Origin of the sequence: Legionella sp. 227, assembly GCF_043161935.1 — a bacterium.
In the GTDB taxonomy this organism is placed as follows: Bacteria; Pseudomonadota; Gammaproteobacteria; order Legionellales; family Legionellaceae; genus Legionella; species Legionella sheltonii.
Genome location: NZ_CP171154.1, coordinates 2,734,385 through 2,849,727, shown reverse-complemented (window position 1 = coordinate 2,849,727; position 115,343 = coordinate 2,734,385). Strand labels below are relative to the sequence as shown.

Here is a 115,343-nt window from a genome sequence, read left to right as displayed (position 1 = left end):
TCTGATAATAAGGCAGGGTCTACAGGAGAGAAACAGTATTCTGGGAAAAATAAAACTTTCCCTTCCTCCAATTGATTCATACTGTTTTGCTGATCAATTTGCTCTATATTTTGTGTGAATAAATAAGAATTCATTCTTTTATCCTAAATAATCTGTCGAACTAGGCTGTATTAAATTTTTTAGTAAAAATTTAACGCGACATCGCATATAATCCCAAAATCCAATTTTTACTTTTCTGGATCATACCATGTCACTTTGCCCTTGTGGATCACAAAATACATATGAGTTGTGCTGCGGTTTATATTTAGATAAAAACCAATTGCCTGAAACCCCGGAACAATTGATGCGATCACGTTATACTGCATACACTATGGGTAAAATTGAGTACATTAAACATACCATGAAGGGCAAAGCCTTAATTGGTTTTAATGAACTGGAAGCCGAACAATGGGCTAAAAGCGTGACCTGGATCAATTTAGAAGTCATCAAAGCAAGCATGTCAGGTCCAGATAAAGGATTTGTCGAATTTGCAGCGCGTTTTTCAGAAAACGACCAAGTGAAAATTATCCACGAGTCAAGTGAGTTCCATAAAGAAAATGGCCGCTGGTTCTATGTCAGCGGAATTCATAAACACGGTTTAAATAAGATCAGGAAACCCCAAGTCGCCCGTAACGCCTCCTGCCCTTGTGGCAGTGGTAAAAAATTTAAAAATTGTCATGGAAAATCGAGTTAAACTATGAATGGTCACTTAATGCTTAATATTTTTATCTTTCTTGCTGCCGCTAGCATTATGGTTCCTATTGCCAGCCGTTTTAAGCTGGGGTCTGTCCTGGGTTATCTGATAGTGGGAATTCTTATTGGCCCTTTTGGATTGAAATTGATTGGAAATTCACAACAAATCATGAATTTTGGTGAGTTTGGGGTGATCATGATGTTATTTCTCATCGGGTTAGAATTAGAACCTGCCATGTTATGGAAACTTCGCAAACTCATTATAGGTTTAGGTAATTTACAAGTACTTTTAACGACGTGTGTTTTAATTGCCGTTGGATTAATGCTTGGTCTTAACTGGAAGGCGACTGTAACAGTTAGTATGGCTTTGTCGCTTTCATCAACAGCTCTAGTATTACAAATGCTTCAAGAAAAAAACCTTTTGAAAACAGCAGAGGGTGAAACTTCTTTTGCAGTACTGTTATTTCAAGATATCGCAGTAATCCCTATATTAATCATCATTCCATTACTCGCACAGCATGAGAGCATTCAAATAAATCCTCATGAAGTTTCATTCATGATGCATCTTCCCAGAGGGTTACACGCCATTCTAGTTGCTGCAATCATAGGGGCAGTTATTTTAGTGGGTCACTATTTATCCAGACACTTGTTCTTAATTATCGCCAAAACCAATTTACGTGAGGTATTCACCGCTTTTTCTCTTGCTTTGGTCGTTGGCGTCACCTTACTAATGGAATCTATAGGTGTATCCCCTGCTTTAGGTGCATTCATTGCTGGGGTTGTATTAGCAAACTCCCAATACAAACATGCAGTGGATGCAGACATTCAGCCCTTCAAAGGACTCCTACTTGGCTTGTTTTTCATCTCAGTGGGTATGGGGATGAATTTCTCCCTTTTTTCTCAAAAAACGATGATGATTGTGGGGGCTGTGTTTACTTTAATTATCATCAAAGCGATTATTTTATATTTTTTGGGGAATCTCTTTGATTTAACAAAACTTCAAAGCATGGGTTTTGCTTTTGCCTTATCCCAAGGAAGCGAATTTGCCTTCGTACTTTTTGAATATGCCGGGTCTACAAAAGTAATTAGTCAGGAAATTGAAGCCTTTTTTACCCTTGTTGTTGCATTATCCATGCTCGCCACTCCCTTTTTAATGCTGCTCTATCATCGGTTTGTTATACCGAAATTTATGAGTGTTATACCCGAGAGAGAGTATGACTCCTTCAATGAACAAAATGGAATTATTCTTGCCGGTTATGGGCGTTTCGGTCAAATTATTGGACGCTTACTCAACGGGGAAAACATCACAATTACCGTATTGGAAAAAAATCCAGAACAAATCGAGCTTCTCAGAAAATTTGGTTACATTGGTTATTTTGGAGATGCCAGTCGTTTGGATATGTTAAAAAGTGCTGGGGCTGAACATGCCAAACTGCTTATAGTCGCTGTAGGAAATGTCGATGCGAATCTAAAAATTGTGAGGCTCGCCAAACAACACTTCCCCCACTTAAAAATTTTTGCTCGAGCACGTAATCGTCGCCATGCCTATGAACTGCATCGACTGGGTGTGAATTATTTCATTCGCGAATTATTTGATTCCTCTTTATCTATGACTAAAGAAGTAATGAAGTTTCTAGGATACTCCCATGAGGACATTCAAAAAAAAGCATCAGCATTTAGAAAACATGATGAAACATCACTAATCCAATCCTTTGATTTCTTTGAAAAAGAAAGTGATTTAATCAATTTTTCACGTCAAGCAAAAGGAGAATTGGAGCGTATTCTTCAATCAAGTTAAACGCTTCGTCATCCCGAGCGTAGCGCGGGATGACAAGGATTTCTAGTCCGCGTCACCCAGATTAAAAAATGATAATCACGGAGTATTAACCACACATGATCAACCTTCAGCACATTTCTTTTGACACCTTTCTTAGGGAATATTGGCAAAAAAAACCTTTAGTGATTCGCAATGCTTTGCCAAGTTTTGTAGCCCCATTATCTCCCGATGAGCTGGCTGGACTTGCTCTTGAAGAGGATATTGAAAGTCGTCTAGTCTTTGAAACACCCAATGAAAAACCTTATTGGCACTTAAAACGAGGGCCATTTTCCGAAAATGATTTTAGTAGCCTGCCCCCAACCCATTGGACTTTGCTCGTTCAAGGGGTTGATAGACTAATTCCAGAGGTTTATGCCCTGCTGGATCATTTTGATTTCATTCCACAATGGAGAATTGATGACATCATGATTAGTTATGCAGTGCTCCATGGCAGTGTTGGTCCTCATTACGATAATTATGATGTTTTTTTATACCAAGCCCAAGGACGGCGTGAATGGTCACTTACGACTAAGGGCTGTAATAATGAAAATTACATTCAAGATCTCGAACTTCGTATCATGAACCAATTTGCGGTAGAAGAACGTTTAATTCTTGAAGAAGGAGATATGTTATATCTTCCACCCCATGTAGGCCATTATGGTATTTCACTTTCCGAAGAATGCATGACGTATTCTTTTGGTTATCGGAGTTATGAAGGACAAGAGTTGTTAGATAGTCTTGGTGAATATTTAGCTGAAAAAGAATCATTCAAAGCACTATATCAAGATCCTGACTGGTCAACGTCACACAATTCCTCTGAGATTATTCGTCCAGCTTGGCAAAGTGCACAAAAACTACTACAGCAATTAATTAGCGACGAAAAAACAATCAAATCATGGTTTGGATGTTTTGCAACAAGGCTAGATCAACAAGCAGAACGTCAATTACCTTTACCTTTAGAAGATAATGAAGCCGTTGATTTATCGAGTTTTATTAAAGAATTAAAAGCCGGGGCAAATCTTACCAGAGACGCATCATGTCGTTTTGCTTATCAGACTCTAGACGAACAATCTGAATATCAACTTTATATTAATGGCTGTGAATGGGACACCGCCGGAGTTTCTCAAGATTTGATAAGCTATATTGCCAATAATCGCTACTTATCTCATCAAGCTCTCGTTACTTATTTGAATACTACACAAAATCAAATATTTATTTATAATTTATGGAAATTGCAATGGCTATATATTGAAGAAAACTAGAGCCAGTTTGCAAGTTGCTCTAGGATTTAATTGGACAGTCTTTTATTAAGAATAAAAAAGGTAAGACTTGAATATAAATTGGTTAAATTCAAAAACGTAGAGTATAGTTAATATACATACCATAATAAGGACAGGTAATGAAAAAAATAATACTGGCTGTAATACTGGTGTGCTCAACTGCCTTGCTAGGCAATTGTTCTAATGGTTCATGTTGCGGAACTTGTGCTAGTGATTGTGGGGGCTGTGGTGGATGTAATGGAAGTTGGTATTAAAAATACTCAGTAACCACGGCATGCCTACGTCCTACGGCTTATGCGCAGGACGTAGGCGAAATTCAGGTCCTTACAGGATGCTTGGTTTCTCCTGCTGTAATCCTGAAACCAATATGGGACTCTTTATCCAGCATTTTCACTACGAATGAGGCGAATTTTTAATTGATCAAAGTTAATTTTATGGCTGAATAAAGTAATTAACGCGCCAGTTAATACCAATGCAATACCTACGGTCCCCCACAGATTTAACTCTTCCCCTAGAAGTAAGACGCCAAAAATTACCACAAACACTGGTTCCAGAACGGATAAAATAGAGGCTTTTTCTGAGCTGATGTATTTTAAGCTGTATAACAACAATACTATGGGAATTACAGTTGCAATAACAGAAATTCCAATTAAATGATACCAAACATCCATAGTAGACGGGATTGCAAACGAATGACTAAAAAGGGAAACAACCAAACTCGTTGTCATACAACCCAAGCAAACCATAAAGGTAGACATATTGGGAGAAAGTTCATTTTTTTCACTGCCTATCACATAGCATGCATAAAAAAATGCGGAAGCAATACCGAGTAAAATTCCCCATAAGTTAAAAGATAATGCATCTAAATCCACCATAAGTGCCATACCAATTAAAATAACGGCAATAGCCAAATAATAAACTTTGGGAATAGATTGATTATAAAAGAAATAATTCAGCAACATAATCAGTACTGGATAGGTAAAAAAGATAACCATTGCCAATCCAGAACCTATGTAATAAGAGGCTAAAAAGTAAAGCCAGGTTGAAATACCATAGAAAAAAACACCTGTGAAAAAAGCTATAAACATGTTTTTATAAGAATCATTGGTTTTTTTTATTTTGGGAAGCATGAACACTAAAATAATCATACTTGAAATAAGAAAGCGCCAAAACAACATCGTGCTTGCGGACAAATTGCCATTAATCGCGCTTAAGCCAAAATACCCAATAAAACCATAAAGAAATCCAGATAAAATAGCATAGAGAGAACCGCGATATTCTTGATTTATCATAATGATAATACTGCCTGAAAACTGACTTAAATAAAAAAGAAGCTTGGGATATTGACCCAGCCTAAAGTATGGATGTAAAAATTCCACCTACATAAAAAATGTAAAAAATAGTGTATCATTTTTTCCATATAATATCATATTGAAAACAAAAAATACATACTGTATCATTTGCATACTTTTTTATTGAGATTTTAACTATGCTTCGTTTTTTGCTCTTTATCTCTTGTTTCTTTGTGGTAATTACCGATGTTTATGCTGATTCTCCTTCATGCAGTGAGCATCAATGTGTTGCCGTTGTTGATGCTGGGAGCACGGGATCAAGACTTCATGTGTTTGCCTATGATCTTGATGAAACGAACACTCCCACTCATATTAATGAAATATGGTCTAAGAAGGTCAAACCCGGATTTGCGATGCTTGAAGCAAATCAAAATACCATAGATGCGTACTTAACAACACTGTTCTCAGGCGCCCCTACACAACACATACCTGTTTATTTTTATGCAACAGCGGGAATGCGTCTTGTACCACAAACCAAACAAAAAATTTATTATCAAGAAGTACAAAAGTGGTTTGGTCAGAAATCTGAATGGCAATTGATGGACGCGAAAACAATTACTGGACTTGATGAAGCATTATATGACTGGCTTGCAGTGAATTATCATATAGGGGCCCTCACGTCATCAGGCCAATCTGTAGGAGTTATGGATATTGGTGGCGCGTCAGTGCAAATCGTTTTCCCAATTCAAAAAAATGCGGATAACAAAGGCCCACAAGTTGAATTGGATTTGTACGGTCAACATATCAATTTATCCGTTCACAGTTTTCTGGGACTTGGCCAAAACGAAATGACCCACCAACTTCTGGATACTACTTCGTGCTTCTCTGAGGGTTATCCTCTTCCAGATGGGAACTCTGGACAAGGTGATGCGATGATTTGTGAACAAGAGGTATCACCATTAATTAAAATGCATAAAGTTAAAAATGAAGTCCAACCTATTCTTTCTGCCAGCCATATTAACTCGTGGTATGCCATTGGCGGTTTTCCCAATCTTGTAGAAAGTAAACCATTTCAGTTCCATGGCAATCAATTAGCGATTCAAGATTTACTGCAACAAGCAAATAATCTAATTTGTCATCAGCAATGGGAAAGTCTTAGCAGTCAATTCCCCAATAATGAATACATTGAATCCTATTGCCTGTTACCCGCTTTTTATTATGCTTTAATGGTAGAAGGCTATGGCTTAACAGCGAACCAGAAAGTGAATTATGTCCCTTCAGCACAAAACCTGGATTGGACTCTCGGTGTAGTGTTGCATCATTAATTTCCTATTGTAACCTGGGCGAAAGCGCAACAATCCCTGTCCTTAAGTAAAGATATCCTCTCTCCCTTTGTGTAGAGGGGTTCCAGGGTGATGAGGAAATTGACATCCATAATCAGCCCTCACCCCTCTCCCACACGTGGGAGAGGGGATTTTCATAATTGATGGCTCATAATTCTTCTACAGAAAAATCTTCTATCTTTAAAACGGATGGCTGGCCATAAAAGGAACATAAAGCCTCACGAAATTTTTGCGCACGTGGTGATAATCCATGGGTACAATAATGACTTACCTGTTCGTAAACTGCCTGTTTAAAAGCAACAGTATCTGATTCTGTCCCATTTAGGTTATCGATACTGATATAAAATTTATGTCCTGCAGCCTTAGAGAGTATCCATTCCAATGCTTGCGGTTTTACTTCAACACGCTGAAATAAAGCTTGCTGTTCTGCAGTCCGCCCGTCTGGCATATACCAATATCCAAAATCTACTTGTTTTCTACGCTCTTCTCCGGCAATAAGCCAGTGGGAACATTCATGAAGTGCACTACTAAAAAAGCCATGAGCAAAATACAGCGCATTATAAGGGCGTTGCTCATCGGCGGGTAAGTAAATAGGTTCGTTATCGCCTTTTATAAGTCGAGTATTAAATTCTTTGCCGAAACAATTATAAAAAAGGGTTATTAGATCTTGATATTGATGCACAAATAGCTTTTCACTCATTAATTTACACATACTGTCTAATTTATACTAATATATTTAAAGAGTCATCATATTTATAAGTTTAGGGAATTTGGAGTTCCGACAATAAAAATGCAAAAAAAAGCGCTATCATACAGATTAGGAAGATTTATAAATAAACTGCGTTGGCCAATTATAGCTTTATGGTTACTTGCAATCGTCTTTTGCATTCCTTTTTTACCCCACATTATTACCCCATTTAAAACAACTGGATTTATTGATGAGAGTTCTGCGAGTGCAAAAACAGAACAGTACATGAATAAAAAATTAGGCTACAACGATAAAAATAAATTTCTTATCATGTACCATAGTTCAAAATATTTAGCGACTCAGTCTTTATTTAAAGAAAAAATCAAAAAATCATTGTCTGATTTAAAAGATTTTCCAATTAAAAATGAAATAATTTACCCAGATGCTAAAAATCAAATTTCCAAGGACAAACACACAGCTTATGCTGCAGTAATCTTTAAAACGAATAAACCCCTTAGTGATGAATTATTAAAGCAATTTAAGCAATCAATAAAAAAACCTTCCCATATGACAGTGCTACTTGGGGGGGAACCACTTTTCGTGCAAAACGTGAATCAACAGACACAAATTGACCTTTATAAAGCGGATTTTGTCGCTACACCAGTCGCAATTATTACGTTAATTCTTGTATTTGGATCGGTAGTTGCAGCCACACTTCCAATTATTTTGGGTGGCGGATGCGCAATCATTATTTTAACCACACTCTATTTTTTTGGGCATTTGTTTACTCTTTCTATCTTCACAATTAACATCGCTTTATTACTTGGCTTGTGCCTTTGCTTGGATTATTCATTGTTTTTTATTAGTCGATTTAGGGATGAATTAAAAAACGGTTCAAATATTGAAGAAGCAATTGCAACAACGCAAGAAACAGCAGGTAAAGCCATTTTCTTCAGCGGCTTGGCTGTTTTTGTAAGTCTCAGCGCCTTATTTTTATTCCCGGTCAACATCTTATTTTCAGTTGCAGTGGGTGGTTTAGCGGCTGTATTTTTTGCGGTATTAATCTCAACCATATTTTTACCAGCAATCCTTGCTGTACTGAAATCAAAAATTAACTTTTTATCGGTACGTTTATTTAGGAAAAAAGAACGTTATGGTTATTGGCGTTGGCTGGCAGAGCGGGTCGTGCAACACCCTTACCTGTTTTTCTTTCCTATTCTTATCTTTTTATTAGTGCTTGGATATCCTTTTTTAGTAGCAAAATTTGGCATTTCAGATTATCGGATTTTTCCTGAACAATCAGAACACAGAGCTTTTTATGATACCTATGCAAAGAAATTTCAAATTGAACAGCTAAATCCGGTGATCCTGGTCATAGAATCACCCTCTTCCTCAATTTTATCACGTCATAACTTATCCAAAATATATGATTTGGTTCATAAGTTAAAACAAAATCCCTTGGTCAAAGAGGTCAATGGCATTATTAGCAGTAATTCGGATCTCAAAAAAGCTCAATATTATACCCTTTATCATCTCGATAAAAAGTTACTCGATTCGCGTGTGAAGCAATTGTTGGACACCACCACTACCAAGCATTTGGCGATTATCAATGTAATTAGCAAGTATCCCGTCAATTCAGAAGAAACCAAAAAACTGGTTAATGAACTACATCACATCCAATTAGGTTCGGGATTAAAGGTGCAATTGACTGGCATCACTGTGAGTAATATTGATGTGCTGCATAGTATTTATCGTGTTCTTCCTTATGCCATTCTATGGATCATTGTATTTTCTTATCTCATCTTGCTTTTGCTATTAAGATCTATATTCCTCCCTTTGAAAGCTATTTTAATGACTTTATTAAGCCTTAGTGCCTCATACGGTGCACTGGTTTTTGTCTTTCAAAAGGGATATTTATCTAAATTACTTAATTTCCAACCACAAGAAATGCTTGATATTAGTTTATTAGTCATTATCTTTTGTGCTTTATTTGGCTTTTCAATGGACTATGAGGTATTTTTACTAACTCGTATAAAAGAAGCGCATCAGGTCACTAAAGACAACAATAAAAGTATTATTTTTGGTATCGAAAAAAGCAGTCGTATTATTACGAGTGCGGCTCTTATTGTTATCGTAATTTGCTGCTCCTTCTTGATTGCAGATGTATTAATGGTCAAAGCATTTGGACTTGGCATTGCTGTTGCCATTTTCGTGGATGCTTTTTTAATACGAAGCTTTTTGGTACCTGCCACAATGGCTCTCTTTAAAAATTGGGTCTGGTACCTTCCCAAATGGTTAGATCGACTCTTGCCTAAACTTTAATCCTAAATTCGCAAAATTAACCGATAGAAAGCGGCAGATCCTTATTATTTTTTTTCTAAGTTGAATATAGCAAAAGTGTTTACTATACTGAATTTAAAGGTTTTTTAGTTATTTTTTATGGAAAATAAAGGTGTTTTTTATTGCTCCAAGAGCAAAAACATGGCGCAATGGTAAAAAATAACTAAAAAACCTTTAAATTCAGCAAAAGATTTAGATTGTACGCTATTCTTTAACTGCCGAATTTAGGACAAAAAATGGCTAATAAAAAAATAATACATGCCTTATTTGAAGGATATGCGCGCCACTTCCCCAATTATATCGCTGCGCTAAAAGGGAATGAAAAACTGACTTATCGCGAGCTCAATCAAAGAGCCAATCAACTGGCTCATTATTTACAAAGCTCAGGTTTAAAGCCAGACACTCCCGTTGCACTCTGTTTGGACCGTTCATTTGATTTTCTAATAACGCTTCTTGCCATTTTAAAAGCAGGCGGAGCATATCTGCCTTTAGACGCATCTCAACCCAAAGAACGTTTATTATTTTTACTTCATGATAGCCAAGCACCAATTTTAATCACACAATCTCAGTTTACTGATTCATTTAAATCTTACCAGGGAACGGTAATTCTCTTGAATGGGAATAATAATAAGATTAATAAACAGCCAATAGATAACCTCGCACCCACAAATACTCCTGAACATTTAGCCTATATAATTTATACATCTGGCTCCACAGGCGCTCCCAAAGGCGTGCTCATTGAGCATCGTTCTGTGGTCAATTATTGCAAATGGTTTGCTGATTATACTCAGTGTAAACCTCAGCAAAGAATTGATTTTTCTGCCAATCCTATCTTTGATATGTCCGTCACTTCGACTATTGTTCCTCTAATGCTTGGGTTAACAGTGGTTCTTTGCGAAGATGTTATTAAGAAAGATGTACGCTCTTATATGCATTATTTAGCAAAATCGCGCATTAACATCATAAAATCGACTCCAAGTTATTTTAAGGTACTTGTGCAAGAAGCAAAAAATAACTTCGTTACCTTACCCCAATTACGCTCGATTATCCTTGGTGGAGAAAACTTGTCTTCTACTGAATGCCAATCTTGGCTTAAGCTCTACCCCAAACATGTTTTATATAACGAATACGGACCAACAGAAACTACTGTAGCAGTTTCAACTTATAAAATAAGTATTTTAAACTGCGTCGATTTAGGTACCAATGTGCCTATTGGAACAGCAGGTTCCAATATGAATTGCTTGATTCTTGATACTAAAGGTCAGCCTGTTCGAGATGGAGAGCCAGGCGAATTATATATCGGTGGCACATGTCTGGCTCGTGGTTACTTAAATCAACCCCAATTAACGCAACAACAATTTATTACCAATAACCAAACTCGTTTATATAAAACAGGAGACTTATGCAAAAAACGTTCGGATGGAGTAATTGAATATTTAGGGCGAATTGATGAGCAAGTCAAAATACGTGGATATCGTATTGAACCGGGTGAAATACAAAAATACCTGCTTACTCAACCTGATATTAAAGAAGCAGTGCTACTGACTCAAAAGGATTCTTTTGGAGAACAACGATTAGTAGCCTATTACATCCTAAAAAACGGTGATAGTGCCCTAAATGCAAATCAAATACGACAATTTTTACAAATATATTTACCTGAATACATGATTCCCTCAGTTTTTGTAAAGGTTGATTTCTTCCCTCTAACCGCTAATGGTAAATTAGATAAAACAGCATTACCTTTACCCTCATTAATTGCCAGTCATGATTATGTTGAACCCAGTACTGCCTTAGAAAAGAAACTTGCACAAATTTGGTCAGAAGAATTAGGAGTTCCCCTGGTCGGTATTCATGATGATTTTTTTGATTTAGGAGGACACTCTTTATCAGCAGCACGTATCATTGCGAAAATAAATGAGGATTTAAATAGAAGCATCAGCATTCATGACTTTTATAAAGCCACAAATATTGCCAAACTAATCCCAATTATCAAAAATACCAAAAAAAATAAGAAAAAACGCTCAAATAAGCAACCTGACTATCATAAACTAATCAACATTCCTCTGAGTGATTTTCAGTTTTTACTCTGGATGTCATACACATTTGAGCCTAAAGCACAAAAACTAAATATTGTCGCGAGAAAGAGGCTGAGTGGTCATTTAAATGAAAAAGCTTTAGAATTTGCCTTTGAAGCGGTTTTAAAAAAACATGAAGCACTAACTTTTCAGATCTTAAAATTAAACCCAGCACAAAAAAAGCAAAATAAATATTTGTTTCAATTGAGTATTAATGATTTCACATCACTTCCTATGGAACAATGTGAACGTGAATTACAGGAGTCAATGACTCAACTCATCAATTTATATCCATGGCCTAAAAAAACTCCTTTAATCATTGGTAAATTATTTTACATAAATGAGCATGAATCAGAACTGCAAATTTGCACTCCGCACCTCATTTCTGATGATCATTGTATCGATATTTTATTTGCTGAATTATCTCAATTTTATCAACTTTATAATCAAGTAACTCTTGATAAAATTGAAATTGATACGCGTTTTAAAGAACATATTTTTAATGAGCGAACTGCAATGAAAATGCATTCGGAGGAAGATATTCCATTTTGGGAGGAATATTTGAAAGATGCCAGCTTATTTACTTTTCCCGAGGAGCATGTAATTCATGACATGCATACGGCACATATTCCTTATTCAACTTATTCAGTAATATCAAAGGACCTAATCAATCATCTCAAACTTTTTTGCGAACGCAACCACATCAGCATTAATAATACATTATGCGCAGTGATTGCGTTGGCTTTACGAAACTCATGCGGAAACTACACGAGTGAAACCCCTTATACTTATATGAATATCATTCAATCCACTCGAGATAACTCCATTTATGATAATACAATTGGCTGTTTCCTGAGAGTGGAGCCGGCTAAAATTAGCCTTGATGATAAAGCAACACTAACCAGTTTATCTCAACAAATACGCAACGCCATTATTGATACCAGCAACTATCAATATTGCTCAAACCTAGTAAAGCTTTGCGCTATTAGCTCGTTTAAGCCCAATACGGTAGAAAATTTATTTACTCATCTAGTCACTCCAATCTATACAAAACTACTCAAGATACCCTCTATTTATCGGAAAATATTACAACGATGTGGCAGTCGGATGATCTCATTTAAACGAAATACAAAATTTCTTATTAACCTCAATATAAGAGGTAATTTCGTTGAACTTTCTAATAGAAACTTGGACTTATTTGGGCTTAATACGAAACAGATTAAAAACAATAATGATGATTTACTTGCAATAAATTATATCTTTGAAGCCAGTTTTATACGTGATGACAATCAAAATCTCCATTATTTAGTCATTTCAGCCAATTTAAAACCTGCATTTCGTGAACAAATTGTCCAAGAGGTCATTCAGATCATGGAATCAATAGTATTTGAGAACAATTCACGTGAGCTTATGCAAAAACAGGAACATGTAGAACAATTTTTTTAAATTCTCGTGATTTAGATTTCATTTTATCGCTTTTATTACAACGTTACGCAGCCAATTATCCCTCATTGTTAATGCAGAACTCGTCCTCCCAAATCTCTGCCCTGGCGGGAGTAATATGTTGATTTATTTGACACAGCCTAACCTACTTAGACTCTCCGGCAATAATTCACTAATTATGCTAACTTCTTGTTCGTCTCAACTACATTATTCCTACGATCTTTTGCAGCCCGATTAATTTTCTGATAGAGTAAATCAGATAAACTTTCTGCCATAGAGGATTTTAAAAATGATTCGAGGATTTTTTGCAGGTTTAATGTTTTTGCTTAGTTTCTCAGTTTTTTCATATGGAAATACTTGTGGTAATGCTGTCCCTACTAATGATGCCAGTTTTTGTTCCTCATTTAAAAAAGTTGCAACCTGCTACTGTACTAGCTCTGGCTTACCTTCTGGCATGTGTCAAGACATGAATATGTTGTATGCTCGTATGGTTAGCGTATATGGTTCATTGGATAAAGCCTGTGCTGCTCAACCTTACACTACGAAACAAGATTGTCTTGATAATTGGAATTGTTATCGTCTCGGTGGAATAGATTCACGTGGTAGAATTTGTAGTTCCACGAAACAACCCTGTCAGTAATTTATATTAAATTGTTACAGTCAATAAAAAAGTAATTAAGGTTGGGCTATAGCCCAACCACAAATTTTAATGATTAAAGCAATCTTCATAGAGTACTTATTGTGCAAAATAAAAATTCAAAATCATTTTTATTCTCATGCTTATTTCTTTCAACATCTTTTTGTTTAGCACAGACCAATGATATGCCCCACCACCCCTTTTACATAGGTGCAATTGCGGGTTTTGGTTCAACTACCTGGCAAGGTTTAGTTCCTAGTGAAGAAAATCAAAATGTGGCCTTGATGTTATCAACCCCTATTGATGTGGAAGAAGGTGGAAGTGCATGGGGAGTTTTAGCTGGCTATGAATTTACTCGCTTCTTTGCAATCGAAACCAGTTATATGCATTTTCCAGAGGCGAATGTACATTTCGACTCCATAAGTTTATTCAGTTTCGACCACGATGGTTTAGACGTTTTAACAACCCAAACGGAAGTCGTAACGTTGATGGGTAAACTCATGGTCCCTATTCCTCACTCCCAAATGAAAATCTTTTCCGGAGCTGGAGTTGCTGGTGTGCATCGTAAAGATATTGTTGTTGATAACTGGCGTCCAGGACCTGCTTTTACCGTAGGTGTGAATTATAATTTCACTGAGCATATAACCGGTGAAGTTGCTGGAAATTTTAATGCAGGTTATGGGGAGTCGCAACTGAATCCTGCCGACTCATATTATCCTTTTCTCTATTCAGTAGCTGGCCATCTAATTTTTCGTTTTTAAAAATTGTTCTAATCAAGAGTCATAATACAAATTACACCTCGGATTAAGATTATTTAATCCGAGCTTCTTGTTATCTTGTATGCAGCCACTGCATAAGTTAAAACGTCCTGCAACCATCGGAAGAAAATTAATTATTGCTTACCCAACCGATAAGTTTCGTAGTTTTTCTCTAATTCGTATTTAAGGGTCTCTTTATCATCCAAACCCAATCGCTCCACCAAGGCTAAAGTATGCATGATATGCGACGCTTTGGCTTTAGTTACTGTAAAAGGAATATTTAGCTGCGACTTTTTAGGATCACTGATAACTGTTAATAAAGCTTTTTTGGTGATGCCGTTCACATGCTGAATTTCTTTATCTTTACTGGGTATAAAATTTTTATTTTTAACAAGACGGCGCATGACATGATAATAAGTATTGATTTGTTGATAGGTGAGATCCAGTTCAATAGTATTATGTTCATCATACATATCCATCGTTCGATTGCGAGGTAAAGCAGGATGATGTATTTGGGCTAACTCCCTCACCCCCTGAAAGATACTCCTAGCCATTTGCGGGAGTAATTTATTCAGCACATAATGTCCAAAAGGACGAAATGCATAGCTATAAGGTACTAATATATTATAATAAATAAGCGACCTCACTAATGCATTAATTAAGAGATGATGTGTTTTGCGCTGGGAATTATCATATTCTGCGGAAACATATCTGAATTCGGTCTCTGCAAATCCTGCATAATTTAAACAATGATCAAAAAAAGCATTGGGACCTTTCTTGTCTTTTGGAGGTACCACTTGAAGAATGACCCAATCTTTTTTCCAAATACCGAAAGAGGAAACTGGATCATCACCCTGTTTTTGTACCACAACTCTTGGCTTTTCAGTCAATTCTTCCCAGTGGTCATACCTACTTTTAAATAGAGGATCAAAAAGCCCTGGAGGGTTCAATGCATCAACACGTGATATTTTATAATCCCCCTTATCAAGAGCAAGCAATAAACTTAAAGCCCCTCCCAAACTTACTCCACATACATGAATTGTATTTTTCTGTTGATTGAGCCACGTTCGAATTGCTTCTCTACCACTGCGATATAAGGATAAGCCAACTGTTTCAAATCCTTTCGAGTCCGTTTTTATTTGGGTTAAGAAACCCTGACCGGCAGGATAGGTAGTCCCCATAAAAATTAAATGTGATTCTGCTGTTTCATGGAAGATGGGCTTAAGTCCATAAGCAAAAACGCGATCATGATCATAGGTAAAAAACTGCTTCCACCCATATTTCTCTGTTAGTTCAATCGGAGTAACTTGATACTCAATTAATTCCCAATGACCACCAATACATTGTGGAATTTTGAAGGACTCATAAGGGGTTAAGTCGCTATAAGGAAGCATAGACAGGCAATTACTTAAATAAAGTTGAACTTGTTCGCTTTGCTCGGCATTCAATTCTTTTTCCTGGAGTTGCTTAAAAAGCTCTAGGAACCCTTGTTGCATGGCTAAACGAACTTCTCTTAACAAATCCATATCTCGCTGAAGAAAAAAAGAAGATATGACCGTTGGAGTTAAAAATTGAGTCCAAGACTTTGTCCATCCCATAGTAAAAAAGCGCAGTATATTGCGCGCTAAAATGGGAGTGATTTGAGAAGAATCCACCCCTTCAAGAGATTCAAACTCCCCTTGCTCAAAAAATTTGAGTTCCAAGCCTCCTTTAAATGTTGCTCCGTCTGACAATTCAACCTCCCTTTCCCTATTCTGGTCGTTGAATAAAAATAACCTAGCCCCAGCCAATCCAGCCGAGGGAACTATGACTATAAAAAATTATATGCCTTTACCTATTCGATACTCAGTGTAGCATTTTTCTAAATTCGTCTTTAATAAAGATTCGTTCTCCATTCCTAATTGTTGTACCCAATTTAAAGTACGACGAATGTGAGTGGCCTTCGCTCGAGTAACTCTAAAAGGCACTACAAAATCTGCCTTTTGGGAATTAGAACTTTCTTCGAGTAATGCTTTTTTGCTAACTCCTGCTACATGGTTACTTTTGTGTTCGTCGTCAGGCAAATAGCTTTTTCCTTTTACTAGCCGCCGCATCACATCATAATAGGTGTGGATTTGCTGATAAGTAAGTTCTATATCTACTGTCTCGTCTTTATTGTAAATATCCATAGTCGGATTGCGAGAAAGAGAAGGATCATGCATCTCCGCCAGCTCCTCTTTTTCTACAAGCGCTCGAATGGCAGAATTTTCTGGATTCTTTTTAGAAAGATACTCTACATAGGCAAAAATAGAGGCCAGCAATCCCCCAGCAATCATAAATAAAGCGGCTACGGGTAAGATGCCAGCCAAGGTAAGACCCACTCCTGCAAATACTCCTAATAAAGAAAGCGAAAACTTCCAATTTTGTACAAAAAAATAAGCAAGCGGACGCACTGCATAAGTATATGGTAGAAAAAAAAGACCATATAGTAATGCCCTGCCAAGGGTGTAAAGCCAAAAATTACGAGCTTTTCGTTTGATATTATCCTGTTCGGCCTCAATATAGGTAAAGGTTGTATCGGCGAATCCGGCATAATTTAAAAAATGGTCGCAAAAACAATTAGGCCCTTGCTTATCAGGTGGTGGTGTTACTTGTATAATGTACCAATCATCCTTCCAGACTCCAAAAGCTGAAACAGGATCATTGCCTTGCTTTTGTACAACGACTAGTGGCTTATCGGCCAATTCATTCCAATGATCATTTCTATTTTTGGACCAACCCTCATGCAGCCCGGCAGGATTGAGCGCATCAACACGAGACAATGCATAATTTCCTTTATCGATAGCAAGTAATAAGCTTAATGAACCGCCTAGGCTTACACCACATACATGCACTTTATTTTTTTGACTACTTAACCATTGATGAATCCGATCTCGTCCCGTTTGATAAAGTGACTCGCCAACCGTTTCAAAGCCTTTGGAATCAGTATTCACTTGGGGGATGAAGCCCTGTCCCATAGGATAAGTTGTACCCATGAAAATTAGGTGAGATTCTGCTTTTTGTTGAAAAAGCGGCTCAAGTCCATAAGCAAAAACACGGTCTTGGTCTTGAATAAAAAAGCGGTTCCATCCTGATCTTTTGGTTAATTCAATTGGCTTGACTTGATATTCGACTAGCTCCAGATGACCATCAATGTACTGAGGGATTTTAAAGGCTTCATACGGTGTTAAATCTCCATAAGGGAGTAACGTGAAACAATTACTTAAATAAAGATGGACTTGCTCTTTTTGCTCAGCAGTTAATTCCTTATCCTTTAATTGCTCAAAAAGATCTAAAAAACCCTGTTGAAAAGCAAAACGTAATTCCCGTAATAATTCATGATCACGTTTTACAAAAACAGCATAAGCTACGGCTGGGGTTAAAAACTCAGTCCACTGCTCTGTCCAACCCATCATTAAAAAGCGCACTGCATTGCGTGCAATAATCGGTGCCTGTTTCTCTTGTTCCACACCTTCAATGGGTTCAAATTTGCGTTGAGGGGAAAAATTAAGTTCTATTCCACCTCGAAAAGCAGATTTCACAGGCACATTCCACCTCCCAAAATAATTAGAGTAGTATTTTCCTTATCTTAGAGCAAAAAAATTGAAGAACGATTGGATATAAAGTGCAGATAAGGCAAAAAAAACACACAATACAAACGTTCTTACTCAGTGACAAGTACTTATTACAATTTTTCTTGTTGTAGCGAAGTCACAACAGCAGGACGTTCGGCAACGACTTTCATAAATTGTTCTAAATGTTTATACGCGGAAAGATCCATTTTAAAATAATACGCCCATCTGGTTATGACAAATAAATAAGCATCCGCCAAAGAAAAGTCTTCTCCCATCAAGTACGGCCCTTTTGCAAGATGCTCATTAACATACTTCAATCGAGTAGTGATAATGGACATAAAAATATTTTTTGTTTCTTCATTAAGATTAGGATAAAAGAACATGCCTATAGTTTTATGTAATTCCGTAGCAACATAATTTATCCACTCGAGGGTGTGGTATCTTTTTAAGTCCCCTACTGCGGGTAAAAGTTTTTGGCCTGGTGTTTTGTCCGCTAAATATTGCAAAATAACCTGATTCTCTGTCAACAAATCCCCGTTATCCAGGTAAAGTGCTGGTACTGCACCTTTAGGATTAATCGATAAATAATTTTCATCTGAACGTGTTTTTTTCGCCTTTAAATCCACTTCTTCATCTTGAAAATCTATTCCTAATTCATTAAGAACTATACGTACTGCTAAGGAACATGCTGATTTAGTATAATAAAGTTTCATATTCACTCCTTTGATTTCTAGTCAAATATTAGATTACTACTATTAAGTTAAGAAGAAACCACTCTTTATGAGTGGATTTTGCAGAAAATCATTGTATGTCATTTTGACAAAGACGAAAATGGATTCGTCAACTGGCATTGGACAAAATTTATAGAGGAATTAGCCCCTTCACGGAAATGACACCTCAACTATTGCATCCCGCCTCAACTTAATGGCAATGAACACTAGGCCCCCTAGACTTATTAATATCTTCTTTTGCATTCAGTTGCGCATACCAGGAATCAGATATACTAGCCATGTAATCTAGTATTAAGTCCACTGTTAAGATCATTTTCTATCTCATCAAGTAACTTCATAGTAGACGATGTTCTTTTGACGAGAGGGAGATAATCCCAAAAATATGTTTTTCTTAAAACATCTAATTTCGATTTATTTATAGCTTTCCAATCCTGAATATTTTTTATTAATAAATCCAAAGTTAAATCTTTCTTTGGTCCAACCAGGTCTAAATATAATTCTTTTAATTTAGAAAACTTAATTTGTGTGTCTTGTGAATCAGGCTCTAGACACGGCAGCTTTTCCATTCGAGCATATAGCTTTCTGAGTATCATTTCTTTTACCCCATCCCCTTCATCACTTAGAACAAAAGCGGCTGGAGGAGCCGGAAGTACATAAAAAGGGATATCTTGACTGGGTTTACCGTATTCCAATACCGTTTGATAAGGTAATTCCATAAAAAAACTGGGAGAAACTAAAGAGCCAACTGGTGCATGCTGAACTTCTTCAACTAGTTTGATTGCTGAATGCCTGCAGGTGTTACCTAAATCCAATCCACTAACACTTTCTTGTATTTGACGTACATCACGAGAAGGAAAGACTATATCTTGACTGTATATTAATTTAATTTTATCCTGATTTTCTATAGTCTTTTCAGCACACTCGCCCTCCAGTTCGGATTCAAAAGGTCCTGCTGGCCTTATGGGTTTATAACATGGGAACTTATTTGTATCTGTTTGCAATGACTCCAATATTCGTAGAAATTCGATATATTGTTCATAGGTAATATCATATGCTTGATAACTGATCGGGTGTCCGCCAATTTTCTCCCTATAGATCCATTCATCCCTTAAAGTTGCTGGATTACTAAAAAACAATCCATTACAGATACACTGCATATTAGTCAAAAAGTTAGGATCAGTGAGATTGTGTCCCTTGCCTACACGACAAAGTAACCGTTGAATTTTATGTTCTTGCGGGTCATATGTCCCGAGCATTAGAAATGAATGTACCCCCCGCTTCTTACTAATGGAAATAAAAAAATGATCGGTTTTTTTATTAATTTTAAGGATTGCAGGTGGGGATTTAGAATTTATAGTATCATCTTTAGAAGTAGCCATATATGTTGATTTATAAATCGTAAAGCACAAATTGTAGCATGTGAATTACATTGCTACTACAACTTGTTTTTATTTAATTCACGTTGGGGCTTTAAAAGCTAGATAACCCCCTTCTCCACGGGGAGAAAAGGGTCAAAAAAGATGAAGCTAAGAAATACACTGGAGTTCAGGATAATTTTTTAAAATGACCTTGTATAAACCTAGGTTCGCTCTAATAATCTCATCGCCTAACTTAGAGTCTGGATTCCCTTCACCGCCTTTACTATTTAAAGCAACTACGGTAGTTACATTATTGCAAGGCTGCCAAAAATACATGACGCGAAATCCTAAAGTACTCCCCTTATAAACCCAAAAACGTTGTTTGAGTTCTTTATCATAAAGATACCCTACTCCTAAACCAAATCCATGAGGATCTTCTTCAGTGACTTTAGGAATAGGTTGTCCTGTTTTCATAGAGACAACGGACTCTAATTCAGCCAAAATCCGCTCTCTATAAATAGGCTTAACCAATGTTCCGTGATAAAGCAGTTGTACCCAGCGAACTACATCTTCCGTATTTGCAACGATTGCACCGGCAGCAGTCGCCCAAGATAAATCATTAGTTAATGTATCAATTAATTTATTCTTTTTCTCATCATAAAAATATCCATGGACTCGGCGATTTTCAATGGCTTTTTCTTCCGCTTGACCATCAGGACCAGCAAGATAAAATGAATTATTTAATCCATTTTGTGCGTTGATAATCCGCAATTTTAATTGATTTGCGAAGGTATCATTGGTTATTTTTTCGATAACCATAGCGGCAAGGATGTAATTGGAATTAGAATATTCAAAAAGATTTCCCTGCCTCTTTTTAAGCGGTTTTTCAGGGTGAGCGTATTTAAGTAACTCTTCATCCGTCCAAACCCGATTTAAATTGGCTTCCATTTTTTTGGAAAACTCATCATCTGCTGAATAATTTGGAATACCACTAGTCATATTCAATAATTGTCTTAGAGTAACCTCTTTCCAATTAGGATATTGAGGTAACCATTTCCCCAAATGGTCATCTAGAGATAATTTACCTTCTGTCTGCAATTGCAAAAGGATAAGCGCAGTAAATGATTTGGTAATACTGCCAATATCAAACAAATTGCTTGAGGTAATAGGTTGAGATAAGGGAGGAAATCCCATAGTACCGTGTACCACTGTATGGGTTTCTTTTTTAGAGCTCATTTGATTCTGAGGAATCAAGACGGATGCGGCAATCGCTGTAAACTTTTCCTTTTTACTGTATTGCTGATAATAGCTATCAATCTCTTTCTGTAATTGATTTGTGATATTGGACGATGGGTCAGAATTAGCAGCATAAAGCATGGGTGGAGAGAAAAAAGCCACAAAGGCTAATCCTAAGAACGGTGATTTTAATTTCATAAGCAATTATCCCTTTGTTTTATTAAAATGATCTCTCATACGAATGCATCTATGATAGTCACGAATAAGTATTTAAAATCTGCAGATCAAGATTTTACTTCGACCTGCAGACTATGAACTACAACCAATTTAGAAATCAACTATTGGCTTGAGCTCTAATTTTCAATTGTTCTAAAGCATTTTTCAGGCGAGTTAATACTCTTTCTCTACCTAATAAAGTCAGGGTCATATCAATTGATGGTGACATGCCCGACCCCGTTACAGCGACCCGTAATGGCTGTGCGATTTTCCCCATATTGATATCAAATTGGGCGCTGATGTCATTAATGCATTCTTGCAAATGATCCTTTTCCCAAGTCTCCACTGTTTGTAAACGCTCATAAAGTGCCGTCAAAGGCTCTAAGATGACTGGGCGTAAATGTTTTTTCACAGCGGCTTCATCATATTCAATTGAATCAGTAAAAAAATATAAACTCATTTGGCACATTTCAGCTAAAGTCTTACATCGCTCAGCCTGAATTGCCACTAAATCGGTTAATTTTGGCCCATTGGTCAGATCAATGCCCGATTGTTCAAAATGCCAACGCAATGATTCAGCTACCGCCTCAACAGAATCATTTTTTTGATAATGTTGATTGAGCCAATATAACTTTTCATAGTTAAAACTTGAAACACCCCGACTCACGTTTTTTAATTCAAAACATTCAATCATCTCATTGATACTGAAGATTTCTTGATCGCCATAAGACCAGCCTAAACGTACTAAATAATTGAGTAATGCGTGTGGTAAAACCCCTAACTCTTTAAATTGCAACACACTTACCGCACCGTGTCTTTTGGATAAACGTTTGCCATCTTCACCTAAGATCATGGGTAAATGAGCGAATACTGGAATTGAAGCGTTAAGCGCTTGAAACAAGTTTATTTGTCTTGGGGTGTTATTAATATGATCATCACCTCGAATTACATGGGTTATCTTCATATCGATATCATCGATAACCACAGCAAAATTATAGGTTGGGTGGCCATCAGAACGTACAAGAATCAAATCATCTAACTCACTATTCGCCACATGGATTTCTCCATATACTTCATCATGAAATGAGACAGTACCTTGTTCAGGATTTTTAAAACGGATTACATAAGGCTTATCCGATAAGGGTAAGTTTTTATCTCGACAATGGCCATCATAACGGGGTTTTTCTTTGGCAGCTAATTGAGCGGTTCGTAACGCTTCCAGACGCTCTTTGCTGCACTCGCAACGATAAGCCTTGCCCTCATTCAAAAATTGTTGTGCTACTTGGTTGTATCGATCATAACGTTCAGTTTGATAGAAGGGGCCCTCGTCATAATCCATACCTAACCATGACATACCATCCAGGATAGCTTGTACTGATTCCTTTGTAGAACGTTCTTGATCCGTATCTTCTATGCGCAAAATGAACTGCCCCTGATGGCGCTTTGCATAAAGCCATGAAAATAAAGCAGTTCTCACTCCGCCCACATGTAAAAAACCAGTTGGGCTTGGTGCAAATCGGGTTCTAACTGTCATAATCTCTTCCACATTGTAAGGAATAAAATAATCGGGCTATAATAACTGACTTTGAAGCCTGGGTGAAGGATATTATGAGCAGACTCACCTAAAGTCTGTTTATTACCATTCACGTTACGATGTGCTCTATGCAGGCTAAAATTAAAGTATTATCCGAACTATATTGGTGAGTCACTTTGAAAAGCATAGGTATCAAGTATCAACTGAGAATTACCACCCTAATTCCAGCCTTTTTAGTCGCCCTGCTTCTCGCTATTTTTTATAATGGACTGTTTGGTAATGACTTAAAACAGCACATGTCTCGTCTGGGCGAAGCATACATCCGTCAACTACTTCCTGCAGCACAATACGCCATGCTTCGACGTGACGATCGCACGTTGCAAGGGTTAATTAATGCATCCACAATCAATCCAGAAGTAAAAGCTCTCGCTTTTTACAGTAGTGATGGACAACTGCTGGCTTACCGCGGTGGCAAACATTCCCTGAATAAACCCTTCAATCCTCCTAAATTTACGGGGGATTATATTGAAAGTAAGCAAATTAATCCTTTTACCATTAACTTCATCGCACCTGTTACTATTCCTAAATTCAATCTTTATTCTAATTCGTCTTTTAAGAACATCCTCAGCCCAATGACCACTCGCGCAGATGATATTTTAGGTTGGTTATCCATTGATATTGATACTCGCTCGATGATTATCAAACGTTATCAAATGCTCATTGTAACCATCTTTATTACTCTTTTTGGTTTGCTCATGGGATTGACCATACACTACTTTCTCTCTAAGCGTATTTATTTGCCTATTTCCCGTTTACGTCGGAGCATGAAACAAATTTTACGCAATGAATTCGAAACAGAAATCAAAACATCGAGTCCAGGCGAACTAGGCATCATTGAGCAAGGATGCTCCCATTTGCAAAAAAAATACCTCGAAACAATACGTGACTTAAATCAACACATCGAAATAGCCACTGAAGATTTACAACAAAGTCTTGAATTGTTAGAAGAAAAAAATATCGAGCTCTCACTTGAGAAGAAGAAAATAGAAGAAAAAAGTCGGCAAAAATCAGAATTTATTGCCAATATGAGTCATGAAATCCGTACACCAATGAATGGAGTTATTGGCTTTACTAATGTTTTATTGGAAAGCAAGCTTGATCCCTTGCAATTAGATTATGTAAAAACAATCAAAGCTTCTGCACAAGATTTGTTAGGAATTATTAATGATATCCTCGATTTTTCTAAAATTGATGCGGGAAAACTTCACCTGGATTGCATCCCCTTAAATATCCGTCATTGTATCGATGAAGTGCTTACCCTTGCAGCACCAAATGCTCATAAAAAAGGTATTGATTTAATCCCCATAACCGATGTCAGTGTACCTAAAATTGTTTTAGGTGATCCCTTTAGAATCAAACAATTTATCACCAATCTAGTGACTAATGCGGTTAAATTTACCGATCATGGTTATGTATTGGTCCGCACTAAAGTAGAACAAGAAACAGATAAAGATTACACTTTATGCATCACAATAACTGATACTGGTTTAGGTATTTCTCCAGAGGATCAAAGTAAATTATTTACTGCATTTAATCAGGCCGATACAAGCATTACTCGGCGTTATGGCGGTTCAGGTCTAGGATTAGTCATTTGTAAAAAGCTCTGTGAAGAAATGCATGGGCGTATCAGCTTTACCAGCGAGCTCAATAAAGGTTCTAGCTTCACTGCTCACGTGAAGGTTGAAAAGTTAGTTGCCTATGAAATAGAAAAAAATCAAATACACCCCTTCGCGCATTTTAAAATGTTATGCTTTGATGATAATTCGCTCCATTTGGAAGCACTATGCAATGGCTTAGGTTATTGGGGAATTCAATGTATTCCCGTAAATTCGTTTAACCAACTTGCGAGTGCTCTTGAGAATAACAAAGACTGTAATATTGCTTTTCTCAATATCAATAGAGGTTATGAACAAAAGATAGCCAAAATCATTGCCGAACATAATTATTTTCCATACGTGCTCATTTCCAAATGGCTTATTAATGATTACACAGCTCTTGGAGCTCAGGGCTTTTTATATAAACCCATCAGCATTCAAAAACTTCAAGATGTTATTGAATCCCTCACCAGCCAAGAGAACATTGAAAAACCGGTCAATCATGAATTGGATGGTTTAAGAGAACAACTACGCTTTATGCACCCTGATTTACTCATTGCCGAAGACAACCCAGTTAACAAAATGCTCCTGGACTCTTTATTGGGCACTCATGCAAATATGACTTCAGTTGATGACGGTGAAATGGCCGTAGCGGCGTGTAATGACAAAAAATACGACCTCATTTTGCTCGATTTGCAGATGCCTAAAGTCAATGGATTAGAAGCAGCCCGACTCATTCGACAAAAATCACAACTTAACCGCCATACCCCTATTGTTTTAATTAGCGCGAATGGCAGCGATGTGAATAGCATTGATTTAAAAAAATCAGGTGTGGATTTTTGCTTGCAAAAACCTATAGATGAAAAACAATTACTAACCCAAATCCTGCGGATTGCCGATAAAGCAAAACATGCAGCAATTGATTGGCAGTTATGTGTGCAAAAAGTGTCTGGAAATCAAGCACTTGCGGAAGAGTTTCTTAGCCGATTCGTGGAGGAATTACATAAAAATCGTGAAGAATTTATCCAATTAATGCATGATAAAAATATTAAAAAAATTGGCGAAGCCGCACATAAACTGCATGGAGCATGTTGTTTTTCTGGAGTGCCAACGCTGCAAAAAAAAGTAGTACAGGTAGAAAAACTGGCAGCACACACTGTTTCAATTGAAGAGCTCGCCACTCCTTTTGCCGAATTAATTCAAAGCATTGATGCAGTAATTAATGAATATGAACATCAAAAAATAAGAATTTAAGTGATTACCTATCTTCTTACTTACTCTCCTCCAAGAGGCTATGAAGACAAGTAATTACCCTTAACCAGGAGAAAGAATGACTATAAAAAATGCAATATATGCTCAATCAGGCGGTGTAACTGCGGTAATTAATGCTTCAGCTTGCGCAGTGATTCAAACTGCCAGGAAATTTCCACAACATATTGGCAAAGTATATGCAGCCAAAAACGGGATTATTGGTGCCTTAAATGAAGAGCTCATTGATACATCACTCGAGAGTGACTCAGATATCGCTAAATTATTACAAACACCTTCTGGTGCGTTTGGTTCTTGCCGCTATAAACTAAAAAATGATGGTGAAGAATTCGAACGGTTAATTGAAGTTTTTAAAGCACATAATATAGGATATTTTTTCTATAACGGCGGGGGGGATTCCCAAGATACCGCACATAAAGTATCGCAAATAGGCTCGAAAATGGGCTATCCGATTACATGCATTGGTATACCAAAAACGGTAGATAATGATCTTCCCTTTACTGATGCGTGCCCTGGATTTGGTTCGGTTGCTAAATATGTTGCTGTTTCTACCCGAGAAGCAGGTTTTGATGTTGCTTCTATGGCTGCCTCATCAACAAAAGTCTTTATTCTAGAAGTAATGGGACGTCATGCAGGATGGATTGCTGCTGCCAGCGGTTTGGCAAGCCAACACCCTGATGAACCACCCCACATTATTTTATTACCAGAGGTTCCTTTTCAACAAGGCAAATTCCTGAATAAAGTTGATGAATGCGTTAAAAAATATGGTTATTGCGTTGTTGTCGTTTCTGAGGGAATTCGTAACACGGAAGGTAAATTCTTAAGTGATGCAGGAATTCGTGACGCATTCGGTCATGCCCAATTAGGTGGCGTTGCACCAGTCATTGCTCAGTACATCAAAACGGAACTGAATTACAAATACCACTGGGCAGTCGCAGATTATTTACAACGTGCGGCCCGTCACATCGCCTCAAAAGTCGACCTGGATCAGGCTTATGCTCTGGGTAAGGCCGCGGTGGAATATGCCATTAAAGGCCATAATGCCATCATGCCCATTATCATTCGTGAACAAGATGAACCCTATCAATGGTCTATTGGTCACGTCCAATTAGCCGATGTTGCCAATCAAGAAAAAGCGATGCCCAAACATTATATTGCTGAGGATGGAATGGGTATCACTGCTGAATGCAAACAATATTTGTCACCACTCATTCAAGGTGAAGCTTATCCAGATTACATTAATGGATTGCCTGATTATGTTCGTTTAAAGAATCAACTAGTACCCAAAGTACTCAAGTAATCTTTAACCCGAAGCAATATTGCAGCCTGGATTAGGCCGTACTAATCCGGGTTATAAGTTACTTATTTTTTTCATATTTTTTTGTCATTTAAAAAAAACAAAAAATTGCCGGATTAAAATAGTCCTACAACATAAGCAACACTTCTCTGCTTCTGCTACAATTAAAGGAGGAAAAGAAAGTGAAGAGGACTTCCTTTTCTTGCCATGGCAGGTTGTAGATTTGTTCTGGCCTAATTTTGTTGTAAGTTTCTGATAAATGGCATTTTTTTTGCATATTTATCGTTGTACCAATCATTAGGGAGCAAATGATGAAACAAAAAGGCTTTACTTTAATTGAGTTGATGATAGTGGTAGCAATCGTTGGTATTCTTGCCGCAATTGCTATTCCAGCCTATCAGGACTACGTTGTTAGAGCTCGTGTAACAGAAGGATTAAGTCTTGCCTCTTCAGCACAGACTACTATTTCTGAAAATGCGACAACGGGTGCTAATGCTTTAGACTTGGGTTGGGCTCAACCCCCAGCAACAGCTAACGTGCAAAGTGTTGTGGTTACTCCAGCTACTGGCGTAATTACAGTTACTTATACTGCATTAGCAAATAATGTGGTCCTTACATTAACTCCATCATCTAATGGACAACCCCTGGTTGCAGGAACACCGCCTACAAATCCAATTACCTGGACTTGTGCAGTACAAAATGCTGCTGATGATAGATATGTTCCTGCAAACTGCAGAATCTAATAGTCTGCTTTTCAAAAAGCCGCTTTATGGCGGCTTTTTTATTATTAATTTGTGTTCGAGATCAATATGTCACGTAAAAACCGTATCGAAAAATTGGTAACTCAAGAATTAGCTCCCGTTTATTTAAACGTCGAAGATGAATCGGCTAATCATCACGTTCCTGAAAATGCACAAACACATTTCAAAGTTACTGTTGTTTCTGCACGCTTTACTGATCTATCGCGAATCGCACGACATAGGCTCTTAAATCAATTACTAAAAAATGAATTTGATCTTGGGTTACACGCCCTAAGTATGCATTTATTTACCCCCGAAGAATGGGAAAACAGGGGCAAAAACGTTTTAAATTCTCCTGTATGTAAAGGGGGGTTTAATAAAGAAACCAGGAATACATAGCGTGTAACCCAGTTAGTGCAATGTGACCGAGGGCCACTATCCCCTCACAAGAGATTCTCCCATCAAATACACTGTCTATTCAAATGAGGAGCCCTCACTGCCCTCGAGATAGCGTGAGATGAAAAACTCAATCCAACGAGCCGGCATGTTTTTTGCTTTTCCTTTATGCCCTGAGGAGTAACTCTCTAATTTAAAAAGGATTTAATATGAAAATTGAAACATATAAAGAAAAGTTTGTTGAACTCACCGAGCACGCAATGAAACTCAGTAGCTTTTGTAAATCAAAAACTGAGTTACAAAAAGAAATAACCGCTCTGAGTAATGAAGCGGTAGTATTTTATAAAACAAATAGCGATTATAAAGAAAATGATTATCAATTAAGAATAGAAATTTTTCTCGAATTTGATAATTTCTTGAAGTGTTTGAAAAGGGATTTTGAGTCTCAAAGTCAGGTGAATAAAAATAATTCGTTTTTTAATAAACTCAAACAAATTAAAAAATCTGACTCCTATGAAACAATCCCTAACATAGAAAACTCAAAACACTTATGATTTTCAAAGATTATTGACAGGTTTTTTATTGACTAAATATCCTTTACTTTTTCCACCCCTATAAAAAACCTGTCTCTAGGCTTACGATAAAATACTTATTGAATGCCAAAGAGATAATTCCCATTTCACCGTAATTATTTGAATTAGAAGCAACAAAATTGATTTCATATGATAAAATAAATAGTAACGTCCATTGCCAACTTCCTATATAATGCCTAGCATTTTAACAAGTCGATTTAATTAATGAACAACTGGTCCTCTGAAAAAATATCTGTCCTGGCCTTAGTCTTACTGATTACTGGTGCAATTGATAGTATAAGAAATTTACCGGGAACCGCGCTGTTCGGTTCTTCATTAATTTTTTTCTTTATCTTTTCCGCAATTGTTTTCTTAATTCCAGTGGCTTTAGTAGCAGCAGAATTGTCGTCAACGTGGTCGGATGAGGAAGGCGGAATTTACAGTTGGGTGAAGCATGCTTACGGTGAGAATCTTGCTTTTTTTACCATCTGGTTGCAATGGATCAATACCTTAGTCTGGTATCCCACAATTTTATCCTTTATAGCAGGTGTCTTGGCCTATTTGATCAATCCCGAACTCGCACAAAATAAATATTACCTGATTTCAGTAATTCTAGTTATTTTTTGGTCATTAACTCTAATTGCATTATCCGGGTTACGCGCTTCAGCACATTTTGCCGGTCTTTGTGCCATACTAGGAATGATACTGCCCATGGGCTTTATTATTTTTCTTGCCTTAATTTGGGTCATTAAAGGAAATCCTATAGCAATTAATATGAGCTTAGAGCATTTGATACCGCACTGGAAAGACAGCCAATCTTGGGTATCACTTACTGCAATTATGACTTCATTTTTAGGCATGGAGCTCGCAGCAGTACACGTTCGCAATGTGCAAAACCCACAAACCAATTTCCCTCGCGCAATGTTTTTTTCAGTATTGCTTATCCTAACAACCATGATTTTCGGCTCATTAGCGATTGCATTTGTTCTACCCAAAGAAAAAATCAGTTTAATTGATGGCGTACTGCAAGCCTTTACTAACTTTTTCCATGCATATAACCTTGAGTGGCTCTTACCTATCCTGATCGCATTATTACTTTTAGGCAGCTTAGGCAGTATGATCAACTGGATCATTTCGCCAGCTAAAGGTTTGCTTATGGCGGCCAATCATAACTTCTTACCGAAATTTATGTGCCAATTAAACAAACGAGGAATGCCCTCACGAATTTTAATTACGCAAGCCATTTTGGTGACGCTTTTATGCAGTGGCTTTCTCTTGTTTCCAAGTGTCAATGCCATCTATTGGTTGTTTACTGCATTAAGCACCGAACTCTACATCATGATGTATGTTTTGATGTTTATTGCCGCTTGGAAATTAAAAAGCAAATATGCTCATCTTCATAGACCTTTTGCAATACCAGGGAAAAAAGCAGGCTACTATCTGACCTGTATTCTGGGTTTATGTGGCTGTACCATGACTTTAATTGTAGGTTTCATTCCACCCGTTGAATTTATGAATTTCGGTAGTGCCAATCATTTCCGTCTGGTTTTCTCTATAGGAATCGTCTTAATGATGCTTCCTGCATTTTTCCTGTACGGGCGTAAAAAATACATCACCAAACCTAGGACTTAATAGAGAAAAGATTACTTATGCTGTTCAAATGAGGTGCGCTCATCTTCATCGGGAGCTGGATGAGGCTTCATTTGGTCCACCGCAAATCTGTATTTGGAACTCGCTGACTCGATCTTTGGTAAATCAACCCCTTGTTTTTTATCAAAAGACTCTCTACCTAGAAAATGCTTGGATTCCAAAAATTTTTGCAGTAAGGTGGATACTTCACTTGAAAATATTTGGATTGTGAATCCTAATAATTTACGCGTTTTACCCAATGTTGTCTTTTCTTGTTGTACATTGGCTACATCAATAACCTTTTTAACAGCTTCTGCTAGAGAAGATTTTGCTTCTTCAAATGTACATTTGCTATTCTCTAAATCATTATTAAGCTTATTAATTCGCTCTTTCAATCGGACCATTGCATGCACGACTGGATCAGTCTTGTTCAAACCTGGATTAGCACCATTTAAAATCTCTTGCCATTTTTTAGGCAGTGACTTTTTTAAATCGTTAACTACATTGTCAAATTTTTGAAGGTTTCCTCTAGTAAGATTTATTTTTTCTTCGAGTGTGGATACTCGTTCTTGAAGAGGTTCTATTTTTAATGCTTCGACTAGAGAAGATTTCGCTTCTTCAAACGTGCACTCATTATGTTCCAGAGCACTCCTAATCTGATTAATTTGTGCATTTAACTCAACCATTATATGTGCTGCCGCAGGATCAGTTGCTTTCAAATTAGAAACAGGAGTATTTAAAAACTCTTGCCATTGTGTAGGAAGGCGCTGTTTTAACTCATCTGTAAAATCGTCCAACTTTTGAAGGTTCTCTCTAGAGAGATTAATTTTTTCTTCGAGCTCTAATATTTGCTCCCAGATTATTTCTATTTTTTCCGAGTCAACCTCCTTTGCTGCATATTCGTGTAATACACGCTGCAAAGTTTCTTGCAATATCCTTTCATCTTGAGAAAGTTGACCTCTCTTATTAAGCGCAAAGAGTTTTTCATGAGCCTCAGCATACATTTCATAAATATTTTGGGGGTAATATTGTAATTTCTGACTCATATCTTGCAGGGCTTGAAAGGAAGGAACATGGTATTTTTCAGGATTATTAGGATAAAATTTGTTTAAAATTTTTTGAAATTCAACCAGATTATCAATTCGCTGACTGTAAGCTTGATAAAGTCCTTTTTTATGCTGCTGCAGGTCCATATTATAACGCATAAAATAATTATAACGCGGATCACTTTTATCAAAAGGGTTAGGGATTGGTTTAAATGAATCGTCAAGAATTTTTTTCAAATCCTCTTTGGATTTAATTTTTAATTCATCAATTCCATCAAGAACATCCTTAATCGTTAAATGCTCTCTAAACTCCGAAACAAGTGCATTTTTATTTTCGAATAAACTATCTAAGTCCTTTATTACATTACTATCAAAATGGGTATTCCCAGCTCGTACATAGGAACTATGCTGACCTGTATTCCCACTACCCACACCGGTATCAGTTATCATTAACTTGCCATTGATAAAAGCAAAATTATCGTAATTTCCCAAAAAATCATGAAACCCCATAAGGCCACAAACAACAAATGCCTTCCTTAATGGAGCAAAACCTGATTCTTGTAATTTCTCCCTATTATAGACTTCTGTTTTTTTTCCTTTGGGGGTATCAAACTGACCAGCAAATTGAGATGCCAGTTCTTCCTTTACAAAACCATTTTCATCAAGATAAAATTTATTGCCGGATGGAAAGTTATCAGGATTTTTTTCATTATGATATGTAGAGTAAGCTATCGTATTCCTGACCGCTGTCCCGTCACCGAGGAAAAAGTTTAAGAGGCCAGAATTAGCAACTTCTACTCGATTACGAACATTATTAATTGAATAATCTTCTTTAGTTTGAAGCCTGATGGCCCCTGTTTTGACCAAATAAAGACGTTGTTGTTTCTCTACATCAGTTGCCTTTAAATACTGTTGCCTGTCTATGTCTCTTTCTTGCGAAATAGTGGATTTATTTTCTTCACGCTCACGATACCAAAGCCACTTTCCCTTTACAGTACCGCTCGTCTTAGGAGCAACACCTGGTGCATGAATCCCCATTTTTTTACCAAAAAAATTTTTTTTATCTATAAAATCTACCATTTTGGTCTCGCAAAACATGCTAAACGCGCACTACTTATGGTAAATTATAGATCAAAAAGAATTATTATCGGACAAATAAAGAAAATTTGTATTCCTAATAATAGAAATAAATATCCATAGAGCTCTATATAAGAAGACAATGACTTACATAGATTTTTCTATAGCTGTCATTTAGTATTACAACTTATCCTTTTCTTCCAATGAAATAACTCGAGCTTCATGCTCTAACATCACAGGAATATCATCATGGATAGGAAATGCCAATCGATCAAATTTACAAATGAGTTCCTGCTTTTTTAATAATAATTTTCCTTTACATAAAGGACACACCAATATTTCCAATAGTTTTTTATCCACAAAATTCTCCAAAGAACCTAAGTCACTTTATTTCTTACATATACAGGTTGAGCTTGGGCAACTGAAATGGGTTTTTGCCCAAAAAATTGCGCAAATTGAATCATAGCTGCCGCAGAAGGATTCACTGTAATTTTATCACTAATTTGTGATTTAACTTCCGAGGTAAACGCATCCCAATATAAGTCTGCCCCTACTCCTGCAAGGGTTATAGGTTGATACTCAGGAAGACTGAGTTCATGCACTGGATTAACACGCTCCTCTGCTATCCATTGATCTGGTGCAAAATAAGCCCAGTACATTTCTTGCATACGCGCATCCAGTACGGCCAATACAGGGAGCTGATTCATCTGCTTTTCCTGGCGAACCGACCAAGCGATAGCGACTAAGCTACTCACTGGAATCAACTGCAAATCATGAGCATAAGCCAATCCTTTTGCAATACTGCATGCTATACGCAAACCGGTAAAACTTCCGGGGCCACGACCAAATACTATGCCATCCAGCTGATGCATTTGTAAACTGGCGTTGGCCATTAGCTTATCAATCATCGGTAAAATAAATTGTGCATGTGTTTTTTGATTACTTTGTTCTTCACAAAGTAATTCTTTTCCGGTCAGTAAAGCCACACTGGCCGTTTCTGTAGATGTATCAATCGCTAGCAGTTTCATAATCCAGCTCTAATTCTTTAATAAATGTAAGCACTTTCTGCTCATCGCGTGTTTTCGGTAATTGGGGCAAACTGGCCAAAATTCGTCCACCATAGTCTCTGCTGGTTAGACGAGGATCGGCGATCATTAGAACCCCTTTATCAGTGTTATCCCGAATCAACCGCCCTACCCCTTGCTTTAGGGCAATTACTGCCCCTGGTAGAGATAGTTCATCAAAACCTGACAAGCCTTTTTCTTTTAAGTAAGCCATTCTACCACGAATTACGGGATCAACTGGACTGGAAAAAGGCAACTTATCAATAATAACACAAGAAAGAGCCTCACCTTTTACATCCACTCCTTCCCAAAAAGTGGCAGTTCCCAATAAAACAGCATTACCTAATTGTCTAAAACGCTCCAATAAAATTGGTTTTGCCTCCGTGCCCTGAATTAATAAGGGGTAGTTTAAAATACTGCCCATCATTTGAGCAACTTGTTTTAATGCTTTATGACTGGTAAACAGAAAAAAACAGCGGCCTCCTAAAGCGTCAATTAAAGGAATGGCTCGTGATACTAATAACTCATAATAGGCTGAATCTTTTGGATCGGGTAATCCTCTAGGCAAATAAAGTAACGCTTGTTGTCGATAATCAAAAGGACTGGGCAATAATAACGTTCTCGCCCCATTTAATCCAAGTGGTTTACAAAAACAATCAAAAGAATCTGCAATAGTTAAAGTTGCCGAAGTAAATACGTAAGTACACTCTTGGCGCAGGAGCAAGCTACTGAAGGTTTCTGCAACATCGTAGGGAGTAATGTGAAAAACTAAAGTATGTCTAAAACGTTCCAGCCAACGTATTTTATTATTACTTTCCTGAGTAAAGAACGACAAAATTCGAGCAAACTCTTCCAATCGCTCTTTGCACCGCGCCAGTCCAGGAAATTCAGTAAGCGACAGTTCGCTAAAGCAGTTCATCACTTCATCTTTTAACGTCAACCAATTAGTCCATGCCCCCATAAAGGATTTATTATGCTTTACTTCATGCCAACTGAACCGCTCATCCGCACCGGGTAAACAATTTAATAATTCATCAAGGAGCTGATCGGCTTTATGGCTTAAGAGTTTTAAAGGTTGATTTGCCAGATCCATAACCGGCCACTCTTTAATCAGATCATCTAATAAATCACGAAATTGACGCGTTCCAATACGCTCACCATTGAAATGAGTTGCTATTTCGGCAAGTTGATGGGCCTCATCAAAGATAATAACATCCACACCTGGCAATAACTCGCCAAACCCCTCTTCTTTTAGGCGTGAATCCGCAAAAAAAAGATGGTGATTAATCACCACCACATCTGCATCGAGCGCACGTTTACGTGCTTTGAGTAAGAAGCAGGTTTCGTGATTAGGGCACTCAGCGCCCAAGCAATTATCCACTGTGGAGGTAACATATGGCCAGACGGGTGAATCCTCACTCAGTTCGGGTAGTTCCGAACGATCCCCGTTTTTCATTTGTGATAATTTACTTCGTACATGAGCCACTTCATGCGCGCATTGGGGGCTTTGAAACTGCCCTTCTTCGGAGTGCAGTTCTACTCGGTATTGGCAAATATAGTTGAATCTTCCTTTTAGATTTTGTATACGTGCAGATAATCCTAAGGCTCTAACCAAAGTAGGTAAATCTTTTTGATAGAGTTGATCTTGCAGTGTTTTAGTTGCTGTAGAAATCAGTGCTTTTTTGCCACTTAACAAGCAAGGAAGCAAGTAAGCAAAAGTTTTGCCTGTTCCCGTACCTGCCTCAGCAATCAAAATTGATTTTTCTTCAATTGCTTCAGCAATCGCTACAGCTAAATCAGATTGTGGCTTACGCGCCACAAATCCTGCAATAGCCGTGGAAAGTCGACCTTTCTCACTAAGAATTCGCTGGCATGAGTCAGCAAGTGAAGTGATTTCTACCACTCTTTCTGTAAATATTGAAGTTTATCCTTAACCTCGTCCCAATCTTTGGCATCAGGTGGGGCATCTTTTTTAGCGGTTATATTAGGCCAGTTTTTAGCAAGCTCGGCATTTAATTCTTTAAATTGCTGCTGTTCTGAAGTTAAATCATCCTCAGAAACAATGGCACTGACAGGACATTCAGGTTCACACAATGCACAATCAATACACTCATCTGGATGAATCACCAAAAAATTTGGTCCTTCATAAAAGCAATCAACAGGGCATACTTCAACACAATCAGTATACTTACACCTAATACAACTTTCTGTTACTACAAAAGTCATGATAACCTTTTTTTAAGCTGGAAATAATGAATATTAAATCATAAAACTAATCACTTAAGATAGTGGTTTTCATAGGAATTGCATCATCTAAAACCAAGCCCTATTTGCTCACGCGATTTAAGTTGCACAGTGAACATCTGAAAATGAGTAGTACAACACCATTACTTTCTTTCTGGGCAATTATTATTCTTGAAAGATAAGTGGTACTATGCTGTAATTTTACACAATTTTTAATAGCACCGAGTAAAAATTAATCGTCGACCTTCAACGAATCGATAATATTTTTTGAATTTTTTTGTAATGGAGTATCCATGGGATTAACAGTAAAACCTATAAGCGCGAAATATCGAAAGTTAATAAGACTGATCCATGACTTTAATAAAATAGCACCTGAAGATGTGGTCCAGCGTTTATTTTACCTGCAAAAAATCAATTACTCAGTCAATTCAATACGTATCACTGAAGGAGAATATCATTGGCTATCAGCCACTGATGAAGAGAGTTGGCAAGCACATCTCTTGGCTTATGGAATAAATCCTGATGGTGCTTTCCTTTACAAAGGAATTCAATTTGCAAAGGCAGTAGCAGCACAATGCCCTGTAGCTGCCGCTGAGCTGCCAGAACAAGATGACACCGAGCTCTATAAGTTAATGAAAGAGCGAGATGCATTATTGAAGAGCAACCAACCTTTTTCCCAAATTAAAGAACAATTTGTAACAATAAGCCAGCGTCTTAGTCTGTTAGCTGAACACGATATGATACTGAAACAAAATCTCGATGACCACACTCGAATTTTAGCACTGGCCAAAGAGAAAATCAGCGCTATTAAAGGTGAAATTGTTACATGTAGCTCTGCCTATAAGACAGAGGTTCTAGGTGACGAGGCTGTTAATAACCACAACTATACACTCGAAATGAGAGGCTGGGACAAAACTCTGGTTCTATCTGTAGTAGACCGAAGTGATTTAAGTGATCAAGATCTATACTCTGATCCTGTTTCAAAATATTTCGCGAATGATAGTGGTCTTTTTATGATGCAATTCAAAAGTGAAGACCAGCAGGAACTAGAATACAGGCCGGTGGTATTAAGCCAATATGCTAACCAGGGAAATTTACTTCATGTCGCAAAATCGCTAAAAGGCGAGTCCCAAGAAACAATCGCCGCAAGAGCAAAATTTCACTTTAATCAAATTAATGATTTTTGTCTTAAACTCAAAGAAGCAGGTTACTACCATCCTGATATTAAATTAAGTAATTTTTTGGCACATAATCATAAGTTGGTAATTAGTGACCGCAAAACATTTGTCAATTCCCCCAATCCTTTTGCCAGCTTAGTACGAGCTTCTCCGCGCTACGCTCCTCCCGAATATCTTGTATGTATTAATGAAGAGACTAAGACATACTCTCCTGCTGCGTACAAAACCCACCTCAATGTGGAACAACTGATGTCCTACCAACTCGGTATGGCGCTTAAAGAATTCTTAATTGCGACGCAAGTGGATAAGCTACCTGATTTAAGAAAAACGCGTCATCGGACTGCACTTTCATATTTTCAAAAACCAGGCCATGCAATAACCAATTTGTCCGTTCTTGTTGAAGAATTAACACGTCCTGAAGTAGGCAAAAGACTTTCCATTGATCAATTCCAACAGCTATTATTCTTGATTAACAACCCAGCTGTATTTCATAGAAAACTTGAAATAGCATTATCTTCAGAGACATTAGGCATTAAAAATGAATTAATAGGGATTAAAAAGCTTTTGGCTGCCGATAACCTCGAAAAAGAAGTATTTTTAGAGCAAGCGGACGCCATTTTTACCGCTATTTCAGAACGAGATCCTAGAGAACCTCGCTTAAATCGAATCGCCGAACAATTAGCGACAAAATGTTATCAAAAATATTCGAAAGAATATTTTTCCAGAATTTCTGAGGATATTGAAGATGCTCTATTAACCGAAGATTGGGGGGCTGCAAGCTGGTGGAGACAAGCAATCCATCTTCTCTCTTTCGGCTTTTTCAGAGTGGACAGAGTGACCCCAGTAGACAAAATAAAGCTTTCTCTCGATTATAACGATCCAACATTCCGCACCCATTTTATTCAATTAGAATTTTTGCCTGCAGAAGAGCTCGATGATCTAGGCATCGCTGAGTCAAATAACTTCAAAGATTACTTTGAAGCGCATTTAGATGAGATTCGAGCCCTTAATACCTCGAACTCGGACAGCGAGAGCGATGAGGCTGATAATGAAAATGAAGAGGAAGCGCCTGAGGGTGAAAAAGATCGAGAAGGCACACCCGCAAAATCCCCTACGATTAGCAATGAAGAAACCCCAGCGGAGTCCTCTTCATTTCAGACTATGGTAGTCAAGAAAAACAGTTCTAAGAAAGCAGAAGCACCCGTTGCTTCCCAAAAATCTGCAGATGGAACATTACATTCTGAATCTCAAAAGGGTTCTCCACACCGAGAGAAACCTCAACAACATAAGAAAAAAACTTCTGTGGGTCTTGCAGAAAGCCAACATTTTTTTGCAAATTATGCAAAATTGTCCAAAGCTGTCTCATCGAAGAAAAGAGGTGCATCAGCACATCGGGTTGGAAGCACCCTCTTTAGAGGTGAGCAAAGAACGCAGCACCCGCGGATTCAAGATGTTTTTGAACCGTTGACTGAAGGAAAAACATCCGAACCATAGATAGAGCTACAAGTTTGGTACAATAAAAAATAGATAAATGCTCAAGGAAGAGCTGCTTCATTTCCTCAAAATTGTTTTTTTCTTCGAATACAAACTAATAACAATCGTATTTTTAAAATTTTCTTTTCTATTCACATTGATTATTCTATGGAAATCCTTAAAGTTCTTTTTGACCAAAAGCATAAAAATTGTCTATATTTATAATCAGGAATAATTTGGTTTTATAAGGACGTAACTAATGGAGTTGGGGCAAAAAAATAGGATTATCAAAAGATTTTTAAAAGAAAAGTGTGAAAATCCTATTGCAATGGAGCTGCAAAGTATCGATCTTGAGCATTATTCTGATCTAGATAAGTTGTTGGATCATATCGATTTCCATCAAAATGGTTTATTTGACTTGGAAACCCTAGAATCAGATCCCGAACAATGGCGAGAATTTTGTGGCATCATTAAATATTCTTCTAACTTTGAGAAAGGGGGCTCACCTCCTCTATTAAAGTCTGTCGACTTCAAAAAAGCAGAAGAAGGCATACGCTATACCCAAAATGCTCATGAGATTATTCGATTACCCAAAGACAATTACTACGAACGACCAACTCATACACCCACAGAAGTTGATACTGAATTAGATGATTTAATAATTAACAGCAGAACAAAACTGTACTCGCTTACCCAAACTTTTCCAGAAGCCACACCATTTGACGCCTCCAATTTCATACAGGTCACAGCACTGATTCAACGTCTGCAAGAAGAGATAGAACGGTTGCCGCATAATGATTCAGAAAAAGAAAGGATAGAAGAACGATTAAATATTCTATCCGATCTTAATAATATTAATGAATTAAAGCGTATCTGTATCCCGCAAGACAATGGGTCCACGCTTATTTATTGTACACTACAAGAGAATATAGGTGGTGTAACAGAAAAAATCACCTTAATGAGTTTGGATAATGTAAAAAAACAATTACGCCATCTATGTGAGAGTGCGCCAGATTTGAGTATAAAGGATTATCAGGCTGCGAGAGAACAATATAAACTGAGTACGGAAGCCATTATCAAACTACCTAAACATGGTGCTATTCAAGAAGTTCAACATGAAGCAATGGCGCTTAATGTTTCTCGATTGATGGAATTAGATACGGCCACTACCACGACCATTTCTCATAACGGACACCCTGCATTATTTATTCCCTTTGATGAGATACAGTTACTTAGTGGTTTTTCTTTAGGAAAAACTTTTTACGCATGGTTATTAGGAAAAACTTATACTCACTATTCAACCATCAAATCTTTAGGTGAAGGAATACAAGCGGACTGTTTTATTGATGATTTTGGCGATGCATTTGCCTTGCTTTACCTATGCAGTGATACCGATGCAATAGGTGGAAATTGTCAAAATAAGGCATTAAGAAATGCAAAATCACTTTTTATTTTTGACCAGTCACTTATGGATACTCACAAATTTATCCTTGATTCACGCTTGTGTCTTATACCAGGAGAGTTTCTTAAGAAACACACACGCCATGGTTTGGGGAGAAATCGTACCCTCATTGAAGATTCGTCCATGCATTCTAAATTTGAAAGCATCATGCAATTACGTGCAATGGACGATAAAATTCTCCAATATGTGACTCACGTTATATGGCAACATCAGCAACAAGCAGCTCGAATTAAACGACAATTTAAAAAACCATTGAGCACTGAAAAACAAAGCCAATTAACTTCCGAGTTAAGTGATCTCATGCTTTTAGAAAAAGATGCAGAAACGTTGCGCACTCGGATAATGGAACGTCTCGCAGCAATTGATGATATGTTACCGCAATCAACAGGTGATATCGATTTGCCTATGGTAAGAAATGCTTTGATTTTTGAAAAACTAATACATAATCCTATATTGTATAGTGACGATGGGCGCCCTTTTAAAAACCCTTGGACTTACAGACAACAAAATAAACTTAAAAAAATAGATGATCTGGGTAATGACTTGATACAACTCACCTTTAGCGACAAAGTCTCTTCAGTCATGGTGGATTTTATTAAACGGCGTGGTGGAGGTGAGTCCATAACTATCACCACAGCAAAAACGATCACCCTAAGTAAAGCTCAATTGATTGCATTAAGAGAAGACATACTCCATCCTGAGCATCAATTAGTCTTAGATCCAGCCATAAACTATTTGGATCCACTCGATTTGGCAGCAATTAAAGAAGCTTATAATGCAGGAAATCGAACTTACATTATGCACACGATTACAAGTTACCGTGAGAAAATGAATAATGATAAGGTCTCTGTTGATGAACAATTGAAATGTATTGTTGAAACGGAAGAACAATTGAAACAATTGATTATGAGCGCTCATGATAGAGGCTTCGGCATGCATGTCTTCAAAAAATTCTATTTTGATGCACAGCAACAATTGCAGCGGTTGATACCTCCTTCAAAAGTTCCAGTGAAGTTAAATAATGCTTTTGCTGCTGCTTTAAAGCTGGATAGAGTATCCGAATTTAATGCAGTCGTATTACAAGCAATAAAACAAGATAAAATCACGGATCAACAATTTATAAATTTTCTTGATGAATGCCTACAAAGAGCAAATGCAGCAACAAATTATACCCAAGCACAGAAAGAAAGCGCCGAACTCTCCAGTAAAGCTAAAGAGGTAATGTGTCAATTAGAGGTATTTACAATACCTTATTTTAGCCAGCTTCTCACATCATCATGCATGCAACAAGATGGATTGAAGCAGGATGTATTCATCATTGAAACAAAGCAGGAGAAGGAAGAAGAGGTGTGGACAGTAAAATCATCACCGACTTCATTGTCATCGGACACGGCACATGAGGAACATATAAAAATGTTATGCAATTAATAATTTATTTGCATATACTGAATGAAGTTAATGGAGCAATTATGCCTATACATGAGAGACGTCAACATTTTCGAGTAGAAGATCATATCTATTTTAACTACCGAGTTATGGAGCCAGGGGAACTGTGTCCTGATCGCGCAGTTGTGGATCAACTTTTAGGCAAAAATGGGCAACGATATCTTGAGGCTGCACATTATTTTCAAGAAATTGATTATGAATTAGCGGAACTAACTCAAGTTATTGCGCTTAAAGAACCTACAATAGCCCACTATCTTAATCTACTCAATGCAAAAATAGATTACTTATCACGACAAATGCTTATGACCAATACGATTCAGCTACGCAAGGTCAATATTAGTCTAGGTGGAATGGCATTTAAGACACCTGAGCTCATTAAGGAAAAAACACTGTTAAAATTGGTCATCTATACCAAACCCAAAATGATACCTGTCATTGTTGAAGGCACTGTGGTTTATAGTCAATATCAAAGCGAACATAACTACCGAACTGCAGTATCATTTAATGGATTAACCAATGAACAAGAACAAATTCTTTCTCAACATATTTTATTGGCACAGGCGAAACACCGTTCGGACTAAAAAATAATTTAATCATTTTAAGTACAAAATTGCCAAATAACACGTACACTATACTGCGTTTATGATGTAGCAAATAAGAGGCAAACATGACCAGAATAGTATATTGCTGTAAATTAAAACAAGAAGCTGAAGGCTTATTAAAACCACCCTTCCCCGGTGCATTAGGTGAACGGGTTTATAATGAAGTATCAAAACAGGCCTGGAATATGTGGTTATCCCACCAAACCATGCTCATCAATGAATACCGTCTGAATTTAATGGAAGCTAAAGCACGCGAGTTTTTAAAAGAAGAAATGCAAAAATATTTTTTTGGTGAGGGTTCTGAAAAACCCGCTGGTTATACACCTAAATAAATTAAATGTAGTCCCGGGCAAAACTTCTAGCCTAGCGAGAGATTACCCCACTGTAGGGGAGTATTATAGATTCCTCACGGCTCTTGTGATGAGAATAAAAAAAGCGCGAATATTTTCTCTTGTTCTAAAATCGGAAACAAGCTTGGATTGTGTAGCCACTGTCTGGAACGTTTATTTCAAGCCAGTGGCTCCATGTGCTCATTAAATTAAAATTAAGAACGTCACTCCCCTCCCAAAATCGTCTATTTTCTTCTTCATCCTAAAATGTTGATATAAACTTAGCACAATAGAAAAATCAAATTCCAATCAGATTTAATTAGGACCAAAAAGATAAAATTAAATACTTAAAAAACAATCATTTATTCAAAAAAAGCACTATGATTATAAAAAATTCATAAAATAATAATTCAGAAATTATTGGGCTAAGAATAAAAAACAATTTTTTTTAAAAAAAAATGCATTCAACACTTGACTCAAAACGCTTCTCGGAGTCTAATAGCAACCCTCGGGGCCAGATAGCTCAGTCGGTAGAGCAGAGGACTGAAAATCCTCGTGTCGGCAGTTCGATTCTGCCTCTGGCCACCATGAGACCCCATAAAATCAATAAATTACAAGGCTCTTTCCCAATTACGGGGGCACTCACATTTAACAGCACAGCACCCTAACACGAGTTCTGTAATTTTCAAAGTTGCGAAAGCCATACGCTCTTCTTTGTGTCAGTTTCATTTTTCTATGAAACCCTTCTGTAATACCATTAGACTTTCTAAACCGCCACATGCGTAGTATCCTTCTTTCCATTGGCAGAATGTTTTTCCGAGAGCTGTTAACGCTTTAAATGGACTACTTTTCAGGTCATCAAGCATATTTAAAAACTGCGGAATCATTTTTTTACACCATTCTTTATTCATGGACTTGTGTAGGAGCAATGAATGCACCTGTTGCTGGAACTGATATATAGCGTTTATAGCCGGATTGCCTTCAAGAAAGGCATCACGCTTAATCCTTCTTTGAGGAGTCAATCTATCAGGTCGTGTACGCAGTAAAGCTAATATGCCCCGATTACTTTTTACTTGGCTCGATAGCTCGCGATAGGTCATCATACATTGATGTTGAAGTAAGCGAATGACATGAAAACGGTCCGCCACTATTTTGGCATTGAGAAAATGTGCCTCGGTAGTTGCACTATTTGGATTTTATCTTAATAAAAAAAATTAACTTAGCGTTATCTAAACGACGAATTAAAATTTATGAGAGACCATAGAAATTTGTGTGAGAACTGCAGATATTGATCATAACAAAGCGGTCAATCTATGAAAAACCCTGAATAATGAAAAGTTGATCTTGCCTCGAAAAATTGGACACCTCACTCAGCAACTTGAGAGGGATAATTAGATGATTTAAAATTTTGTTATGCAGAAAATGATTTTCGATAAACTTAATGGAGTCAAATATAGAGTGTAAGTTTATTCTCAATCTAATTTCTTTGGAGTTTTTGCATCACAGCGCGGCTTGATTTAAATACTCCATTTGTTGGGGTAGATCCCACCAAGGGACATAATCAGGGAGACGTCCGTGTCAATAATAAAAAAAAATCAATCGGCTCTTGGAACAGGAGCTATAATGCTCGCCACCTTATTTTGGGGAATGACTTTTGCATTTATAAAGGATGCTGTGGCAACACTTTCCCCGCTTAATTTTTTATTTTGGCGATTTGGAATTGCAAGCATCCTATTATTGATTGTTTTTTGGAAAAAAATAAAATTTAACAAACAAGTTTTTCTTTATGGAATAGTATTAGGCATTTTTTTGGCCGGTACTGTAGTCTTTCAAACCATTGGCTTACGCTACACCAAGGCATCAACAGCAAGTTTCATTACTGGGTTCTCTGTTATTTTAGTTGCGCTTTTGGAGTCATTATCCAATAAACAGTGGCCATCACTCTATTTAATTGTATCGACTTTGATAGCAATGATTGGCATCGGATTTATTACACTTTCAAATGGACTCTCGATAAATCAGGGTGATATCTGGATATTACTATGTGCCTTTTGTTTCGCAAATTATATTATTTGTGCTGGAAAAGCTTCTCATATTCATCAATCATTTTCCTTAACATTCATACAGGCCGCTTTTGTTTGTATTTTGGTGGGGGTTGGTAGTTTTTTTACCAATAAAATTGCAATTCCTCAACAAATGAATGTCTGGGTATCCATTTTATTTTGTAGTATTTTTGCATCAATCATTGCTTTTGTATTGCAACTGCAATTTCAAAAACATATCAGTGCAACCAAAGCAGCCATAATTTTTTCCCTCGAACCGGTATTCGCCACAATAACTGCGGCCATTTATTTACATGAAAAATTAACTTTTCAATTTTGTGTCGGTGCGTTAATGATATTTTTTGCCATCCTATTCTCTGAGAAACACACGAAACAAAAAATAATTCCGCAAGAATAGAGCGCGCAGCGCATAGGCGTAGGTTGGGCCAAGGCCTAACCTACGTGCTGGACGAATTGTCATAAGCTATTGGCTTTTATCTGTGCTCTCTATATTACTCCCGTCCTAAAATTCTATTGATAATCGCAATCGCTTGCTTATCACAAAAGATAGCATCAATTTCTGGTTCAGTAGCACAACCTATATTGTGACAGTATTCTTGAGAGGCTAAGGCATCGATGCATATTTTTATTCCGTTCTGAATCAATGAAATGGTCTTGGCTAATCGCTGATCATGATCATGATTGGTCACTCCTTGATATTGATCGACTAATTCAGATAATCCTTTTAATACTTGTTTACGAGCGGTTTGATGTTCTGCCCGTAATTTACATAGATCTCTCGCTAAATCATGGGTTTCATTATCACTCATCACCTCATTGGTATCTTCGATACATTGAGAAAGATCTAATCTAATTTTATTATTATCTGCGGGAATAATGGGATTATCAGGGCCTTTGTAAGTGGTGTTGTCTGCAAAAGTCACCGTCGTTGCAATTAAAAAGGCAAATGCAGTCAGTACTGAGATATTCATAATATTCCTTAATGAGATATTGATTCCAATGCTGAATATTATTTAAATGATAGACTGGAAATAATTTTTTGGCTCGTTAAAGTAAAAGGAAAAGAGCCACAATATTTTGGTACTAAGTGAGTTAAAACCAACAATCAAAGGCATATTGAGTTATATACTCATTACTGAAACGAAGGTTTCATAAGTAGGGAAATTACTAAAATGAAAAAAACTATATTATTCATATTGGGATATGTCTTAATGTGTTGCTCGCAGCTTTTAAACGCTCAAACAAATACAGGAACGTTATTAGAGGCTAAAATGGATGAGGCTGAAATCTATCTTAATAAAACACAAAATACGCCAAAAGCATGGAAACTTGCAGTTGAAATATCGAAGCTAATCAAGGAGCATCCTGAGTATGATGATGGTGAGTTTGCAGAAGGAATGATTGATGTTGTCTCCAAACTGTTAACTAAGCCATGGAACTATGCGAGCCCTTACCTCACTGGCAATAAAAGTACAGCAGCATTTCGTCAATTTGTCATTGATCATATCAATGAACTTACTGATCCTGAAGATTTAAAAGCAATTAAGAAAAATATTTTAAAAAATTGTGACCGAACTAAGCATCTTATTTGCCGACAGTTAATAGCAAAAATTCAAAGAAGTATGCCTTGAAAAAGGAATCTTACGTTCATAGAACATAGGAATTGTTTCCCTTTTCCCCTATTGATACTTAAGAGAAACCAATGATGCTGTCTTCCTTTTCCTCTTTAGGCGGTAGCTTAGCGCTCCCTAATTCTTGGGCTCCAAGAGAAACTGACTGCACGCTATTGAACATGAGAAAGCCAGACGATAGAAGATTTGGATAGAAATCATCATAATCACCGGAAAGAGTTGTAGTGCTTGCTCCATCCATAAGATCTTCTTTACACGGGTTTACTTTACGACGTTTTGGGTTGAAACCTACGGGATTGCTATGCTCACGCAGCGTCTGTTTTGGTTTGGAAAAAATTACCTCATCTGATTTTAGCGTATTGCTGGGATTATGAACAAACTCTGCCATAAGCATGTGCTTTTTAAACAATTTAAATTCCATTGATAAAATCATTTGCGGGTAATTGGGATCTATAAAATAAACCTGTTTTTTAGGTTCCTTTTTAACACCAATTAAAAGGATGGTGTGTGGAATATTTTGTTGATATCCGTCCACACTGTAAACGTTTCTCTCTATTAATCCATTCGAAGATTTAATCTTTTCAGCTACAGGTAATTTTCCTTGAGGAAAAGTATTTCCATGTGTGAGCCTTATGGCTATTGGACCAAAATTTTCAAGAATGTTAGCTAATTCAGTAGTTGTGAAAATGTCCCTATCGATATTTAAGTCATCGAATGTGGTAACGGATAAATCGAGTAATCTTGCCATGGCAAAGTCGACTCCATATTTATCCAAAAAATCTTCAATCCAATCTCCATCATAATCCTCTCCTTCTTCATCAATTATTTCATCCGCAACCCTAATAAGGTCTTCAGCATAAGCGGACATTACCTGGTACATAATTTCTCTAAAATCATCCTTGGTGTTTCTACATGCCTGAACAATATCGCTAACACAAGAGGAAACATTCGCTTGTATTCTATGCATTGCTCTTAGATGTAAAAAGGAAAAAAAGTAACATTGAGGACTATCTTGTGCAGGGATGTGTGTATGTTTGGGGATGTAAATAATTTCTTTTTTGGAAAACATTTTTAACTTCTCGATAAATCTTGTCGATTTGAACATATTGTACAAATATACCACCAAATGATTAATTAAGCATTAATTTATTTAAAAAAATTACCCAATCACATAGGATTTCTTCTTCGTACCGGACAAAAAACCACTGAACTAAACTGTGCCCGTGCCCTGCCCGGATTTTAAAGGATTGGAGAGATTCACTTTACGCTTGAAGAAGCTCAGCGAACTATCCAAAATATCTGGATTTCTGCGAAGAGAAGGATGTTTTGTTATGGAGACCCACACAGGTTTATTTAAGCCGATTAAGGCTCACTGATGGAGAGTTGTTGGTTGTTGCAACAGATGAATCGATACTAGCATCTATCCTGACCTACGCAAAACGCTGGGAAATCGAGTGCTTGTTTGCATGCTTAAAATCAAAGGGTTTTCATTTTGAGGATACGCACATCACCAAGATTGACTGCATTGAAAAGTTACTGGCTTTGCTGACTATTGCCTTTTGCTGGGCTTACAAAACGGGTGAATGGGAAATAAACAAAAGGCAATCAAAATCAAGAAACATGGCCGTCAAGCGATAAGTTATTTTCGATACGGTCTTGATATCATACGAGATCTTGTATTAAATTGCAGCGCTTCTATGGTTCATATTGGCAAGATTGTTAGAGATTTTTTTATCTTGAAGCAGCCAACAGTCATCATGGAATAATGGAAAAAACGCCAACCTCAACATATGGATAAAAAATGGAAAATAGACTTTTGATCATGAACGCTTGGACGTTTATCAAGCGGCTATCGAATTCATCATTTTAAGTGATGAAATCTTAGAAGAGCTACCCAGAGGGCGAGCTTATCTTGTAGATCAATTACAACGAGCAGCTTCATCAATAGCGCTTAATATTGCTGAAGGCGCAGGAGAATATGCTAGGCACGAAAAACATCGCTTCTATCGTATAGCTAAGCGATCTGCAACTGAATGTGCTGCTATATTGGATATTGGTCTGAAATTAGGCCTGGTCGATACAAAAAAACTTAGTGATGCCAGAGATTTGTTATTCCGAATTGTCTCTATGCTCATTAAAATGGTCAGTTCTTCCCATTAAAATCCGGGCAAGGGCACGGGCACAGTTTAGTTCAGTGGTTTTTTTGTCCGGTACGAAGAGGATTTATTATAATCATATTGACGATAATTAAATCAATTGATACCATGTTAGATTTTTTATATAGGAGCTTTCATGCTTAACCCCTACGCGCATTTTCTTAAATTAGAACTAAACGAAGAAGACCTGAAACAACTGGAGGATGCGTATTATGGTAAAAAGCCACAAACCATGGGCTCCCCATTTCTTGAATTAGAATTGAATGATGAAGACCTAAAGCAACTGGAAGATGCTTTCTACAGCAAAGACTCCCAAGAAACAACCAGCTTTTTTAATTTAGGCTATAGCGTAGGCGACGAACAACAAGAATATCGCAAAGCATCTCAAGAAATAGAGGTAGAAGATTCTTTAAAAAAGAGAAAAAGGGAGCTTGCAAAAAATCAAGAAGATAACAATCAGCCCCCCTTAAAACAGAAAAGTTATTGGCTACCCGTGGATCATAAAAAACGTATGACTGAAAACATGTTTAAACTCAAGCAAACAGCCGATAATCAGCTTTGCTTGAAAGCGAAAAAAGAAACTCCACCATGGGCAGAACATTCATTTAAATTCGAGCTGAAAAAAGACAACCAAAGATTTGAGAAAGAGGCAAGTCAACCAGCTAAAGACGAGAAGATAATTTTCGTGAGTCATCAAGAGCAGGCAAGAAAAAGGCGTCCCCAAAAAACTGGCCCCCAACATCGTTTTATGTTTCACTTGAATACAAATACGGGTAAGCTCATCGAGCCTCAGAAAGAAGAGCAGGATCAACCTTCTTTTACGGGTGGCAAACCATAAAAAAGGGATAAATGACCCAGCCCTATAGGTATAAATATTAATCATAAGGACAACAAAAATATTAATTCATAACCATTCTAATCAAAAATAGGAGCTTTAATGCCTAATTCCTACCAGCATTTTCTTGAAATAGAATTAAATGACCAAGACCTTAAGCAACAGGAAGATGCTTGCAATGGAACAGAGTCACAACAAGCGGATGATTTTTTACGTGATTTAGAATTTAATAGCGAAGAATTTGTGCCACGACAAGAGGACAAAGGATCGCAGCGAACCGATGATTTTTTTCTTGATTTGGACTTAAATAGCGAAAACCTTGAGCAACAGGAAGCAAATAAAGAGCGACAAGAATCGGAAGATTTTTTTCTTGATTTAGATATAAATGACGAAGATCTTAAGCAACAAGAAGCTGATAAAGAGTCGCAAGAAACAGTCGATTTTTTTCTTGGTTTAGATATAAATGGTGAAGGCTTGGAGCAACATCAGGCGGACAAAGAACCACAAGATGCAGACGATTTTTTCCTTGGTTTAGACATAAATAGCGTAGGTGTTGAACAACAGAAAGCAGATACAGAGCCACAAGAAAGGGATCCTGAAGTCAATTTAAAAAAGCGAAAAATAGAGTGCTTAAAAAAAGTGGAAGACAATAATGAGCCCACAAAAAGACCAGTACCTGCGTATTGGCTGCCTAAGGCACATAAAAAGCGTATGGAGGAAAACATATTTGAACTGAATAAGGAAAAACACATCCCCTCTGAATCACAGAAACATAAGATGCATATGAAGAAATTTATGTTTAAGTTCAAAAATGATAGAGACATCCCGAATAGAGAGACAAATAACGCAGATCTTACGAAAAAACCGAATCAACCTGTCGAAAGTGTAATGAAATATGATGCAATAAAACGTGGTAGAAAAAAAAGTGCCCCCCAACATCATTATATGTTTCATTTCATGAATAACCAAAAAGAAGGGGAACACACTCCCCCCCAAAAAGATGCTCAGATTCAACCCTCTTTTCCAGTTAGTAAACCTTAATGGTAATGCAATCTATTAACTGACACACAACAAAGGTCGAGTCATTCGACCTGACCCTTGCTTACTTTGTAAAATCATTTAGGATAGCTATTTTAAATTTGCAATATTAATAAACAAACTGTACGATGTTAAGCTTTTATATTAGTTAAGAGATTTCATTCATTATGTTAAGTAAGTTTGAAGAACAAGAATTAGAAAAAATAAAACACAACATTGCATTGCTCAAGGATACTCCTGAACAGCTAAAAGCTAATGAAGCGTTCATGCTTGAGGCAGTCAAAATAAGTGCATTTGCAATGCACTATGCAGCATCTACGCTAAAGAATAAAGAAAGTTTTGTTCTTAAAGCCATTTTAATCAATTGTCACACTTATATACATATACCAGATGAGCTAAAGGACAGTGAAAATATAACCTCTTTAGCCATAAGAAAAGATCCTAGCCTTTATATGTATGCTTCGTCTCGATTAAAACAGATGAATATTTTAAAAACACTGCATTGAAAATCAATAGTTGGTATCCATGGATAAAATTAAATAAAGTAATAAAAAATAATTTTTTTGAAGGAATAAGCGACACTTTTGCAATAATGTATGGGGATTATGGGATACTTAAAAAAATATATGGAAGAGAACTCGATCCGAATCAGCTGAAACATGGATTAATTGATATCACCTTGCTCCCACAATTATCTAACGTCTTAATTAATTATGGCTTGCCTAGTAGGCAACGCAGTGATAATCCTTTCATATATATTAGAGATGAAGAACGATGGAATGACTCAATCATTCTTAGAAATATATCGTGTTGCATAGGCTTTGGTTTACAATTTTTAAGGTTTGCAATGGCAGCTGCAGCAACTCTAATGGTTCTTCCTTTAGTTGCTTTAGTGCATGTACTTAAATTCCCATTCACTTATTCTTATCAGCGCAGCTTACTTCAACTAGAGGGCGTCATCTATGATACTGAGAGCAAAAATCCTGTCTCAGGAAACACAACTTTAGCGGAATTTATTGCAACGACTAACTCCACTTTAAATGATTTATCAGGTTACAAGTCTTCAGATATCACATCTTATTCTTCTGAAAACTCACAAGTAGACAGGTACGGTTCATTGCGTAGTACTCATCCTCAATTGTTTTTTAAACCATTAGCTAGTAATACACCTTCTCACCTCCGAGCTAAAGAAATAGCAGCAGCTCTTGAAATAGATGAACATTTTGATCCCAATAACCCCCAATCAACTGCTATAGGTCGATCGTTTTACTAATAATCAAAAATACTATATACAGATCCGCTAGCCTTATGCTAATGAGTTATAGGGGGTAATAATGAATCTCGCAGATATTAATATTCTTGGCACAGAATAAACTTCTTCAAAAATATTTATCTCCTGATATCATTCTGAATTTTTTTATCATCTAGTCACAAACTAAAATGGCACTGGAGATCCAATGTTAATCAGAAATAAATCCAACTCGAATCAACATCAACAAATTTTTAAAAATTACCACCATTTGATGAAGCGATTCAGAAGATGGGAAAGAAATACTTCTACTCTCGAAGCAAATGAAGAAGATTTTAAAAGCTTAGATATTGAGCTAAAAAATATTGAAGAATTCTATAAAGAGTTTACCACCAAAGTATTAGCTCCTCTTGCCCAACTACCCACATCGGATTTACCAGAGTTCATAAGCCAAGAGGATATTTTCAGCCTTTTAGGGTATAGACAATTCATGCTTTTTGCACAAATGTTTGCCGAAAGAGAAGCATGGATGCAACGTATTGCAGGCACCAATGGGAAAAATGCTCATACCAGCGAAAGCTACCGCAAATTCAAAAGCCTTGTTTCAAAATGTCCTGGCAGATTTGTTATTGAGGAGAGCTTACGTCATTTTGAGCAAGGGACTCTGAAATATCATCATGATTGGCAAACCGCAAAACGGCAAATAACTAAGGAACTAAAATCATTACGCGTATTACACGAAAATTGGAAAGAAAGCAGCAACAAAAAGAATAGAAAAAGAGCCTCTTTTTTAATTGATTTCATTAATAAATTTGAAAACATTCCTGACCAATTACGTTTACAAGAAGAGATGCGATTGAAACAAAGTGAATCCTATAAAAATGCTCTTGCTACAGACAAGTTCAAAGCAGCCCAACTTCTGAATAAGCACCTTTATGATTACGATAATCCTCAAGCGGAATTGGCAGAAAAGATGAAGCTTCTCCAATCCCTATCTCACTGTACTCTTTTATTTGAACATAATCGCAGCCCCATAGGACGGCTAAAAACTCAATTCAATATTAAAACTCCGGTTTTTCAAAAATTAACATCTTTAGAAAAAGCATTATCCTCCGGGGAGAGTGCATTAAATCTTTATTTGAAACATACAATGCCACCAACGGATATGGTTACAGCTACGCCTCAAAAAAGTTCTGATCGTGAGAGTGTCCCTCTTTCTACAGTGAATAAAGCCCCTGAATCTATTTCGGAACATCCGCATGTAGGACACTCAAATCAGGAAACTCAACCCCAAACGAATTCGATTCCAAAGAAAGAAAACCCAGGCAAAGTATTTCGCAAAGTTCAAGAATACGAAGAAAATCTCCGTAGGCTTGGTCTATTTGAGACTAAAACCTCCCCCCTTCCCGGCTCATTAAATAATCCGCCTCCTTCCCATGAAAACATAGTCTCGCTATAAAGCCCTCTGCACGGATGCAACTGGCATATGAATTCTAGCAATCAATTATTCTTTTGGAATTGAGTTTAAAGGGTTTTAAGTTTTTGCTATTCCCCTGTTTTTAGAATAATAAAATCTTAATTTTTTTTAACTATAATTTAATGAAAGTGAGCACTTTGGTTTTTTTATGAAATTAGGAATGCCTATTGTCCCTGCCTCAAATAAGGATGCAGCTCGTCTTGCTAATCAATATGCAAGAGCATTTATCATAGAAGGCGCAACGCAACTTATTAATAATAGTTATCCTATTGATAAGAAAAAAAGCCTTAGTGAAGCAGTAAAAACTATAAGAGAAAAATCTCAAGAAGCTGCAAGCTCCTGGTTGGAGTTTGACTATTACATTTATGAATTTTACAAATCGATTGAATGCAGTAAAAAATATTCAATTGGAAATTGTAATGAGCTTTCTGAATTAGCCCTTGATTACATAGCTCATTATGCGCCTCATATCAACGCAGAAGTTTTTCAATTAGTAGGCGGCAATCACGTGGTCCTGGTTGTTGGGCGACAAAAAGGAAGTGATCCGAAAAAGCCAGAAACCTGGGGTAAGGATGCTTATATCTGTGATCCTTGGTCTGATGATGTATACCCTGCTTCCGAATACCTTTCTCGAACTAAAAACTATTATCAGAAATATGACGAGGTTTTAGATGTTTATACAAATCACATAGAAGATTTTAATCCTTCCAAACATACTTTTAGCCCTATAAGAAATTATAATACCGACTACATTAGAAAATATAATACTCAAGAACACATTGGTGCCGTATATGACCTTTTTCAAAAAAAACAGCAAATAATTGTTGCAGCAGCAGTAAATTTGGAAAAGGCACTTATAGAAATAGCCAATAAACTAGAAAAGAAATCTGGTGTACATAATGAAAAATACCAAATTATTCAAAGCAAAATAAAACAATTAAAGAGCACTACGGAACAACTTACACGAGATTTTGCAAAGCCTGTTGATGAATCAAATAATTATTATGAAATTATATCTCAATTAGATAAAACACTGAGACAATCAATTAAAACCTATTTTAAAGCAGCAGAAATAACAAAAGAAGAAGCTGTTGCTTTGGCTAAGCCTGTTGAAAAAAGTGGGCGACATGGATTTTTTCAATCAAAAGACAATGTCGTATCAAAAATTAACGATGCTTTAGAAGTATCTAGTGATATGCTAAGAAAAGTTACCGTCAAAAAATCACCTTAATGATATTGTATTTTTAACGGAGCATTCATCATCTCTTCGACAAATGGTCGATGCTGAATCGCAACGATATTATTATAAAACTCAGAGGTTTCATTCTGACGTCGATTAAACCAGGTATGTCCTTGATAAGCGTTTGAAATAGCTGCTTCCTCAATAATCAATTCTAAGGCTTCCATCGCAGAAGTAATTTCATGATTTTTATATTGTTTATAGAGATCAAAAATAGCCGCAGCACCTCTGGGTATTTTAATTGTATTACCATTATCTAAAGTACGCTCTTCACCACCAAAAAATCCAACTTTATTATCCAGCTTAATGACATCAGCTAAAACTTCCTCAAGAATACTCTCTGCTTTTCTTTCATTAATATTATTTTTACTATTTATTGGATTCCTTAACCACGTTTCCCTAGCTTTATTGAAATATAATTCCGCTTGATTTTCGGTCACATCAAGCCTTATTTTGATGTGTTCTATTGTTGTTTTTTTTCGTTGGGCTGAGTCAATTGTTGTTTTCTCTTTATATTGATACGAATTATTATCCAGGTCTGGTTTATAGTGTGCCTCAAAAATACTTATTGCTACGTTTTCTCGCTTTTTTATTTCACTGGGTGCTTGCTCAACAAGAGCTACTAATTTAATTTCTAAATTCTTAAGATTGAGACGCAATGGACTATTTGCATTATAATCCTTGTTATATTCTTTAAATTCATCAAGGATCTGTGATTTTAAATTTGGATGATTAATAAGAAAATTTAAAAATTTATCATTCTTTAACAGTTCCTCTCTGAGTAATTTACTACGTCTGGTTTTATGAGCTACTATTTCTTCTCGTAATTTAAGATTCCCAATCGTTGCGTTAGCGATAGGTCGATATATTTGCTCATCGAATAAAGCGCTTTTAAGAAAAACTGAAAAGACATCTTTAATAAAATCAGGATCATTCTCAATTCCTACCAGATCTAAAAGACCCATATCCGCCTCATCAGGAAAATCTCGAGGTTTAGCATCCGTTAAATGCGGAAAATTAGTAATATCTCTTTGAGTTATCGGAAAAGCATCTTTAGGTTTTATACCGAATGCTCTTTCATCAGACCTATAGAGTGGCTTATTAGGATTTTTATTTTGATATTTTGATGTGAATGTCCAGTTTGCTTGATCATGATCCACTTTCCTGGATATCAGTTTAATGGGATCATAGCCAATATTGCCACCATGCAGATCATTCTCTTCCTCACAATAGGCAGCAGCTAATATTCTACCAATACCGGATTTTACGAGGTCCTTCTGCTTTGGCGAACGCATTTGACCCGTCGTTTGCTCCTCTTTTAGATAGTAATCATGCAAAGATCGATAATTTTCTATCTCTCGAGAGAGCACCCCAACTCGATGCCCTTCCGCATCATGCACACTGCTCACTTTAGGTGTGCGGTCATTTAACAGAAGCCGATAACCTATACCATTAAAAGCCTCAATTTCAGTAATTCTTCTTCCAGACTCTTCGATTTTAAAAATTTCTACAGCTTCTTTACTCTCCTTTCGTACTTTCTTCACGCTATGAGAGGGTTTTGGCGCATTTCGTTCTCTGGTAACGTCGACATTTACCGGATGATATTTTGCAAAATCTTTGCTTCTAGGAGGTAATTTTGAAGATTTTTCAATTTTAGACAGCTCGTGCTGTATTGACCTTAATCTTTCAATCAAAACTTTATTTTGAGCATGATTGTAATCAGGGCTTGTAAGAATTGCATTGATAACAATCTCAACTTTTCTTTTGCTCGTAACCGTTAAAATTAGTGACTGTCCAATTACCTCCCTATATCCAAGCTTTTTAAACAGGGGAAAATAATCATCTAGATAATAATCATTCAGAGAGTCACGAGGCAATGTTAAGATAATAAAGGGTTTCTTCTCAGGCTCTTCAATATACTGCGGGAGAGAATCCCCAGGAGTATAAACCTCTTGAAACCCTTGATCTCTTTTACTATAAATTTTCATGGATGCACAGTGCAGGCGTTCATTAATAGGGCATTGTAAGTGATAAAAATTAATTAAATATTAACTGAGCGAAAATAGTTTCTGCACATTGCATGATTATTTACAATTTATCTAAAATGCACGACAAGAACTTATTGAAGATTCAACTTCATCAGTATCCTCTTCGACAGCAAACTCTAATTCCGAAGGATCGCTATTTTCAAGAAAAGCCGATTCTAAATCATCAAAGTCCTGATTTCTTTTAGCATGTGCCAAAACAGTAAAAAACACTGCGTGTTGTCTTTGTTTTTTGTATATACCTGTATGAGGCAAACAGGAATCTAAATAAACATCTTTTTCTGCGAGTAATGGCTTTATTTTATGAATATATTCCTTTTTCTTAGGATACGGTATTAACTCGAGGAGACTTGCATGAAGTTTTAAATTAAAATTTTTATGTTTACATTTTTTTAGAAACTCAATGAACTGCTCTAAATATTCCTCTGCCAATCTACTTTTATCCAGGTTCGCTTCGGGAGGTTTTCTTTGGGGAGATTCTGTATTTAGGAAAAATGGGAAATTTAGCCGTTTTATATGGGCATGCTGATGCTTTATGAAATTTTGATATTTTTCTTCGGGATCTTGATATTCGGTGGGCCCTTTATATTTAGTAGAGAGTTCAAGGACTTCCAAGCCAGGAGGCAAGCCTCTTTCTAATACGCTCAACATTTTTAAATTTAATTGTTCAGTGGACTCTGAACAAAGAGTTAATGAAGTTAAGTTTTCAGCATCCTTAAGGTTAGCCAATAATTCTTCAGGAATTGTATCAACTGAAGAAAAAAGAAGTTCTTGGATATTTGGATTAGTTTTTAAAACCAAATTAAGTAACTCTACTGCTTTTTTATCTTCCCTTGAGACAGAAACGTGTTTTAAATGGACTCTCTTAATATTCTTATTCCCTTGTACTTCTGCCCTCTCATCGGAACCCAGCAAAGCATGGAAAACACTCTCTAAATGTCTTAAGGGTAAAGACTTTGTATTCCCCTCGAATTCCAATTGCAAAAGGGAGTTATTTTGTCTTAGAGCTTCCGCCAAAGGTTGTAAATGAATATTGTGTTTTGGCAGCTTCCAAGCCAATTCGTTTAAAGAACACGTTTCTCGAGCTAATGCATCAGTAATGATTGAAATCTTAGCTAAATCAAAGGAAGCATATGAATCCAGGGCAAGCTTGCGAAAATAGGGATTTCCTTCAATTAGTTGAAGCAATTTTTCTAAGAAATTAGAACTAACCTCGTCTATAAAAATAATTAACTCCGTTGGCTCTTTGCGCTGAGTAACAATCTGTTTTAATAAAGCAAGTATCTCTTCTTCACGTTCGACCATGATACGAGCAAAGGACATCGTTCCCACCCCCTTCGCCTCAATAAAATCCTTAGCTTTTTTACGAATCTCCGGAAGAGAACTACTTGAAAAGAACAAAAGCATAATATGCCCCTTAGCTTATAAGATGCAGCATTATCTTCTTTTTAATACAATCAGACAATTTTTATTGCTATTATTTGCTAAAAATGAAACTATAAAAAATACCATCAACCCATTATTTACAGGTTAGGTGGCTGTACCTCGACAGTTTGATTGTTTCTTAATGATAAAAGAATCAATGAATTATATTCAGAAGAATTTATAATTGATCATTGTGTCATAATATGAGGCAGATACTATGGACAGTAAAATCGAAAAACAACCATTCACCCTGACGATGCTAGGGACGCTCACTGACTTTACCCCTGAATTAAAACAAGCCCCCAAACCTGCCCCATATACTAAGGGTGCCAAAGTAAAAGATTATCCTAAGGGAGAATCATTAAGCATAATCTCTTCTTTAATTAAAACCAGCGCCCCTACTCAAACGACAAAAGTAGACTTAAAAAATCCTTACCCTTTTCAGGCTGATGAAATTACCGTAATTAATGGACCTAAAACGGATGGTTCTAATGTAGGAGAAAAAATTGGCCTAGGTCTGGCGTCAATATTAAAAGCAATTGCCCGCGGGCAAACACAAATCAATATTATTGCTCACAGTAGAGGTGCTGTTGAATCGATTTTAATCGCCCATGAATTAGAAGCTATCCAATCAATTATTTCCACATGCGGTACTTTTGAAGAGGTATTGAAGTATTTAACTGAGCAACAAATCAAAAGACAAAAAGGTACGCCGACAAATAATACACCAGATATTATAGAACCTCTACAATCCCAAATTAATCTGATCCCCAAAGAAGAGAAAGAGCAATGGTTCAATCAGCTTAAAACCTATCTGTCTAATGCATCAATCAATTTTTTTGGTATCGACCCTGTACCCGGAGATTTTTATCTAATTACCTGGTATGACGAACGATTTTTTATATTACCCCAAATTATAAAAAATGCTGAGTTAATTTTTTATGCCAATGAACGATCGGATTGGGGCTTTACCCCAATTTGTCCTGAAGTAGTTTCTAAAGAAACTCAAAATTATGTTCGTTACTCCATGCCCGGCCATCACGGAACTGGCTCAACCGGAAATAATGGTTCCCAGCAAGGGGTAATCGTCTGCCCTAATGGATATAAAACCACTCATGTCCAAAAATTACTAATATACAAAATAATTAATTTTTTAAGCGGGCATCAGGTAGAATTTAACGATGGCACCCAAATTTTTCGTCAATATTCCGCTTTAGGTCGAAAATATTTGGGAGACAATACTGAAACAAAATCAATTCCCGTCGCGTCACTCGATTTCCCTACTATTTTGCGAACACTTTATGCCATGATTGCCAAAAATCAAATTGGTTATGATGCATATAACTCAACCAATTACTCCTATATGGGCCTCACAAAGCAACGCAAAATTTTGCATAAAGGACATATCTACGGCCTCTTTAATGATGTTTTTACGACCTACTCTGGCTATGTCAATGAAGAACATGCCTTATTAATGCAAGCTCATTTTTTTCAAATTTTTGGACTTGGTACCCAAAGAAAAAATCTTGCGGATATGATTAATACCGCAAGCTTGGTTTTAGAAGAAAACATTAAAAAAATTGCTAATAAAGAATCTTCCATCTTGGAATCAGAAGTGAATCGCAAGAATGTATTAGAAACATTTGGCATAGTGATTCGGCAGGTTAGTCAACAATATTTAACGGATGATTGGTCACCTAGTGAAAAAGAAAAGGAAAAAGAAGCTCTTTATCAAGCAATTATTGATATCTTAACTAAATTTAAAGAACTCGCTACTTCAGATAATGTAACGATTCGTCAGTATGTCGCAGAACTTCTACTTTTAAGTTTCACAAGCATAAACCATACATTAGTGGTTCGAGCCCAAGGCATTAAAAAAGATTTTAAATACCTGCAAGAGTCTCTAGATAATCGCTTAGCGCAGTTTTTTAGCGAATTATTAATGCAATTGAATCAGCTTGAAAATAGCCCTTCAGTTATTCTGGATGAAATTATAAATTCCGAAGAATATAAAAAATTACCTAATTACCCATCAACAATCAAAATAACTCATATCCATAAAAAATTGGCTGGAAAAGGCCTAGAAAAATACAGCGCTGAGCAACTTAGTAAAAGCTATGAAGAACAGTTTGCTAATACTATTGAAGATTTTGCAAAGCTTTATCAACAAATTCGAATCTTTATCTATGACTTGGCTGCTTTACGTAGCATAGTTCCTAGTGAAAAAATTGAAGTCGATGAATTGCACTTGCTGAAACAAGCTAATGGATTAATCGCAACAGCGGCTGAACGATTTTATAAAGACAGAACCAATGCGCTCCCCCCAATTGCCGATACAGAATTTATGAAATTAGCAGAAAAGCATGCGATTGAACATTTTGGTATCGTGGATCGCCTCAAAGAAAAAAATAAAGAAGCAGAAAAAACAACTACAGAGACGAGTGGGGGTTGGTTTTCTTTCTTCTGGAGACCAGTATCAAAACCGATAAATGGCACTCAACTGAATACTGCGAGTAGCGGCGACATTACCCCCAAAGAAGAAATTACATCGATGGCTAAATAAAGTGTTAATGAGTCTGAGCTGGGTATTGTATTCTAATACAGACGTAGTAGCTGTCTTGAACTATGAACTCAAGACAGCGTGTATTTGCTTAAAATTTAGGAAAGAATGCAGCTGCTATTTCAACTATTAAAGCCGTAACTATCTTCGAAGTATTTTGCGAGAATTGGAGCAGAACCACATTGAGTAATGGAACGCGCCGCTTGATTGTGAAAACTATGGGGATTGCGTCCAAGATTAGAATCGACTGAGGCAACAGTTGCACCAAGTGCTTTTCCTGCAGCGGCAGGCGCAGCAACATTGATCTCAACCGCTTCCTTCTCACTCTGCTTTTCTACTTGTGCAGCACTAACAAGGGCGACAGATTGATTTTGTCCACAATCGGATTCTAGTTCACCCTCTTCAACTGCATCTGAAGAATCAAACGGTTCACTCTGCATGACAGGCTGTAGCATTTCGGGTTTATTACGGTTTGACTTTATCTCCATGGCAATATCATTGATTTTCCAAAGATTATCCAACATATTAACCACAATTTCAGGATAATCATTGCATAAAATTCCGTCTCCTACTAACTCAGCTTGCAAAGTGGACTCTGCCCCCTCATAGTGATTAAGACGTAAGAGTACATTTTTAGGGATCATGTGTGGGTGTGTCGAATAAAAGTTATTTAAAATTCCCAATATATCATGACGATCATCATAAAAATCAAAGATAATTTTTTCATCAGGATTTTTGGAGGCAGCCTCTTGCATTTGCGCAAAAATAAGTACCACTTTGGATTTATCCATAGGGCATTCTTTATGCTCCAGAGTTCCACCATCAAACCATTTACCACTTTTTATCTCATCCATAATCAGCTGATAAGCAGTACCCGGTTCAAGAGAGTTATATAAGTCAACGAGCAGCAAGGGATTAAAGTCTACATCCAAATAGTTACAAACCGTTTGAATTGCTGAACAGCAGGAGCCTTTAAAGGCTCGAGGAAAACCCATGTTTAACATATCAATCTCAAAAGATTGACGATTCGAACCAATCATGGCAATCACTTGCGAAAATCGCTCGTTTTCATGCCTTAACTGCTCTAAGAACGTCTCATTATGGATAAGTACTGCATCAGTAAGATGTTTATCCAAATTTGTATAAGGAGCATTGATGTATGCCGTATTAAATAAACACCCATCAAAATCGAAAGATAAAACACGAATTGTCATTTCTATATATACCTATTAAAAATTTATTGTTGCGGTTAATACTCTGATTAACCCACTTAAAAATTGAAGGCTAGAAATAAGCTGATAGGTTGAAACTAAGCAATCGAAGAAACCTAAGTTCTTTGACAGGCAATAATGCGCCGCATTTTTTAGGCTGATATCGCTTAATTGCACTCAAATACATCCCATCAGGCAATATTTTTACCTGCTTCTTGTTTTGAGATTAATTAAACTTACCAGTCCTCCACTCGCCCTTAATGTGACAGTTTTGGGCTGAGTAATTACGAATTGCGGAAAACTTTAACAGATTTTTTTTGAGAAAACATCAAAAATGTTTAATTTTGAATAGACCGCATCAAAAGAATGCAACACGCAATTCATAGCTTTTTCGAGCGATGTTTCCGTACTCTTTTATTCCAGTATCTCGGATAGTTTAAAAAAGAAATTATAGTTTGCGATTGGGATTGTCTTAAAAATTTACAAGTCGATATTGAGAATAATATCGATTGTGTCGGGCCAGGGCCCGACCTACCAATTACTGTCTTGAATTAATAATTCAAGACAGCTGTTTTTGTTTAAAGCTTAGGAAAGAATGCAACTGCTATTTCCACTGCTAAAGCCGCAACTATCTTCGAAGTATTTTGCGGGAATTGGAGCAGGACCACGATGAGTAGTTGAACGCGCCGCTTGATTGTGAAAACTATGGCGATTGCGTCCGAGATTAGAAGCAGCTGAGGCAACAGGTGCACCAGGTGCTTTTCCTGCAGCAGCAGGCGCAGCAACAGTGATCTCAACAGCTTCCTTCTCACTCTGCTCTTCTTCTTGTGCGGCACCAGCTTGCTCTATCATTGCTTTTTCTTCAATAGCAGGCGCAGCAACAGTAATCTCAACAGATGCCTTCTCACTCTGCCCTTCCACTTGTACAGCACCAGCTTGCTCCATGATTGCCTTTTCTTCTATAGCAAGCGCAACAACAGAGATCTCAACACTTTCCTTCTCACTCCGCTCTTCTACTTGTGCAGCACCAGCTTGCTCTATCATTGCTTTTTCTTCAATAGCAAGTGCAACAACAGAGATCTCAACAGCTTCCTTCTCAGTTTGCTCATCTACTTGCGCGGCACCAGCTTGCTCCATCATTGCCTTTTCTTCAATAGCAAGCGCAACAACAGAGATCTCAACCGCTTCCTTCTCACTCTGCTCTTCTACTTGTGCAGCACCAACAAGGTCGACAGATTGATTTTGTCCACAATCGGATTCTAGTTCACCCTCTTCAACTGCATCTGAAGAATCAAACGGTTCACTCTGCATAACAGGCTGAAGCATTTCGGGTTTATTACGGTTTGACTTTATCTCCATCGCAATATCATTGTGTTTCCAAAGATTATCCAACATATTAACCACAATTTCAGGATAATCATTGCATAAAATTCCGTCTCCTACTAACTCAGCTTCCAAAGTGGGCTCTGCCCCCTCATAGTGATTAAGACGTAAGAGTACATTTTTAGGGATCATGTGTGGGTGTGTCGAATAAAACTCCTGTAACCTTGCCAATATATCATGACGATCATCATAAAAATCGAAGATTATTTTTTCATCAGGATTTTTGGAGGCAGCTTCTTGCATTTGCGCAAAAATAAGTGCCACTTTGGATTGATCCATGGGGCAATCTTCATGCTCCAGGGCTCCACCATCAATCCATTTACCACTTTTTATCTCATCCATAATCAGCTGATAAGCAGTACCCGGTTCAAGAGAGTTATATAAGTCAGCGAGCAGCAAGGGATTAAAGTCTACACCCAAATAGTTACAAACCGTTTGAATTGCTGAACAGCAAGAGCCTTTAAAGCTTTGAAGAAATCCCATGTTTGCAGTATCAATCTCAAAAGATTGACGATTCGAACCAATCATGGCAATCACTTGCGAAAATCGCTCGTTTTCATGCCTTAACTGCTCTAAGAACGTCTCATTATGGACAAGTACTGCATCAGTAAGATGTTTATCAAAATTTGTATAAGGAGCATTGATGTATGCCATATTAAATAAACACCCATCAAAATCGAAAGATAAAACACGAATTGTCATTTCTATATATACCTATTAAAAATTTATTGTTGCGGTTAATACTCTGATTAACCCACTTAAAAATTGAAGGCTAGAAATAAGCTGATAGGTTGAAACTAAGCAATCGAAGAAACCTAAGTTCTTTGACAGGCAATAATGCGCCGCATTTTTTAGGCTGATATCGCTTAATTGCACTCAAATACATCCCATCAGGCAATATTTTTACCTGCTTCTTGTTTTGAGATTAATTAAACTTACCAGTCCTCCACTCGCCCTTAATGTGACAGTTTTGGGCTGAGTAATTACGAATTGCGGAAAATTTTAACAGATTTTTTTTGAGAAAACATCAAAAATGTTATTTTTTATATAGAACGTATTCCATCAGAAAATACAAAATGGACCTCATGGGTTTTTCGAGCGGCTAATCAGTACTCTTTTATCCATTACCCCCCGCCATATTGGGGGGAACAGAGCCAAAATTAACATTCCCAAATAACCAGAAGGAAGTTGTGGGCTTGAGTCAATATGTCTTAATAACTGATAAGGGCGTGCCCCATGAACATGATGATCAGAGTGTCTTTGCAGATGGAAAAGGAGCATATTACTTAGCCAATGACTCGCATTCCATGAGTGCTGTGCTGAAACTTTCTCATAGGATCCATTAGCGAGTTTCTTGCGTTCTAAACCATAATGTTCAATGTAGTTAATGATTTCCAACAATAAAATGGCAGTCAACGACTGCAGGATAAAGAATAAAAGAGCGCGCCACCCACCATAATAAAAAAGGGCTATTGCCAAAAGAACAGGGGCGCTAATAATCCACCAGAATTGATTGTTCCAATGGTACCATGAGTATCCTAAACGATTTAAACGCTTGCCTTCTATGTTGAGCGCCGAACGAAAAGAACCAATAATTGTTCTTGGTAAAAAGTGATACAAACTCTCCCCTAGCCGAGATGTCGCAGGATCTTTAGGCGTAGCCACATGAACATGATGCCCACGAACATGTTCAATAAAAAAATGACCGTAACATACACTGACTAATAAAACTTTACTTAGAAGTTGATCCGTCGTGGAGTTTTTATGCATGAGCTCATGGGCAAGAGTAATTCCAATGCCACCGGTTAAAAGTCCAATCGATAAGCTAAAACCAATAAATTCGGTTACAGTTAAAGGAAAATGTACGACCAAATAAATCGCCAAAATCAGAAAACTATATTGCACCGGTACATATACCCAGGTAATGAGTTTGAAATATTGGTCCTTGAGTAACATCTGCTCTTGAGTACTGTCTGGATTACTTGAATCAACTAACCAAACATCCATCAAAGGAATCAAGGTGAATAATACAAAAAATGGAAGAAAAGTATAAAAATTACCGAAATAAAAACCAATAAAAGGCAATATCACCAACAAATAGGCTAACAGAAAACACAGCTTTTTACTCAGTTTCATTTTGAAATACCTTTTCAATCCTCATCTATAAATATAGCTGAATCCTATACAAGATGCAGTAGCTCAATTGAGCCCTTTTAGCTTGATGAACAATTGTTGGAACCCTTGATTTAGGCTAAAGAAAATTCATTTTGATTAATATTATATTAATTTTATTTTACTATCATTATCATAATGATCTGTTTTCGCGTGGAATTAAAATGAGTCATGATCAAAATTCCGAATTACTGAAAGTCTTATACTTTATGTATACCCACGCTGATTTTTTTGCAGCACCCTTTTTAGGTAATAATTTTTCCGAATGGGACGAAAAACCAGTTGGCTTGCAAAAGTTATCAGATCAAATGCATCACGCATTAAAAACCACCACCCCTGTCGCTTTCGGTGGTATTGATTTGGTTAAAGAGTACAGAATCGCCATACTTGGAGCATCTGTGCGAAAAACAGGCGATTTTAGCAAGAAAAATTGTCTGCTCGATGGGAACCTTGCTCCACTATTTAAAGTTCTAAAATCTAACCCTAATCTGGTTCATGCGATAAAAAGTCATATGGATAGCGAGTTTTTTGATAACTGGTATAGTATGCAATCTCCAGCGATACAGGCAAAAAGAGCACACCTTTTAAACAAATTAGAAGAATTCACTAAACCACTCGATCATGACTTTGAAATGTATCAAGCAGAAAAACTCAAGGCCATAGACTCTATTGATTTACCAACTGGAGTTTTTCTTCATCCCCATTATGGCAGCCATACTGTATGCTATTATGAAGATGGCCATAAAAAACCCACAAAAATAACCATAGAAAATCGTGGCAATGAAGCTATATCTGAGTTGCAATTACTGGTTGATAAATTCAATTGTGCACAGGATGCTCGAGACGCTTTAAACGATCCAACCGTAAACGTATTTACCAGGCTTAATCGGTTTACAGAATTAATTGAAAATAAAGCGTTTATTGAAAAATTTACTGCCGATAATGATCATAAAGCGATCAGAATATTAAAAACTGTAGGTTATGCTCTAACAACGTTACTGTTTGGATTAGGGATTTATCTATCCTATAAAAATAAAAACACGTGGAAATTTTGGAGTTCAGAAGAACAAGCGTTATTAGAATCCACAAAAGAAAATTATGACACGCTCCAACTATCCGACACAAAAAAGTTCAGATAATCCAGACTGAAAAAATCGTTTTGATAATGCTTGTCTATTTATTTTAATCGCGATACTCTTTCCAATCACATTACATCGGAATGCTTAACTTTTGCAGGTAAAATTAGGTCTCGCGTCTCAGCCCAAATAGCCTTTATCAAACAGTACAAGCAATAAAAGTCCAATAAACAGGGATAGTCCAAACTTTTTCAATAGATCACGCTATTCGTGTTCTTGGAAAGTAATTGGTTTGGTTAAAATTTTAAATAATTAGGGATGATTTAAATGAATTCATTGAATTTGAAATGGAGTGCTTTTTTAGTCGCATCGGCATTAGTGGGAATGCCAATATCTGTAAATGCCCATGTGATCTATGGCTTGAACAATTGCAGTCATTTTAATACACGTCAATCCGGCCCTTTTTTTGTACAAGTCAGCTCATTCCACTCAAAGCATTTAGCGCAACAACTTAAGAACAAACTTGCTAAACGTACTCACCACTCTGTTCAGCTCCATGCTTCCAAAGGATATTATGCTGTTAGAGTTGGGCCGTTATCGTCCATTGCAGAAGTACATTCAATGTGTAACTCTTTATCCTCTGGGGCAACAACGCATCATGCGCTCAAGAAACAACAATCAGCTCATTCGCCAAAAATAGCGCATAGAACTTTAAAACCATCCAAAATTGAGCCATTGCATACAACGAGTGCATCGCATGCTTCCTCTGTTTCCATACCATCGGGAGTTTCCCCCAATACACATCATTGGTATGTAGGTATGGATGTAGGGTTCATGCAAACAATCATGAGTAAAGATGAAATGACCGTTCCTAATGGTTCGAACTTCCCGCCTCCTGAAGATCTTGATCAATATTCTTTGGATCGACATCGGCCGGTTATGTTGGATGTTCAAGCAGGTCATCGATGGAATCGCAGCGAACAATGGATTCCATCCTATGCATTGGCCTTGCGGTATGAGCATATTTTTTCAAAAAATATTCATGGAATGGTGACGCAATATTCAGACCCGGAGTTCACAAATTATTCTTATAGTTGGAGTATAGAAGCAGATGTTATTTCAGTGTATTCAAAGATTGATTTAGTACGCATCGGCCGTTTTATGCCCTACTTCGATCTGGGATTTGGTGTGGCGTTCAACCAAGCACATACTTATAATGAAACAGCACTTCCCGATGTGACTCCAAGATACAGCCCCGATTATGCATCAAAAAGAAATACTCATTTCACCTACAACCTTGGCGCAGGCCTGGATTATTTATTAACCCAGAATTTATTACTGTCCGCCGGCTACAGTTATCAATCATTTGGTAATGTGTCTTCAGGTTTTGGCCAAGGGCCGGACTGGAACAATGCACAGCTTGATTTAGGTACGTTTAAAACCAACATGGGATTAATCGGTGTTTCTTATCTATTTGATAATTCAATACCAACGAATCCTGCAGGTTTTAAATAATTTAAAGACCGGGACGGATACCCCCTTTTAAAGAACCATTTGGAGATGGAATGAATAAAACACCCATATTACTTTATTTAATTACTGGCATGTGCTTATCCTTTCAGGCAATCTCAGGAGTAGACCCTGTTGGATGGACTCTAAACCCATCCAGTGGGATACCTGCGCAAACGACTGTAGGGAATAGTTATACTGTAGTTTATACCTTTACCAACAATCTCAAGCATCCCGTACCTTTGACAGTTACCATGGCTCATACAGGCAGCCAATTTACGTTGTCGAACGGATGTAATCCATCGACGCCACTTGCCGGGAAGGGAAAACCAAATAGCAGCTGTGCTGTAGCGGTTCGGTATACACCGAATAAAGCAGGCGCAGCCACCATGCAACTAACGATGAGTTATCACAATAACGTCGTGCCACTGCCCAAACTTGCTACTACAGCAGGAGGGGTAAATACAGGCCCTATCATAGGCTCTATATCACAGCCATTGCCTGCAATTACCTATACGGGTGTCACTACTCCCTACCCGGTTTCGTTTACTTACGTTAATCAGGGCCCTACCCCAATTACGGCAACAGCAGTTACTGTACAGGGCTTTACCGCTACAACAAATACGTGTTCCAACCAACCCATTAATGGCAGCGGTGGTCAGTGTACGGTGGCAGGCACGTTCACACCTACAGCAGTTGGACCTGCAACACTGAATGTCACATACACTTATCTAAACGGTGGTGCAAGTGTTTCTGTACCTCTGTCGACCTCAACGGTAGTTCAGAATGGTGCAGGTTGTCATCAGATTACCAGTTCAACCGTACTGCCATTACCTACTCAAACTTACACATATTCAGACAACGTAGTAAAATACGTCTTTACGAATCAGTGTCCACAGCCTGAAGTCTTGAGTAATGTGACGACTTCATTCACTGGTGGAAGTGCAACACTGACTAATGGAACAAATACATGTATTGGAGCGACTCTTGGTACTTCTCCATCAAATAATAGTTGCGCTATTTATGTGTCTGTTGTGCCTACAACCACAACGAGCAAACTTGATGTCATTGCATCGGTCTCATATAGTGGTGGTACGGAAACTGCAACAACGAGCGAAGCGGTTGTGGCCATTCCCAATCCAACAACAGTACATACAGTAACCTTTGTGAATCAGTGCCCTTTTCCAGTATGGTATGAGTTTGAGAATGGTGGAGGTGGATCTGCAACCTCTCCAGATCCAACACCACCAGGCGGTAGTTATCAACTCAATCAACAGGTCCCTAATACAGCGCCTTCGACAATCATTCTATCGGTTAATGAATATGTAAATGGTGCACTCTATGTAAGGACAGGTTGTGATGTGACTACAGGGGTTTGTGCCACAGGAACTTGCCCTGCTGCTAGTGCCGCCGATCCAATGAGGTGTGCTCCCAACACTCAACCCATGAATTTTCCACCATTAACTAAAATGGAATTGTTCATGCAACCAGCGAGTGCCGTTGGAACTGATGGGGTGTATGATGTATCAATGGTCAATGGATTTAATGTCCCGGCTGAGGTGCGATCTTTAGCCCCGGTTGTAACCGGTCCACCACCTCCAAATAATGCTCCTTACCCATTTAATTGCGGGCAATCAGCTGGCGCATTAATTCAGCCTCAAGCAACAGGTTTAGGTGCTTGTCCTTGGAAATTTTCGCCACCTAATACAGGGGGAGTAGATGTCCCACCCAATTACACCGCAGTTGAAGGAGGAGCCGCGACGGGGTGTACCAGTTCTTCCGATTGCAGTGCCAATGAGTATTGTGGGATGGGATTTGACTCTGGAACAGGCCAGTGGAACCGTTTGTGTTCTCCTTTCTTAGGTTATACCAATGTACTCACCTATACCGGGTATTCATCACCAGGTCAGTGGGGAGTGATAAATCTTTATACAGGTTTTGGATTAGGCTCTACCTTGCCCTCACAACCCTCTCCTGGTTATGGCACTAGTCCAGTAACAGGTTTGCCAGCAACCTTTACAGACATGTGGGGATGCACTCCAACCTCTACAGGAGCACTACAGTCAGGTTATGCGTTTACTTACCTGGTATGTGGTTGCCATAATTGGAGTCCGGGTGTTACTGCGCAGGTTTCACAATGCCTCGCTGATAATACAGATTGGGAGGCAGCTGTCTATCCGCGTATTTCCTGGTTTAAAAGTGCATGCCCAACGGCCTATTCTTATAATCATGATGATGCATCATCTTCTTTTACATGTAATGAGTCAGGCAAGCAAACAAGCTATCAAATTACCTTTTGTCCAGGCGGTGTGACAGGCAATCCTAACTACCCAAGTTAGGAACCATTGTATAACCCGGATTAGACTCCATCGTAATCCGGGATTAAAGCTACATCCCGTATTACGCTTCGCTAATACGGGCTACCCAAATTAGCGATATCACTACATTCGCTATTCACTCAATATTGATAATTAAGATCTACTAATACGGAACGCGAAACCCAAAAATTATCTTTGAGTCATATTCACTGAGAATAAAGTTTTTCTCCAACATGATTTGAAATAATGATTTTGGAACTTCAGTTAATTTCTTAGGCCAGCTAAAAAGCATGATTGTTAAAATATTGCGATGCTCTCCTTTAATAAAGTCAAATGAGTTTTCCTTATTAGGAAGGATGTGATAATTCTTATTGTAAATGGCTTTTAAATGAGATTTGATTTTATTAATTGTTTTTAAATCGTTACTCTTGATGAGCATAAGACAAATCCCCACCTCAACAATCACATCGTATTCTGTGCGCGATATAATTTCATCGATATGAGTTTTAAAATATTGCGTTATCCAATTAAATCGATTTGGATCAAGTTGTTTCTGATAATAACGGCTTTCACTTAAAATAAAATGGGTCATACCGTAAATTTTTGCGGAATAATCCAAATCAGTTAATTGGGCATCCTGACTGTCAGGAAATATGTTCTTAAATTTTTGAGTATACGGTTTTCTTAAATCAATAATTCCCAAATCGTATAGATAATAAACATAATTTATAAGCTGCGCCCCATATATTTTAATGTTTTCCTCATCAAGAATATATTTTTCAAAATCACTGCTTTTGGTTTTTAAAAAATTAATAATTTTGCGCGTGTCAGGAAATAATGGAGTCTCCTCCATATGATAAAAATATATTTTATTAGTTAAAATGAGTAAACTGAGGTAGTAAGCAATTCTAGGGTACTTCAAACTTTCTTTGATTCTTTTTTTAGTCTTTTCAGTATCTCCATCAGTAATGGATAATAACCTTTTGTTTTCAATCTCAATCACTACGTCATTTTGTAGATTTTTATAAAGATATCTATATCTACCCCCAAGCAAATATAGATAGTTAATAATAGGATTTATATATTCTTCATTGCCCGTTAAAGTATACATTCTCATAGCAAAGTGCTCTTGATGAGTAACGGGTAAGGTATAAAATTTAGACTGATATTCTTTTAAAATCTGCTCGCCAATATTGGCATGGCCTATGGAATTGAATAAGATTAAAATTACAATTAAATAACGCACTTCGTTCTAAATACATGTTCAGTAAAATGAAGGGATGGCATTTTAGCAATGTAATGCCTCTTATTCAAACACTAATACTGAAAAATGCGTAAAATAATCACTTAATGTATAATTTGTATCTTTTATACTTTGGAACCTCTATGGCTTATTCAAAACGCTTTTTTATCAATCCATCCAATAAGAAAATGACACAAATTCATGAATCACTATGTAACGAGTTTGAAAAAGATATCGCTCATATTGAATCCTCTTATACTGAACTACTCAATAACACGATGGATATTGAGCTATTAAAAAAAATGAATGAAATAAAAATTAAAATCAATCACATTCTTTCTAATTTTCCTTATCTATTCTTTAAGAGTCAGGATGATTTATTTAATGCGATAAGTCAGTTAAAAATGGCTATATTGCAATTGAAAACCCAATTCATGATGCAATATATTTTAGTCAATTATGATCACTTTAGCATTGATGATTATAGTCTCGTAACTCGCAGCTTACATAATTGTTTGGAAGAATTCGGTGATGATTTAGTTCAAAATATGGATGGTGCTGATGCCGCACCAAGGCAAAAATATTTTGATGATAAGTATTCTTTATTGCAAGAAAGATATGCAGAGCTTCTCGATATCTTTTCTATTGGCGACGCTTGGAACAATTGGAGTTATGAAAATACTTCAACTTCAGAATACTCTGCTGATGAAGAATATTCTGAAGATTCCTCGAGACCATTAACTTTTTGACAAAAACTTTATGCGCTCACTGCATAGTTCAGAGAATGGCTGAAACTTCCAAATAGTCCACTTTATCCTCTTTGGGGTATAAAATAACATTTATACCCCAAAGAGGATAAAATTGCAGTTATCCCTATTAGGGTATACAATTAATCATATCCCTTAAAAGGTATCAAACTGGAGCATTCATGCTGATCCACTCACCGCAGGAATTAGCACTGTTGATAAAAAATCAACGAAAAAAACTAAAGCTAAGCCAAGCTGAAGTTGCTGATTTAGTAGGCTTAAAGCAAAAAACCATATCTGCCATTGAAAATAATCCCGAAAATATGAGATTAAGTACTTTATTTCGAATATTATCTGCACTTAGTCTAGATTTCAACGCATCAACAAAAAGTGAACCAACAACAACCAATCCATGGAATGATGAATGGTAAAAAAGAATCAAACTCTTTATGTCTTAATGAATGGCATTTTAGTGGGGATGCTTGAGAAAACACCTCAGGGAGGATTGAGATTTACATACCACCACGATTGGTTAAATCAGGCAGGATCTCGCCCTATTTCGCTCTCTTTACCACTTATTAATCCCACTTATTCTGGCGATGTGGTATATAATTTTTTTGATAACTTGCTTCCGGATAATCAGCAAATTCGCGCGCGCATTCAAGCACGCTTTCAAATAGCAACAAGCCAACCCTTTGATCTACTCGCGGGTATTGGTAGAGATTGCGTAGGAGCCATTCAGCTTGTAACGGCTCCATTAGTTGGGTTTGAGAAAAAAATTAAATTTAAACCTTTAACAGAGCAAAAAATTGCCTCCATTTTACGAAATTATCAAATAAACCCCTTAGGTATGAGCCAAGAGGATGAAGACTTCCGAATTTCTATTGCAGGAGCGCAAGAAAAAACAGCTTTTTTATATTATGAAAACCAATGGTGTGAACCACTTCAAGAAACACCAACCACCCATATCTTTAAATTACCCATTGGTGTTATTGCTCATCAGCAAATGGATTTAAGTGACAGTTGCGAAAATGAGTGGCTATGTTCCCTTCTTGCGAAAAGCTATGGACTGCCAGTAGCCGATTGCAACATTCTTCATTTTGAAGACGTAAAGGTTTTATCTGTAACACGATTTGATCGCAGACTGTCTCGCGACAAAAGCTGGATTATGAGATTGCCTCAAGAAGATATGTGCCAGGCACTGGGCGTTTCGTACAACATTAAGTATCAATCGGATGGAGGCCCAGGTATAAAAGAAATTATGAACTTATTACTTGGGTCAGCAAACTCAATTGCCGATCGGGATATGTTTTATCGAGCTCAGGTTTTTTTCTGGTTACTTGCCGCAATTGATGGGCATGCTAAAAATTTCAGTCTTTTTATTGAAGCTGAAGGAAAATACAGGCTCTCACCATTATATGACATTATCTCCGCATATCCCTTGATCAAGAAAAATCAACTGCAATCCCAGAAAATTAAAATGGCTATGGCTTTAAAAGGAAAAAACAATCATTACCATTGGCATACCTTACAACGTCGACATTTTTTAGACACGTCAAAAGATGCCAATTACTCTTCGGACCGCGCTGAAATGATTCTCAATGACATGCTGGAAAAAACAGATTCTGTTATTCAAGAAGTCTCAAAAAAATTACCCGCTGAATTCCCTAATCATATTTCAGAGCCTATCTTTGATGGTTTGCATAAAGCAAAGCAAAAATTAGTACAATGAGCTGAATATTGGCCGGGCCTAGACCAACAAAAATTCTATAGTGTATTTGCCGAAAGAATGTTAGGACAAGGCTCAACCTACATCAAAATTAATAGTTTTAAATTTGAAAACCTTTCATAATATCACCAAATATTCTTCTTAATAAAGAAGAGATTATAAAAAAATTAGACTTTTTTGAAAATTGTCTACTATAGTTATTTTTAAATAACAATAATAACTTAGGGGATATCATGTTACTTCGATGGACCGGTGTAACGCTTTTGTTTTGCATACTTAATTCTCCATGTTTTGCGGAAGAAAAAGAAATTGCAATTACAATTGATGATTTACCCTTTGTTGGATCAGGCACCAGCACCCCAGCAAGTCTGAAAAGAACCCAAAATCGATTTATGGCAATCGTCAAAGCACTTGTTGATAATCAAGTTCCAGCAACAGGTTTTGCTATTGGCGGAGCAGTGGCAAAAAATGAATGGGATTTACTGGAAACATTTCGCAATCAAGGATTTGCTTTAGGGAACCACACTTATACTCATAAAAGCTTAAATAATATGAGTGCTGATAAATACATAGCCGATATCGATCGCGCCGATACAGTCTTAGCACCTGTACTTACAGAGCCTAAATATTTTCGTTATCCGTATTTGGCAGAAGGTACTGGTCAAAAAAAACAAAAAGTGAACGACTACTTGGCTGCACATCAATATACGATTGCTCCAGTAACGATAGATAGTAAGGACTATGAGTTTAATGCACGTTTTTACAGAATACCTTATAGAAAAAGAGCCGAAAATCTTCCTGCATTCAAAAAACGTTATTTGGCTTACATCTGGCAACAAACTTTAAGAGCCGAGAAAAACTCTAAAGGAAAAAATGTCAAACAAATTTTATTAATCCATGCCAATCTTCTCAACAGTTTATGTCTAGAAGACATCATTGCACTCTATAAAAAGCATGGATACAAATTCATTAGTTTAGCTGATGCCTTAAAGGACAATACAGCTCAATCATTGAATAACAATAAAGAGGCATTAAATAGCGTTATACCACCATTTAAAGAAGCTGGGAAAAAGACTTCTGGTCATCAAAGCTAGGACTCCCCTCATACGCCCAGCGCAAGTCACGAGCATAGCGAGGGATCTCCTTGCTATAGCACCGCATTAAGACAGGAAAATCACTCGCTATGGCTGGGGATGACGGACAAGGAGAAAAACCCCTTTCCCGTTGACGGGAGAGGGGTGAAGGCAAAATTTACCCAGAAATTAATTTGTTCTTCTCTAATCGAGATACTGCATTTTTAGGTAAAAGAATCCAATAATGACCATGATTCTTCATATGGCCAGCAATCAGCGTCGCTTTTTCACCGCCGCCCCAAAAAACATCCCCACGGACTTTGCCACGTATCGCTCCGCCCGTATCTTGAGCAATCATTAAGCGTTGCAATGGTTTATTTTCATCAGGATTGGTGCTGTCTGGACGGGTAGTCGTTAACCAAAGAGGAGCGCCCATGGGTATCCATTGCTTATCAATAGCAAGAGAATAACCAGGAGTTAAAGCCACACCCTGTGACCCTAAAGCGACACCCTCAGTCATTTTACGGAAGAAAACAAACGATTTATTTTTATTAATCACTTTATCCATCTGTTTGGGATGAGCTTCCAAATAACGTTTTATTGCTTGCATGGATGCATTGTCTTTAGTCATAACTCCTTTTTTGATCAAAACTCCAGCAATAGCAGTGTAAGGTGCTCCATTCTGTGCGTCATAACCAACATAAAGATTCTGACCATTCTCAAGCTCAATGACTCCCGAACCTTGAATTTCCAAAAACAAACGATCGATGGGGCTATTAATCCATACTAAAACACGTGCTTTGCCTTTAAGTGCCCCACGATTAATTTGTGCACGAGTATAATAAGGAACCAGTTTTTTACCCTCTAAACGACCTACAATACTGCGATTTTTTAAGTCATTAAAGAAAAGTCCTAAATCTGACGTCACCAAATCATCTGGTGTTTCATAAAGAGGAACGTGAAATTTTTTGGATTTAGTAAAACTGCCTTTAATTGCAGGGACATAATAACCGGTAAATAAACCAGGTTTTTCCCCCGTATCAGTAAACTCCACTGGAGTAAACCACGTTTCAAAAAACTGTTTCACTTCCTTTTCAGCTGTAGGAGAAATTTTTAAAGCAGCGTTACAGGCTGGCTGCCAATCCTTTACCTGCAAGTTAATATGCTCCGTTCCCACAATCTGATCTGGATTTTGCTTAATAAAAGCACGACATGAAGTCTGAAAAGTCTGTAAAGATTTTTTTAAATCTGCAGATTTCCAACCGGGTAATCGATCAAAATTAGCCTGTCTAAACAGAGTGGATGGTTTTTTCATCGGCCAAAACCACCACGCTGAAAAACTCAAGGCAATTAAGGCTAAAAAAGTTGTAATAGAGAGAATTTTCGTTTTCATAGGCGGACAATTTTTACACGTTATGGAATATTTTGCAACGATTAATGACAAGTTTTATACATATGGCTCTTATAAAAAACACGTAGTAAGTAAAAAATATTTTGTATAACTGAATGATTCTAATAAATTTCTCTGAAACCCACAAACAAAAAAATTGAATAAATTCTCAACTTAAAAAATATGAGGATCGGTGCACAATTAAACTAGAGTTCCACATTATCCCGCGCATCGAGCGAGATCTTCATCTTGCAGCACGGTAAGCACCCTTTCTGCTCCCGTGATGACTTCCGTTCCTATTGAATTCTTAAAACCAATTGGTTTAAGGCATTGATATAAGCTAAAAATCCCCTTACATCACTATCTGAAACTTTGGAAAATGTCTTTTTCTTATCGATTTCAGAGAGTAACTCGTTTAACTGATCACTTATTTTCAATCCGGATGCAACATCATGCTGGGTAAAAGCAGTCCATACCCCTTTTTCATAAAAGAATAAGTCGCATCCTAGTAATTGGGCTGTTTCCTCGACTTTTTCTCGATTAACCGCTCCTAAAATATGACTCGTTGTTGCCTGTATCATGACCAAAGAATCAAAACGCTTCCTCAACTCCACCAGCATACTTTGTTTTGTTGCGCTTAAGGGTTCATCAGCTAGTGATTCAATCAATCCTCGGGTGGTCCAAAACAAATTGGCTAAATCATGCAGTTTTTTTTGATTCTCTGGAGCTAGGAGTATTTGCTTTAAATTTTGCCCCATATAAAGGTACAGTTTGTTCAGATAACGATTCAACATAGTCCATACGTCAGAACGCCATATAAGATTTGCCACAATAAAACTGGCTACAATTCCAATCACAATTCCGCCCAAACGTTGCAATGGAGGTCCTAAATAAACAGGGGGCCCTCCTTCTTGAGCAAGAGAAATAATTAAAGCGATATTTGCCTGTAACCCAATATAAGAATATTTAGGCAGCTTGAACATAAAATAGGAAAAACCCCAAACTGAAAGAAAAAATATTAAAATAAAATCATAAAGATTCATCTTGATAAGAAATAAGGAGAATAAAGCAATGCCCCCGCCCAAAATACAGCCGAGTAAACGATGAATACTGACATTTTTCATTTCAAAAAGATTTTTACGAATCGAAATCACCAGACTGCTGATAATTCCATTTAAACCACCAGGCCAATTAGTTACCATCCAAAAACCTAAAGCAAGAATAACTGAAAACCCAGCTTTAATGCAGCGCTTAATCACATCCCTATCAGTACGGATTCGCTCTTGGGTTTTTAAGACTTGAAATTTTGCAGTCATCTCAAGAGGAATGTGGCTTAATAAGGAATGCATCAAGAGAAGGCTTTGCTTCACCTGATGCAGGAAATGGATAAACGCATAAACAAAATTACTCTTAAAAGCAGGCTCTTGTGCTTCCAGCTCAGTATTCGCTTTGGGATTCAAATAAAAAAAAGTTCCCTCGTCACTTTTTTGAATCTGTTTCACATGCCTTTCCAATTCCGCAATTGCCGCCTCTGTTTTTAAATCCACAAGCATCTCTTGATTCGAAAAAGCCATTTGCAACTGCGCCAGATCCGATTGAATTGCATTCAGAACAGACTCTATCGGTAATGAGTGCACAATTGTTAAATCACTATGCTGGGGAGAAATTAAAATCAAATATTGTAACTGTCGAGACAGATCATAAAAAATATCCAATAAAGCACGAACCAGATCAGTTCTTGCTTTAGTGACCCCTAATTCGTGGTTCATTGCGCCAATGAGCTCTACTGCTTTACGGAGTTTCTTTTTTATCTTTAAATTGTTTTGCGCCAACACATCAAAATCTGGGTTAGCCTCACGCAACATATTGAGTAATTGACCTATACCCATCGAAAAATCGGTAAAAATATCATGAAGTTGTGTGGTGATATTGTCTTTTAAATGATTTGGAAAAATAAAATAGGCACTGATTGCCGATACTAACACACCAATTCCAATCTCAACCGGCCTCCAAATTGCTACGAAAAAAGCGTGTTGTGGATTTATAGCGACTTGAGAAATAATAAGGAACGCACAAAGTGCACCTAATAAATAAGCATATCCATTGATACTAAAACTGTAATAATAGGTACCGATGCACACGATTGAAAAGCAAGAAAGAAAATAGAGTAAAAAACTGTTGGCAACGAGTCCTGCGACATAAAAGCCCAAAAACGCCCCGGCAACAGTACCAATAATACGCAACATGGCTTTATCAATGATGTTACCGGTATACAAATTGGAAACCACAACAACGCTCATTCCTGACCAAAAAGGTGTTTCCAAATGAAATTTAAATGAAAGCAACACCGCCGCTAACGCGGCAAGTGCTGTTCTTATGGCAGCTCTGTTTTCAACAGTTTGAGGCCAGAAAAACACATATCACCTGTAGGTAATAGTAGTCGCATTGGCTCCAATGCGCATGGGATATTCATCGGTTAAATCATCTATATAAATGCGCACCGGAAAACGTTGCGCAATGCGAATCCAGTCTTCAGTTGCTTCTAAATAAACTAGGGTTGAAGGAGCAACATTGCCACTTTGTACCCGATTGATTCCCCAACCAATACTGTCTACATGCCCATGAAATACTTTCCCCGGATACATGTCAATCATAATTTTTGCCTTGTCACCAGGTTGAATCAGTCGAATTGCTGTTTCCCTATAGCGGGTAACTACCCACCATTGTTTGGTTTCTATAAAAGCAAATAATCCCTCTCCGACTTTAATGTATTGACCTACACGCAGATTAAAATTAGTAATGTATCCATCATCAGGTGCTACAAGGGTAGTATGATCAAGAAGATAATTTGCCTGAGCCAATTCTGCCTGTGCAGCTAAAATTTCATTATCATCTAAATTAGTTTGGGCAATTCTAAGTTGCTCTTCTGCCTCCTTAATTGCTGCGACTTGTTCTTTCATTTTATCCGCCAGATTAATTAAAGTGATCTTGGCCATATCCCCTTTCGATTGCAATTTTGAATAGCGTTCATAATGATCCTGACTTAAATTCAATTGAATTTGAGTTGCTTTTAATCGTTGTTCTGCCTTAATCACATTCGCTTTTTCATTTTCATAATTCAATTTGGCAATATTTAATTTAGCCTTAGCTTGTTGAACGGCATAAGTATAGGGAAGAGGATCAATTTCAATAAGCTTGTCGCCTTTTTTAACTTTTTGGTTTTCTTTAACATAAATATGGGTAACCGGTCCAGAAACTAAGGAGGCTATATTGACCATATTTGCGGACACATAGGCATCATTCGAACGTGTGTCATAATAAGCAAAATAACGATAAGCAACATATCCCGCGAACAAGAGCCCAAGAACAGCAATTTGCGGCCAATACTTAAATTCAAGAATCTTTTGTAAACGCACCTAAAAACCTCTCTCTTTATCCTAACCATTACAATACAACCACGGTTTAGATAGCTCAAGAAAATATTAGTGATCCTTTGCTCATTTAAGCGAGCGCACCCGAAATGTGTGTGTACAATGTAGGCTGGGCTTAGCAGCCCAGCCTACCTATGTTATCCGACATGCCGTGCATAATGTGTAGAAAAAATATATAAGAATTTGTCTTATAAAGAAGGCAAGTACCGCCAACTACTCACCCCTAAGGAAATTGAATGTTCCTTTGCCAGACAGGGCACTACTCTACCCCCACTGATAAATCGTATTTGCAATAACGCTCCAGGAGTCCCATTTTCAACGGGTACTACAGTAACTCGTTGATGATGGGTCGCAGTGTTTCGTCCTCGATAATACGCTCTTAAACAAGGAAACTCGCCTAAGTCCTCAATATAATATTTGTACTGTGTCTCACCAATTATCAAAGAGCACCCTTTGTTATGAAGAAGATGATGCGTGACCTGATTTGCGGAATCTGTATGTATCACACAATCCTGGGGCAAATCAGTATGTTGATGAAGCAATTGCAACGCCACATCCTCTAATTGATAAAAATTCTGATGCACCACTTCATGTTTATTTATTGCCTTGTAATAAAGTAAAGTATGCTGCATTGAAGTCAATATAAGTAAGCCAATCACCCCCATAATCAGCATGGTCACTAACAAAATAAATCCCTTATCTTGACTCATGAACCACGCACCGCCACTCTGAGCTCATGTGTTTTGTTTTCATCCAAGCCCATGGTTACTTTCAGAAACTGTTTCTCTTTGATACGCCGATTTTCGGCATGCAGAAAATGAATCAAAGGGGTTACTTCCTCGGTCTGAACCAATTGATAATGCAAAGCATTCGTGCCCTTTGCATTTTTCTTGATGAACCATTTCTCCTCAAGAAACTCACCTATATATACCGAACCATTGTAGGAAAAAAATAAAGGTTTGTTCAAAGTAATGAGTGAACTATCGGTCTGTTGCTCTATATCAAATAATTGTTGGACCTCAGCATGCTCACAATCTGCAATCAGTACCGGTCGATTTTTATGAAAACGTACTGGATTTTGCACCAATATTCTTGTTGCACCTTGAATTTTGATTATTTTAGAAAAATATTCATTCATACGATTTACTTGTATGAATTGAACGGGTCGATTGCTAATGTGAAGTGCCTGAATCTTTTTTTGATTAGTTCTGCGATCAATAACCTGCAGGCGATCAATGCCCAAACAAGGAGTAAAACCTGCACGCCGAATACTATCACTCAGTAGATCACTCACCCATTGTAAATCAAAACGCGTGGTCAAAACCTTTTCAATTTCAATGTATTGGCGTTTGCTCCCTAAATAAAGTTGGAATAACATAGTAACAATCAGGCTTGTCAGAAAAAGACTGATCAAAACCTCAGTTAAACTGATTCCCGCATATTTTTTCATTTTAGGTTGCCGGTGGAACTGCGTTTACGGGTTAGAACTCCTAATTGTTGAAACCAGTCAAGTTGAATCAGTACGTGTTGATTTTTATGTTGTATTTCCAAATGATAAGGTGTAGGAACGGAGGGTAATTTGGGAACTTGGGCCACCAGAGTTTCTTCGATTTGATCAAGAAACTGGGAGGCTTGCATTCGTAAGACCAACTGATTCAATAGTTGTATGCTCTGCCCTCGCTGCTGCAACAAAGTTAAAGCCAATGTGGTTACGAGCAATAAAGAGACCAATACTTCAGTAAGGGAAAATCCCTTTTGCCAATTCATATTCCATTTTCCTGTGGTTGGTTTTGCCGGCCCAAGGTTAGCGCTGTGAAAATAAAAATGCAAGAACTGCATGAACCCCAAATAGGACCAAAATTATACACAGTGAAATATGCATATGCTGTTGGATTGTTATTTAACTTTTATGAGCTTAAAATGGCGGCGGAAACGAGGGGCACCATTCCAAAACATTAAGAATTAAGAGGGAGAAAAACGATGTATGCTTATTTTGCTAAAGGCATGACCGTAGGCCATGTAGTAACCCGCATGGTATTAAGAGAAATTACAAGTATTCCGGGCATCATTCTTGATCTTATTTTAGCCATTTTCTGGGTTCCCGATTATACCTCATACTGGAATGAAAAGAGTGCATACATCGATTATGCTGATGGCACCCGTCATCATGGAGTAATGCGTGGAATATTTGGCTGGATAGGAGAGGCTTTAGGATTTGCAATTGGCGCCCCTATTGGTGCACTTATTGGTACTGCTTTATTTTTCCCTGATTTATTGTTTCGGGGCCTTATTTTTCTTAAAAATAAGATATACGGCTCACTGGATGATTTCGCTGCATTTATTGGCAAAACAACCTTTTTCGAGTCACTTAATGTCTATGAAGTACCCCAAAGTTATTCTCAAAAAGCCTGGAATTTAGGGACTGCTACTCTAGGTATAGCACTCACTACCATACCTTTTATCATTGCCAAAGCGCTTGAATTTTTCTTGCCTTTTTTATCCTTGTCTCGACCTATAGCGGTATTAGGCTGTGCAATCGGTGGCCTTTCTGGCTGGGCTGTTGGACTTACTCTCTCTCTACCTACTTATTTTCTAAGCAAATGCATTGATTTACTCGAACTAGGCCGCACGGCTGTACTCAACGGCGTTGCACTCGTTTATGCTAAGTCAGGACAAGTTCCTGTTTCACTTGAAAATCCCGACCATGAATGTTGTGTTCCTCCTACTGCAATTCACTCAGATGAATTTTACGAGCAAGTTGAATATTACAGCCACACCTCATGGAGGCAGCTCCTTTTGGGCCCGTTAAAAGGAGAAGCGCCATACCAGAAAGGAAGAGGGCCCGGACGCCCTGGGCAGGATCAGCTCATTGATGCGATTACTTTCGAGCCTTTAGGAGTTAATAAGACTCCCACGATCATTGATCGCCAAGGCCATACCTTTAACGATGATAATGTACCTGGAACAACAAAAGGTATTCGCTTTTGGATTCGACAAAATCACTCATGCCCCATTGATCGTCAACCTTTACAAGAAACCGATTTGGTTCGCAATCGCGCCTTTGATGATTTAATCGCCCAAATGAATCCCTCTCATCAATAATCTCAATACCGGGGCTTCTTTAATCCCCGGTAAAACGATGGAACGTTAAAGAACCATTAAATAATTTCTTTGTTACAATGAGCTCGTGACAGAATGCTAAACCTTGGATAATATGAGAAAATTTATAATTAGGGAAAATTTATGGCAGTTAACTTTCAACAATTACCGCATCCCGGCATACAATCTTTAATCCCCTATAAACCAGGTAAAGCAATAGAAGAATTAGCACGTGAAAAAGGGATTAGCGACAGTCACATTATTAAAATGGCCAGTAACGAAAATCCTTTGGGTTGCAGTCCTTTAGCCCAAGCTGCATTACAAAAAATGTCAGCCCACCTCCTGGCAACTTACCCCTCACCAATGAATCATCCGTTAATGACCAAATTGGCGAATAAACTTAATATCAATACCAACCAGCTTTTTGTGAGTAATGGTTCGGATTACATATATACTCTTCTCCTCAACTGCTTTGCACTACATCATGACAAACACATTATCACCCATGAATATGCGTTTAGCACTTATGCAATTCAGGCACAAACATTGAACATCCCTGTTTATTGCATTGCGGTAAATACTGATTGGACGGTTAATATAGATAACTTGATCCAAGCATGCAATTCAAGAACAGGAATCATTTTTCTTGCAAATCCGAATAATCCTACCGGCATATTAATCAATCCCAAAGAAGTAAAACGCTTGTTAGAAAATATTCCTGAAAGTACGCTGTTGGTGCTCGATGAAGCTTATTATGAATACGCTGCATCCCAATTCAATTGCAACAGTATCGAATGGTTAGCCCAACACCCTAATCTGGTGATTACGCGAACCTTTTCAAAAATATACGGATTAGCCGGCGTTCGTTTAGGTTATGCTATAGCCCATCCTTCAGTAATTGAGCTCATGCTTCGCATACAACTGCCATTTACAGTCAATCAGGTTGCATTGACCACCGCCCATGCGGCGCTAGATGATGAGCAGTTTCTTCAATTAAGCTTACAAACCAATGAAGAAGGAATGATGCAAATAAAACAGGGACTGAATCAATTGGATCTTAATTACCTACCCTCTGCATGCAATTTTTTGACCTTTGATTGTAAAGAAGACGGCATGTTGCTCTATAACTATCTATTAGATAGGGGTATTATATTGAGGCCTCTGCATCCGTATAAAATGAACAATTACCTGCGTGTAACTGTTGGAACCAAAGAGCAGAATAATCGATTTCTTGATACGTTGAGTAATTACTACAAGTAAGGATATAAAATGACCAGTGATTTAAGCAGCAAACATTGTGAATCATGTGAAGGCATTGGAGCTGCATTAAATGCAGAACAAATTAAAAATTTGATGCCACAGTTGAATAAAAATTGGGAAGTGAGTGCAGATAGTCGCATCATCAAACGTAGTTTATCTTTTAAAGATTTTTACGAAACAATGGCTTTTGTCAACGCGCTGGCCTGGATAGCGAATACCGAAAATCATCACCCTGATTTAGAAGTGGGTTATAATTATTGCCATGTTCGTTTTATGACCCATGCCCTTAACGGTCTGAGTCATAATGATTTCATTTGTGCAGCAAAAATGGATAAGCTTTTAGAGAATTAAAAGCCTGGGAGCTACTTACAATTTGCTGGATTGAGCCAAAATGGCCAAGATAGTAGAAATTGTGAGTAGACCCTAATACTGCATCACGACGTGCTCATCACCTAAAAGATTAGTCAAAAGGCCAAGTAACTCATCACTGGGAATTACCTGCCATTCTGGCGCCAAACTTAACTGTGCCCGAGCATACTCATTGCTGTATGAAAATTGAACCGTGCAACGTCCAACATGCGCTTTTAACAGTGCCTGAATGGAAGCTAAAATCCCCTGATGTTCAGGATGCAAACGCAATTCAAGACATCGAGCAAATTTGGTGCGTGCTGTTGGAATATCATAAAGATTATTTGCAGTCATTTTCACACCACCATTATAATCATCATGTGCTACCTCACCTTCAATAACTAACATATCTCCAGTTGCCAAGGTAGATCCAACCGATTCAAAAAGTTCTCCAAATACAACAACGTCAAGTCGAGCCGTAGAATCATCCATCCCAAGAATTACAAGTTTCTTACCACGTTTCGTTATAATTTTGCGAATTCCAACTATTTGCGCGCAAATAAGGGCTTTTTTATGCATGGATGGGTTTAATTGACTGATTGAAACGATAAAATCACCAAATTCACGTCGATATTGATCTGCGGGATGTCCCGTTAAATAAAAACCCAAAACTTCTCGTTCACCCTCAAGACGTTGCGCCTCAGACCAAGGTTTACAGGGAACATATTTTTGCTCATTGCTCTCGTCCTCCAATAAGGAAAACAAATCAAATTGGCCACTGGACTGATTTTGGTGTTCTTTTTCTGCTACCTTTAATGCTTTTTCCAAAGAAGCGGTCAACATAGCCCGTTCTACACCCCAATCATCAAAGGCTCCACTTTTAATCAGGGCTTCTAATACACGCCGGTTCACCTTACGCAGATCAAGGCGTTGGCAAAAACCAAATAAATCGGAATAAGTCCCACCCGCCTCGCGCTCCTCGGTGATGCAATCTATCGCAGACTCCCCCACTCCTTTTATAGCGCCAAGACCATAAATGATGGTGGTATCATCAGTGACCGTAAAAGGATACATGGAATGATTAATGGAGGGTGGTAAAATGTTTAATTTCATATGAGCACATTCATCAATAAAAGTGACTACTTTATCGGTGTTGTCCATATCTGAAGACATTACCGCAGCCATAAATGCTGCTGGATAATGTGCTTTAAGCCATGCTGTTTGATATGCAACCAGAGCATAAGCTGCGGAATGCGACTTATTAAATCCATAGCCTGCAAATTTTTCCATCAAATCAAAAATATGGGTTGCAACCTTTTCATCAACCCCTCTAGCAGTCGCTCCCTCGGTAAAAATCTCTCTCTGCTTCGCCATTTCTTCAGGCTTTTTCTTTCCCATAGCACGACGCAATAAATCTGCAGCACCCAGAGTATAATTCGCTAATACCTGCGCAATTTGCATGACTTGCTCTTGATACAGGATAACACCGTATGTTGGTTTTAAAATAGGTTCCAAGTCAGGATGAGGATAATCAACGGCCGCCCGTCCATGTTTACGATCGATAAAATCATCCACCATTCCAGATTGCAAAGGCCCAGGTCTGAATAAAGCCACTAACGCGATGATGTCTTCAAAACAATCCGGCTGCAGACGATTAATCAATTCTTTCATACCACGCGATTCCAACTGGAATACCGCAGTTGTTTTACACGCCTTTAATAAATCAAAAGTTGCCGCATCATCAGTAGGTATTTGACTGATATCAACAAGGGGCAATCCTTCAAGTGCCTGTTTTTTATTTACAGTCGCCAGTGCCCAGTCGATAATCGTCAGAGTTCTTAAACCCAAGAAGTCAAACTTGACTAAACCAGCTGCCTCAACATCATCTTTATCAAATTGACTAACAATTTGAGTGGATCCCTCTTCACAATAAATCGCAGTAAAATCGGTAAGTTGGGAAGGTGCAATAACAACTCCTCCAGCATGTTTTCCTGCATTACGCGTTATCCCCTCAAGCTTTAATGCCAAATCAATAAGCTCTTTAACTTCCTCTTCTTCTGTGTAACGACGTTTAAGTTCTTCTTCTTGCTCCAAAGCTTTGTTTAATGTGATGCCTATCTCAAAAGGAATTAATTTTGCTAATTTATCAACAAAGCCATACGGATGGCCTAAAACACGCCCTACATCACGTACGACCGCTTTTGCAGCCATAGTACCAAAAGTAATAATTTGTGAAACACTTTGTCTGCCGTACTTCTCTGCTACATAATCAATGACCCGATCACGACCCTCCATGCAAAAATCGATATCAAAGTCAGGCATGGATACCCGTTCAGGGTTCAGGAAACGCTCAAAAAGTAATTCATACTCTAAGGGATCCAAGTCGGTAATTTTTAATGCATAAGCAACCAGTGAGCCAGCTCCCGAACCGCGCCCAGGCCCGACAGGAACTCCATTCTTTTTTGCCCATTGAATGAAGTCAGCTACAATGAGGAAGTAGCCAGCAAATCCCATATTATTAATAACAGTCAGCTCAACTTGTAAACGTTTGTCGTATTCCTCTCGACATGCCTGCAGTTCTTGCGAAGATTTGTTTTTAAATATTTGCAGTAAGCGCTCTTCTAAACCTACTTGTGATAAATGGGATAAATAGTTCTCAACTGTAGATCCATCCGGTATAGGGAAATTAGGGAGATAATTGTTACCTAGATCCAGTTTTACGGTGCATCGTTTACTGATTTCGACCGTATTTTTTATTGCAGAAGGTAAATCAGAAAATAAGGCAATCATTTCATCCGCTGATCGTAAGTACTGTTGTGCACTATACTTTTGTACTCTTCTCGGATCGGCTAATGTATATCCCTCATGAATACAAACACGCGCTTCATGAGCCTCAAAATCATCTTGATCCAGAAAACACACATCATTCGTTGCTACCAAAGGCAATTGCAGTTCATCAGCTAAAGCAATTAATTGTTCATTATAGCGAATTTCGTCGGGTCGGCCTGTGCGTTGAATTTCCAAATAAAAACGATTGGGAAAAAGGTTCTGCCAATATAAAGCTCTACTTTTGGCTAAAGCAATATCATTCGCCAATAAGGCTTGACCTATATCCCCCAATCTTCCTCCGGATAAAGCAATAAGTCCTGCTGAGTACTGCTTGATCCACTGATTTTGAACTCTAGGTTGCCCTTGGTATTGACCCTCTTGATAGGCTTTGGAAATAAGGCAAGTTAAATTTTTATACCCTTCTGAATTAAGACATAAAAGAACCAGAGACGCGACGCGTTCTGGTTGCTCGGGATCATGACAAGGTAAATCACTGCCAATAATCGGTTTGATTCCTGCATCAACAGCACTTTTGTAGTGCTTGACTGCAGCAAATAAATTACAATAATCAGTTACTGCAACAGCGCACATTCCTCGAGACGGTAAAGCCTTCATCAGTGGCTTAACCCGTACCAATCCATCAACTAAAGAAAATTCTGTATGAACGCGTAAATGAACAAAACGTTGTTGCATAAGGAACTAAACTCATTAAGCTTAATTGATGAACTTTAACCTAAATCAGGATTTTTGCAAACCCAATATGAGCACTTCACCCCACAACTACACTCTCTTCTCCGTTTACAGGAAATGCTCCGTTTCTTCTTTATCTATATCAAATCTCGGATTGGTGAGGATCAAACGCATCCCTGACTGCATCAGCAAATAAGTTGATTGCTAATACCAACAAAAACATAAAAACAAAAGCAGCCAACATAGGCCACCAAATTACTGGATTACGTGCCAACTCCAGTCGTGCGCTGTTGATCATATTTCCCCAACTAATTGTCATGGGTGAAACGCCTACTCCCACATAAGAAAGCAATGCCTCAGCCATAACCAAAAAACTAAAATCCAAAACAAGGGTAATCACCACTATATGCATCACATTAGGCAATAAATGCTTTCGAATAATAGTGAACCAATTGGAACCCAAAGCACGTGCCGCCTGAACATAATCTACCTCCCGTAATTTGAGAGTCTCCGCACGTAATAGTCGGCATAAACTGGTCCAACTGGTTACTCCCAGAATAAAACAAAGTGCTAATAAACGCGCATCCGCACTTTGAGCTAAAGTGGTAAACTGCTCTGGATGGTTGGTGATATAAACTTGCAAGGATAAAACTGAAGCAGTAATCAATAAAACTCCAGGAATGGAACTTAAAGTAGTATAAGCATACTGAATCAGATCATCTGCCAACCCACCGAAATATCCCGCAACAACCCCTAAAAATAAAGCCAAAGGCAACATAAATAAAGTAGTTAACAGACCAATGACTAAACCAGTTCGTATGCTTTTAATAGTAAAATAAAAAATATCTTGTCCAATTTGGCCTGTACCCAATACATGGAATGTTCTTGAAAGTTCATAAGCCAGCACAATAAAAAATATAAGCAGACTCAAAGTCACTAAGGTACTTAGGTTTGTAGGACTTAGAGCAAAACAAGATTTTAATCGTCTGAAATACCGGATAGATATGGAAAAAATTCCTATAAAAAAAGCGGCGAATAGACACCATGTTAAAGCTTTCCAAATCGAACGCTTAATAACCTCGCCCTTTTCTGCCTCAGTTTTTATTCGTTTACTCGGATAAACAAGCACTGGATATATTTGTTTGACCACGCCATTCACTAAGGTCGTTTCACTGATAAACTGCCTTAAAGCCAAAGGAGCCGAATAAGTTTTTTCAGAGATTTCATCTATAGGAGCCAAGAGTCTATCCAACACCGTAGTTGATGTTTCTGCCTCTTTTTTTACTGCCGTCAAATGAATGGAGTCGAGTACGCCGATGGTAATAAAAAACAACAGGATGATGCCCGCGCTTACAGCAATTGGACGACGTAAAATTAAGGTAAAAGAGCGCCTGATATGTTGTTTACGTAAGCTCCATAAAATAACCAGCACACTTAAGGCTAATAAAGTGAGAAAACATTTATCAGTCCATAGAAATTCAAAAGTCATTTTTTCTTCTCATCTTATCTTATCACTCACACAAAATTAGCCTGGGTGCAGCGGGATTGCCATTAATTAAGGATGTCCCTTCTCGCCAAAGAGGGAGAAGGTGCCCTTTAGCGCGGATGAGGGTTAATTATAATTACCCTCGCCCCGGCCCCTCTCCCAGTAATTGAGTTAATGGCAATACCGCTTCGCTTCACCAGGTTTCTTTTAGGACAATTTCACCCTAGGATCGACCAACATGTAAGATAAATCCGTGAGTACTAAACCGACAATGTAAAGAATTGAACCCAAAAATACCATTGCCCTCACAATTGCAAAATCTTGTTGCTGAATGGCATCAATTGTATAACTTCCTAAGCCTGGCACACCGAAAAAAGACTCCAGGATTAAACTGCCCATAAATAGAGAAGGAATAATAACCACAATTCCAGTTAATATAGGAAGCATTGCATTTTTTAATACGTGTTTAAACATGACCTTTTGTTCCGACAATCCTTTGGCCCTGGCAGTTTTAACATAATCTTTATGCATTTCTTCCAAAAATAAAGTCCGATACCAACGTGCACCAGCTCCCAATCCGCTAAGCACAGCCACTGTAATGGGCAATATAACGAATTTCACCGCTTCCAAACCGCCGTCATAACCTGATATGGGGACTAGACGTAATAATTTACCGAAAATATATTGTCCCCCAATAATATAAAACAAACTGGAGATTGACATTAAAATAATACAAATCACCACACCGGATAAGTCAAGATAACTTGCACGAAAAAATGCCATTGCCATAGCCACAATGATGTTGCTCATTACTTCCAAAAGTAAAACAGGTAATGCAATAGAAAGACTAGGCCACATCCTATAGGTAATATCCTCGCTAATATCTCGTCCTGAATCAGAAATACCAAAATTAAAAGTAAAAAGTTTCATCGACTTTTGGAAAAATAAAGTTGATTTTATTTTCTGTATTCCATTTTTTTCTTCATTATAAAATAAAGGTAAATTATAGCCATGCGCCATTTTCCAATCATCAATCACTTGTTGTTCAACGTGTTTTTGTCCCAGATGCATGCGCGCAATGTCATCGGGTGTATTCACCATAAAAAACAAAATAAAGGTAAGAACATTGATCCCAAAAAGAATAGGAATTGAATAAATAATTCGTCGTAGCAAGTACTTCATCATGATATATAAGCCCTTTCTGCCGGTTTTTTTTCTTTCTTGTGATAAGCAATGATTAACGGAAGAATCAGCATGAGAATAAGCAAAAACAACAACCCTAAGGGCCAAAAAATTGGTTGGTTCCAGACATGCCTCAATTGATTTCGTTCAGGTACATTAATTGCTGTATATTTTAGTGTCGCAAAAGACATTGTGTTGGGTTTAACCCGTGAAACCCAAGACTGTGATAAAAGAAATTCTTCTGGATGTATTCCCCATATCCAGGGCGCATCATACCGAACAATATTAACCATGGTATCAATAATCTGTTGCCTTTGGGGATCATTTTCTCTATTTTTCATCAAATTAAAAAGACGATCAAATTCAGGATTTTGATAATTGGCAGTATTTTCACCACCAAACTTTACTTTGCCATTACCGCCATATAATTGAAATAAAAAATTTTCTGGATCTGGGTAATCTGCTACCCACCCCCAACTGAATATTTGCGTATCTCCCGTACGCATTTTTTCTTGAAAACGGTTATATAAAGTTGCCCGTACATTTAAATCTATTCCTATTTGAGCATATTGTTTGCGCATCCAATCAAATAAGGCTTTGTCTTCGGGACCTCCGGTTGTCGTCACATCATAATGCAAAATCAAATGATTCCCTGTGGCTGGATCAACTCCATCAGGATATCCTGCTTCAGACATAAGCTTTTTGGCATCACTGATTGGCCGTCGCACTGCTTCACCATCATTCCATTGATACACATAAGGATTGATTCCCTCTTTCCCTTCTCGATAACCAAAAATGCCAGGTGGGATTGGTCCTTGGGCGGCCACACCGCGTCCATTATAAAAAATGGCTATATTCTCATCATAATTTACCGCGATTGAAATGGCCTGTCTCAACTTGCGCGCACGTTCACTCGAGCCTCCGACAACACTATCAAGCATATTAAAACCCATATAATAGGTGCTCGGTTGAAAGGTTTGCGTCAGGTAGATTTGTTTTTTTTGCATCTCTGGCGTGAGTTCTGCTTTACCGTATTGATTGATATGAATGGCTTGATCAAAACTGTCGTTACCAATCGCAGAGCTATCATAATAGCCTTGCAAAAATTTGTTCCAACGAGGAATGGACTCTTTTTCCAAGGTATAAATTGCTTTTTCAATTAACGGTAACCGTTTTCCTGCATTATCCAAATACCCTAATTTCCTGTCTTCATCCGAACCGGTACTTGGATAATAATCCTCGCGAAAATTGGGATTTTTTTGCAGCACCATTCTGCGATTCGGATTATTTTTAACCAACATAAACGGCCCCGTTCCAACGGGATACCAACTCAAGGTAATATTTTTATCCGTCATTCCGGGTTGCGCGTAAAAAAGATCAACCTCCCATGGAACAGGCGCAAAAAAACTCATAGCCAACCAAAATAAAAATTGGGTATATTCCCCTTTCAAAGTAATCTCAAAGGAATAGTCATCTAGTTTTTTAACCCCTTTCAAAGGATATTCCCGTAAATCAATATATTGATTACTCCCAGGAAGTGTTTTGCCGTATTCTTTAAAACCTACAATATAGTCGCTCATTAACCCATAAATTGATGAACTGACAGCAGGATTTGCCAAACGTTTGATTTGATAAATGTAATCGTCAACAATCAATTCCCGGGTACCCGAATATTTAAAATCTGATAATTGATTTATGCCTTCATCCTCTAAATAATCAGGTGATAAATGATGATAAAGGTATGCGCCTTTCTTATCTTTCGCGAATGCCGGATGGGGCTGATAATAAATTCCTTTTTTAATGGTGAGGGTATAAACAGTATAGGCCGGAGGTTCCAGGCCCTTTTCAGGAACTGTATTTCCTTGAGCATCAAGATATCTGAGCTGAGGCATTTGGGCAGCAATCAATGGAGTTAATTGATATGGCCGTTGAAAATAATCATATCCCAACAAAGGTTCATAAATTTGAGCAATAAACAGATACTCGTTTAATGAATAAGAAAGTGCTGGATCCAGAGTTTTGGGTTGTTCCGAAAATGATGAATAATAAATATTTTGATTTGCTTGACCTTGAGGATAGGGATTATTTAATACCCAAGGCCAAGCATGAGCGAAGCTAATACTCTTAAAAAAAAGAATAATCAGAACGATTCGTTGTGTTCGATTCAAAAAAATATCCTTATTCAAAACCACCCTCTAGAGAAGCAAAACCATTCCCTCATTCGCGCTAACGGGCAGGGGCAAGAGTGAGGGTTATTGTCACTCACTCCCTGTTTTAACCAAAACCCAAGGTAAATTTCTAGCGGCCTATCAGTTCAAGAAACTGTGCCTCATCCAAAACTCGCACACCTAAATCATTTGCTTTATCCAATTTAGATCCTGCTTCACTTCCAGCAACCACATAATCTGTTTTTGCTGAGACACTGCCACTAACTTTAGCCCCTACAGCCAGCAATTTTGCTTTGGCTTCTTCGCGGCCCATTGTATTTAAAGTCCCAGTTAAAACGACTGTTTTTGCAAATAAAGGATGTTCCTTGTTCACTTTCTTTTTTTCAACTTTTGGCCAATGAATTCCCAAAGCAATTAATCGTTCAATGACTTTGCGATTATGCTCTTGTGCAAAAAAATGATCGACATTAAAAGCACCTACCGGTCCCATGTCCGGCAAGCTCATCAGCTCCTCCTCGCTTGCTTTGTAAATGGCCTCGATATCACCGAAATGCTCTGCCAACGTTCGGGCGCTGGACTCACCAATTTCTGGAATTCCAAGCGCATAAAGAAAACGACTAAATGTAGTATTTTTGCTTTGTTCCAAAGCATGCAATAAATTTTTTGCTGATTTTTCTCCCATACGGGGAAGATTTGCCAAAGTAGAAACATCCAGTGTATAAAGATCAGGTAAATGACGAACAAATCCTTCATCAACCAACTGTTCGATAAGCACAGATCCCAATCCCTCGATATACATCGCCTTACGTGAGGCAAAATGCCACATCATTCTTTTTAGTTGTGCTTTGCAAAATAAACCACCTACACAACGAGCTACCGCCTCGCCTTCCTCACGCACTACATCAGAACCACAAACTGGACATTTTTTAGGCAAATGAATTTCTTTAGTATTCGTGGGTCGTTGATCCAAAACAACCGAAACTACTTCCGGAATCACATCACCCGCACGTCGAATAATCACTTTATCGCCTATACGGATGTCTTTTCTGGCAATTTCATCCATATTATGCAACGTTGCATTACTTACAGTAACTCCTGCGACATTAACTGGTGCCAAGCGTGCCACCGGGGTTAAAGCCCCTGTTCTTCCTACCTGAAAATCAACTGCTAAAAGTTCTGTCATCTCTTCTGTAGCAGGAAATTTATGTGCGCAGGCAAAACGTGGTGCTCTTGAAATAAAACCAAGTTGCTGTTGTAAAGGAATGCTATCGACTTTATATACAACGCCATCGATCTCGAAAGGAAGTTGATCCCGTTTGGCTAACATATCATGGTAATAATCCAAACAGCCTTTCATGCCCTCTTCTCGCTTAATATCAGAAGACACTCTAAAACCAAATTGTTTAAGAAGTTGCAATTGCCCCCAATGACTATCTGGCAAAGAATACCCTTCACAAGCACCCACACCATAGCAATAAATGGCCAATGGTCTACTTGCAGTCACTGCAGGATTCAATTGTCGTAAGCTTCCTGCTGCAGCATTACGTGGATTGGCAAAAGTTTTTTCGCCCAAATTCTTTGCTTTTTTATTGTACTCTTCAAATCCCTCTTTTGGCATATATACTTCACCACGAATTTCGATAAAACGTGGTGGTTTGGTTACTCTTAAAACTAAGGGAATCGCAGGTATTGTTTTAATATTGGCAGTAATGTTTTCACCGGTGGTTCCGTCACCACGAGTTGCTGCAGAAATCAACAACCCATTCTCATAAGTCAGATTAACCGCAAGTCCATCCAGCTTAGGTTCACAAGTAAATACCAATTGTTGCACCGGTTCATCCAGTTTGTCGGTAACTCGTTTAATAAATGCTTTTAATTCGTCTTCAGTAAAGACGTTCGATAAGGATAACATCGGTTGTCTATGGGTTACTGGCATAAATGCATCTGCAGGAGTACCACTAACACGTTGGGTTGGTGAATCTGCCGTCAATAATTCAGGATACTTCGTTTCTAAATCCTGTAATGCGCGAAAACATCGATCGTATTCAGCATCAGGAACTATAGGTTCATCCAGAACATAATAATGATAATCATACTGCCTTATTTTTTCTTTTAGCCCAGCAATGGTTCCTTTTATTTCATCAATACTCATTCATTTCATCCGTATATTCTCAAACCAAAGGACTCATTGCATTTTAAAGATGCCTAGTAGCCCAGATGCAGCAGCGCCCCAGCCATGCCGAGCATCACGAAGGATGCTCCGGTGCTAAGTTATAAAGATCCCTCGCGATGCTCGATAACGAGATTTTTCGTGACGACGCCTTCACCTAAGCTACGATAACATATTCATCCCCTTTTAGAGGGAAGCAATTATCCTAAAACATTAGTTTATCATTAAAAAATATGCTATAGATACATGTCGATTCAACATGAACCGGGGCGTGATAAAAATGGATTTTAAACGTATCTTGATAACTGTGTTTTTGTTTTTATTCTCTTCATGGATTTATGCTCTCCCTCAGTCTAATAAAACCATCAATTTGGGCATTGCATTTGTGCATGGCACAAATGACCATCGAGAAGATGCGCATGGAGATTACTGGAAAACTGATTTCATCGAAAGTATCGCTCAAGCACTTCCTAATCCTAAAAATTACTATGTTGTCCACTGTGATTACAGTAAATACATGTGGGATGAAGATGCTGCAGGATGTACTGCGAATCAATTATTAGAGTTTGTAGATCATGAAAAAATCGATGCTTTAATTCTCTACACTCATTCCAATGGTGGAAATGTAATGCGTTGGATCCTATCGAATCCAACTTATGACAGTCGGTACCTGCGATTAAAAAACAAAATCAAAAAAATTGTCGCTCTAGCGCCTTCAAGTGGAGGAACCCCGCTGGCTGACATACTCCTCAATGGAGGTATTTTTGAGGCCAGTCTGAGCTGGTTATTAGGTTATACGGGAGATGCCGTCAAGCAACAGCGTGTTGGTGACATGAGCATCTACAATGAAGAGCTTTTGTTGGGCACTAAAAATCGACCTTCCCTACCCGTACCGTTTAATGCAGTTGTAGGAACTGACGTATCTGCTTCACCTTTTTCTTCAGCCAGTTATTGTAACGGTTATTTGCTCAACAGCGGTTTAAAGATTTCCAAGGTTTATTTAGATTCCTGTGCGGATGGTTTTTTAAATTGCAGTTCACAATCCGCTGCGGGTACTGTTTGGTTTTACGATAAGGAAGCAACAGAAGATGAGACTCCACTGAGTCATAATCAAAGCCGTCATTCATGTTTTGGCTTAGATACACTGCTAATTTCTGCCTTAGATTTAAAAGGAGTCGCGAAATGAGAACCACACTTACCTTATTGTCTTTATTTTGTTGCTCACAAATCAGCGCATTTACCCTACCACAAAATCCAATCAAATCTTATGATTGTGATATTTGCAGTAGTTTATCTCATGAACCACTGCAGGCTCGTTGGAATGTTTCCGCAAACTCTCTAAGTAAAGCTGAAAAGAATATTCAAAAAAGTTACAGTTACACGCAAAAAATAACGGCTACTCAATTAAAACATGGCATTACCCTTCCTATTCATGCGCCAGAAGCCGTGCTGCGTATTGTCCCTTTACAAAAAAACAAATCCGTTCCTGCATTAGAAATAAAAAGTGCCAACAGTAAATTCATGAGCTTAAAAGATGCTTCGTCTTTGTACAGCCAGGATGATGCAGTCGACGAATCACTTAAAATAGGTTCACATCAGACCTTGTTGCAACTCAAACCCGAATTAGGCACTGGTAATTTGATAATCAAAAGTAAGCACCTAGATCCTTCAAGTGATGCAGATCACTATTTAATTCATGTTTTTGAAAAATACTCCTTAATCTATTTGCATATCGAACCTTCCGCTTTGCAATATCAATATGGAGATCAATTTAATGCACTCATTACCCTAAAAGATAATATTACGTCCTATCCAGTGGATGATATCAACGCCTCATTGATAGGTCCTGATAACCAGCGCATTCCTCTCGAAATTAAAGAGGTAAAGCGTAATCAATTTAAGACCAGTACCCTTTTGTCCTCTGATGAGAACTCACATGGAGGAAATTGGTACATAGAAGTTGAGGTATCGAGCGAACTTGATGACAATACCCCTACTTATCGCAGTGGACGTGCCGCTTTTTCCTATTCAGTCCCTTCTGCCAGCCTTGTGAACATCAAAAAAGTATCTTCGAAACCATTGACCTTGGCAGCCACAGTAGATGTAGCTACAGCAAGTCGGTATGCCTTACAAGGTATTTTATATAAGAAAAACTCTAAAGGTGAGGATATTCCTGTCGAAACAGCCCAAAGTGCACAATGGCTTGTTCCAGGAAAGCAAACAATTAAATTTAGTTTTGACAATTTGGCTCATTTAGCAGAGGATCAGCTCTCAGTAGGTTACTTGCGTCTTATTGATTACGGGCAATTAAAAACGGTTTATCAATATGATCCGCCGATTAAACTCAGTCAACTTTTGGACTAATGAATGCAATTTTTATCTTCAATCACTTTAATTGAGGGCTTGGCGTGTGCTTTAGCCCTCCAATTTCTATTTTTAATTTGGTTTTTGATACAACAAAGCCAGCAAAAAAAACGGAATGAGCAGTTACACGAAAAGACTCTTGAAGCATTTACTACCCAATTGCACCAACTCCATTTGAATGTAAATGAAAAAATAGCTCAAGGACAATTAATAACGCAACAAATCATCCATGATACCATCCCCAAACAAATGACTGACGTTCGCGAACAAATCAACCATAGTTTTAAACAACATGCCAGTGCTCTCACATCTCATTTACAGTTGCTAACTGAAGAGATTCGCAATCATCTGCATGGGTTAACGCAACAAGTGAATCATAAATTAACCGAGGGTTTTGAAAAAACTTCCGCAACATTTATCGATGTGGTAAAACGCTTAACCATCATTGATGAGGCTCAAAAGAAAATCACTGAATTATCGAATCATGTAGTTAGCCTGCAAGATGTGTTGGTTGATAAAAAAGCACGTGGCGCCTTTGGTGAGGTACAGCTCGAAACCTTAATTAGTAATATGATTCCCCCAAATCATTTTGCAATGCAATATACACTAGACAATCAAAAACGCGCTGATTGCATATTATTCTTGCCTGAGCCTACGGGCAATGTAGTGATTGATGCCAAGTTTCCGCTAGAAACCTACCAGCGGCTTATCAATGTGGATGCCGCTTCAAGTGAAAAAAAATCACTGCAACAACAATTTCGTCAAGACATTCAAAAACATATTAAAGACATTGCTGAAAAATACATCGTTCCTGGCGAAACAACTGATGGCGCCATGATGTTTATTCCTGCGGAATCCATCTTTGCAGAAATTCATGCCAATTATCCAGATTTGATTTCGCTGTCCCAAAGATTAAAAGTATGGCTTGTTTCCCCTAGTACATTAATGGCGGTGCTGACTACTGCTAAGGCAGTGCTTAAAGACGATGCCACACGCAAACAAGTTCATATCATTCAAAAACACTTACAGGCTCTGGCCGATGATTTTCAACGTTTTGAAAAAAGAATGGACAACCTTTCCAGACACATTGACCAGGCCCATAAAGACGTCAGTGAGGTAAATACTTCCGCTAAAAAAATTACTTCACGCTTCCAAAAAATTGAATCGGTAGATATAGAGTTAGATGAGTTAGGACTTATTGAAACCGATGAGACCTAATGAATGATTTATCCTGGACAATTTGTAGCCTGGGTGAAGCACAGCGCGACCTCCGTCATAGGATAGCGTGACATCTTTCGTTGCAGTACAGTGTTATGCTCAGAGCTCCCGCGCTACACTCGGATGGCGACACGTTCAAAGAGAAAAATTGAATGACAACCCCATTTAATCAAACTACCTACATCAATCAAACGTTCACACAATTAAGCATTGAAAAAGAACGAATTGAACGCCTTGACTTTGAAAATTGCCAATTTAAACAATGCAAATTTATCGACATTATTTTCAGCCATACAAAATTCACTGAATGTGAATTTGAGTCCTGCGATCTTTCTTTAGCAAAATTCCCAGGCTGCAAATTTTCTGAGGTCGCCTTTAAAAATTCAAAACTTATTGGAATCAACTGGACTGAATTATGTTGGCCTTTGGTCAAGCTGACAAGTCCCCTCTATTTTTATAAAAGCAACTTAAGCCACTCCAGTTTTTATGGATTAGAACTCTCAAATTTAATTATTGAAGAATGTAAAGCCCATGACATTGATTTTAGAGAGGCCAATCTAAGTTATGCAAGTTTTGTGAACACCGACTTGCTGAACAGTCTGTTTCTTCATACCAATCTAAGCGCTGCAGATTTCACGAATGCCATCAACTACACAATTGACCCGAGTGAAAATAAAATCAAAAAAGCACGTTTTTCTTTTCCTGACGTCGTCGCTTTGTTACATCATTTTGATATAGAAATTAATGACTGGACCGAGAATGACTGATGTGTCACTGAGTAGCACCACAACAAACAATTCATTAAAATAATCCTGGTCAAAAGAAAACCGAATAGAATCTCTAATAAACTCCTGAACCAGAATAATATAGAGATCATTTTAAGTTCTCTAAAAGTGCCCCCAAATTATTTTTAAAGAGTATTAAAAACCAGGTCTTCTGCTAAAAAGTCTTCGAAAGCAGATGTCCAAGACGCCTTTGAAAAGGTGAACTACTCGATGTTCACATCAAATATAAATGGAAATAGCCTTGATCAAAAAACCAATATATTTTGCTCCTCTGCTCCCTCAGCCAAAAAAAATAACTTATAATTATCATAAGAAGTTTATAAAGCACCCTGTATGCCCAAGAATTATTTTTCAAGCAAAGACGGAACAGTAACAACACGACTGGATGAGGCATGGTCTGATTATCGAAACAGTTCGTTAAGCAAGGAAGATCGACTTAACGCTCTTGATTTTATGATTTATGTTTTTGATATTAATAAACTTTCCAATAAAAAAAATGTACTTAATGAGCTTTTAGATAATCTAATGCGGGAGAGGGAAAAGAGAAAAAAAGAAAATCCCGACTACATCCCCGTCCTATCTAGAGGAAAATATAAATTAGAACCTAATAGAGTACTCAAACCCACGTCTGAGCCCCAAAAGTCTTCAGAAGCAGATATTCAAAATGCTTTTACCAGGGGTGAACTACTCGATGTTAATGAGAGAGACAAAAGGTTTGATAAATTACGTACCACTTTTTTGACCCCACAACAACGAGCAGAATTCAATATTGAAATCAATAATGGTCTATTTCATAAAGAAGGTAAAATTTTTGATTCCTCTCATTCAATAGCCCACCAAAAGCCCGGGTTTATTGCATTCACTTTAAATACAAATTATGAGCTTTCTGTCTTTGAGCATAAATCTGGGCTATTGGATGAGCAAGGTAGAATATTACTGCACTCTTCGATGAACGCAGGAGCTCCTGTATTAGCTGCGGGTGAAATGGAGATAAAAAATGGCAAATTAATCAGCATTAATACCTATAGTGGACATTACCGACCCTCTTTATATTCTGTGGCACGATTTTTAGAATATTTAAGCAATCGCGACGTAGATATTACGGAAACAAAAGTATATCTAGAAAATGAACCCAGTAAAGGATCTGGCCTCAAATACCAAAAAGGTCAATATGGTTATGAAATATCCGCAACCGATATTGTACATAGTGTGAAAAAGATTATGACCAGTAACCTAGAATATATTGATGAATATCTTCAAAGCAACCGAACAAAATTATTTAATTTTTTTGGCATTAAATTGACTCAAGCTAAATCTGCGATTGCACAAGAATTTCATGACGAACTTGTGTACACACTGGATACATTTAAGGATTCCATTTCATTGTCAGATATAAAAATATCTATTGAGTGCCTCGATTCAATAATAACGAGATATTCAGAAAAACTTGAGCAATTAAATGGAAATCCCGGACGCTTGGATAATAAATTTTCTGTTCTGAAAATATTAGTTCAAGAGCAGCGAGAAAAGTATGAGCGTTTGGATGATAAAGAGGAAGAACAACGCATTGAACGTTTTAAATCTCAATATTAAGAATTAGTAAAAATTGGATATCTCTTATTTACTAAAAGTCACTTTAAAGACTAAATCCTCATCCCGGTTTCTTGCACTGTATCTACAGATAAAATTCCATTATCTCCGGAGTGTACTTTGCCAGTTTTAATGGGGTTGAAAGCCGCATTCGTAAACAGGTAACATCTTTAGTTCGTGTTTGATTTAATACCGTTAAAGCATGTGCATCATGTTTGGCACTTATGCCTGCATTAGACAAACCGATATGATGCTGTAAGCCAGTTCCAACAGTCATAATTCTACTATGTGTTGAACGTAACATGGCAAAATCACGACCAATAGGTGCCTCCCCCTCTGTGGGCCACCAGGATTCAGTAACGCGTTTTCTCCAATTATAAAATTCCAAGTCTCGCGGCAATTCCTCTTCATGAAACTTTGGACAAGGGTAAAATGCGCGATCCGTTCGGCAATACTCTTGGGCTACATGAGCCGGAATCCGCAGTTGCTCCTTACCAACTCTATTTATCCAATGCTCTGCACGTTGTTGCCAATTCCAGAGCCGAAATCCCGCACTGAATTGATGAATCGCATTGATGAGCGGTTGAAAATCAAAATGTTGTTCCCCTTTTATTTCAATATCGCCCAGGGTGTAATTAATGCCTCTTTGCATCACTTCATCATACTGTTCTAATAATCGTAGACGTAGTGCTTCAGCAATTTTATATCCTCCTTTGATATAAGCTGCATTTTGCAGACAATCTAACATCAGATTCAACATGTGAATATCCATAGCCCATAGCGCATATTGAAATGCTGAAATATGAAAGAATTCACGCCCAGAATTATCTTTTACGTAAGCAGGTCTCGCGAGATAATGAATATGAGAAAATGGACTCAGTTCGCAGAGCTTTTTAACCCTCTCTTCACATCCCTGAACTGTATGCAGTAATAATTTTTCTGTGATACGAATTGGATTAGTTAATGAATAAAAGAGTTTGGATACTGAAGCGATTGAAGAAACCATGGGTTCGGTTTGTTTTCTTCGGGCAAAGAATAAAATTGTATTCGTTAGTTCAGGAATACCCCAAAGAATGTGCTGTTCATTTTGAGGGGTTTTATCAATTGGAGCAGTTAAAGGAACTTTTTTTATCTTCCTTTTCTTTTTTATGGGAGGATGGTCAAAAACCATTTCAGTGCTCCTTTACAATTAAAAGTCGTCAATACATACTTCATACATAGTAACTGCCCTCCTAACGACGTCAACTTCAAGATCTTCTTTTTATCCGCAATTTTAAGATGAACCAAGTCAATACATCAGGTATAATAGCAAGTTTTTAAATCCGACTGTCTAAGCTATGCCCATAAATACCTTACTTTATAAATCGACACAGGCTAAACAAGTATGGGGTCAGCTCCATGGAAGCAGCTTAGCACTAGCACTTGCTGAATATTGTCAACAAACTCCTGGAATTAAGTTATTGATTGCCCAAGATAATCTCAGTGCAAATCAATTGCAAGCGGAGTTGAATTTCTTTCTCAATCCAAACAGTCCTCAAGAACTGTTATTTTTTCCAGATTGGGAAACGCTCCCTTATGACCAATTTTCACCCCACCAGGACATTATTTCGGAGCGGTTGTATACCTTAAGCCGTATTCAACAAGTGACTGATGCAATTGTCATCACTTCAGCAAGCACATTAATGCACAGATTATGTCCACCCGAATTTTTAAATCAATATGCTTTAATGCTAAAAGAAGGACAAAAACTGGACTTAACCGCTTTTCGTAATCAATTACAACAAGCCGGTTATCATTGTGTGAATAAAGTACTTGAGCACGGAGAGTTTGCCCTACGCGGATCCATTATTGATGTTTATCCAATGGGTTCCGGCTTACCCTTTCGTATTGAACTTTTTGACGATGAAATAGAAAGTCTACGAGAATTCGACACAGAAACACAGCGTACAATAGAAAAAATAAAAGAAATCAATGTATTACCTGCACGCGAGTTTCCTTTAAATGAACAAAGCCAGCTCCTGTTTCGACGGGCATTTAGAGAACTATTTCCAGGTAATCCAAGTCAATGCCCTATTTATGAAGCGATCACTGAGGGACAATTCCCTTCAGGAATTGAATATTACCTCCCCTTATTTTTTGAAAAAACGGTTACTTTTTTCGACTATCTACCAGAAAATGCCAAGATTTGTTTGATTGAAACAATTCAAAATAATGCAGAACAATTTTGGCAAGAGTTGAATGAACGCTATGAGCAAAGACGATATGACGTCAGTAGACCTATTTTATCGCCCCCTGCTTGCTTTATTAATCCAACTGAATTACTAACTAAAGCCAATACCTACGAACAATTGCGTCTGTTCCAAAATCCTTCGGATAAAAAAGGGGCTGTGGTTAATTTTGATATTATTCCGGGCCCACAATTACCCATAGATAGGAAAACACAAGAACCTTTAAACCAACTTCGTACCTATTGTGCAGACACGACACGTCGTTATTTGATTGTAGTCGAGAGTGCGGGACGGCGTGAAGTGTTACTGGATTTGCTTAAACCAAGCAATATTAGTCCTAAAGTACAATCTTCTTGGCACGATTTCATTAACGATAATGCTCCGATCAACATCACTACCGGCGACCTCATTTATGGATGTGAATTAAAGCAAAGTCATATCGTTATTATTGTTGAATCCCAATTGTTTGGGGAGCAAAGTACACCTCAAAGGCGCAGTGCACAAAAAGCTGTTGATCCTGACTTAATTATCCGTGATATGGCTGAACTACGTGTTGGTGCGCCTGTTGTTCATCTTCAATTTGGTGTAGGACGTTATCAAGGATTACAGCATATAGAATCCAATGGGATTGCGAGTGAATTTTTAGTCCTTACCTATGCAGGCGAAGACAAGATTTATGTTCCGGTGACCTCACTTCACTTGATTAGCCGATATACTGGGGTTGATAGTGAACATGCTCCCTTGCATAGACTGGGTTCGGATCAATGGCAAAAGGAACGAAAAAAAGCCGCTGAAAAAATTCATGATGTGGCCATCGAGTTACTTGATCTCTACGCCAAAAGAGAAGCCCAACCTGGACACCAATATCAAATCGATCATAATGAATACGTTAAATTTGCCAGTGCTTTTCCGTTTACAGAAACACCGGATCAATTACAGGCAATCGAGCAAATCATAAAAGATATGGAATCCCCGAGACCTATGGATCGTTTAATTTGTGGCGATGTAGGTTTTGGTAAAACTGAAGTAGCCATGCGCGCCGCTTTTGTTGCAGTGCAAAACAATAAACAAGTCTGTATTCTTGTCCCAACTACTTTGCTGGCAGGACAACACTTTGAATCCTTCCGAGATCGATTTGCGGACTTCCCCATTAATATTGAGTTACTTTCACGGTTTCGCTCAACTAAAGAAACTGAGGCAGTGCTTGCCTCATTAAAATCGGGAACGGTTGACATAGTCATAGGGACTCATAAATTATTCCAAAGCAAGATTGCTTTTAAAAATCTTGGATTGCTTATTATTGATGAAGAACATCGTTTTGGGGTCAAACAAAAAGAGCACATCAAATCACTACGTACCCATGTAGATATTCTATCCATGACTGCGACCCCTATTCCTAGAACATTAAATATGGCAATGGCAGGAATAAGGGACATTTCTCTAATGACCACACCTCCAGCCAAACGTCTGGCAATTAAAACTTTTTGGCAAGAAAAAAAGGACGCTATCGTCCGTGAGGCGATCCTAAGAGAAATTCTTAGAGGGGGTCAGGTTTTTTTCCTCCATAATAATGTAGAAACTATTGAGCGAGTATGCCAGGATTTACAAACTCTGGTTCCCGAAGCAAAAATACGCTCAGCTCATGGACAAATGCGTGAACGTGAGTTAGAACGAGTCATGTCGGATTTCTATCATCATCGTTTTAATGTATTGGTCTGTACCACCATCATTGAAACCGGTATCGACATTCCCACTGCCAATACAATTATTATTGATCGCGCAGATAAATTTGGTTTAGCTCAATTGCATCAATTACGTGGACGTGTAGGTCGTTCGCACCATCAAGCCTATGCATACCTACTTACTCCGAATGAAAAATTATTGACCTCTGATGCCGTCAAACGTCTAGAAGCCATTGTATCCTTGGAAGATTTGGGTGCAGGCTTCACTTTAGCAACCCATGATCTCGAAATTCGTGGGGCAGGTGAACTTTTAGGTGAAGAGCAAAGTGGCAACATGCAAGCAATTGGATTTAATTTATTTATGGAAATGCTCGATAGAGCAGTTAATGATTTAAAAGCTGGAAAAACACCTGAGTTATCCGCTCCGATGCATCAAGGACCCGAGATCGATTTGCGAATCAGTGCGATTATTCCTGATGATTACATTCCAGATATCCACAATCGACTGATTATGTATAAACGAATTGCCAATGCAAAGACCAAAGAGCAGTTGCATGACTTACACGTTGAATTGATTGACAGATTCGGTTTATTACCTCAACAAGTCAAGCATTTACTATTAATTACGGACTTAAAATTAAAAGCCGAAAAAATGGGAATTCAAAAAATCAGTGCCGGCTCACAACAGGGAAAACTGGAGTTTTCTGAAAATCCCTCCATTGATCCTGGCGTTTTGATTCATTTGATTCAAGTTCATGCGAAAAGGTATCAAATGGATGGTCCTCAACGCTTACGATTTAACCTAGACAGTACTGACTCGGAAGCACGAATTTTTGAGATTAGTTCTCTACTTAATAAATTATCAGGTCAGGACGCCAAATAACCTAAGCCTTGTCTGCACGATGAGCCATAACACAAAAGAACAATTCAAGAACCTAGATAAAGTCCTTTTATATGACTCTATCTAGGATTAGCAAGTATCCTAATTTCACTCAATCCATAGGATTTATGCGAAATCAAAATGATAGGCAACCGAAGCAACGAATTCATTTAAGAAAACATGCTTTGTTTCAAAAGGAGTGATTAAGCCAGCAGTACCTTTAATGACATCATGGTATGTATTATCAGTGCTTAAGGTCCCAGCATCAACAAAGCGGTAACCAAGACCGATGCTGAATTTATTATTAAAAAAGTACTCAGCACCGACACCAGCATCCCAGGCAAAGCTAGTCACTGAATCACCAGAGATACGAATATCATATGTTGTTGGGTTGCCAAAGAACGTATGCTGCACATTTCTTAATGTACCTATTTGATTATAAGCGAAACCAATTCCACCCTTAACATAAGGTACAAAGCCACCCCAATTTACGGTAGGCTTTAAGATAAGATCAAAGAGAAACGTTTGGACGTTGATGTCATCCGCGTTAAATTGATCTTCCAGGTATAAATTCGGATCAGTGGGCACAACTCCGTAGCTGGCATGAAGAAAATAATCATAGCCACTTCGGTAATCCCAAGTAAACTGAACAGCTAGGTTTGGGTTGTATTGATAGCCAATGAATGCACCTCCAAAACCCCCAATCCCGAAATCGGTATTCCAATCGGAGTTACTGGTTGCAGCGATACGAAGAGGTTCTCCACCCCAATTAGGGGCAAAATGGGTGCTTAAAGAAATAGAGGCCCCACCTTCAGCGCCTATATAAAATCTTGGCGGGGAAGAAGCAACACCCCCCATAGCACCAGCAACAGCTAATCCATTAAATCCAACACAAAGGGCTGCTATAGCAATAGCCTTTAATTCCATATTATCCCGGTCTCCTACTATTTTTGTTGCGCTCAATTTTTAATTAAAAAAAGGCATGAAAAGGTAGTCTAAATGACACGAGACGCCCCCTTCATGATTCTTACTTTATATATTCGCGACATGGAATATATTGTCATCGGATGCTACTACTATGAACGCGAAATAGCAAACTGCTCTCAATTAGAATGCTCACAAGAGTAAAAAAATTAAAACCAGGTTAAAAGCCCTGCATACTATCGATTTTAACTAGTCCCACCCACGGTCAAAGCATCTATTTTTAGAGTAGGTTGACCCACACCAACAGGAACGGATTGTCCTTCTTTACCGCAAACGCCAATTCCACGATCTAATCCCAGATCATTTCCAATCATACTGATTTTTTTCATCACGTCAGGTCCATTGCCAATTAAGGTTGCTCCCTTGACTGGTGCAGTAATCTTCCCATTCTCAATAAGATAAGCTTCACTTGCAGAGAATACAAATTGACCTGAAGTAATATCAACTTGTCCACCTCCAAAATTCACCGCATATAAGCCACGCTGTACCGAACGAATAATTTCTTCGGGATCATGTTGCCCTGCCAACATGTAGGTATTAGTCATTCTGGGCATGGGTACATGCGCATAGGATTCACGTCGGCAATTGCCGGTGGATTGCATGCCCATCAATTTGGCATTCAACTTATCTTGCATGTAATTCACCAAAACGCCATTATCAATCAATGTAGTGCATTGGGATGGAGTTCCTTCATCATCAATAGTGATGGAACCGCGTCTGTCTTTCAAAGTACCGTCATCAACTACCGTAACACCAGGTGCGGCCACTTGTTGGCCAATACGCCCCGAGAAAGCAGATAATCCCTTGCGATTAAAATCACCTTCCAAACCATGCCCTACTGCTTCATGCAATAAAACTCCCGGCCAACCTGGTCCCAAAACGACAGGCATTGTTCCTGCAGGTGCAGGTTGTGCCTCTAAATTAATCAATGCTTCGCGCACAGCTTCACGTGCATAACTTAAAGCATTGTCTTTTTCGTGAAAGTAGGAATAAGGCACTCGACCACCGCCTCCAGAACGAGCAGACTCCCGTTTTCCATGCTTGTCTTCTACAATAACGCTCACGTTGATACTGACCAAAGGTCTAACGTCTGCAATCATTTGTCCATGCATTCCAGCTACCATCACGACTTCGTAGCAACCACTTAATGAAGCATTTACCTGAATTACACGCGGATCAATACGGCGAGCTTCTTTATCAATCGCCTCTAATAAAGCAATTTTCTCTTGTTTGCTCATCCCCTCAATAGGATTTAATCCTTGATAGCGACTTATTGCAGCACTTTGAACTTGAATGGATTGAACTGGTTTGGACCCAGTGAGGGCAATGGAACGAGCCGCATCAGCTGCACGCAACATGGAAGGAAACAAAATATCATCACAATAGGCAAAACCTGTTTTATCACCACTAACCGCTCGAATACCTACCCCTCTATCCAAAGAAAAACTACCGCTTTTGACCACAGAATCTTCTAAGTACCAGGATTCATAGCTGCAACTTTGGAAATAGAGATCCGCATCATCAATATGATGGCTCATCATGGTTCTAAATAATTTTTCTATACCCGTCTCATCTAATGATGCAGGAGCTAGTAAAATTTTTTTTGCTGTATTCAGGGCTTCTGTCATTTAATCATTACCTTTTTAATAAAACTGTTATTCATTGAGAGTAAACTCTATTATAAGTTTAATACATGGTGTTCCAAACAGGGGAAATTTCGACGTAATTCCTGCTGATTTTGTAAATCGATCTCTGCCGTCACTACACCCACACCGATTTCTTTCTGTGCCAGGACTTTTCCCCAAGGATCCACAACCATACTATGACCAAAAGTGGTACGCCCATTTTCATGCCGCCCCCCTTGATTGGCTGCTAAAACATAACAAAGATTTTCAATCGCTCGGGCTCGCAACAATACTTCCCAATGAGCAAGGCCTGTTACGGCTGTAAATGCAGAAGGAACGGTAAACAATTGGGCTCCTTTCAACATCAGGAGTTGGTAAAGTTCTGGAAAACGTAAATCATAACAAACCGTCAATCCAATTTTTCCAATCGGGGTATCTACCAGAGCCAAATCATGCCCGCGCTCAATAGACATCGATTCTTTATATGCCTCTCCCGCTGAGACACTTACATCGAATAAATGAATTTTATCGTAACGCGCAGCGCACTTACCTTGGGCGTCATAAACCAAACAACTGGCACGTACTTTAGAACCCATACTTTTAAGAGGGATAGTTCCAGCAACAATCCACAAACCAAATTCTTTTGCCAGTTGACTGATTTTTTCTTGTATTGGACCTACACCAAAAACTTCACCAATCTGCAATTTATCGGTTTCATGAAGCCCCATAAATGCAAAATTTTCAGGTAAAAGCACCAGTTCTGCCTGTTCCTCACAGGCTTGCTTAATGAGTTGTTCCACTTGTTGTAAATTCTCAGCAACGTGTGCTGAGGAAACCATTTGTACTAATGCTGCCCGTGCCATAATAAATCCTAAAATTTGACTTAAAAACGGTCGAAACATGTATCCAAAGTAGCCTGGTACAGTGAATTGTCCCTCATCCCGAGTGTAAGGAGGAATAACTGGGAACAGCGCTGCAACAGGTTTACAATACTACTATAGTACTATAGAACCTCAAAACAAAAATACTTTGTTTTAAAACTTGAAATATAGGAAACTAACCCATAGATATGCTAGACTAAATATAAACATAGAGGAGCTCCAAACAATGAATCGAAATGATGTCACCATCCTTACACGACGTAATGAGTCAGTGCTTTCGAGTAATAAGGTACTGCGTAATACCTACCTGTTATTAGGTCTGACATTTTTGTTCAGTGCGTTTATGGCAGTTTTATCTCTTACAAGCGGCGCACGTCCCATGAACCCTCTTCTCATGATAGTTGGTGTTTATGGTTTAATGTTTTTGACTCAAGCTTTAAGAAACAGCGTTTGGGGTTTAGTCAGTGTTTTTGCCTTTACCGGGTTCCTGGGCTATACCTTAGGTCCAGTACTCAATGCCTATATTAGCCATTTCAGTAACGGTCCACAATTAATTGCAACGGCCTTAGGCGGTACTGGTATCATTTTCTTTGCATTATCTGGTTATGCATTAACAACGAAAAAAGATTTTAGCTTCCTGGGCGGATTTCTTTTTGTTGGTATGATGGTCGTTCTATTGGCGATGATTGCAGGAATCTTTATTCACATCCCTGCCTTACAATTAGCCATTTCAGCTGCTTTCGTACTTATTTCTTCAGGATTAATTCTCATGCAAACCAGTGCAATTATTCATGAAGGTGAAACCAATTACATTTCAGCTACAGTAGGCCTTTTTGTATCGATTTATAACTTGTTCGTCAGCTTGCTTAACATATTAGGTGCGTTTTCAGGCCGTGACTAGTTATCCATTCTCCTCTACCTGAATCCCGGTTAGTTTTTGCCGGGATTTTTTTTGGCAATTATAAAAGACATTCGAAATTAGCTGAGATATAAAATCTTAGAACACCACATGTCGCTGATATAGGTACCTTAAATAGCATAACTAAAAACCCATTACAGCAACCAAAAATAAATCATGTTGATCATTTATTGAATAATAATGCAAAATTAATTATAATTTACCAATTTTAACATTTTTGTAGAAAAAATGACTATTACTCAGAAAATGGTTGAAGAGCAAGCTCCCAAAATTCAATCAACCTGGTTTTCTGTTCCAGGGGGGATTGCAGACACAATCGTAGATCAAACGAATTCACTTCCTTCTTGGCAATTTAGAATAAGTATTAAACCTACTCGAAAAAATGCATTAAAAGCTGTAAAAGCGCTCGCCACCATAGAGCAATTTCAAACCCGGTTTCATCCAGAATTTAAAGTGTTTTTACCCGATGATAATAATAATTTAAGTACATGGGATCCTACGTTTAATGGAGGAGATAGAGACCAAAGAGGAAAAGAAATTTGTGTTTATATGGAATACTTGTTATCCAAGGAAAAACCTAAATATTATGAGGGACAAGCTTATCCTAATCCCGTTTATTTAAAGAAATTAATGTTAAGTATATGGAAAGCATTGCAAGATGAGGGGGTAGAGTTAGCATACAGCAGCCCTTCCAGAGGCGAAAAGGAGGTTCCTTGCGAACAAGAATTTATAACTCCATTTACCTACAGTTCAAATAAGCCGTATAAAAAACGACATGGGATTTTGCATCAGCATGACGATTACAATCCAGAGCAATATCAAGACCCTTTGGAAAGTGTTTCTATTAGCTTAGAAGATTTACAGGAATATGGTATTCATCCTCTAGGAGTTGTTAAATCAGCACAGCGATTAATTTACCATCTTCAGCATTATCAATTAAAAAAATCAGAAACAGACAAGGAACTTCAAGAACTAATCCACTCAGCAGGAAAAAATGCTGAGAATTCAGACAAGAACTTTAATGATTACCAAGAAGTTGTTCAAGTATTAAATAAACTAATTACAGAACAATCAATTATTGGCTTGGGAAAATTAACAAATGATTACATTCAACTTTTAAAAGAAAAGGAAGTATCACTATCACTCCCATCAGAAGCTACATTGCCTGAAAAATCTTTCTCAAAACATCTTCAAATATTAAAAGCTTTGACAAACTTAGGAGATAAGTCTGAGGCTAATATTAGATCGGAAATTTTCCGCTATTTTCCAGAAACAATAAAGGCTGAAATGACTGCTGCGAAAGATCCAGGATTCTATAGCCTTTGTATACAGCATCTAGTCCAAGATATAAAAAGAGCACTGGAAAATGAAAAAAAATTAAGCGTTCAAGAAATGATGGAACTTAATCCTGAGTTAAAAAAAGAAGATTGTGAAATAGCTTTTGACTACTATCCGCAAAAATTCCAGACTATATATCAAAAGCTTATGCATTGTGAGAATGAAAGAAAGACTATTTTGAAGGAATATGAACGCTTTACTTCATTACCCAAAATAGCAAGCTTTCCTGCTTCTTATTCCGAAATGACACATGAAATAAGTGATAAATTGAAACAAGCAAGAGCAATTTTAGATGATTATACAAAAAGTAATTCTTGGATAAGTAGGGTCATTCATGCTCATTGGAATAGACATCATGTGTTTGATGTTAATGAAATTGTTAAAGCACTCGATAAGGGAGAAATTTCCTCTATGGAGGAATTATCAGTTCGTTTGGCTGAAATCCCCTTGAAAAATCCTAAAGGTTCTTTAGCAAGACGCATGGAGTTTATTTTACTGCCTTATGCTCAGAGTTTGAACTATCCAAAAGACCAAAACCAAAATGAAGAGCATTTATTACTAAGCTAAGGCATTCATCTTGCGAGCACTAACACTTGGAACAAAGGACCTGATAGCTGTCCTAATTGATAATCAGCAAACCACCTTGATTCAAATGTTGCAAAGAATTTTTTAATGCAGCGGGATTTAAAGCAACCACTACATCAAGCGACTCACCCGCTGTAAAAATAGCATGCTCTGCCATTGCCAGTTGAAAACCAGAAACCCCAGCCACAGTGCCTGCCGGGGCTCGAATTTAGGCAGGAAAATCAGGTAAAGTCTGCACACCACGACCAGTCAATGCGGCACTAATAGAGAGTTGCTCCCCCAGCAATTGGACACCATCACCTGAATCCCCAGTAATGCGCATGACAATAACGTCAGATGTTGATATAAAGTCTGGCTTCCTGCATGAGTTGACGCATGTGTCTTACTGCCTCTTTCATACCACAAAATAAAGCTCGGGCAATAATCGCATGGCCAATGTTAAGTTCGTGTAATTCGTTTATAGCCGCTATAGGTTGCACATTATGATAATTAAGACCGTGGCCTGCATTAACAATCAAATTTAAGCTCGCCGCATATTCCGCAGCGTGTCTTATCCGTTCTAATTCTCGCTGTTGCTGCTCAACATGGACGGCATCCGCATAACAACCTGTATGCAATTCAATCACAGGGGCGCCAACATCTGCTGCTGCCGTAATTTGATCACGTTCTGGATCAATAAATAATGAAACTTCACTACCTAGAGCCTGCAAACGTCTTACTGCATCTTCTACCGATTTTCGATGTGTGAGTACATCTAAACCACCTTCTGTGGTTATCTCTTCTCGCTTTTCTGGAACCAAACAGGTATGTTCAGGGGCAATTTCTTCTGCAAAATCGAGCATCGCGTCGGTTACTGCCAATTCAAGATTCATTCGCGTTTGTAATACTTGCTTAATCAAACGTACATCGCGAGCCTGGATATGGCGTAAATCTTCTCTCATATGTAAAGTAATGCCATCAGCACCAGCTTCTTCTGCATCCATAGCAGCTTGAACCGGATCAGGGTAGCGTGTTCCGCGTGCTTGACGTACAGTAGCTATATGATCAATATTGACACCTAATAATATTGGCTTATTCATTCAACACCTTACTAAATAAAATAAAGAGTATAAGGTCCATCATGGCCTAGAGCAAGAACCCTATTTATTTAAGCTTGGAACAAAAATACGTTTTTTCCGGATCGTTTCGTGAACCACACTTTTATTCACACTCATTTATTTCACTTCTGCAAAATACAAAGCCCTTGTCTTAATCTCACGTCCACCTAAAAGATGATCTATTGCTTGTCGCATAATCATTTTTGCTGATTTGAGATAGGGAGCTTCATTTAAATTATCTTGTGCCAATGCAAGAATATGCGCGCCTGGAATCCCCCTACTGTCTTCAACAAAGCCTTCACCCGCAACAAATTGATAACATACCTCTTCAACAATCAAATTTGCCGTTCTTGCTTCTTGCGTTAATGAAAAGGAATAACCACATGCATGAAGTAAAGTCCACTCAAAACGCCTTAACAAGGCTTCAATCATCAATCGCTCCCTGGTAGACGCAAGGCCATTCATAGTAAATAGATAGGCATCAAATAAGGTTGCATCAGAATAGTTAGGGCTTAGTGCATAATAGAGAATTTCATTGACATATAAGCCCGCAAAAAGCGAGCTGCCGGTAAGGTAAAGTGTTGGGAAAATACTTTCAACAGTTTGTGCATAATGTCGCTCATGACGTTCCGAAAGACTTACCCATAAAGGCGTAAAAGGTTGTAAAAGGGCTTGTTTTTTAGGTGTGCGCCCCCCTTTATAAAGGCACTGAATCAATCCTAACTCGCGCGTAAAAAAGCTAACTTGAGCACTCGTATCTCCAGACCATTTCTTATGTAAAACCCAAGCCTCTATCGTCTTAGTCATAGCCTAATTGTTTTAATATACGCTCGTCATCCGACCAGCCTGATTTTACTTTGCACCAGCACTGTAAGAATACTTTTTTACCTAATAGCTTTTCCATATCCATCCGTGCAGTGGTAGCCATTTCCTTTAATTTTTGTCCCTTATCACCAATAATCATACGTTTATGATTGTCTTTATCCACAAGAATCAATGCATGAATACGCACGAGCGCACCTTCATCTTTATAAGATTCAATGTCTACAGTAACAGAATAAGGTAATTCTTGTCCGCAAAAACGGAAAATCTTTTCACGCAATAATTCAGCACATAAAAATTTGATAGGCCGATCAGTCAATTGGTCATCAGGAAACAGATGAGGACCCTCGGGCAGATAGTTCTGTAATTTATCTTGAAGCTCATCGACTTGTACCCCTGTTTTTGCAGATATAGGAATGATTGCTGCAAACTCATGTCGTTGACTCATTTCCTCTATCCAAGGCAACAACTGAGTTTTATCATCAATTTTATCTACTTTATTGACCACCAAAATACAAGGTACTTTAGCCTGTTTGACCAAACTTAAAACGTATTCATCTTCTTCTTGCCAATGAGTTCCATCGACTAAAAAAGCAATCACATCAACATCACGCAATACACTAATTGCCGTTTTATTCATCATGCGATTCATTGCTTTTTTACTTCCCTGATGGATTCCAGGTGTATCGACATAAACAAATTGATAATCACCCTCGGTACGTATCCCCAAGATACTGTGCCGGGTTGTTTGTGGCTTTCTCGAGGTAATGCTGACTTTTTGTTGCAAAATACAATTAAGGAGTGTTGATTTACCTACATTAGGCCTACCAACTAAAGCAATATAACCACAATAACTAGTCATTAAAATAGATTCCTGTTTATTTTTAAAACATTTTATCAGTGACACTATAAAATTTCCAGATTTGTAACCAGTCCTACTTGATATTTCATTAAAAAACCAAGTATCCTGTGCACTATGTGAACAAAGGATGGTTCCGATGTCTGATTTTGTAACGACAAAAGGGCACACACAAATTATCGTTCCCTTAACCATTACCCCGTTTAGCCATCACGCACTACCTACTGTGACTGGAAGTCCATTCAGCCATGAAGCAGGGGCCGTACTATACGGGCATTATAATATGGAATACCTCCTCCCTGGAGGTGACAGACTGCGCTTAATTGCCAACCATGATAAAAAAACAGTGCAGCTTATGTTATTCACCCAACAGGCAGATCTAATCCAACTTCTTCCAGGAGAGCGCCCTTCTTCATTGGTCGCTAACATCATAAGCAAAGTTCATCGCTACCGAGTACGTTCAGCAAGTTACAGTCAGCCACTAACTCCGGCACAAGAACAAAAGCTGCAACTTGCCAATGAATGCATTGATTCATTAAAAAAATTGTTAAAAAAAGAGCGTAAATTAACCAGCCAGGACCATGAGGGACATCAGGCACTAAAAAAACAAGTGATTGATATTATAGGGCATTGCTCAAATCAAAATCGCTTAATATCAACAACTCCCCTCGTATCTGAAGGTACGCTAGGGGATATTTTTTAT

At 37.8% G+C, this 115,343-nt stretch carries 88 protein-coding genes, 1 tRNA gene and 3 pseudogenes (2 of these 92 running past the window's edge); 50 read left to right on the top strand and 42 right to left on the bottom strand.

Translation table 11 applies throughout. The features are described 5' to 3' along the window. Nucleotides 1-134 carry the 5' end (the start) of a Kdo hydroxylase family protein gene (locus ACF8MK_RS12355; RefSeq protein WP_392536916.1) on the bottom strand. The gene continues 733 nt to the left of window position 1, outside the view, so the window shows 134 of its 867 coding nt (coding positions 1-134); the start codon lies at nt 132-134; its stop codon lies off the left edge, out of view. A gap of 113 nt (nt 135-247) precedes the next feature. On the opposite strand from ACF8MK_RS12355, the gene ACF8MK_RS12350 reads away from it, so the two are divergent. From ACF8MK_RS12350 to ACF8MK_RS12335, 4 genes are all read left to right on the top strand, one after another. After that, nucleotides 248-733, top strand: coding sequence for a YchJ family protein (locus tag ACF8MK_RS12350; protein ID WP_392536915.1), 486 nt, complete (start codon nt 248-250; stop codon nt 731-733). Nucleotides 734-736: 3 nt separating this feature from the next. Further along, nucleotides 737-2,530: a monovalent cation:proton antiporter-2 (CPA2) family protein gene (locus ACF8MK_RS12345; protein WP_392536914.1), complete on the top strand. Its 1,794-nt coding sequence runs from the start codon at nt 737-739 to the stop codon at nt 2,528-2,530. 95 nt (nt 2,531-2,625) lie between these two features. Beyond that, complete coding sequence (locus ACF8MK_RS12340; RefSeq protein WP_392536913.1) at nt 2,626-3,810, top strand: JmjC domain-containing protein; 1,185 nt, start codon at nt 2,626-2,628, stop codon at nt 3,808-3,810. A 137-nt stretch (nt 3,811-3,947) separates the two neighbouring features. Next, nucleotides 3,948-4,082 carry a hypothetical protein gene (locus ACF8MK_RS12335; protein ID WP_265704372.1) on the top strand — a complete coding sequence of 45 codons (135 nt, stop codon included), beginning with the start codon at nt 3,948-3,950 and terminating at the stop codon, nt 4,080-4,082. 123 nt (nt 4,083-4,205) lie between these two features. Here ACF8MK_RS12335 and ACF8MK_RS12330 read toward each other — a convergent pair whose 3' ends face one another. Then, on the bottom strand, nt 4,206-5,120 hold the full coding sequence (locus ACF8MK_RS12330; protein WP_392536912.1) for a DMT family transporter: 915 nt from the start codon (nt 5,118-5,120) through the stop codon (nt 4,206-4,208). Between the two features lie 197 nt (nt 5,121-5,317). On the opposite strand from ACF8MK_RS12330, the gene ACF8MK_RS12325 reads away from it, so the two are divergent. Next, nucleotides 5,318-6,445: a multidrug DMT transporter permease gene (locus ACF8MK_RS12325; protein WP_392536911.1), complete on the top strand. Its 1,128-nt coding sequence runs from the start codon at nt 5,318-5,320 to the stop codon at nt 6,443-6,445. Nucleotides 6,446-6,611: 166 nt separating this feature from the next. Here the strand turns inward: ACF8MK_RS12325 and ACF8MK_RS12320 are convergent, their stop codons facing one another. Then, nucleotides 6,612-7,145: an elongation factor P hydroxylase gene (locus ACF8MK_RS12320; protein WP_392538960.1), complete on the bottom strand. Its 534-nt coding sequence runs from the start codon at nt 7,143-7,145 to the stop codon at nt 6,612-6,614. A 108-nt stretch (nt 7,146-7,253) separates the two neighbouring features. Here ACF8MK_RS12320 and ACF8MK_RS12315 point away from each other — a divergent pair, with 108 nt between their 5' ends. The 4 genes from ACF8MK_RS12315 (at nt 7,254) to ACF8MK_RS12300 (ending at nt 14,407) form a co-directional block, all read left to right on the top strand. Then, nucleotides 7,254-9,473, top strand: a complete 2,220-nt coding sequence (locus tag ACF8MK_RS12315; protein WP_392536910.1) for an MMPL family transporter — start codon at nt 7,254-7,256, stop codon at nt 9,471-9,473. Between the two features lie 254 nt (nt 9,474-9,727). Further along, nucleotides 9,728-13,012: an amino acid adenylation domain-containing protein gene (locus ACF8MK_RS12310; protein WP_392536909.1), complete on the top strand. Its 3,285-nt coding sequence runs from the start codon at nt 9,728-9,730 to the stop codon at nt 13,010-13,012. A gap of 286 nt (nt 13,013-13,298) precedes the next feature. Then, nucleotides 13,299-13,649: a hypothetical protein gene (locus ACF8MK_RS12305; RefSeq protein WP_392536908.1), complete on the top strand. Its 351-nt coding sequence runs from the start codon at nt 13,299-13,301 to the stop codon at nt 13,647-13,649. A gap of 182 nt (nt 13,650-13,831) precedes the next feature. Beyond that, nucleotides 13,832-14,407, top strand: a complete 576-nt coding sequence (locus ACF8MK_RS12300) for a hypothetical protein (protein WP_392536907.1) — start codon at nt 13,832-13,834, stop codon at nt 14,405-14,407. A gap of 131 nt (nt 14,408-14,538) precedes the next feature. On the opposite strand, the gene ACF8MK_RS12295 is transcribed toward ACF8MK_RS12300, so the two are convergent. The 6 genes from ACF8MK_RS12295 to gltX all read right to left on the bottom strand — a co-directional run bounded on the left by ACF8MK_RS12295 (nt 14,539) and on the right by gltX (nt 23,072). Next, nucleotides 14,539-16,137 (bottom strand): hypothetical protein, encoded by a 1,599-nt coding sequence (locus tag ACF8MK_RS12295; protein WP_392536906.1) that lies wholly within the window; start codon nt 16,135-16,137, stop codon nt 14,539-14,541. 87 nt (nt 16,138-16,224) lie between these two features. Then, complete coding sequence (locus ACF8MK_RS12290; RefSeq protein WP_392536905.1) at nt 16,225-17,970, bottom strand: hypothetical protein; 1,746 nt, start codon at nt 17,968-17,970, stop codon at nt 16,225-16,227. A gap of 137 nt (nt 17,971-18,107) precedes the next feature. Continuing rightward, a complete protein-coding gene (gene gstA / locus ACF8MK_RS12285; RefSeq protein WP_392536904.1) occupies nt 18,108-18,710 on the bottom strand; it encodes a glutathione transferase GstA in 603 nt (200 codons plus the stop codon). Between the two features lie 290 nt (nt 18,711-19,000). Beyond that, nucleotides 19,001-19,984: a hypothetical protein gene (locus tag ACF8MK_RS12280; protein WP_392536903.1), complete on the bottom strand. Its 984-nt coding sequence runs from the start codon at nt 19,982-19,984 to the stop codon at nt 19,001-19,003. Nucleotides 19,985-20,254: 270 nt separating this feature from the next. Beyond that, complete coding sequence (locus ACF8MK_RS12275; RefSeq protein ID WP_392536902.1) at nt 20,255-21,520, bottom strand: serine hydrolase domain-containing protein; 1,266 nt, start codon at nt 21,518-21,520, stop codon at nt 20,255-20,257. Nucleotides 21,521-21,656: 136 nt separating this feature from the next. Beyond that, nucleotides 21,657-23,072, bottom strand: a complete 1,416-nt coding sequence (gltX, locus tag ACF8MK_RS12270; protein ID WP_392536901.1) for a glutamate--tRNA ligase — start codon at nt 23,070-23,072, stop codon at nt 21,657-21,659. 176 nt (nt 23,073-23,248) lie between these two features. Between gltX and letS the strand changes: the two genes are divergently transcribed. From letS to ACF8MK_RS12240, 6 genes are all read left to right on the top strand, one after another. After that, nucleotides 23,249-25,981: a two-component system sensor histidine kinase LetS gene (gene letS, locus ACF8MK_RS12265; protein WP_392536900.1), complete on the top strand. Its 2,733-nt coding sequence runs from the start codon at nt 23,249-23,251 to the stop codon at nt 25,979-25,981. A 76-nt stretch (nt 25,982-26,057) separates the two neighbouring features. Further along, on the top strand, nt 26,058-27,296 hold the full coding sequence (locus ACF8MK_RS12260; RefSeq protein WP_265704355.1) for a 6-phosphofructokinase: 1,239 nt from the start codon (nt 26,058-26,060) through the stop codon (nt 27,294-27,296). A 308-nt stretch (nt 27,297-27,604) separates the two neighbouring features. After that, complete coding sequence (locus tag ACF8MK_RS12255) at nt 27,605-28,036, top strand: pilin (protein ID WP_392538959.1); 432 nt, start codon at nt 27,605-27,607, stop codon at nt 28,034-28,036. Nucleotides 28,037-28,102: 66 nt separating this feature from the next. Next, the gene (locus ACF8MK_RS12250; protein ID WP_392536899.1) at nt 28,103-28,432 is read left to right on the top strand and encodes a BolA family protein; all 330 of its coding nucleotides are present in this window, start codon (nt 28,103-28,105) and stop codon (nt 28,430-28,432) included. A gap of 206 nt (nt 28,433-28,638) precedes the next feature. Further along, nucleotides 28,639-28,983 carry a hypothetical protein gene (locus ACF8MK_RS12245; RefSeq protein ID WP_392536898.1) on the top strand — a complete coding sequence of 115 codons (345 nt, stop codon included), beginning with the start codon at nt 28,639-28,641 and terminating at the stop codon, nt 28,981-28,983. Between the two features lie 243 nt (nt 28,984-29,226). After that, nucleotides 29,227-30,633: an APC family permease gene (locus ACF8MK_RS12240; RefSeq protein WP_392536897.1), complete on the top strand. Its 1,407-nt coding sequence runs from the start codon at nt 29,227-29,229 to the stop codon at nt 30,631-30,633. 11 nt (nt 30,634-30,644) lie between these two features. Here ACF8MK_RS12240 and ACF8MK_RS12235 read toward each other — a convergent pair whose 3' ends face one another. From ACF8MK_RS12235 to fdxA, 5 genes are all read right to left on the bottom strand, one after another. Continuing rightward, nucleotides 30,645-32,756 (bottom strand): hypothetical protein, encoded by a 2,112-nt coding sequence (locus ACF8MK_RS12235; RefSeq protein ID WP_392536896.1) that lies wholly within the window; start codon nt 32,754-32,756, stop codon nt 30,645-30,647. 177 nt (nt 32,757-32,933) lie between these two features. Continuing rightward, a complete protein-coding gene (locus tag ACF8MK_RS12230) occupies nt 32,934-33,113 on the bottom strand; it encodes a Trm112 family protein (RefSeq protein WP_058477350.1) in 180 nt (59 codons plus the stop codon). 17 nt (nt 33,114-33,130) lie between these two features. Then, nucleotides 33,131-33,781 carry a tRNA (adenosine(37)-N6)-threonylcarbamoyltransferase complex dimerization subunit type 1 TsaB gene (gene tsaB / locus ACF8MK_RS12225; protein WP_392536895.1) on the bottom strand — a complete coding sequence of 217 codons (651 nt, stop codon included), beginning with the start codon at nt 33,779-33,781 and terminating at the stop codon, nt 33,131-33,133. Next, entirely contained in the window at nt 33,762-35,720 is a 1,959-nt protein-coding gene (locus ACF8MK_RS12220; protein WP_392536894.1) for an ATP-dependent DNA helicase, read from the bottom strand. The genes tsaB and ACF8MK_RS12220 overlap by 20 nt, the downstream gene beginning before the upstream one ends. Continuing rightward, on the bottom strand, nt 35,714-36,043 hold the full coding sequence (fdxA, locus tag ACF8MK_RS12215) for a ferredoxin FdxA (RefSeq protein WP_392536893.1): 330 nt from the start codon (nt 36,041-36,043) through the stop codon (nt 35,714-35,716). The genes ACF8MK_RS12220 and fdxA overlap by 7 nt, the downstream gene beginning before the upstream one ends. 311 nt (nt 36,044-36,354) lie before the next feature. Between fdxA and legK7 the strand changes: the two genes are divergently transcribed. The 5 genes from legK7 to ACF8MK_RS12190 all read left to right on the top strand — a co-directional run bounded on the left by legK7 (nt 36,355) and on the right by ACF8MK_RS12190 (nt 43,139). Beyond that, nucleotides 36,355-38,733 (top strand): LegK7 family Dot/Icm T4SS effector kinase, encoded by a 2,379-nt coding sequence (gene legK7, locus ACF8MK_RS12210; RefSeq protein ID WP_392536892.1) that lies wholly within the window; start codon nt 36,355-36,357, stop codon nt 38,731-38,733. Nucleotides 38,734-38,971: 238 nt separating this feature from the next. Beyond that, a complete protein-coding gene (locus ACF8MK_RS12205; RefSeq protein ID WP_392536891.1) occupies nt 38,972-41,602 on the top strand; it encodes a hypothetical protein in 2,631 nt (876 codons plus the stop codon). 41 nt (nt 41,603-41,643) lie between these two features. Then, nucleotides 41,644-42,201 carry a PilZ domain-containing protein gene (locus ACF8MK_RS12200; RefSeq protein ID WP_028380206.1) on the top strand — a complete coding sequence of 186 codons (558 nt, stop codon included), beginning with the start codon at nt 41,644-41,646 and terminating at the stop codon, nt 42,199-42,201. 86 nt (nt 42,202-42,287) lie between these two features. Further along, nucleotides 42,288-42,554 (top strand): oxidative damage protection protein, encoded by a 267-nt coding sequence (locus ACF8MK_RS12195; RefSeq protein ID WP_392536890.1) that lies wholly within the window; start codon nt 42,288-42,290, stop codon nt 42,552-42,554. Nucleotides 42,555-43,063: 509 nt separating this feature from the next. Continuing rightward, a tRNA-Phe gene (locus tag ACF8MK_RS12190) sits at nt 43,064-43,139 on the top strand. A 60-nt stretch (nt 43,140-43,199) separates the two neighbouring features. On the opposite strand, the pseudogene ACF8MK_RS12185 reads toward ACF8MK_RS12190, so the two are convergent. Next, nucleotides 43,200-43,699 (bottom strand): annotated as a pseudogene (locus ACF8MK_RS12185) (transposase). Nucleotides 43,700-44,126: 427 nt separating this feature from the next. Here ACF8MK_RS12185 and ACF8MK_RS12180 point away from each other — a divergent pair. Continuing rightward, nucleotides 44,127-45,011, top strand: a complete 885-nt coding sequence (locus tag ACF8MK_RS12180) for a DMT family transporter (RefSeq protein ID WP_392536889.1) — start codon at nt 44,127-44,129, stop codon at nt 45,009-45,011. A 94-nt stretch (nt 45,012-45,105) separates the two neighbouring features. Here ACF8MK_RS12180 and ACF8MK_RS12175 read toward each other — a convergent pair whose 3' ends face one another. Further along, nucleotides 45,106-45,585 carry a hypothetical protein gene (locus tag ACF8MK_RS12175; protein ID WP_392536888.1) on the bottom strand — a complete coding sequence of 160 codons (480 nt, stop codon included), beginning with the start codon at nt 45,583-45,585 and terminating at the stop codon, nt 45,106-45,108. 201 nt (nt 45,586-45,786) lie between these two features. On the opposite strand from ACF8MK_RS12175, the gene ACF8MK_RS12170 reads away from it, so the two are divergent. Then, nucleotides 45,787-46,245 (top strand): hypothetical protein, encoded by a 459-nt coding sequence (locus tag ACF8MK_RS12170; RefSeq protein ID WP_392536887.1) that lies wholly within the window; start codon nt 45,787-45,789, stop codon nt 46,243-46,245. Between the two features lie 58 nt (nt 46,246-46,303). On the opposite strand, the gene ACF8MK_RS12165 is transcribed toward ACF8MK_RS12170, so the two are convergent. Then, the gene (locus ACF8MK_RS12165) at nt 46,304-47,314 is read right to left on the bottom strand and encodes a hypothetical protein (RefSeq protein WP_392536886.1); all 1,011 of its coding nucleotides are present in this window, start codon (nt 47,312-47,314) and stop codon (nt 46,304-46,306) included. 260 nt (nt 47,315-47,574) lie between these two features. On the opposite strand from ACF8MK_RS12165, the pseudogene ACF8MK_RS12160 reads away from it, so the two are divergent. The 8 genes and pseudogenes from ACF8MK_RS12160 to ACF8MK_RS12125 form a co-directional block, all read left to right on the top strand. Then, a pseudogene (locus ACF8MK_RS12160) lies at nt 47,575-47,930 on the top strand (transposase); the annotation flags it as partial. A gap of 145 nt (nt 47,931-48,075) precedes the next feature. Next, nucleotides 48,076-48,405, top strand: coding sequence for a four helix bundle protein (locus ACF8MK_RS12155; protein WP_392536885.1), 330 nt, complete (start codon nt 48,076-48,078; stop codon nt 48,403-48,405). A gap of 132 nt (nt 48,406-48,537) precedes the next feature. Beyond that, a complete protein-coding gene (locus ACF8MK_RS12150; RefSeq protein WP_392536884.1) occupies nt 48,538-49,239 on the top strand; it encodes a hypothetical protein in 702 nt (233 codons plus the stop codon). Between the two features lie 99 nt (nt 49,240-49,338). Beyond that, the gene (locus ACF8MK_RS12145; protein WP_392536883.1) at nt 49,339-50,277 is read left to right on the top strand and encodes a hypothetical protein; all 939 of its coding nucleotides are present in this window, start codon (nt 49,339-49,341) and stop codon (nt 50,275-50,277) included. A gap of 164 nt (nt 50,278-50,441) precedes the next feature. Next, a complete protein-coding gene (locus ACF8MK_RS12140; RefSeq protein ID WP_392536882.1) occupies nt 50,442-50,780 on the top strand; it encodes a DUF4116 domain-containing protein in 339 nt (112 codons plus the stop codon). Then, nucleotides 50,777-51,547, top strand: a complete 771-nt coding sequence (locus ACF8MK_RS12135) for a hypothetical protein (protein WP_392536881.1) — start codon at nt 50,777-50,779, stop codon at nt 51,545-51,547. Before ACF8MK_RS12140 ends, ACF8MK_RS12135 begins: the two co-directional genes overlap by 4 nt. Nucleotides 51,548-51,731: 184 nt before the next feature. After that, nucleotides 51,732-52,982 carry an EbhA gene (locus ACF8MK_RS12130; RefSeq protein WP_392536880.1) on the top strand — a complete coding sequence of 417 codons (1,251 nt, stop codon included), beginning with the start codon at nt 51,732-51,734 and terminating at the stop codon, nt 52,980-52,982. Between the two features lie 166 nt (nt 52,983-53,148). Continuing rightward, complete coding sequence (locus tag ACF8MK_RS12125; protein ID WP_392536879.1) at nt 53,149-54,231, top strand: hypothetical protein; 1,083 nt, start codon at nt 53,149-53,151, stop codon at nt 54,229-54,231. Here ACF8MK_RS12125 and ACF8MK_RS12120 read toward each other — a convergent pair. Then, nucleotides 54,228-56,228 carry a hypothetical protein gene (locus ACF8MK_RS12120; protein WP_392536878.1) on the bottom strand — a complete coding sequence of 667 codons (2,001 nt, stop codon included), beginning with the start codon at nt 56,226-56,228 and terminating at the stop codon, nt 54,228-54,230. The two genes, ACF8MK_RS12125 and ACF8MK_RS12120, sit on opposite strands and share 4 nt — an antisense overlap. A gap of 111 nt (nt 56,229-56,339) precedes the next feature. Then, nucleotides 56,340-57,692 (bottom strand): hypothetical protein, encoded by a 1,353-nt coding sequence (locus tag ACF8MK_RS12115; protein ID WP_392536877.1) that lies wholly within the window; start codon nt 57,690-57,692, stop codon nt 56,340-56,342. Nucleotides 57,693-57,927: 235 nt separating this feature from the next. Here ACF8MK_RS12115 and ACF8MK_RS12110 point away from each other — a divergent pair, with 235 nt between their 5' ends. Beyond that, on the top strand, nt 57,928-60,273 hold the full coding sequence (locus tag ACF8MK_RS12110) for a hypothetical protein (RefSeq protein WP_392536876.1): 2,346 nt from the start codon (nt 57,928-57,930) through the stop codon (nt 60,271-60,273). A gap of 119 nt (nt 60,274-60,392) precedes the next feature. Here the strand turns inward: ACF8MK_RS12110 and ACF8MK_RS12105 are convergent, their stop codons facing one another. The 3 genes from ACF8MK_RS12105 to ACF8MK_RS12095 form a co-directional block, all read right to left on the bottom strand. Continuing rightward, entirely contained in the window at nt 60,393-61,484 is a 1,092-nt protein-coding gene (locus ACF8MK_RS12105; protein WP_392536875.1) for a hypothetical protein, read from the bottom strand. Nucleotides 61,485-62,066: 582 nt separating this feature from the next. Next, complete coding sequence (locus tag ACF8MK_RS12100) at nt 62,067-63,566, bottom strand: hypothetical protein (RefSeq protein ID WP_392536874.1); 1,500 nt, start codon at nt 63,564-63,566, stop codon at nt 62,067-62,069. Nucleotides 63,567-63,947: 381 nt separating this feature from the next. Then, nucleotides 63,948-65,000 carry an alkane 1-monooxygenase gene (locus ACF8MK_RS12095; protein WP_392536873.1) on the bottom strand — a complete coding sequence of 351 codons (1,053 nt, stop codon included), beginning with the start codon at nt 64,998-65,000 and terminating at the stop codon, nt 63,948-63,950. Between the two features lie 200 nt (nt 65,001-65,200). Between ACF8MK_RS12095 and ACF8MK_RS12090 the strand changes: the two genes are divergently transcribed. The 3 genes from ACF8MK_RS12090 to ACF8MK_RS12080 all read left to right on the top strand — a co-directional run bounded on the left by ACF8MK_RS12090 (nt 65,201) and on the right by ACF8MK_RS12080 (nt 69,960). After that, nucleotides 65,201-66,175: a hypothetical protein gene (locus tag ACF8MK_RS12090; RefSeq protein ID WP_392536872.1), complete on the top strand. Its 975-nt coding sequence runs from the start codon at nt 65,201-65,203 to the stop codon at nt 66,173-66,175. Between the two features lie 264 nt (nt 66,176-66,439). Next, nucleotides 66,440-67,627, top strand: coding sequence for an SPOR domain-containing protein (locus ACF8MK_RS12085; RefSeq protein ID WP_392536871.1), 1,188 nt, complete (start codon nt 66,440-66,442; stop codon nt 67,625-67,627). Between the two features lie 50 nt (nt 67,628-67,677). Then, on the top strand, nt 67,678-69,960 hold the full coding sequence (locus tag ACF8MK_RS12080; protein WP_392536870.1) for a thaumatin family protein: 2,283 nt from the start codon (nt 67,678-67,680) through the stop codon (nt 69,958-69,960). Nucleotides 69,961-70,102: 142 nt separating this feature from the next. Here the strand turns inward: ACF8MK_RS12080 and ACF8MK_RS12075 are convergent, their stop codons facing one another. After that, nucleotides 70,103-71,185, bottom strand: a complete 1,083-nt coding sequence (locus tag ACF8MK_RS12075; RefSeq protein ID WP_392536869.1) for a DUF3541 domain-containing protein — start codon at nt 71,183-71,185, stop codon at nt 70,103-70,105. A 140-nt stretch (nt 71,186-71,325) separates the two neighbouring features. On the opposite strand from ACF8MK_RS12075, the gene ACF8MK_RS12070 reads away from it, so the two are divergent. From ACF8MK_RS12070 to ACF8MK_RS12055, 4 genes are all read left to right on the top strand, one after another. After that, nucleotides 71,326-71,931 carry a hypothetical protein gene (locus ACF8MK_RS12070; RefSeq protein ID WP_392536868.1) on the top strand — a complete coding sequence of 202 codons (606 nt, stop codon included), beginning with the start codon at nt 71,326-71,328 and terminating at the stop codon, nt 71,929-71,931. 179 nt (nt 71,932-72,110) lie between these two features. Further along, nucleotides 72,111-72,359: a helix-turn-helix domain-containing protein gene (locus ACF8MK_RS12065; protein WP_392536867.1), complete on the top strand. Its 249-nt coding sequence runs from the start codon at nt 72,111-72,113 to the stop codon at nt 72,357-72,359. Then, nucleotides 72,353-73,660, top strand: a complete 1,308-nt coding sequence (locus ACF8MK_RS12060; RefSeq protein WP_392536866.1) for a type II toxin-antitoxin system HipA family toxin — start codon at nt 72,353-72,355, stop codon at nt 73,658-73,660. Before ACF8MK_RS12065 ends, ACF8MK_RS12060 begins: the two co-directional genes overlap by 7 nt. 230 nt (nt 73,661-73,890) lie before the next feature. After that, nucleotides 73,891-74,751, top strand: coding sequence for a polysaccharide deacetylase family protein (locus tag ACF8MK_RS12055; protein ID WP_265704676.1), 861 nt, complete (start codon nt 73,891-73,893; stop codon nt 74,749-74,751). A 157-nt stretch (nt 74,752-74,908) separates the two neighbouring features. Here ACF8MK_RS12055 and ACF8MK_RS12050 read toward each other — a convergent pair whose 3' ends face one another. The 6 genes from ACF8MK_RS12050 to ACF8MK_RS12025 all read right to left on the bottom strand — a co-directional run bounded on the left by ACF8MK_RS12050 (nt 74,909) and on the right by ACF8MK_RS12025 (nt 81,318). Then, nucleotides 74,909-76,123, bottom strand: a complete 1,215-nt coding sequence (locus ACF8MK_RS12050; RefSeq protein WP_392536865.1) for a murein transglycosylase A — start codon at nt 76,121-76,123, stop codon at nt 74,909-74,911. A 293-nt stretch (nt 76,124-76,416) separates the two neighbouring features. Next, a complete protein-coding gene (locus ACF8MK_RS12045; protein ID WP_392536864.1) occupies nt 76,417-78,537 on the bottom strand; it encodes an FUSC family protein in 2,121 nt (706 codons plus the stop codon). 3 nt (nt 78,538-78,540) lie between these two features. Further along, complete coding sequence (locus ACF8MK_RS12040) at nt 78,541-79,536, bottom strand: efflux RND transporter periplasmic adaptor subunit (RefSeq protein ID WP_392536863.1); 996 nt, start codon at nt 79,534-79,536, stop codon at nt 78,541-78,543. Nucleotides 79,537-79,739: 203 nt separating this feature from the next. Next, nucleotides 79,740-80,261: a type II secretion system protein gene (locus ACF8MK_RS12035; RefSeq protein WP_392536862.1), complete on the bottom strand. Its 522-nt coding sequence runs from the start codon at nt 80,259-80,261 to the stop codon at nt 79,740-79,742. Continuing rightward, nucleotides 80,258-81,001, bottom strand: coding sequence for a PilW family protein (locus tag ACF8MK_RS12030; RefSeq protein WP_392536861.1), 744 nt, complete (start codon nt 80,999-81,001; stop codon nt 80,258-80,260). The genes ACF8MK_RS12035 and ACF8MK_RS12030 overlap by 4 nt, the downstream gene beginning before the upstream one ends. Further along, nucleotides 80,998-81,318 carry a prepilin-type N-terminal cleavage/methylation domain-containing protein gene (locus ACF8MK_RS12025; protein WP_392536860.1) on the bottom strand — a complete coding sequence of 107 codons (321 nt, stop codon included), beginning with the start codon at nt 81,316-81,318 and terminating at the stop codon, nt 80,998-81,000. The genes ACF8MK_RS12030 and ACF8MK_RS12025 overlap by 4 nt, the downstream gene beginning before the upstream one ends. 213 nt (nt 81,319-81,531) lie before the next feature. Here ACF8MK_RS12025 and ACF8MK_RS12020 point away from each other — a divergent pair, with 213 nt between their 5' ends. From ACF8MK_RS12020 to ACF8MK_RS12010, 3 genes are all read left to right on the top strand, one after another. Then, entirely contained in the window at nt 81,532-82,653 is a 1,122-nt protein-coding gene (locus ACF8MK_RS12020) for a hypothetical protein (RefSeq protein WP_392536859.1), read from the top strand. Between the two features lie 141 nt (nt 82,654-82,794). After that, nucleotides 82,795-83,910 (top strand): histidinol-phosphate transaminase, encoded by a 1,116-nt coding sequence (gene hisC, locus ACF8MK_RS12015; protein ID WP_392536858.1) that lies wholly within the window; start codon nt 82,795-82,797, stop codon nt 83,908-83,910. 9 nt (nt 83,911-83,919) lie between these two features. Further along, on the top strand, nt 83,920-84,261 hold the full coding sequence (locus tag ACF8MK_RS12010; protein WP_265704667.1) for a 4a-hydroxytetrahydrobiopterin dehydratase: 342 nt from the start codon (nt 83,920-83,922) through the stop codon (nt 84,259-84,261). A 72-nt stretch (nt 84,262-84,333) separates the two neighbouring features. Here ACF8MK_RS12010 and dnaE read toward each other — a convergent pair whose 3' ends face one another. From dnaE to ligA, 5 genes are all read right to left on the bottom strand, one after another. After that, complete coding sequence (dnaE, locus tag ACF8MK_RS12005) at nt 84,334-87,780, bottom strand: DNA polymerase III subunit alpha (RefSeq protein ID WP_392536857.1); 3,447 nt, start codon at nt 87,778-87,780, stop codon at nt 84,334-84,336. Nucleotides 87,781-87,919: 139 nt separating this feature from the next. After that, nucleotides 87,920-89,266, bottom strand: coding sequence for an ABC transporter permease (locus ACF8MK_RS12000; RefSeq protein WP_392536856.1), 1,347 nt, complete (start codon nt 89,264-89,266; stop codon nt 87,920-87,922). A gap of 204 nt (nt 89,267-89,470) precedes the next feature. Next, nucleotides 89,471-90,448: an ABC transporter permease gene (locus ACF8MK_RS11995; RefSeq protein ID WP_265704664.1), complete on the bottom strand. Its 978-nt coding sequence runs from the start codon at nt 90,446-90,448 to the stop codon at nt 89,471-89,473. Continuing rightward, the gene (locus ACF8MK_RS11990) at nt 90,445-92,595 is read right to left on the bottom strand and encodes an ABC transporter substrate-binding protein (RefSeq protein ID WP_392538958.1); all 2,151 of its coding nucleotides are present in this window, start codon (nt 92,593-92,595) and stop codon (nt 90,445-90,447) included. Before ACF8MK_RS11990 ends, ACF8MK_RS11995 begins: the two co-directional genes overlap by 4 nt. Before the next feature lie 148 nt (nt 92,596-92,743). Then, nucleotides 92,744-94,765, bottom strand: coding sequence for an NAD-dependent DNA ligase LigA (gene ligA, locus ACF8MK_RS11985; protein WP_392536855.1), 2,022 nt, complete (start codon nt 94,763-94,765; stop codon nt 92,744-92,746). Nucleotides 94,766-95,063: 298 nt separating this feature from the next. Here ligA and ACF8MK_RS11980 point away from each other — a divergent pair, with 298 nt between their 5' ends. The 5 genes from ACF8MK_RS11980 to ACF8MK_RS11960 all read left to right on the top strand — a co-directional run bounded on the left by ACF8MK_RS11980 (nt 95,064) and on the right by ACF8MK_RS11960 (nt 100,743). After that, nucleotides 95,064-95,969 (top strand): hypothetical protein, encoded by a 906-nt coding sequence (locus ACF8MK_RS11980; RefSeq protein WP_392536854.1) that lies wholly within the window; start codon nt 95,064-95,066, stop codon nt 95,967-95,969. Next, nucleotides 95,966-97,147: a DUF4785 domain-containing protein gene (locus ACF8MK_RS11975; RefSeq protein ID WP_392536853.1), complete on the top strand. Its 1,182-nt coding sequence runs from the start codon at nt 95,966-95,968 to the stop codon at nt 97,145-97,147. The genes ACF8MK_RS11980 and ACF8MK_RS11975 overlap by 4 nt, the downstream gene beginning before the upstream one ends. 3 nt (nt 97,148-97,150) lie before the next feature. Beyond that, nucleotides 97,151-98,365 carry a DNA recombination protein RmuC gene (locus ACF8MK_RS11970; protein ID WP_392536852.1) on the top strand — a complete coding sequence of 405 codons (1,215 nt, stop codon included), beginning with the start codon at nt 97,151-97,153 and terminating at the stop codon, nt 98,363-98,365. A gap of 152 nt (nt 98,366-98,517) precedes the next feature. Next, a complete protein-coding gene (locus tag ACF8MK_RS11965; protein WP_392536851.1) occupies nt 98,518-99,132 on the top strand; it encodes a pentapeptide repeat-containing protein in 615 nt (204 codons plus the stop codon). A 351-nt stretch (nt 99,133-99,483) separates the two neighbouring features. Further along, entirely contained in the window at nt 99,484-100,743 is a 1,260-nt protein-coding gene (locus tag ACF8MK_RS11960; protein WP_392536850.1) for a hypothetical protein, read from the top strand. Between the two features lie 82 nt (nt 100,744-100,825). Here ACF8MK_RS11960 and ACF8MK_RS11955 read toward each other — a convergent pair whose 3' ends face one another. Then, nucleotides 100,826-101,911: a hypothetical protein gene (locus ACF8MK_RS11955; RefSeq protein WP_392536849.1), complete on the bottom strand. Its 1,086-nt coding sequence runs from the start codon at nt 101,909-101,911 to the stop codon at nt 100,826-100,828. Between the two features lie 166 nt (nt 101,912-102,077). Between ACF8MK_RS11955 and mfd the strand changes: the two genes are divergently transcribed. Beyond that, on the top strand, nt 102,078-105,533 hold the full coding sequence (gene mfd, locus ACF8MK_RS11950) for a transcription-repair coupling factor (RefSeq protein ID WP_392536848.1): 3,456 nt from the start codon (nt 102,078-102,080) through the stop codon (nt 105,531-105,533). 123 nt (nt 105,534-105,656) lie between these two features. Here the strand turns inward: mfd and ACF8MK_RS11945 are convergent, their stop codons facing one another. From ACF8MK_RS11945 to ACF8MK_RS11935, 3 genes are all read right to left on the bottom strand, one after another. After that, nucleotides 105,657-106,457 (bottom strand): outer membrane protein, encoded by an 801-nt coding sequence (locus tag ACF8MK_RS11945; protein WP_392536847.1) that lies wholly within the window; start codon nt 106,455-106,457, stop codon nt 105,657-105,659. A 242-nt stretch (nt 106,458-106,699) separates the two neighbouring features. After that, nucleotides 106,700-108,142 carry a metalloprotease TldD gene (gene tldD, locus ACF8MK_RS11940; RefSeq protein WP_028380166.1) on the bottom strand — a complete coding sequence of 481 codons (1,443 nt, stop codon included), beginning with the start codon at nt 108,140-108,142 and terminating at the stop codon, nt 106,700-106,702. A gap of 50 nt (nt 108,143-108,192) precedes the next feature. Then, nucleotides 108,193-109,002 carry a carbon-nitrogen hydrolase family protein gene (locus ACF8MK_RS11935; RefSeq protein WP_392536846.1) on the bottom strand — a complete coding sequence of 270 codons (810 nt, stop codon included), beginning with the start codon at nt 109,000-109,002 and terminating at the stop codon, nt 108,193-108,195. A 244-nt stretch (nt 109,003-109,246) separates the two neighbouring features. Between ACF8MK_RS11935 and ACF8MK_RS11930 the strand changes: the two genes are divergently transcribed. After that, nucleotides 109,247-109,921 carry a Bax inhibitor-1/YccA family protein gene (locus tag ACF8MK_RS11930; protein ID WP_392536845.1) on the top strand — a complete coding sequence of 225 codons (675 nt, stop codon included), beginning with the start codon at nt 109,247-109,249 and terminating at the stop codon, nt 109,919-109,921. A 264-nt stretch (nt 109,922-110,185) separates the two neighbouring features. Further along, nucleotides 110,186-111,844, top strand: coding sequence for a DUF5617 domain-containing protein (locus ACF8MK_RS11925; RefSeq protein ID WP_392536844.1), 1,659 nt, complete (start codon nt 110,186-110,188; stop codon nt 111,842-111,844). Nucleotides 111,845-111,899: 55 nt separating this feature from the next. Here ACF8MK_RS11925 and ACF8MK_RS11920 read toward each other — a convergent pair. The 4 genes and pseudogenes from ACF8MK_RS11920 to era form a co-directional block, all read right to left on the bottom strand. Beyond that, nucleotides 111,900-112,208 (bottom strand): annotated as a pseudogene (locus ACF8MK_RS11920) (2-oxoacid:acceptor oxidoreductase family protein); the annotation flags it as partial. Then, nucleotides 112,195-112,941 carry a pyridoxine 5'-phosphate synthase gene (gene pdxJ, locus ACF8MK_RS11915; protein WP_392536843.1) on the bottom strand — a complete coding sequence of 249 codons (747 nt, stop codon included), beginning with the start codon at nt 112,939-112,941 and terminating at the stop codon, nt 112,195-112,197. The gene pdxJ and the pseudogene ACF8MK_RS11920, both read right to left, overlap by 14 nt. A 135-nt stretch (nt 112,942-113,076) precedes the next feature. After that, complete coding sequence (gene recO, locus ACF8MK_RS11910) at nt 113,077-113,766, bottom strand: DNA repair protein RecO (protein WP_392536842.1); 690 nt, start codon at nt 113,764-113,766, stop codon at nt 113,077-113,079. Next, entirely contained in the window at nt 113,759-114,643 is an 885-nt protein-coding gene (gene era, locus ACF8MK_RS11905; protein ID WP_392536841.1) for a GTPase Era, read from the bottom strand. Before era ends, recO begins: the two co-directional genes overlap by 8 nt. Before the next feature lie 136 nt (nt 114,644-114,779). On the opposite strand from era, the gene ACF8MK_RS11900 reads away from it, so the two are divergent. Then, on the top strand, nt 114,780-115,343 hold the 5' end (the start) of the coding sequence (locus ACF8MK_RS11900; RefSeq protein WP_392536840.1) for a hypothetical protein. Its footprint extends 2,562 nt past the window's final position; 564 of the gene's 3,126 nt are visible here — the first part of the coding sequence; it begins with the start codon at nt 114,780-114,782; its stop codon lies beyond the right edge, outside the window.

What these genes read in the sequence shown, in the direction of transcription:
- ACF8MK_RS12350 (WP_392536915.1), top strand. Translation starts at nt 248, where the DNA reads ATGTCACTTTGCCCTTGTGGATCACAAAATACATATGAGTTGTGCTGC.
- ACF8MK_RS12345 (WP_392536914.1), top strand. Translation starts at nt 737, where the DNA reads ATGAATGGTCACTTAATGCTTAATATTTTTATCTTTCTTGCTGCCGCT.
- ACF8MK_RS12340 (WP_392536913.1), top strand. Translation starts at nt 2,626, where the DNA reads ATGATCAACCTTCAGCACATTTCTTTTGACACCTTTCTTAGGGAATAT.
- ACF8MK_RS12335 (WP_265704372.1), top strand. Translation starts at nt 3,948, where the DNA reads ATGAAAAAAATAATACTGGCTGTAATACTGGTGTGCTCAACTGCCTTG.
- ACF8MK_RS12330 (WP_392536912.1), bottom strand. Translation starts at nt 5,120, where the DNA reads ATGATAAATCAAGAATATCGCGGTTCTCTCTATGCTATTTTATCTGGA.
- ACF8MK_RS12325 (WP_392536911.1), top strand. Translation starts at nt 5,318, where the DNA reads ATGCTTCGTTTTTTGCTCTTTATCTCTTGTTTCTTTGTGGTAATTACC.
- ACF8MK_RS12315 (WP_392536910.1), top strand. Translation starts at nt 7,254, where the DNA reads ATGCAAAAAAAAGCGCTATCATACAGATTAGGAAGATTTATAAATAAA.
- ACF8MK_RS12310 (WP_392536909.1), top strand. Translation starts at nt 9,728, where the DNA reads ATGGCTAATAAAAAAATAATACATGCCTTATTTGAAGGATATGCGCGC.
- ACF8MK_RS12305 (WP_392536908.1), top strand. Translation starts at nt 13,299, where the DNA reads ATGATTCGAGGATTTTTTGCAGGTTTAATGTTTTTGCTTAGTTTCTCA.
- ACF8MK_RS12300 (WP_392536907.1), top strand. Translation starts at nt 13,832, where the DNA reads ATGCCCCACCACCCCTTTTACATAGGTGCAATTGCGGGTTTTGGTTCA.
- gstA (WP_392536904.1), bottom strand. Translation starts at nt 18,710, where the DNA reads ATGAAACTTTATTATACTAAATCAGCATGTTCCTTAGCAGTACGTATA.
- ACF8MK_RS12280 (WP_392536903.1), bottom strand. Translation starts at nt 19,984, where the DNA reads ATGCTCGGGACATATGACCCGCAAGAACATAAAATTCAACGGTTACTT.
- ACF8MK_RS12275 (WP_392536902.1), bottom strand. Translation starts at nt 21,520, where the DNA reads ATGAAATTAAAATCACCGTTCTTAGGATTAGCCTTTGTGGCTTTTTTC.
- gltX (WP_392536901.1), bottom strand. Translation starts at nt 23,072, where the DNA reads ATGACAGTTAGAACCCGATTTGCACCAAGCCCAACTGGTTTTTTACAT.
- ACF8MK_RS12260 (WP_265704355.1), top strand. Translation starts at nt 26,058, where the DNA reads ATGACTATAAAAAATGCAATATATGCTCAATCAGGCGGTGTAACTGCG.
- ACF8MK_RS12255 (WP_392538959.1), top strand. Translation starts at nt 27,605, where the DNA reads ATGAAACAAAAAGGCTTTACTTTAATTGAGTTGATGATAGTGGTAGCA.
- ACF8MK_RS12250 (WP_392536899.1), top strand. Translation starts at nt 28,103, where the DNA reads ATGTCACGTAAAAACCGTATCGAAAAATTGGTAACTCAAGAATTAGCT.
- ACF8MK_RS12245 (WP_392536898.1), top strand. Translation starts at nt 28,639, where the DNA reads ATGAAAATTGAAACATATAAAGAAAAGTTTGTTGAACTCACCGAGCAC.
- ACF8MK_RS12240 (WP_392536897.1), top strand. Translation starts at nt 29,227, where the DNA reads ATGAACAACTGGTCCTCTGAAAAAATATCTGTCCTGGCCTTAGTCTTA.
- ACF8MK_RS12235 (WP_392536896.1), bottom strand. Translation starts at nt 32,756, where the DNA reads ATGGTAGATTTTATAGATAAAAAAAATTTTTTTGGTAAAAAAATGGGG.
- tsaB (WP_392536895.1), bottom strand. Translation starts at nt 33,781, where the DNA reads ATGAAACTGCTAGCGATTGATACATCTACAGAAACGGCCAGTGTGGCT.
- fdxA (WP_392536893.1), bottom strand. Translation starts at nt 36,043, where the DNA reads ATGACTTTTGTAGTAACAGAAAGTTGTATTAGGTGTAAGTATACTGAT.
- legK7 (WP_392536892.1), top strand. Translation starts at nt 36,355, where the DNA reads ATGGGATTAACAGTAAAACCTATAAGCGCGAAATATCGAAAGTTAATA.
- ACF8MK_RS12205 (WP_392536891.1), top strand. Translation starts at nt 38,972, where the DNA reads ATGGAGTTGGGGCAAAAAAATAGGATTATCAAAAGATTTTTAAAAGAA.
- ACF8MK_RS12200 (WP_028380206.1), top strand. Translation starts at nt 41,644, where the DNA reads ATGCCTATACATGAGAGACGTCAACATTTTCGAGTAGAAGATCATATC.
- ACF8MK_RS12195 (WP_392536890.1), top strand. Translation starts at nt 42,288, where the DNA reads ATGACCAGAATAGTATATTGCTGTAAATTAAAACAAGAAGCTGAAGGC.
- ACF8MK_RS12175 (WP_392536888.1), bottom strand. Translation starts at nt 45,585, where the DNA reads ATGAATATCTCAGTACTGACTGCATTTGCCTTTTTAATTGCAACGACG.
- ACF8MK_RS12170 (WP_392536887.1), top strand. Translation starts at nt 45,787, where the DNA reads ATGAAAAAAACTATATTATTCATATTGGGATATGTCTTAATGTGTTGC.
- ACF8MK_RS12165 (WP_392536886.1), bottom strand. Translation starts at nt 47,314, where the DNA reads ATGTTTTCCAAAAAAGAAATTATTTACATCCCCAAACATACACACATC.
- ACF8MK_RS12150 (WP_392536884.1), top strand. Translation starts at nt 48,538, where the DNA reads ATGCTTAACCCCTACGCGCATTTTCTTAAATTAGAACTAAACGAAGAA.
- ACF8MK_RS12145 (WP_392536883.1), top strand. Translation starts at nt 49,339, where the DNA reads ATGCCTAATTCCTACCAGCATTTTCTTGAAATAGAATTAAATGACCAA.
- ACF8MK_RS12140 (WP_392536882.1), top strand. Translation starts at nt 50,442, where the DNA reads ATGTTAAGTAAGTTTGAAGAACAAGAATTAGAAAAAATAAAACACAAC.
- ACF8MK_RS12130 (WP_392536880.1), top strand. Translation starts at nt 51,732, where the DNA reads ATGTTAATCAGAAATAAATCCAACTCGAATCAACATCAACAAATTTTT.
- ACF8MK_RS12125 (WP_392536879.1), top strand. Translation starts at nt 53,149, where the DNA reads ATGAAATTAGGAATGCCTATTGTCCCTGCCTCAAATAAGGATGCAGCT.
- ACF8MK_RS12120 (WP_392536878.1), bottom strand. Translation starts at nt 56,228, where the DNA reads ATGAAAATTTATAGTAAAAGAGATCAAGGGTTTCAAGAGGTTTATACT.
- ACF8MK_RS12115 (WP_392536877.1), bottom strand. Translation starts at nt 57,692, where the DNA reads ATGCTTTTGTTCTTTTCAAGTAGTTCTCTTCCGGAGATTCGTAAAAAA.
- ACF8MK_RS12110 (WP_392536876.1), top strand. Translation starts at nt 57,928, where the DNA reads ATGGACAGTAAAATCGAAAAACAACCATTCACCCTGACGATGCTAGGG.
- ACF8MK_RS12105 (WP_392536875.1), bottom strand. Translation starts at nt 61,484, where the DNA reads ATGACAATTCGTGTTTTATCTTTCGATTTTGATGGGTGTTTATTTAAT.
- ACF8MK_RS12100 (WP_392536874.1), bottom strand. Translation starts at nt 63,566, where the DNA reads ATGACAATTCGTGTTTTATCTTTCGATTTTGATGGGTGTTTATTTAAT.
- ACF8MK_RS12095 (WP_392536873.1), bottom strand. Translation starts at nt 65,000, where the DNA reads ATGAAACTGAGTAAAAAGCTGTGTTTTCTGTTAGCCTATTTGTTGGTG.
- ACF8MK_RS12090 (WP_392536872.1), top strand. Translation starts at nt 65,201, where the DNA reads ATGAGTCATGATCAAAATTCCGAATTACTGAAAGTCTTATACTTTATG.
- ACF8MK_RS12085 (WP_392536871.1), top strand. Translation starts at nt 66,440, where the DNA reads ATGAATTCATTGAATTTGAAATGGAGTGCTTTTTTAGTCGCATCGGCA.
- ACF8MK_RS12080 (WP_392536870.1), top strand. Translation starts at nt 67,678, where the DNA reads ATGAATAAAACACCCATATTACTTTATTTAATTACTGGCATGTGCTTA.
- ACF8MK_RS12070 (WP_392536868.1), top strand. Translation starts at nt 71,326, where the DNA reads ATGGCTTATTCAAAACGCTTTTTTATCAATCCATCCAATAAGAAAATG.
- ACF8MK_RS12065 (WP_392536867.1), top strand. Translation starts at nt 72,111, where the DNA reads ATGCTGATCCACTCACCGCAGGAATTAGCACTGTTGATAAAAAATCAA.
- ACF8MK_RS12060 (WP_392536866.1), top strand. Translation starts at nt 72,353, where the DNA reads ATGGTAAAAAAGAATCAAACTCTTTATGTCTTAATGAATGGCATTTTA.
- ACF8MK_RS12055 (WP_265704676.1), top strand. Translation starts at nt 73,891, where the DNA reads ATGTTACTTCGATGGACCGGTGTAACGCTTTTGTTTTGCATACTTAAT.
- ACF8MK_RS12050 (WP_392536865.1), bottom strand. Translation starts at nt 76,123, where the DNA reads ATGAAAACGAAAATTCTCTCTATTACAACTTTTTTAGCCTTAATTGCC.
- ACF8MK_RS12035 (WP_392536862.1), bottom strand. Translation starts at nt 80,261, where the DNA reads ATGAGTCAAGATAAGGGATTTATTTTGTTAGTGACCATGCTGATTATG.
- ACF8MK_RS12030 (WP_392536861.1), bottom strand. Translation starts at nt 81,001, where the DNA reads ATGAAAAAATATGCGGGAATCAGTTTAACTGAGGTTTTGATCAGTCTT.
- ACF8MK_RS12025 (WP_392536860.1), bottom strand. Translation starts at nt 81,318, where the DNA reads ATGAATTGGCAAAAGGGATTTTCCCTTACTGAAGTATTGGTCTCTTTA.
- ACF8MK_RS12020 (WP_392536859.1), top strand. Translation starts at nt 81,532, where the DNA reads ATGTATGCTTATTTTGCTAAAGGCATGACCGTAGGCCATGTAGTAACC.
- hisC (WP_392536858.1), top strand. Translation starts at nt 82,795, where the DNA reads ATGGCAGTTAACTTTCAACAATTACCGCATCCCGGCATACAATCTTTA.
- ACF8MK_RS12010 (WP_265704667.1), top strand. Translation starts at nt 83,920, where the DNA reads ATGACCAGTGATTTAAGCAGCAAACATTGTGAATCATGTGAAGGCATT.
- dnaE (WP_392536857.1), bottom strand. Translation starts at nt 87,780, where the DNA reads ATGCAACAACGTTTTGTTCATTTACGCGTTCATACAGAATTTTCTTTA.
- ACF8MK_RS12000 (WP_392536856.1), bottom strand. Translation starts at nt 89,266, where the DNA reads ATGACTTTTGAATTTCTATGGACTGATAAATGTTTTCTCACTTTATTA.
- ACF8MK_RS11995 (WP_265704664.1), bottom strand. Translation starts at nt 90,448, where the DNA reads ATGATGAAGTACTTGCTACGACGAATTATTTATTCAATTCCTATTCTT.
- ligA (WP_392536855.1), bottom strand. Translation starts at nt 94,765, where the DNA reads ATGAGTATTGATGAAATAAAAGGAACCATTGCTGGGCTAAAAGAAAAA.
- ACF8MK_RS11980 (WP_392536854.1), top strand. Translation starts at nt 95,064, where the DNA reads ATGGATTTTAAACGTATCTTGATAACTGTGTTTTTGTTTTTATTCTCT.
- ACF8MK_RS11975 (WP_392536853.1), top strand. Translation starts at nt 95,966, where the DNA reads ATGAGAACCACACTTACCTTATTGTCTTTATTTTGTTGCTCACAAATC.
- ACF8MK_RS11970 (WP_392536852.1), top strand. Translation starts at nt 97,151, where the DNA reads ATGCAATTTTTATCTTCAATCACTTTAATTGAGGGCTTGGCGTGTGCT.
- ACF8MK_RS11965 (WP_392536851.1), top strand. Translation starts at nt 98,518, where the DNA reads ATGACAACCCCATTTAATCAAACTACCTACATCAATCAAACGTTCACA.
- ACF8MK_RS11960 (WP_392536850.1), top strand. Translation starts at nt 99,484, where the DNA reads ATGCCCAAGAATTATTTTTCAAGCAAAGACGGAACAGTAACAACACGA.
- ACF8MK_RS11955 (WP_392536849.1), bottom strand. Translation starts at nt 101,911, where the DNA reads ATGGTTTTTGACCATCCTCCCATAAAAAAGAAAAGGAAGATAAAAAAA.
- mfd (WP_392536848.1), top strand. Translation starts at nt 102,078, where the DNA reads ATGCCCATAAATACCTTACTTTATAAATCGACACAGGCTAAACAAGTA.
- ACF8MK_RS11945 (WP_392536847.1), bottom strand. Translation starts at nt 106,457, where the DNA reads ATGGAATTAAAGGCTATTGCTATAGCAGCCCTTTGTGTTGGATTTAAT.
- tldD (WP_028380166.1), bottom strand. Translation starts at nt 108,142, where the DNA reads ATGACAGAAGCCCTGAATACAGCAAAAAAAATTTTACTAGCTCCTGCA.
- ACF8MK_RS11935 (WP_392536846.1), bottom strand. Translation starts at nt 109,002, where the DNA reads ATGGCACGGGCAGCATTAGTACAAATGGTTTCCTCAGCACACGTTGCT.
- ACF8MK_RS11930 (WP_392536845.1), top strand. Translation starts at nt 109,247, where the DNA reads ATGAATCGAAATGATGTCACCATCCTTACACGACGTAATGAGTCAGTG.
- ACF8MK_RS11925 (WP_392536844.1), top strand. Translation starts at nt 110,186, where the DNA reads ATGGTTGAAGAGCAAGCTCCCAAAATTCAATCAACCTGGTTTTCTGTT.
- pdxJ (WP_392536843.1), bottom strand. Translation starts at nt 112,941, where the DNA reads ATGAATAAGCCAATATTATTAGGTGTCAATATTGATCATATAGCTACT.
- recO (WP_392536842.1), bottom strand. Translation starts at nt 113,766, where the DNA reads ATGACTAAGACGATAGAGGCTTGGGTTTTACATAAGAAATGGTCTGGA.
- era (WP_392536841.1), bottom strand. Translation starts at nt 114,643, where the DNA reads ATGACTAGTTATTGTGGTTATATTGCTTTAGTTGGTAGGCCTAATGTA.